Raw genomic sequence first — 115,343 nt, 5'->3', positions numbered from 1 at the left:
AGATTAGTAACTGGTAATGAAGAAACCCTTGATTTAGAAAAATTAAAGAAGGTAAGTACGTATTACCGAGAACGGATCACGGCTATTAAAAATGAGATTTTTGACACCAATCAGAAAATAAACGAGCTAAAATCTGATAATGCAGCTATCAGAAAACAACTTGCTGAACTCAATAACAAACCTCAACAGGAACAAGGCGAAATCAGCATAAAGTTTGATGCACCCATTGACACCAAATTAAATTTGACGGTAAAGTATAAAGTAGATGACGCTGGTTGGATTCCCAATTACGATATCAAATCAGAAAAACTAGATGCTCCTTTAAAGCTATCGTATAAAGCACATGTATATCAAAAAACGGGGGAAGATTGGAAAAATGCGAAGTTGATACTTTCAACAGGAAATCCCAATATTAACGTAACTAAGCCAAACTTAGATACCAAGTATTTAAACTTTGTAGGGCGTAATTATAAAGCTAGAACAACCACTAAAAAGCAAAAATACTATTACAATCCATCTGTAAAAACAATAACTGGTGCAGTAACCGATCAGACAGGTCAGCCATTACCTGGGTGTACCGTGCTTGTCAAAGGCACCTCTACGGGTGTACAAACCGATTTCGATGGAAATTATACCATCGATGTAAGTAATGGGCAAACATTAGCATTTTCCTATGTTGGATTCAAAAGTATAGAGCAACCTATATATTCGTCGATTATGAATATTAGCTTAGAAGAAGATGCTCAAATGCTGCAGGAGGTAGTGGTATCGGGATATGCAACAGGAGTTGCTAGTAGTGCTTCAAACGTGAGAATTAGAGGAGCCTCATCATATAGACCAAAAACACCTTTATATATTATTGATGGCGTTCCGGTTTCCAACTATACCGAAGGGGATCTCCCAGATAGTGAAATAAAATCAATAGAAGTTTTAAAGGGAACAGCGGCTACTAGTTTATACGGAAATCGAGCTTCTGCCGGGGTTATTGTGATCACTACAAAGCCAAGTTTGATTGAAGAAGGTAAAATCAATACCAAATTTATGATCAAAAAAACCTACTCCATTAAATCGGATGCTGATATAACAGTGATCAGAATTGATGACCATGAGCTTGAAGCCAATTATGAATATTTTACTGCACCTGTTCTGAATGAGAACGTGTTTTTGACTGCAAAGATCAAAGAGTGGGAAAAATTGCAATTACTACCAGGAGAAGCCAATATTTATTTTGAAGGCAGTTATGCAGGGAAAACCACCATCGATCCGTATTCAGTTTCAAAAAAGCTGCTCGTCTCATTAGGTATTGACCCTAATGTCATTGTTTCGCGAAAACTAAGACGCAATTTTAAGAGTAAATCCTTTATTGGGAACAACAGGATTTTAGATCGAGTGTATGATCTTGAAATCAAAAACAATAAGTCCATCCCAATTACTGTAAAGTTAATGGACCGTATTCCCAAATCCTCAAATAAGGAGATTAAGGTAGATGATATCGAAATTTTTAATGCTGATTACGATAAGAAAAAGGGCTTGCTTAGTTGGAGTTTAGCTCTAAACAGTGGTGATCAGAAAAAAGAGACTTTTTCGTATCAATTAAAGTATCCAAGATATAAACGTGTGAATCTTTGATAAACGCATAAGTTGTTTCACGGAGATACACAGAAATATTTGTCAGAACATGACTATTATGAGAACAAAAAAGTGCGACCAAAAATGGTCGCACTTTTTAATATCTAAATACTTAATACTAACTACTCAGTACCAAATACTATTTCACTTCTTCGAAATCTACATCTTGTACATCGTCTGCTGCATCAGCTGCATCTCCTGCTCCAGCATCTGGTCCTGGGGCTCCTGCTTGCTGCGCTTCCGCTTGGGCTTTATACATTTCTTCGCTCGCTACCTTCCAAGCTTCATTAATCTTTTCTAAAGCCGGAGCGATGACATCAAGATCTTTAGATTCGTACGCAGTTTTCAACTCTGCTAACGCATCTTCAATTGGCTTTTTCTTATCATCAGACAATTTATCACCGAACTCTTTCAATTGCTTCTCAGTCTGAAAGATCATTCCATCAGCCTCATTTAGCTTATCCGCTTTTTCTTTTGCAGCCTTGTCAGCTTCGGCATTTGCTTCTGCTTCTTGCTTCATTTTTTCGATTTCCTCATCAGTTAATCCTGAAGAAGCTTCGATACGAATATTTTGAGATTTACCCGTTGCCTTATCAGCGGCTGATACATTGATAATACCATTGGCATCAATATCAAAAGTCACTTCAATTTGTGGTACGCCTCTTGGTGCTGGTGGAATATCAGCTAAATGAAAACGACCAATTGTTTTATTGTCTCCCGCCATTGGACGCTCTCCTTGCAGTACATGAATTTCAACCGATGGTTGATTGTCTGCTGCTGTAGAAAACACCTGCGATTTTTTCGTAGGGATTGTAGTATTCGCTTCAATAAGCTTAGTCATTACATTCCCCATTGTTTCGATACCTAATGAAAGCGGTGTTACATCTAATAACAATACATCTTTCACATCTCCGGTTAATACACCACCTTGAATCGCTGCACCAACTGCAACAACCTCATCGGGGTTTACTCCTTTCGACGGTTTTTTTCCAAAGAATTTTTCTACCGCTTCCTGAACTGCAGGAATACGAGTAGACCCACCAACTAGGATTACCTCATCAATATCACCGGTACTTAACCCAGCTGATTTCATTGCAGCTTCACATGGTTGAATGGTTCTTTTTACTAGATCGTCGATCAATTGCTCAAACTTCGCACGGCTTAAAGTACGTACCAGGTGTTTTGGTCCGGTAGCAGTAGCCGTAACATAAGGCAAATTGATTTCTGTTTGCGCTGATGAAGAAAGCTCAATTTTCGCTTTCTCCGCTGCTTCTTTTAAACGTTGTAGCGCCATTGGGTCTTCACGAAGATCCATCGACTCTTCAGCCTTAAACTCTTCAGCCAACCAGTTGATGATTTTTTGATCAACATCATCACCCCCTAAGTGCGTATCTCCATCTGTAGCTAATACCTCAAATACACCATCTCCTAATTCAAGAATTGAAACATCATGTGTACCACCTCCAAAATCGAATACAACAATCTTCTGATCTTGACCTTTTTTATCTAGACCATATGCTAAGGCAGCAGCTGTAGGCTCATTAATGATACGACGAACTTTAAGACCCGCAATCTCACCAGCTTCCTTCGTAGCTTGTCGTTGCGCATCGTTAAAGTATGCTGGTACAGTAATTACCGCCTCCGTTACATCTTGTCCCAGGTAATCTTCAGCAGTTTTTTTCATTTTTTGAAGTGTCATTGCCGACAATTCTTGCGGAGTATATAAACGACCATCAATATCTACACGTGGAGTGTCATTATCACCTTTTACCACTTTATAGGCAGCACGTTCTGCTTCTTTTTTAGACTCAGAGTACTTATTACCCATAAAACGTTTAATAGAAGAAATGGTTTTAGTCGGATTCGTAACCGCCTGACGTTTTGCAGGGTCACCAACCTTGATCTCACCACCTTCTACAAAAGCAATCACCGATGGAGTTGTTCTTTTTCCCTCAGCATTAGGAATTACAACAGGCTCATTTCCTTCCATTACAGAAACGCATGAGTTGGTAGTTCCTAAATCGATTCCAATTATTTTGCTCATTGTATAATTTTTAATTTCTTGTGACATATTTTGCTTTACCAATGTCAATCTTTATGCCAATAAAAAAAACTGCCATGATGACAGTTTTTAGATCAAAAGGTTGATAGTCTCCCTTTAGGTATTGATTAAACTAGACTTATAATAGTTACTTGTTCTTAGCCATTTTAAAGGTATAACTACCAAATAGCAACCCGACTAAAGTAAACGAAACAAGATAATCAACAACATTAGTAATTGTAAAATCCATCGGAAACATCCACCAGTTTAACATTGCAAAATCACTTGCTAGGCCAATTATTAGTCCTACTACTATTAACACACCAAGAATTGACTTTGTGGATTTATCAGCCAGTTTAGAAACTATATAAAACAAGCTAATAACGACCAAAAGGTTAATTACCAAGCCTATTGCAAATTGCATAGGATCCATAAGTTTGGTAGCACCACTTTTATAAACCATTAAGGCAATTCGAGGTCCGGTATTTAATTTTTCTTCCATGGCAGCCATCGTTTCAGGAGAATCATCCACAGGCATACCGGGATAATGATAAACTCCGTCTTCCGGCATATCATTTTGCATTTTTTGAAGATCTACAGTTCCTTCTGGAATTTGAGTTATGGTATTTTCATGGAATGGCAAAGCCATCCATGATACCATGCTCCAAATAAAAAGAATAAGGGTCCCTAATACAATAGAAATAATCTTCTTTGAAGTACTCATAATATTGGTTTTTGGTTGTTCTTCAATTTATAAAAAAATAACAACACCAAATTTTTAGTCATTTTCAGGTATTGATACTAGCAAGCAACTATTGCAAAAATTGATGTTGAATAATGTATATAATGTGCTATTCAAAAATTATATTTGACATTGATATTAAAGACTCATAAATGGAATGCATCAGCATTTTTGATATGCTAAAAATCGGTGTTGGTCCATCTAGCTCGCATACGCTTGGACCCTGGCGCGCGGGAAGACGTTGGTTGATTGAACTGAATAAAAACAGACAGTTTGATCAAATAAAAACCATATCCGTCGATTTGTATGGCTCGCTGTCTCTGACCGGAAAAGGGCATGCCACTGATATTGCAGTTATGCTAGGCTTATGTGGTTACGATCCTCAGCAGATTGAGGTTGCTCTTATTCCCAAAATCATTGATACCATAACTACCGATAAAACCATTATTGTCAATAAGACAAAAAAAGTAATATTTGATCCCACTAACGATATTCGCTTTAATAGAGATTTTAAAGAATTCCACCCAAACGGATTGACTTTTCATGCTAGTTTAACCAATGGCCAAACAATCTCATCAACTTTCTATTCCATTGGAGGAGGTTTTGTCGTCAAGGAAGAACGCAAAAGGAAGAAGAAAAAATTAGAGGACTTTAAAGAATTCCCAAAACCAATTGAAAAAGCAACAGAGCTTCTCAATTATTGTTCCGAAGAAAATAAGAAAATATCAGACATTGTTCTGGAAAACGAACGTGCACTCAGAAATGATGATGAAATAGACAGACGTATTGCTCAAGTTTGGAATGTCATGCTTGAGTCTATGTACACTGGTTGTCATACTGAAGGTACTTTACCGGGTGGACTAAACGTAAGACGAAGAGCATTTGATACGCATAAAAAGCTTATTGGAGCATCTACTTATAGCAATCCGCAACAATGGATCGAAGCCATTAGAGATACAGAAGTGAAATTTAGACAGATATTGAAATGGGTTTCTTGTTTTGCTCTTGCGGTAAATGAGGTCAATGCTTCGTTAGGAAGAGTAGTCACCGCACCAACAAATGGCAGTGCTGGGGTAATTCCCGCCGTGATGATGTACTATATGGTTATCGAAAATCACGACGCAAATTTTGATGATGTTAAACAATTTATGTTGGTAGCAGGTGAAATAGGAAGTCTCTTTAAGAAAGGGGCTACCATATCAGCCGCAATGGGTGGCTGTCAGGCAGAAATTGGTGTGTCATCTGCCATGGCCGCAGGTGCTCTTACCGAACTTATGGGCGGGTCTCCCGAGCAAGTTATGATTGCTAGCGAAATTGCAATGGAGCACCATTTGGGACTCACTTGTGACCCCATAGGTGGGCTTGTTCAAATACCGTGTATTGAGCGAAACGCGATGGGTGCTATAAAGGCAATTAACGCCTGCGAAATGGCATTAGATACAGACGCGGCAAACGCCAAAGTCCCTTTAGACAGAGTAATAGAAACGATGTGGGAAACTGCGAAAGATATGCATACCAAATATAAAGAAACGAGTGAAGGAGGACTTGCAGTAAAAGTAAGTATGAGCGACTGCTAGTTTATAACTATTTAAACTTTTACATCTGATACACGATCGCATTAATATTCATACCCGCTCCTACCGATGCTAACACAATTTTATCACCTGTATTTATAGCATGTCCTTCAACCTTACCATTCAAAATTAAATCCAATAAAGTGGGTACTGTAGCTGTCGAAGAATTTCCAAATTTCTCAATAGTCATTGGCATGATTTCTTCAGATACAACAGGAATATCATATAATTTATATAGACGTTTCAAAATGGCTTCATCCATTTTGCCATTTGCTTGGTGAATCAATATTTTCTTAATCTCTGATAAATGCGTATTGCTTTTTTCTAAGCAAGCCTTGATCGCTGTTGGTACATTCTCTAAAGCATATTGATATAACTTTCTGCCGAACATCTTTAAATAAATGTTATCCGGCTTACCCGTATCCTTCTTATACGACGGTCCCATAAACAACATATGGGCATGCTCAACAGTATCTGATCGTGTTCCGTGCGCTAAAATACCCTTAGGTTTTTCACCATTATATGCTTCGAGAATTGTCGCCCCGGCACCATCAGCATATATCATACTATCTCTGTCATGCGGGTCACAAACTCTTGAAAGCACATCTGCACCAATAACTAGGCAACGTTTGGCATCACCAGAACGAATATAATAATCAGCTTGAATCATTCCCTGCACCCAGCCAGGACAACCAAAAGGCAAATCATAAGCTACCGTTGCTGGATTCTTTATACCTAATTTGTGCTTTACTCGAGAAGCTAGAGCAGGAAGCTGCTCCATGCGATTATTCCCATTTTTCACCTCAGCAAAATTATGCCCGACAATTATATAGTCAAGACTTTCTTTATCAATACCAGCATCTACTATTGCTTTTTCAGCGGCGTAAAATGCAATATCCGAGGTTGTTTGGTCATCATTAACATATCGACGTTCCTGTATCGTAGTAATTGCCTCGAATTTCTCGATAATTTCCTGATTTGGTTTCGTGAGCTTTTCACCTGAACTATCATAAAATTCATGGCTTAAAAAATCTTCATTCATTACACGTTTAGTAGGAATATAACTTCCTGTTCCTTTAATTACGCTGTAATATCGTTCTGCCATCATAAAAATATATTGTTAGGGGGCGGGGTATTATTTAATTATGTCTTGAATTATCTTAATGTGATGTTTGGTGTGAATTCTAATAAAACGTCTCGTTTTTTTCAAATTCAATTGTCCAAAATAAGGGTGGTCAAAATAGGATTTAGCATCTAGTTTTTTAAGGTTTTTAAATTCCTCTTTCGCTTTCTCTAAATATTGCTTTAACTGGACTACATCGATATTATCGTCGGGCATAGACCTTTTTGGCGCCTTACCTCGACCTCTAGGAATCGTTCCTGCCGATAAAACGATAGTACTCATCAAATTAAAACGCGGTTTATAATCATCTGGATTAGAATTTTTTAATGCCTTACTAATCGAATTGATAACCTTTATACTATGAGCCACATGCCAGATTACCGGACTCGCAGATACACTTTCGTTTAAAACATCGCCTTGCTCTATAAAACCTTCTAGTAATGAAAACTGCTTCTTCACCTATTCTGATTTTGTTTTACAACCATTTCTTCTTCTGGTATCTATGATGTAGGTAATTTTCCATTGATCATTGTCCTTGAAAAGTTGAAAGGAATTAACACCACAATGAGATAATTGCCCGTTTATATAAAACTCATATGGTGTCCATACGTGCGCCATATTGCCATCAACCTGCACTTTATAGGACAATAATCGTTCTTCATAAACATCCTTTCTGGGTTTTATAAGAGATGTAACAAATTGTTCAATAGGCGTATTCATCAATTTATCCTCCCCATCTTTTGTTTTTACAGCGGATTGTAGTTTAGTATCTTTCATTAACACATTAGTGAGTTTTATTGAATCACCTTTGTGAAAGCCATCAAAAAAATCGACTATGGTATTCTTTACAACTTCTTCTGTTGTTTGAGCATTAACAAAACCAATACTTAGTAATACAATTGAAATGAGAAAACGTTTCATGCTGTTAGGGTTTAAACGAAATTAGTATGTATGCATAATAAATTGCTTAAATATATTAACAAAATATGATGCCCAAAATGTATATTTCACATTTTACAACCGAAAATTATTATAATTCACAATAAAAATTATTTGCAACCCTCATTGCTTTTTTATCTAATTTTACCGCACTTTTAATCACATTCTTATGTCAGTAGCCAAAAAACAATATAAAAGAATAACCACCAATAGCCTTGTTGAAATGAAAGCTAATGGTGAAAAAATATCGATGCTAACCGCATACGATTATACAATGGCTAAAATTATTGATGGCGCTGGTATCGATGTGATATTAGTAGGTGATTCAGCAAGTAATGTGATGGCGGGACACGAAACTACCCTCCCTATTACTTTAGATCAAATGATCTATCATGCCTCTTCTGTGGTTAGAGCCATTGATAGAGCTTTGGTGGTAGTCGACATTCCGTTTGGAAGTTACCAATCAGACCCTAAGGAAGCCCTGCGATCTGCAATACGTATTATGAAAGAATCTGGAGGCCATGCTATAAAAGTAGAAGGAGGAAAAGAGATAAAAGATTCGGTTAAAAGAATTTTAGCAGCTGGAATTCCGGTAATGGGTCACCTGGGACTAACCCCACAAAGTATATATAAATTTGGCACCTATACCGTTCGTGCTAAAGAAGAGGAAGAAGCGGAACAACTTAAAGAAGACGCTAAAATGCTAGAGCGTTTGGGTTGTTTTGCAGTAGTATTAGAAAAAGTGCCAGCCAAATTGGCCAAAGCTGTGGCCAAAAGTGTACGCATACCGGTTATTGGGATTGGTGCGGGTAATGGTGCTGATGGACAAGTCTTAGTGACTCATGATATGCTAGGTATGACCCATGAGTTTAACCCCAGATTTTTAAGAAGGTACCTGGACATGTATACTGCTATGACCGACGCTTTTAAACAATACAAGGCAGACGTAAAGTCGGGAGACTTCCCTAACGAAGAAGAACAATATTGAAAACCTATTCCACAAAAGAAAATCTTCAGGTTCTCTATGAAGATAATCACTTAATTGCCGTAAATAAAAGACCTGGCGATATTGTTCAGGGTGATAAAACCAATGATATTCCGCTAAGTGAAGTTGTAAAATCGTATTTAAAGGATAAATACAATAAACCAGGAAATGTGTATTTAGGGGTAGTACATCGTTTAGACAGACCAACAAGTGGCGTCATTATTTTTGCAAGAACCAGTAAAGCCTTAGCTCGGTTAAACAAAATGTTCGCCGAGAAAAAAAATCAAAAAACATATTGGGCGGTGGTAAAGGAACGTCCGCGGCAAAATGAAGATGAGTTGGTACATTGGTTAAAGCGTAATGAAAAGCAAAATAAAAGTTACGCCCATGAAAAAGAGATCGATGGCAGCAAAAAGGCCATTTTGAGTTATAAATTAATAAAAACACTCAACTCCTATTTTCTTTTAGAAATTGATTTAAAAACTGGACGCCATCATCAAATACGGTCGCAATTATCAAAAATAGGATGTGCTATTAAAGGAGATCTTAAATATGGATTTGACCGAAGCAATAAAGACGGTAGTATTCACTTACATGCCAGGAAATTAGTCCTAGAACATCCTGTTAAGAAAGAACCATTAGAAATAATAGCCCCTGTGTCTTCTGATGATCCATTGTGGAAAGCGTGTTCTCTTGAATAAAAAATCACTTAAAATAAATAGGCGTCCCGTTTTTTCAATTTTTAGCTTTTAAAGCTCCTTAACCATCCACACCTGGCAGGCGGTATGACCCGTATCACCTTTTGGTTTATTGATATATTCAAATCCGTTTTGCTTGTACACATGCTGAGCGGCTTTCATATCCGGCATTGTTTCCAGATAACAGGTGGTAAATCCGGCTCTTTTAGCTCCTTCAATACATTTAGATAGTAGTTTTTTTCCTAATCCAAGACCACGGGTTTCATTTAATAAATACATCTTTTGTATCTCGCAAACAGTAGTTTCTGCGTTAGTGAGTTGAGAAAACCCTCCCCCTCCAACAACAGTTCCAGATTTTTCTATTACATAATACGTAGCTCTATCATTTGAATAAGATTCGTACATTGTTTTTAAGGATGCATCTTCGTAGGTAGAACCGGTTTTTGGAACCCCCATCTCATCTAATACCAACTTGATAATTCGTTCGATTATCTCATTATCTTCTTTTTTGATTTCTCGTATAATGATATTTTCCATCGCACTTGATAAGTATTACATTTGTAAAGATACAGCATCACGAAAAATGAGAACCAGCCTATTTTTAGCATTCTTTGCAACCGCTTTGTTTTGTGGTTGTACCATAAATAAAAAACCAGAGTTTATAGCCGTAGATAATATTGAAGTTCTCAGTATTTCAACTGATACTTTAACAATCAAGGCCGATGCTTACTTTAATAACCCAAATGACTTAGGTGGTACTTTAAAAACTGATGGTATTAATGTGTTAATTGCCAATATTCAAGTAGCTAATGTGAGTACAGATGAATTTAAAGTGCCTGGCAAACGGCAGTTCTCAATTCCACTAATTGCCAAGGTAGCAACCAAAGATGTTTTTGATAAAAATAAAAACAATATCATCGGTGGACTTCTTAACACCTTACTCACAAAAAAAATAAAGGTTCAATATAAGGGAGCGATCACCTATAAAGCCTTAGGGCTTTCCTATGATTACCCCATTGATATTACTGAGGAGGTAAACATTGAATAGGCATAAAGTATACATGCAGCGCTGCCTTCAGCTTGCAACACTGGGTATTGGCAACACCTATCCCAACCCTTCAGTTGGTTGCGTAATAGTGCACGAAAATAAAATTATAGGAGAAGGTTTTACCAGCGAATATGGAGGTTCGCATGCAGAAGTGAATGCTATTAATTCAGTAAAAAACAAGACTCTTTTAAAACAGGCTACCTTATACGTTACGTTGGAACCATGTTCGCATTTTGGTAAGACTCCCCCATGTTCTGACCTAATAATAAAACACCAGATTCCTAAAGTTTTTATTGGCACCATCGATCTACATCAAAAAGTAGCTGGCAGGGGGGTTGAAAGGCTTCGTGCTGCAGGCTGTGATGTACACGTTGGTTGTTTAGAAGATGAATGTAAGGCACAGCACAGGCGATTTTTAACCTTTCATAATAAAAAGCGACCCTATATTGTTTTAAAATGGGCTCAAAGTGCCGATGGTTTTATAGCTCCTTCGGATGAGCAACGAAATGAGGTAGCCCCAGTATGGATTACGAATATTAGAAGCAGACAACTAGTACATAGATGGCGAGCTGAAGAACACGCTATTTTAGTTGGCACGAATACAGTGTTAAAAGATAATCCTAGTTTAACTACTAGAGATTGGTCAGGATCTTCCCCAATTCGTATCGTAATAGACAAAAAAAACAAACTGCCAAAAAATGCGACAGTTTTTGACGGAAAAGTAAAAACCATTGTTATTACTGATAGTAAAAGTGAGCAATACTCTAATAAAAGTCTTATTTACGAACCAATTAATTTTGAAGCAGCTATACCAGAACAAATCTGTGAAATACTGGTAAAAAATGATATACTTTCAGTTATCATAGAAGGCGGCAGCAAAACCTTGCAATCATTTATAGCTATTGGATTATGGGATGAAGCACGAATTTTTAAGGGATCAACTAAATTAAACTATGGAATAAAAGCCCCCGAAATTGAGGGTAACATAATTTCAGAAAAAAAGGTTTTGTCAGATTCGCTAATAATTATAAATAGGTCGAATTAAGTGTAATGGCTATCAAGAATATTATATTCGATTTTGGCGATATCTTTATTAATCTAGATAAGCAGGCCACATTAAAAAAAATGAGTCATTTTGGTTTGGTGAAAGTGACTTCTGAAATGACTTTGATGAATAACCAATATGAAAAAGGAGAAATAAACAGTGATACTTTTATCTCGTTTTATCAATCTTATTTTCCGAAGACATCAAAAACCGAGCTAATTGATGCATGGAACGCTATCGTTTTAAATTTTCCTGATAACCGGCTAAAGTTTATAGAACAGCTTGCGAAAAAAGACAATTTTAGACTCTTTTTATTAAGCAATACGAACGAACTTCACATTGAAAAAGTTATTGAAAACATGGGGTTGTCAAGATATGAAAGGTTTAAAAACTGCTTCGAGCAATTTTATCTTTCTCATGAAATAAAAATGCGAAAACCGGATACTGAAATCTATCAGTTTGTTATAGAAACAAATGGACTTAATAATAAAGAGACTTTATTTGTTGATGACACCAAAGAAAATACAGAAGCCGCTGGCCATCTAAAAATTAAAACTTGGCACCTCAAAGTGGGTGAAGAAGATGTTATAGATATATTAAAAAGCCCAATTTTTAGCGAATGATTTACCTTCTAATCAGTGTTTTTATATCCAGCTTTTTATTTGTGATCTTTAAGCTATTTGAAGTTTATAAGATTAATACATTGCAAGCAATTGTTGTTAACTATGTAGCTGCAGCGACTACAGGCTTCATTGCGTATAGCGGAGATATTTCGTTTCGGGAAATACCAAAAACGTCTTGGTTCTGGGGAGCATTGTTTTTAGGTTTTTTATTTATAGCCGTATTTAATTTAATGGCGCTTACTTCGCAGCAAAACGGATTGTCAGTAGCATCAGTTTCTGGTAAAATGTCTGTCGTTATACCAGTAATTTTTGGCGTTTGGGCATACCAAGAATCGGTAAGTCTTGTAAAAGTTATTGCAATTCTTCTAGCACTATATTCTGTTTATCTTACTGCACAAAAAGAAAGAATGCATACCAAAAAATCGAATCGATTGCTATTTCCCTTTTTACTTTTCCTCGGCTCAGGCATTATTGATGCAGCCATTAAATATTTTGAGACAAAGCACCTACCTCCCGGTGGAATTCCCATTTTCTCAGCAACCATTTTTGCAATCGCTGCTATCATAGGCATCGTTATTCTAATGATTCAATTAACAAAAGGAAAATTACGATTCAAATTAAAAAATATCATCGGCGGTATTTGCTTAGGCATACCAAACTATTACTCCATATATTTTTTATTAAAAGCACTTAATACCGAAGGTTTAGAGAGCTCGACTTTGTTTACGATCAATAATGTTGGTGTTGTAATGTTATCTACTATCTTCGGGTTACTGATTTTTAAGGAAAGACTGAACACTAAAAATTGGTATGGTATTGCATTAGCCATTATCGCTATTATTACTATAACCCTCGCCTAGTTTTGACAGAAGATATTTACAAAACCATCAAATCACCCTCTGCTGAAGTCCTGTTTAAAGATAGGAATAGTAAGTTTTTTGGCTATGCATTTCCCATTAATAATGAAGAAATGGTCAAGGAACACATTAATCGACTCAAAAAGCAACATCATGCTGCCCGACATTGGTGCTATGCATATCAACTGGGCATAGAAACTATAACGTATCGTGTAAATGATGATGGAGAGCCAGCAAATTCTGCTGGCCAACCTATTTATGGACAAATTCAATCGTTCGGAGTTACAAACGTGTTAATTGTTGTAGTCCGCTATTTTGGCGGGGTTAAATTGGGAGTCGGTGGTTGGATTAATGCATATCGAACGGCAGCAAAACTTACTTTGGAAGAGAGTTCGATCGTAAATCGTACTATCAACGTCGAATATAAGATTATGTTTGATTATAAAAACATAAACAAAGTGATGCGTATTGTAAAGGAAAAAAACCTGAAAGTAACATCCCAAAAACTTGAATCAAATTGTGAGCTAATTATATCGGTAAGAAAAAGTGAATCGGAAATTACAAAAAGACTCTTTGAAGCGATATTTGAAGTAAAAATTGATAACCTCCTTACATAAAACTACTTAGCTTTTCAACTAAATATTCGGGGGCTCTAGTGGGCTTATTTGTTTTCATATCAATAAAAGCCAAAATGGTGTTCGCTAATGTCAATAACTCACCCTCTTGATTATAAATTTCATAGTCAAATTCTATCTTAACAGTGGGCATTTTTTTTAGGGTGGTTTTTAATGTTAACACATCTCCAAAACGGGCTGATTTTTTATAATTGAGTTGTAACGAAAAAACTGGTAGCATAATCCCATTATCTTCCATTTCTTTATAAGAAAAACCTAACTTGTTCAACCACTCAATACGCCCTAACTCTAGGTATTGCGGGTAGTTTCCGTGATAGACGACTCCCATTTTATCAGTTTCACCGTACCTCACGTTTATTTGTATTTCGTCGAATTTCACCTAATAAAATTATTTTGTAGCGTTAAATTAATGTAAATTTATCGAAACGGAACATGCATAAAAATTTCTAGAAATTCAACTCATTTTTCTTTTTTTTTTAGATAATTTGTTCACATATTTGTTCACCTTATCTGGGAGGTCATTTAGGGCTAAGATAATCTCCCTTTTTTTTGGTAACCTAACTATATAACTAGTATTAATAATGACAAAAACTGCGGAATCAGTTTGGAGCGATTGCTTGTCTTTTATTCAAGATAATATACAGCCTCAAGCTTACAAAACATGGTTTGAACCAATCAAGGCTGTTAAATTAACTGATAACGCGTTAAGCATTCAAGTACCTAGTAAATTTTTTTATGAATGGCTTGAAGAGCACTACGTCAAAGTACTTAAGGTTGCACTTACAAAGGAATTAGGTGAAAACGCCAGATTGGTCTACATCATTAAGATGGAGAATACCTATGGTAATAAACAACCATTTACCGAAAAGATACCAAGCTCAAACCGAAGTAATGTAAAAGCACAAGAGGTTGATGTGCCCTTGAAAAACAAGAGCCCAGAGCTTAAAAATCCTTTTGTAATTCCTGGTATTCGTAATGTAAAGATTGAATCGCAATTAAACCCAAGTTATAATTTTGAGAATTTTCTTGAAGGCGATGCAAACCGCTTAGCGCGTTCTGCTGGATTAGCTGTAGCCAACAAACCAGGAGGCACCTCGTTTAATCCGTTGTTAATATTTGGTGGTGTCGGACTTGGTAAAACACACCTTGCCCATGCTATTGGTGTAGAAATAAAAGACAAGTATCCTGAAAAGACGGTACTTTATATCTCAGCTGAAAAATTTACACAACAATATATAGAGTCGGTAAAAAAGAATAATCGAAATGATTTTATTCATTTTTATCAGATCGTCGATGTTTTAATTATTGATGACGTTCAATTTCTTTCAGGAAAAACTGGAACACAAGATGTCTTTTTCCACATCTTTAACCACTTGCATCAAAATGGGAAACAGGTAATTTTAACCTCAGATAAAGCACCTGTTGACATGCAAGATATTGAACAACGCTTGTTATCACGTTTTAAATGGGGCTTATCAGCTGAATTGCAAAAGCCTGATTTTGAAACACGAGTTTCTATTTTAAGAAATATGTTATATCGGGACGGTGTAGAAATGCCTGATGATATCGTTGAATATGTAGCTAAGAATATCAAAACTAATGTTCGTGAACTAGAAGGCGCCATCATTTCTCTAATAGCACAATCTTCATTCAATAAGAAAGAAGTTACGTTAGATCTTGCAAAGCAAATTGTAGAAAAGTTTGTAAAAAATACCAAACGAGAAGTTTCAATCGACTATATACAAAAAGTGGTATCAGATTATTTTCAAATGGATGTTGCCACGCTTCAATCTAAAACAAGGAAAAGACATATTGTACAAGCAAGACAACTTGCAATGTTTTTTGCCAAAAAATTCACGAAAGCTTCCTTAGCTAGTATCGGTTCACAAATTGGTAAGCGTGATCATGCTACCGTTCTTCATGCTTGTAAAACAGTAGATAATTTAACCGCAACCGATAAACAATTTAGAAAGTATGTGGAAGATTTGAGTAAAAAATTATCTCTATAATTGTTTACGGTCAATGTCTTTTTTTGATATTGAAAATCAACACTTTTGTATTATTTTTAGCAAATAAGAACCGTTGTTTTTATAAGTGCTGGTAATGACTAAAACCAAAGTTTTAATGGTATGCCTTGGCAATATTTGCCGATCTCCACTAGCTGAAGGTATTTTGCAATCAAAAGTAAATACTGATAAAGTGATGGTTGATAGTGCCGGCACAGCTGGTTATCATATAGGGCATCTACCAGACGAAAGATCAATCGCCGTTGCCAAAAAAAATGGACTTGACATTACTAACCAGCGTTGTCGCCAATTTAGAATGGAAGATTTTGATATTTTTGACCATATTTATGTAATGGATCAAAGCAACTTTCAAAATGTATTAAAACTAGCTAGAACAACTACTCACCAATCAAAGGTAAAACTTATCTTAAATGAAAGTTTTCCAGGAAAAAACATGGAAGTTCCAGATCCTTATTATGATGGGGATAAGGGCTTTGACCGCGTTTACAATATGCTAGATCATGCCTGTACTATTGTAGCTGATAAACTATAACAAATGCCATCAACTTCAAATAAAGGAGACCTGTATTTAATTCCTACTCGCTTAGGAGATAACCCTCCTTTAGAAGTACTCCCAATGTCGATAAAAAGAATTATCGAACAGCTCGACCACTATATTGTTGAAAATGAAAAAACAGCACGACGGTTTATTAAAAAAATAAGTCCATCTAAATCACAACCGTCTCTACATATCAATATTTTAAACAAATTCACAAATCCAAAAGACCTGCATGGTTTTTTAGCGCCTGCCTATGAAGGGACCGATATCGGACTTTTATCTGAAGCTGGAGCTCCTGCCATTGCAGATCCCGGAGCTGATATTGTAGCAATAGCTCATGAAAACGGTATCCGAGTGATTCCTTTAGTTGGCCCTTCTTCTATTTTGATGGCGTTAATGTCTTCAGGAATGAACGGACAGAGTTTTGCCTTTAACGGGTACTTACCTATTGAGAAAGCGGAAAGGCATCAAGCGATCAAAAAGCTTGAGAGACGCTCCAAAGATCTTCAACAATCTCAAGCATTTATTGAAACACCTTACAGAAACACAAAGCTATTTAGCGCTTTAATCAACACCTTGAATCCGAATACCAAATTGTGTGTTGCAACAGACATCACATTACCTACTGAGTATATAAAAACGTATCCTGTATCAAAATGGAATCATCAACAGGTTGACCTTCATAAACGTCCAACAATATTTATCATTCAAGCTTAGGCTTCACTAGCTCTATCTTTAACATTTTTTTAGCAGCCCTACTTATTCTCTTATCTTTTTAAAGTATTGTTTCTTAGTATCTTTATCCAAAGTATGGAAATCAATAAACTAATGAATAAATCAAAAAACATAATTCAGTTAATCTTTTTACTGGGCTTGGGACTTAATATATCATGTGCGCAAAAGGACAATTCCATCCAAGTACCCGCACCCGAAGACATTAATTACACTACCCAAGTGGTAGTTTCTGATATTGATATTCCATGGGGAATGGCTTTTTTACCAGATAAAAGTATGTTAGTTACGGATAAATCTGGACGGCTAATTCATTTCAAAAATGGAAAAAAGAATATCATTGCTGGTATTCCAGGGGACTTAAAAGTACAAGGTCAGGGCGGCCTTTTAGATGTAGAGTTGCATCCGGACTATGATAAAACAGGATGGATATACTTGACATATGCTTCCAAAGAAGGGGAAGGCTCCGGCGCCAACACCAAGCTCATTCGCGCCAAAATAAATAATGGCAGCCTCACGAATATAGAAACACTGTATAAAGCATCGCCAAATACTGGTCGCGGACAACATTTTGGTTCTCGAATTGAATTTGATAATCAAGGTTTTCTTTATTTCTCTATTGGTGATCGAGGTAATCGCAATGTAAACCCACAAGATATCGCCAAAGATGGAGGGAAAATTTATCGTCTTAATGATGATGGTTCTATACCTAAAGACAATCCATTTGTTGATAAAAATGGCGCAAAAAAAGCCATTTATTCCTACGGTCATAGGAATCCACAAGGCATGACAAAACATCCGCTTACGGGAGAAATCTGGATCCATGAACACGGACCAAGAGGTGGTGATGAAATTAACATTGTAAAAAAAGGCGCTAATTTCGGTTGGCCCAAAATCACCTACGGTATTAACTACAGCGGTACGACAATAACAAAAAACAAGGCATTGCCAGGCATGGAACAACCTCTCTACTATTGGATTCCGTCAATAGCTCCTAGCGGCATGACCTTTGTAACCAGCAGTACTTATCCTGATTGGCGAGGTGATTTATTGGTCGGCTCTCTTGTTTTTCAGTACTTAGAATTATTGGAAATTGATAAAGGCAAAGTAACCAGAAGAGAAAAATTATTAGAAAATATTGGTCGTGTTCGAAATGTAAAGCAAGGCCCCGATGGATTTATTTATGTAGCGGTAGAAGGAAAAGGAATTTTGAAGATTATTCCTAAATCAAGTTAATGATCCGAAAAGAAGCATCTTTTTTTATTCTGCTTATCGGTTTAACTTTATTTAATAGCTGCCGCACAAGTGATAGAGATAGAAGCATCAGTTACGGGAAAAGTATTTATAATAACAAATGTGCCTCTTGCCACTTGGAAAACGGCGAAGGTTCTTACGGTGCGGTTCCTCCTCTTGCTAATTCTGACTACTTTAAGAATGATCTTTTAAAAGGAATAAAAGCCATAAAATTCGGCCTAGAAGGAAAAATTGTAGTGAACGGAGTCACCTACAATAACAAAAAAAAGCCTTCTAATCTAACTGACCAAGAAGTTGCCGATGTACTTAACTATATATTGAATTCTTGGGGAAGCACGAATGAGAAAACACTTACCGAAGCAGACATTAGCAAGGTGGTTAAATAATCTCAATGTTTTGACGGCGGTAAGGGTCTAATTTTGACGAAAACGGATCTAACTCAGTTAACAATACATCAACCTCATTAAGACTACAGGTACGGTATCGTTGGCTAGAACCTAACTTTTTTGAAATTACAGGGGCCACTATTTTTTTTGATGATTTCATCATGGCCTTTTTGACTTGCACAATATCCCAGTCAGAATCCGACATTCCGTTGTCTACGTTTATCGAATGAGTAGTCATAAAACAGATATCTGCCTTTATCTCATTCATAAAACTGATGGTGCTAGGACCAACGGCAATTTGAGCATGTTTTAGCAAACGACCTCCGATAAAAAGAACCTCGATCTTTTCATGAGTCATTAACTGCATCGCAACTGAAAGGCTAGGTGTAAAAAATGTTGCACTCAAATTGGCGGGTAAATAACGGGCGATCTCGAGATTTGTTGTCCCCCCTCCTATTAATACAATAGCATTTTCTGGAATTAAAGAAACAGCTTTCTTGGCAATAAAAGCCTTTTCTTCATGCGAATAGATATCTGCTTCATTGTAATTATAAATATTGAATCCATTAGAAATCGCACCCCCATGAACTTTCTTTAATTTCTGCTGTTGATCAAGCTCTTTCACATCTCTTCTTACGGTATCGACTGACACTTTAAGTTGATCCGCTAGATCACCCAGCAAGACCTTGTTATGTATTCGAGCCTCATTTAAAATAAACTGTTGTCTTTCTTCTTTAAGCATATTACAAAAATGCAATTAATTGCAATTATACAATAAATAAACGCATTAAACAGCAATATTTAATTTTAAAACAGCAAATAATTGCAAAATATGATGAAAATGTAGTAACTTTGCATTTCATTAGATTAGATTTTTACACCTAATTACTACCTTAAAATCAATTTAAAAATGATTGGCACAACACCGCAATCTACGCTACACGTAAACACAGCATCAAGGAAATTTGAAAAAACCAATTCCGTCGTTTATGAAAATTCAAAAGATGCATCTCTTTTTATTGCGAGGGAAATCTCTGACCTGATTAAAAGTAAAGCTTCGAAAGGAAAAAATGCTGTTCTAGGACTGGCAACCGGATCAAGTCCTACTAAAGTATACGAATATTTGATTCAATTTCATAAAAATGAAGGGCTCAGCTTTCAAAACGTAGTCACTTTTAATCTAGATGAGTATTATCCGCAACATCCTGATGCCATACAGAGCTACGTACGATTTATGAATGAGCATTTATTCAACCATATCGACATTAAGAAAGAGAATATTCATATCCCTGACGGAACTGTTTCAGAAAATAACCTTGCAGAATATTGCTTAAATTATGAAAAAGCTATAAAAAAGGCAGGTGGTATCGACCTTCAACTACTTGGAATCGGGCGAACGGGTCATGTTGGCTTTAACGAACCGGGGTCTGCCATAAACAGTATTACCAGACTTATACGACTTGATAAAATAACACGATTAGACGCCGCTAGTGATTTTTTTGGAGAGGAAAACGTTCCTGATAGGGCAATTACAATGGGAGTAGGTAGCATTTTAAGCGCTGACAAGATCTTCTTGATGGCTTGGGGTGAAGGCAAAGCGCCAATTGTCCAACAAGCAATTGAAGGTCCGATTATCGAATCAATTCCCGCAACATTTCTTCAACACCATGAAAACTGCACTTATGTATTGGATACTGCCGCCGCATCAGAATTAACAAGAATTAAAACTCCGTGGTTAGTAGAAGATTGTAAATGGACGGACAATCTTATTAAAAAGGCCGTAATCTGGCTTTCATCTACCGTAAATAAAGCCATTTTAAAGTTAACGAATGAAGACTATAACGAACACGGAATGGGTAATTTAGTTGCCGAAATCGGTTCTGCAGAAGATATTAACCTAAAAGTATTCAATCAACTGCAGCGCACTATAACAGGTTGGCCTGGAGGAAAACCAAATTTCGATGATTCCGAACGGCCGGAAAGAGCAGACCCTTTTCCTAAAAAGTCATTGATCTTTAGCCCACATCCTGATGATGATGTAATCTCCATGGGGGGTACGTTACTTCGGTTGGTAGATCAAGGTCATGAGGTTCATGTTGCCTATCAAACCTCTGGTAATATTGCCGTTTTTGATGATGAAGTGATACGATTTTTAGACTTTGCCCAAGATACAGTACACGGAACTGAAGCCAGTAGCGAACTATCAGAATTGATGCAAGAAGTACGAGCTTTTCTCAAACAAAAACATCCAGGTGATGTTGACACCCCAGAAATACAAAAATTTAAAGGACTCATTAGAAAAGGGGAGGCTTTAGCGGCCTGCAGATATTGCGGTGTTGATGAAGCTAATGCCCACTTTTTAAATCTCCCTTTTTATGAGACTGGTACCGTTAAGAAGAAATTACCATCGGAAAGAGATATTCAAATAACCTGTGACCTTTTAAATAGTGTCAAACCGCAACAAATTTTTGCTGCTGGTGATCTTTCCGATCCTCATGGTACCCATCGGGTTTGTTTGCAATTGATTTTTGATTCACTAGAACGTTTAAAAGCCGAACATTGGGTAAAGGATTGTTATCTATGGTTATACAGAGGAGCATGGCAGGAATGGGATATCGCTGATATGGAAATGGCCGTACCTATAGGACCTAAGGACCTTGCTCGAAAACGAAATGCCATTTTTAAACACCAATCCCAAAAAGATAGCGCTATGTTTCCAGGTAATGATGAACGAGAGTTTTGGCAGCGAGCCGAACAACGCAATAAAGAAACGGCTGCTAAATACGATCAACTAGGGCTACCGGAATATGAGGCTATAGAAGGTTTTGTTCGCTATCATTTTAGAAAAGAATAGTACCTTCATCAGGTAGAAATAATAACACCATGGAATACAATGTCATTGGATTAATGTCTGGCACCTCTCTCGATGGTTTAGACCTTGTAAATTGTTTGATTAAAGAAACTCAAGCTAAGTGGGGATATGAAATTCTTCATACCAAGAGTATTCCTTACGACATTGCTTTTCAAAAGACCTTAAAAGATGCCATTCATCTTCCAGCAATAAATCTACTTCAATTTCATCATGAATATGGGAGATGGCTGGGAAAACAAATAAAGGAGTTTACTAAAGAGAATAACATTAAAGCAAATTTAGTAGCAAGTCATGGGCATACCATTCATCACCAACCACAAAATGGTTTTACATTTCAGCTAGGATATGGTCAAGATATTGCCAACATTTCTGGTCTTAAAACCGTTGCCGATTTTCGCTCTGCAGATATTGCAAGCGGCGGTCAGGGAGCTCCGTTAGTTCCCATTGGTGATGAGCTTTTTTTCGGAGCGTATGACTTTTGCCTGAATTTAGGTGGAATAAGCAACATATCTTATAAAAAAGATGGGGAACGCTATGCTTATGACATCGGTTTGGCCAACATGGTTCTGAATCATATCATTCAAAAAACCGGAAAAGCATATGATGAAAATGGTAGCTTAGCCGCATCAGGCACTGTCAATAACCAATTACTCGATAAACTAAATAAGTTGCAATACTATCAAGAAAAACCACCAAAGTCTACCGGATACGAATGGTTTTTAGAAGAAGTAATCCCTATTGTTAGTGGCACAACAGATTCAACTAAAAACATGCTCTGCACTGCTGTTCATCATATTTGCAATGCCGTCAGCAACGACATAAAAGAATTAAGTGAAAAGCCAAAGAATAGTGTTTTGATTACAGGGGGCGGGGCTTTCAACAACTTTCTAATTCAAACTTTAAAACAACAACTTGGCCCAGACTTTCAAGTAGATACTTCTAATACGCAATTAATTGAGTTCAAAGAGGCTTTGGTGTTCGGCTTGATGGGAGTTCTGCGCATTAACAATCTACCCAATTGCCTTTCTAGCGTTACCGGAGCGACCTCTGATGTCACAGGCGGAGTTATATTTAATCCAAATTAGTTAACTTTGTTAACTAATTGTTGGAAATCCTTGTTAATAACTACATAGACACCGTTGTTAGCAATCACTTTCATCGTTTATTTTTGTATAAACAATAAACAAATGCTGATAATAGGAATCGGAGGCGGCACTGGTTGCGGCAAAACTACTGTGGTCAAACAGATCATTAACCAACTTCCACCCGAAGAAGTGGGCGTAATATCACAAGATTCTTATTATAAAGATACATCTCACATGGCTTTTGATGAGCGTGTGAAGATCAATTTTGATCATCCAAGGGCCATCGACTTTGACTTATTGAGTGAACATCTTAAAACGTTAAAAGACGGAAAACCCATTAATCAACCTGTTTATTCGTTTGTTGAGCATAACCGAACCAAAGACACGCTTCTTACCCATCCTAGAAAGGTGATGATCGTTGAAGGAATTTTAATATTAACAAACCCAGAATTAAGGGATATGTTTGATATTAAAATTTTTGTTCATGCAGATAGTGATGAACGATTGATTAGACGGTTAAAACGAGATATCGCCGAACGTGGACGCGACATCGATGAAGTACTTGATCGCTATCAAACCACTTTGAAACCAATGCATCAACAGTTTATCGAACCTACAAAGGAATTTGCCGATATCATAATTCCTAATAATAAATACAACACTGTGGCGGTTGATATTGTTCGTACCATAATAAATGAAAGACTATCATGAAGACAAGGAAACTGAGGGATTTAAAAGAAAACAAATATTTCAAATTTTTTAGCAATCGATACATTTTAGTATTACTGATTTTCTCGATATGGATGTTATTTTTTGATGCCAATTCATTTTTGAATCATCGTAAGTTGAATAAAGAGATCAAAGGATTAAAACAAAATAAAGCGTACTATCAGACAGAGATTACCAAAGAAACACAAGAAAAAATAGATTTGAGCGATCCTCGAAAAATGGAAAAATTTGCCCGAGAAGAATATTGGATGAAAAAGAAAGATGAAGAAATAATATTGATTGAAATTGAAGAATAGTACCCTTTATGAGCGATTTTTTATTTGAAGATTTTGAAGCTGTTTCACTAAAACAATGGAAACAAAAAATACAAGTCGATCTCAAAGGACTTGATTACAACGACAGCTTGGTTTGGAAAACCAACGAAGGCATTGATGTTAAGCCAGCATATCATCAGGACGGATTATCAGATACTATTCCAAACCTCAAAACTTCAAAAGGTTGGAGCATAACTCAACATATTTATGTACTTAATACAGAACAATCTAACAAAAACGCCTTAGATATAATAAATAGAGGCGCCGAAGCCATTATTTTTGAACTTGACAACCAAAATATTAATCTCGCTACTTTGTTAGGAGGGATTAACCTTTCCAACATTACTGTATACCTTAAGCCTCAATTTTTAAATGCTGATGTTGTAACCCAAATAAATCAGCTAATTGATAGTACTAGCAATGTTTTTATGCTTGCTGACCCCATAGGGCAACTAGCAAAAAGTGGAAATTGGTTCCAAAACTCAATAGCAGACCTTGAAACCCTTGATCAGTGTATTTCAAATGCCCATAATTTAAAAAGTATTGTTGCTGTTAATACAGATTTATATCATAATGCAGGTGCAACTGTCACACAACAATTAGCTTATACCTTAGCTCATGTAAATGAATATATTAATCATATTAATGAGTATGATCAAGATCATCTTAAAGATTTGTGCGTGACCATAAACATGGCTGTTGGTAGCAACTATTTTTTTGAACTTGCTAAACTAAGGGCAGTCCGTTTTCTATTTAAGCAACTAGCGAATGAATACGATAGCACAATTAACTGTCACATTATAGTATCACCGGGTAAGCGTAACAAAACACTTTATGATTATAATGTGAATATGTTAAGATCCACGACTGAATGTATGAGTGCCATATTAGGTGGTGCTGATGCAGTGTATAATTTGCCCTATGACGCTATTTATCACAAAAACAACGAATTTGGTGATCGTATCGCGCGCAACCAACTGCTCATTCTAAAAAATGAAAGCTATTTTGATAAAGTAGAAAATCCATCAGATGGCTCTTATTACATAGAATCACTATCCATACAATTGGCTGAAAAAGCACTAGCATTATTTAAGGATATTGAAAAAGCCGGAGGGTTTTTAAAACAGCTAAAAGAAGGGGTGATCCAGCGCAAAATAAAAGAGGCAGCCGCCAAACAACAGCAACAGTTTGATGATGAGCAGAACATACTAATTGGCACCAACAAATACCCCAATAAACAAGATAAAATGAAGGAAAATTTAGAGTTATTTCCCTTCATGAAAACAAAACCCAGAAAAACTAGTATCGAGCCGATTATTGAAAAACGACTGGCAGAAGTATTAGAACAAAAACGACTAGATACTGAAGAATAAAATGCGGAAAGACCTTCAACATTTAAGCTTAAACTACAAAAAGCCCAACACCAAGCAGTCGGATACTTCATTTATGACTGCAGAAAATATTGAAGTGAATGCTACCTATACAAAAAGGGATGTTGAATTATTAAACCATCTCAATTTTGTTGCAGGTATAGCACCTAACTTACGTGGTCCATACTCTACGATGTACGTTCGTAGGCCTTGGACCATCAGGCAATATGCAGGATTTTCGACCGCCGAAGAAAGTAATGCATTTTACCGCAGAAATCTAGAAGCAGGGCAAAAAGGGCTTTCTGTAGCCTTCGATTTACCAACTCATAGAGGGTATGATAGTGATCATGAACGTGTAGTCGGCGACGTTGGTAAAGCGGGAGTTGCCATCGATAGTGTTGAGGATATGAAAATGTTATTTGATCAAATTCCACTTGATCAAATGTCAGTATCAATGACAATGAATGGGGCCGTTTTACCAATTATGGCATTCTACATAGTTGCTGCTGAAGAGCAAGGGGTAGCACCTGAATCATTATCAGGAACTATTCAGAATGATATTTTAAAGGAGTTCATGGTGCGTAACACATACATCTATCCCCCTACTCCCTCGATGAAGATCATTTCTGATATTTTCGAATACACCTCGAAAAACATGCCCAAGTTCAACTCGATCAGTATCTCGGGCTATCATATGCAAGAAGCTGGTGCTACTTGTGATATTGAACTTGCTTATACCTTAGCAGATGGTCTAGAATATATAAGAAAAGGACTGGATGCAGGAATGGAAATTGACACCTTCGCACCCCGCTTGTCATTCTTTTGGGCTATTGGGATGAATCATTTTATGGAAATTGCTAAAATGAGAGCTGCTCGCATGCTTTGGGCAAAATTGGTAAAACAATTCAATCCTAAAAATCAGAAGTCGCTTGCTTTACGAACCCATTGCCAAACTAGTGGTTGGAGTTTAACCGAGCAAGATCCTTTTAATAATGTGGCACGAACTTGTATTGAAGCTGCTGCTGCTGCATTTGGTGGTACCCAAAGCTTACATACTAATGCATTGGATGAAGCCATTGCCTTACCAACAGATTTTTCAGCAAGAATTGCTAGAAATACACAACTATATTTACAACAGGAAACTCATATTACCAAAACTGTCGATCCGTGGGCAGGTAGTTACTATGTAGAATCGCTTACTAACGATATTGCCAATAAAGCGTGGAAGTTGATTCAAGAAGTTGAAGAGTTAGGTGGAATGACAAAAGCTATCGAGGCGGGTATTCCTAAAATGAGAATTGAAGAAGCCGCAGCAAGAAAACAGGCAAGAATCGATAGCGGCCAGGACGTGATCGTTGGGGTAAATAAGTATCGTTTAGCCGAAGAAGATCCGTTACATATTCTAGAGGTTGATAATCAAACTGTACGACGTCAGCAAATTGAATCGATAAATAGGATTAAGAACAGTCGAAACAATAATAAAGTTGCCACTGCCCTAGAAAAACTAACTAACGCGGCTAAAAATAATGCCGATAATTTACTAGCTTTAGCTGTTAATGCTGCAAGGGAACGGGCAACCTTAGGCGAAATATCAGATGCTTTAGAAAAGGTTTATGGTCGATACAAGGCACAAATAAAATCGTTTAGCGGAGTGTATAGTAAAGAAATAAGAAATGACGAAAGCTTTGAAAAAGCAAAGAAACTTGCTGATCAAGTTGCTGAGCAAGAAGGCCGTCGTCCAAGAATTATGATCGCTAAAATGGGACAAGATGGGCATGATCGTGGTGCAAAAGTCGTTGCCACGGGCTATGCTGATGTTGGTTTTGACGTCGATATTGGCCCCTTATTTCAAACACCTGCCGAAGCAGCGAAACAAGCGGTAGAAAATGATGTTCATATTTTAGGGGTTTCGTCGCTTGCCGCCGGTCATAAAACATTAGTTCCACAAGTTATTGAGGAACTTAAAAAATACGATCGTGAAGATATTATGGTTATCGTTGGTGGCGTGATTCCGCACCAAGATTACCAGTTTTTGTTCGATGCAGGCGCTACAGCAATCTTCGGGCCTGGAACAAAAATAAGTGAAGCCGCGATCGAGATCTTAGAGATTTTGTTGGATGATTAGTAGGTTAATTTTAATAGGGTATAGCTTCTTTAATCAAGTTTAAGAAATAGCAATTTCCATTTATTCCAACTTTTCTTAGCCCGTTGTATATGGACGTTTTTAATCAACTAAAAATTTAGTTAAATTTTTAGAATTTATTTTCTACAATAGTAGAATAGCCTTACATTCGTTTTTAAACAAAATAATCATCCATGCAAAAATCAACACTAATTGCAATTACATTGCTCTTCTTATCATTTCACTTTGGGAATGCACAAGAAGGTATGAAAAAGTCATTGGAGCCTTCAAGCCCAATTCCAGTTGACCCTAATGTCAAAATAGGAAAACTAGACAATGGCCTTACCTATTACATTCGCAACAATGGAAAGCCAGAAGACAAATTAGAACTTCGCTTAGCTATAAATGCCGGTTCTATCTTAGAAGACGAAGATCAATTGGGTCTCGCTCATTTTATGGAACATATGAATTTTAACGGTACTAAAAACTTCAAAAAAAATGAATTAGTCGATTACCTTCAAGGTATAGGTGTTCAATTTGGGGCAGACCTAAATGCATACACCAGTTTTGATGAAACCGTATACATACTACCAATACCAAGTGATGATCCAGAAAAATTAGAAAAGGGATTTCAAATTCTTGAAGACTGGGCACATGGGGCAACATTAACAGATGAAGCCATTGATGATGAGCGTGGTGTGGTTTTAGAAGAATATAGGCTTGGTTTGGGCCCAGATAAGCGTATGATGCAAGAGTATTTACCTAAAATGATGTACGGCTCTAAATACGCAGATCGTCTTCCCATTGGAAAAAAAGAGATTATAGAAAATTTCAAATACAAGTCGATAAGAAATTATTTTAAAGATTGGTATCGCCCAGACCTAATGGCAGTTGTTGCCGTAGGTGATTTAGATATTGCCACTACTGAAAAAAAGATAAAAGAACATTTTGGAAAGATCAAGAAAGTTAAAAATCCTCGTAAGCGTGAGGTTTTTGATCTACCCAACCATGAAGAAACCTTTATTGCTATTGCAAGTGATAAAGAGGCTCCGTTTTCTCGAGTACAAGTAATGTACAAAGATCGTGAGAATTCAAAACCAACTAAGACCATATTAGATTACCGCACTCAAATTGTAAGAGGTCTTTTCTCTACTATGTTAAACAACAGATTGAGCGAACTTCGCAACAGTGCGAACCCACCATTTGTATTTGGCTTTTCTTATTATGGTGGCACCTTCGCACGAAATAAAAATGCGTATCAGTCATCCGCAACCACTAGCCCTGAAGGACAATTAAATGGACTACGCGCTATGCTAACCGAAAATGAGCGTGTACGCAGACATGGCTTTAACAAAGGTGAATTTGAGCGTGCTAAAAAAGAAATCTTAGCACGTTTAGAAAAGCAGTTTAAAGATCGTGACAAGCAAGAAAGTGGACGAATCGTCAATCAGTACGTCTACAATTATCTAGAGAAATCTCCAATTCCTGGAATAGAATGGTCTTATGACTTTAACAAAAAGGTGATGCCGACTATTCAATTAGCCGAAATCAACGATTTGATTAAAGGGTTTATTCACGATGATAATCGCGTAATCGTCATAACGGGCCCCGAAAAAGAAGGGCTTAAAAAAGTTACTGAGCAGGAGGTGCTTGATCTTATTAAAGAAGTTGAAGCTGCCAACATTACCCCTTATGAAGATGAAGAAGTTGCTGATGCATTAATTGATAAGTTACCTGCTGCAGGTACAATTACTAAGGAAGAAACCAATGATAAACTTGGTTTCACTAAACTTACCTTAAGTAATGGCGCAACAGTAACCTATAAAAAAACTGATTTTAAAAACGATGAGATCTTATTCCAGGCATATAGTCCTGGCGGGACCAGTTTATATACTGATGAAGAGTTCAAAGCAACTACTTTTGCCAACGGAGGCTTATCCCAAGCAGGAATAGCAGGCTTATCTTTAAACGACATGAATAAGTACATGAGTGGTAAGATTGTACGCGTCAATCCGTCAATTGGCGGTTTTAGTGAAAACTTTAGAGGAAGTGCCGCACCAAAGGATATAGAAACGCTGTTTGAAATGGTTCATTTATATTTTACTTCTCTAAACAAGAATGATGAAGCATTTCAATCATATATCACAAAACAAAAGAGTTTCCTAGGAAATTTGATGGCAAATCCACAATTCTTTTTCTCAAATGAGATAGGAAAGGTAAGAAACAAAGGCAACAATCGATATGTAGGTTTCCCGACAGCAGAAGCTATGGACAAAGCAGATTATGACCTGGCTTACAAAAAGTATCAGGAACGTTTTGCTGATGCTGGCGATTTTAACTTCTACTTTGTTGGCAATATTGACGAGGCCAAATTGAAACAGTTATGTGAAAAGTATATCGCCTCTTTACCGGGAAAAGGAAGTAATGAGAAATATGTTGCAACCAAATTTAGAAGAAAGGATACCTACCATAAGGAAGTTATTAAACGTGGTAAAGATCCTAAGAGTCGGGTACAAATTACATGGGAAGAAGCTGATATTAAATATGACGGCGATGAAGCAGCCTATCTGGGAGCTTTAGGCGAAGTGCTTACTATAAAGTTAATAGAAAAACTTCGTGAAGAAGAAGGTGGTGTCTATGGTGTTGGCGCAAGAGGTAGCATGAGTAAAATCTCTTTTAGCAATGTAAGCTTTAACATTTCCTTCCCTTGCGGTCCGGAAAATGTTGACAAATTAGTTGAAGCTGCACTTGCAGAAGTTGAGAAAATCAAGAAAGACGGTCCAACGGAAAAAGATTTAAATAAGGTAAAAGAAACCTATTTGTTAAATCGGAAAGAGAGCTTAAAACAAAACAGATTTTGGATGAGCAACCTTGTCCGTGCCGATCAGGAAGATAGAGATATCAATAAAATGAACGATTACGAAAAAAACGTCAAAGCAATGACGCAAAAAGACATTCAAAAAGTAGCAAATAAATATCTTGATAAAAACTACTTTTTGGCAATTTTAATGCCAGAGGATCAGTAAGGTATTCAAGCATAAAATATTGATTAGAAAAGGGCTGCAATTTGCAGTCCTTTTCTTTTGTAGGCTGTTAACAAAATTCATTTTTAATACTCGCAAATAATTGTATTTTTACCACTAACAATCTTACATTTTTCATGGGCAAAATCATTGCTATTGCTAACCAAAAAGGCGGAGTTGGTAAAACCACGACTTCGGTTAACCTCGCAGCCTCTCTTGGAGTATTAGAAAAAAAAGTACTTCTTATTGATGCCGATCCCCAGGCTAATGCGACTTCTGGATTAGGCATTGATGTTGAGAGTGTTGAAATTGGAACATACCAACTACTGGAACACACTAAAAAACCAGAAGATGCTATTGTAACTTCTGATTCGCCTAATGTAGATCTTATTCCCGCACATATTGATCTTGTAGCTATTGAAATTGAGCTGGTTGATAAAGAAGAAAGAGAGTATATGCTGAAAAAAGCTATTGATGGTTTAAAATCTCAATACGATTATATATTAATTGATTGTGCTCCTTCACTTGGTTTATTAACACTAAACGCATTAACTGCCGCCGATTCTGTAATTATTCCAATACAATGCGAATATTTTGCGCTTGAAGGTTTAGGGAAGTTATTAAACACGATAAAAAGTGTTCAAAAAATACACAATAGCAATCTTGATATTGAAGGTATGCTATTAACCATGTATGATAGCCGTCTTCGGTTGTCAAACCAGGTTGTAGAAGAAGTTCAAAAGCATTTTAGCGACATGGTTTTTAAAACCATAATTCAGCGAAATGTGAGATTAAGTGAAGCACCAAGTTATGGCGAAAGCATTATTAACTATGATGCTGGTAGCAAGGGTGCGGCAAATTACCTAAATTTGGCACATGAAGTGATCAATAAAAACGGATAAAGGTGTATGGCAAAAGCTACTAAAAAACAAGCATTAGGTAGAGGATTATCAGCTTTATTGAAAGATCCGGAGAACGATATTAAATCCGCATCTGATAAAAACGCTGATAAAGTTGTAGGCAATATTGTTGAATTAGAGCTTTCCGCTATTGAAGTAAACCCATTTCAACCGCGGACCAATTTTAATGAAGATTCGCTACGCGAGTTAGCCTCATCGATTCGAGAGCTGGGGGTAATTCAACCTATTACCGTTAGAAAACTTGGCTTTAATAAGTATCAACTTGTATCAGGTGAACGTCGTTACCGAGCTTCTAAACTTTTAGGTCTTGAAGTAATACCTGCGTATATACGCATTGCCAACGATCAAGAATCACTCGAAATGGCATTGGTCGAAAACATTCAGCGCCAAGATCTAGATCCTATTGAAATCGCATTATCCTATCAACGCTTAATCGATGAAGTAAAGCTAACGCAAGAAGAAATGAGTGAGCGTGTTGGTAAAAAACGATCTACCATTGCCAATTACTTACGACTTTTAAAACTAGATCCGATTGTACAAACTGGTATTCGAGATGGGTTTTTAAGTATGGGACATGGTCGTGCTTTGATCAATGTTGAAAACAAAGGAGATCAACTGGATATTTATGAGGCTGTAATTACAAAAAACCTGAGTGTTCGTGACACCGAACGTTTGGTGCGTAACTATCACGCTACCCAGGAAATCGGTGATGATACTACAACTAACGAAGTCCCAAAATATATTAAAAAAGGGTTAAAAGACTTTTCTGAGTACTTTATGACTGCCGTTGACGTTAAATTTGCCAAAAGTGGTAAAGGAAAAATTGTGATTCCTTTTGGTTCTGAGCAAGAATTTACACGTCTTAAAAAATTAATCAAGGGTGACGATTAGGTTAATATTCCTCTTCTTTTTTATTTTCTCTTTTTCGAACAACATTTGGTCTCAAAAAAAATCGAATAAGGATAGTCTATCAATCAAAGTTGATACCGTTAAAACAAAATTTAAAAAAGCAAGAAGGGTTAACTTAAACCCAAATGCGCCTGCAAAAGCTGCCTTCTATTCAGCTGTACTTCCCGGTTTAGGTCAAGCCTATAATCGTAAATATTGGAAAATTCCTATAGTGTATGGCGCTATTGGCACTGGAATGTACGTTTTTATTAATAACGATAACGAATACAAAAAATTTAGAGGTGAGTTTAAACGTAGACTTAATCTTGGTCTTGATGGTCCGGATCTAAACGATGATGATACAGAGTTTGACAGACTTACCAATCAGTCTTTAATTGAAGCCCAAGAATTATTTCAACGAAACCGAGATCTTGCGTTATTAATAACCGTGGGGCTATATGCTTTAAATATTATTGATGCTAATGTTGATGCCCACTTACAACAATACAATGTAAATGAAAGACTAAGTGTTGCACCAAAAATATATCAAGATCCACTCAACTTTAATACCAGTGTGACACTTTCAATCTCTTATAATTTTTGACAAATGAAAATTGCCCTTTTAGGATACGGAAAAATGGGTAAAACCATTGAGCAACTAGCTATAAAACGCGGACATGAAATTGTTTTAAAAGTTGATAAAGATCAACATGACTACGATATCACAAAAGCAGATGTCGCCATTGATTTCAGTATTCCTACCGCGGCAGTATCAAATATTTCTAAATGCTTAGAACATCATGTTCCAATAATTTCCGGCACCACCGGATGGTTAGATCAATATGAGAAGATAACTGACTTATGTAAGGCAAAAAACGGGGCGTTTATTTATGCATCTAACTTTAGTTTAGGAGTCAATATTTTTTTTGAATTGAATGAATACCTAGCGAAAATGATGGGTCAATTCGATCAGTACACGGTAGGAATAGAAGAAGTACACCATACTCAAAAACTAGACGCTCCTAGCGGCACAGCGATCTCACTGGCTGAAGGTATTATCAAAAATGGCATCCATGATGATTGGGTACTGGATAAGAAAGAGGCTGGAAAAATATCAATCAAAGCAGTCCGCACTCCTAATGTTCCCGGAACACATACCATTAGCTACACTTCTGCTGTTGATACCATAGACATTACTCATACTGCTCATAGCCGTGAAGGTTTTGCACTAGGTGCCGTTATAGCAGCAGAATGGATTATAGGTAAGAAAGGCGTATTTAGTATGAGAGACGTGTTAAATATTGCCTAATAGACTTTAAGTCAATAAATAAATTTTTGTTTCTTGCACAAAACTAAAATAACCGTATGTCAATAGACCTTTTTATATATGCCACCTTGTTTTTCGGACTATTAAACGGCATAATTTATTGGAAAGGCTTCGTGAAAGCAGGTAGAAAAGCCTGGGAAGCATTTGTACCCTTCTATAATATTATAGTACAACTTAAAATTATTGAGCGGCCTTGGTGGTGGATTTTCCTAATTGTTCTTCCTGTTATAGGCAATATTATTTTAATAGTGATTGTTTATGAATGGCTACATGTATTTGGGTATAGAAAAAAAAGATATACTTTCTTGTCGATCATCACCTGCTACATATATCTTATTTACATAAACTACAAAAGCGATACGAAATACATAGGTCGTGATGATGAAGTGATCATCAAAAATGTGTCTACTTGGACAAGTGCAGTGTTATTCGCGGTTGTGGCAGCAACAATGGTGCACACATATTTCATGCAACCCTATGTAATTCCTACTCCATCATTGGATAAAACCCTAAGGGTAGGTGAGTTTTTGCTGGTAAGTAAATTTCATTATGGCGTTCGGGTACCTATGACACCCATAGCTTTACCCATGATTCATGATGTAATTCCCGGAACTAGTATACGATCATATACAGATAAACTTCAATTACCCTATTTACGTTTGCCCGCATTTCAAAAAATAAAACGCAATGACATTGTGGTTTTTAGTTGGCCAACTGACAATTGGGTAGAATACGGAAATGAAAGCAAAGGTTTTATCGACAAACCTATTGATAAAAAATCTAACTATGTAAAACGTTGTGTAGGCGTACCCGGTGATTCGCTTGAAGTGCGTGAAGGTTGGGTCTATATTAACGGCAAGAAAAATGTGTTACCCGACAGAGCAGAGCCACAGTTTAAATATGTTGTTACTACAAAAGGCGGACAGTTCAATCCGTCATATATGCACCAGCGCTATGACCTTGACCCTGATTATTACGGACAAACAGCTGCCAATCAATACGTTTTCACATCATTAACGACAGAAGTTGCAGCACAATTAAAAAATCATCCTAACGTAGTTTCGATTGAACGCGCTGCTAATGGAAAAGGTATTAGTGAACCCTTGGTATTCCCCGCTGGCAATAACAACTCTTGGAATACTGACTATTTTGGACCTATTTACATTCCTGAAAAGGGAAAAACTGTTAATCTTAATGTAGAAGTATTACCGCTATACAAACGCATCATTACCGAATATGAGGGTCATAATCTAGAAGTAAATGGCAATCAGATAAAAATTGATGGTGAAATTGCCACTAGCTATACCTTTGGTCAGGATTATTATTGGATGATGGGTGACAACCGCAATAATAGTCTAGATTCAAGAAGTTGGGGCTATGTACCATTTGATCATGTACTAGGTAAGCCCGTATTTATATGGATGAGCTATGACACTGTTGAAGGGGTAAAACCAAGATGGGATCGTTTCTTTACTACTGTTGGCGGAAGCGGAGAACGCGTATCATACCTGAAATACTTTTTAATATTACTAGCACTTTGGTTTGGTTTTGACTTTTTTAGAAAACGTAAAAAAGGATAATATTTTACTAATTCAGAATTTAAAATTCTGATTTCCCATTGAGGACAATTGACACCACTACTCCATCCTTGTTATTTTGGTTCAATCGCTCAGTATGCGATTATGAGTCAGCACCCAAATGTCATTTTTGAAGCTCATGATAATTATCAAAAGCAAACCTATCGTAATCGCATGTATATCTATGGCGCCAACGGTAAACAACTGCTTAATATTCCTGTCCAGCATCAAAAAGGTAAAAAGATACAGTATACCGATGTATTAATTTCATACGTTGAAAACTGGCAAAAAGAACATTGGAAATCCCTAGAATCAGCATATCGCACTTCACCTTTTTTTGAATTTTATGAAGATGAACTCGCCATTATTTATAAGGATAAGGAAGAACGTTTAATGAATTTTAACTTAAAGTGTCACCAATTTTTATCTGATAATCTTCCCTTAGAGACGCAGATTAAAAAAAGTAAAGATTTTAAGGCTTATGGTGATGATAATGATTTTAGATACCTGGTAAACGCTAAACAACGGACGCAGGGCATATTCTTGCCACCATATACACAAGTTTTTTCTTCAAAACACGGTTTTATATCTAACTTATCTGTGCTAGACCTTCTTTTTAATGAGGGGCCAAATGCTATTTCTTATCTAGAGCGAAGCAAAATAGAAGGCAAATGACACAAAGTGTAATTCATTATGCTCTTCATTTAGTAGTTCCTATACTATTCGCATATCTTTTCGTTCCAAAGAAATTATGGAAAGTATATGTCATTTTTTTACTAGCCATGATCATTGATTTAGATCACCTTTTGGCTAATCCAGTTTTTGATCCAACACGTTGTAGCATAAATTTTCATCCGCTTCACTCCTACTGGGCTGTTGGAGTATATGGATGTTTAACAATATTCAAAAAAACAAGAATTATTGGCTTTGCATTATTTTGGCACATAGTAGTAGATTTTATTGATTGCCAGATGATGTGAATTCCAATAGTTCGAATACTAAACACGGTACCTCAGCCCTGCAATTGTGATAAAAAGGTAAGGCTTTTGACTAGAGACTACTCTTTAATAGAAAAACCAGCCATCACCGGATAATGATCAGAATATGGAATTTTAAAACGGTCAAACGCCATGGTTTCGAATGAATCATCGGCAAGAATAAAATCAATACGCACCGGAAAAAACTTAAAATTGAACGTACGGCCAAAACCACTTCCTCGTTTTATAAATGCATCATGTGCATCTTCTGATATTTGCTTGTACACATTAGAATATTGGGTATTATTCAAATCGGTACAGATAATAGTTTTATAAGGAGATGTTTTTCGGTGTTTATTAAATAACTCAATCTGCGTTTGCTGCATCGCAAAGGTATTCCCAATACGGCCGTATAACTTTTTGGAATCTTCTTTCCTGATTTTATCAAGATCAGGAATTACTTTAAGCGATTGTAAATGTACGTTGTAGACACGTATTGTATCATCTGCTTTGACCACATCAACGTAAATTGCATTATTATGGGTATCGGGAAAGTTAACAGAGCCTGCATCGATTATGGGAAATTTCGAATAGATAGCTAAACCTGATGACTTTTTATTGCTATTCAGCTTTTTGTATTTGTATCGATATCCTTCCACATCTTTTCGCCTATGAAACTCTTGCATGCACAGAATACTTGGGTCGCGGTCTGCGATAAAACCGACTAATTTATCCCCAATGCTATCAGCCTTTATCTGCTCAAAATTGTTAAACAAACGTACATTGTAGCTCATTATAGTAAAATCGCTTTCAGAAAAATCAGCATTACCTCCAAAGCGGTATAATGAGGTTACATGTGAAAAGCCTATAAGCAAAACAAATAGTGAGAGCAGCAATTGTTTTTTTAATCGGATCAGCCAATAAATAAAAAACAGCAAATTGATAATAATTAAAATAGGAACCGTAAGACTTAATACCGAAACCGTTGGGAACGTTTTGGGAAACACATATGGTAATACATACGAAAGCAGCAACAACAGTGCAAAGACTGAGTTAAAAATAAACAATAACTTATGTAATAGCCCTAGGTTTTTCAAATTGTTAACTACATACTATATATTGATGCTTCCTAACGATAAATAATAAGTCTAATTATCTTTGCCTGCCTGAAAAAGGAAATCTTTTTCCTGTTTCGTTAAGCTCTCATAACCCGACTTACTTATTTTATCTAGAATAGCATCAATTTTTTGTTGATCGACTGTTTTTGGTTGTTTTTTAGTTGCTTTTTTGGTCTTGGTTTTGTGCACAGTTTTAAGAGGAGTGCGTTTTTTTACCGAAAATAAACTTGTAAAGCTATCCACTAATTTAGAAAACCATTCTCCCGAATCTTTTCCTTTTAGCAAATTTCTTGCTAGGAGAAAACCTAATGCAGCTCCGCCTAGATGAGCAATTGCTCCACCAGAATTGGGCCCAGCAATACCAATAAAATCTTTGATCAATAGAAAAAGACCAATATACCAAAGCTTAATTCCGAAGCTAAAAATTCTAAATTCTTTATTTGGAAGGTAGGTACACACAAAAATCAATATCGCATTAACCCCAGCTGATGCTCCAATCATTTTATTATGCGTTTCAAAAACCGGAAAAAGATTATAACATGCTAAAAAAGCAAAGCCACCTGTTATTACTCCAAGAAAATAGATATTGATAAAACGACGAGCTTCGAAAAGATTAAAAAAGATTCTACTAAAATAGTAGAGTACAATCATGTTCCAGAAAATATGCCAGAAATCTCCATGAAAAAAACTATAGGTTATTAAGGTCCATGGTTTGATAATAAATTCTTTTAAATCAGAGTTGATTTCAAACCAAGAAATAAAATCGGGTAACTCCGCTTTGAAAAGAAAAAAGAAAGTTCTTAAAATTAGCGGGGCAATAAAAATTAACAGATTTACTACTATTAACTTTTCAGCAAGGTTTAGCCGAGCCATTTTATAACGTATGTCTTGCATCAAACTCATCGATCCCAACGATTACGATTAAACTGATTTTTTTTCCAGTACCACATCATTATAAATCCAGCTAAAGCACCTCCTACGTGCGCAAAATAAGCCGTATTACTTGGGCTAAAAATCGACGTCCCAGTTATTCCTGAAAAAAGATCCAATCCAATAATAGCCGGAATAAAATACTTAGCCTTTATAGGAATAGGGAAAAAAATCATCATTAATTCCGCATTGGGGAAGAGCATTCCATATGCTACCAATATTCCCATTATTGCTCCAGAAGCCCCTACCATAGTTGTGTTATATGCTTGAAAAGCGGTCTCCAGCGATTCAGGATTCAAATTCTGTAAAATTGTGGTATTATATTTTCCTTCATTTAATAACATTTGCAATGCATCTTGGCTCATACCAGCTGCTGTTATTGCCTCTACAGCCCCATTGTATGAAACATAGTAAGCTATTAATTGAACGAAAGCGGCTCCTAATCCTGAGGCGATATAGAAAAAAATGAACTTATTCCTTCCAAACATCTGCTCTACCTGTGTACCAAACATCCAAAGAGCGAACATATTAAATAGTATATGCTGTACATTACCATGCATAAACATATGCGTAAATACTTGCCATATTTGAAACTTTTCATTGGCAGGAAAATGCAAAGCAAGTAAATCATATGCTTGCGTTTGAAACATAGGAGTTTGCGAAGCGATAAACACGATCACATTAATGATCAATAAATGTTTTACTGTTTCGGTGATTCTAAACATTTACAAAAACTTTCTTTCTAATTCGTCCATACTAATAGTAATAAAGGCCGGTCTATTGTCAGGAGCCAATGTGGGTTCTTTACAAGCAAATAAATCATTTACCAACGATTCTTGTTCAGTTACACTCAAGCTTACACCAGTTTTGATGGCTGTACTTTTTGCAATTGACTTTGCCATTAAATCCACTTGACTAAAAATAACATCTGGCACTTCGTTTTGAAAATCAGACAATAACTGATCAATAATTAAACGCACTTGGCTTTCCGAAATATTAAATGGTATGCCCGTAATCTCGATGGTATCTTGCTTGATATTGGAAAACACAAACCCCGTATTTTCCAAATTTTCTTTTACCGATTGAATTAATGCCACATCACTAGTAGAAAAATCTAAACATAGCGGAAACAATAGTTGTTGACTAATTCCGCCTTTAACCGTCATTTGCTCTAATAACTTTTCATACAGCACGCGCTGGTGCGCTCTATTCTGGTCAATAATCATCATACCAGATTTGATCTTGCTCACTACGTACTTATTATGTAATTGATAAGTAGTACCCTGCTCATTTTCTTTCTTTTTTTCGAACAATGATCCGGTTACCTCTTCAGATTCCAATTCAATTTCACTAAAATCTATTGGTTGTCCAACGGATTTTGATTCCACGCCAACATATAAACTTTCCCATGAAGCAGTATCATTCTTCTTGTAAGGCATATTTGGAACTACTTTGGACCTTGTTTTTGTATCAGCAAACGGATTAAAGTTAGCGTCCACAGTAATTTTGGGTGTGGTCGGTGTCTTTTGCTGATATGAATATGGCGTATCCATCGTTGAATCGCGATCAAAGTCAAGTACAGGAGCAACATTAAACTGCCCTAAACTATGCTTTACTGCTGATCGCAATATGGCATATAACGCATGCTCATCATCAAACTTAATCTCCGTCTTCGTTGGGTGGATATTGATATCGATACTTTTTGGATCAACTGTCAAATATAAAAAGTAGCTTGGGTGCACCTTATCCTTCAAAAGTCCATCAAACGCATTGTTAATCGCATGATTTAAATACGGGCTTTTTATAAAGCGGTTATTTACAAAAAAGAACTGCTCACCCCTACTCTTTTTAGCATAGTCCGGTTTGCCCACAAAGCCAGTAATTTTGACAATGTCAGTGTCTTCGTCAACTGGAACCAACTTTTCATTAGTCTTTGCACCAAAAACCCCAACGATACGTTGGCGATAATTTGATATTGGTAAATTGAAAAGCTCAGCACCATTATGATACATATTGAATGTAATATCAGGATGTGCACATGCCACCCGTTGAAATTCATCAATGATATGCCGTAGTTCTACCTGATTTGATTTTAAGAAATTTCGTCTAGCTGGAATGTTATAAAAGAGATTTTTTACCGCTATAGAAGTCCCTTTTGGTGCCGCCACCACCTCTTGAGATATTACTTTACTACCCTCAATTTTTATTTGGGTTGCTAATTCTCTTTGCTCTGGTCGTGTTGTCATTTCTACATGTGCAATGGCAGCAATTGAAGCCAATGCTTCTCCACGAAACCCTTTGGTATTTAAACTAAAGAGATCTTCCGCTTGCCTTATCTTCGAAGTAGCATGACGTTCGAAACTCAAGCGCGCATCGGTTTCACTCATACCAATGCCATTATCAACAACCTGAATAAGGGTTTTTCCGGCTTCTTTGATAATGAGCTTTACCAACGATGCCTTTGCATCAATGGCGTTTTCCATCAGCTCTTTTACCACAGAAGCGGGACGTTGTACTACCTCACCTGCTGCAATTTGGTTGGCAACATGGTCGGGCAAAAGCTGAATGATATCTGCCATTAGTTAATTAGTCTGAAAAAATAGATAAATCGAAATCAATAATATATAGAAAGATGAAAAGTAAAATGGCAACAATAATCATGATGCGACGGTTTACCATCGGATCTTGATTATTTAAATCATTCATTGCCCGGTTTACCTTACCTTTTAATGAGTGATCACTGTTGTTATAAAGTTTACTATACTTGGTAAAACGACCATCCATTTTAAAAGGACGATCCTCTCCTTCGTTATCATAATAACGAGGCTCATAGTTGTACTTTTTGTTTTTTCTAAGGTTGCTGAATCTTCCCATAATCTTTGTATTTCAAAATTAACCAAAATCAAAAACAATGCCGAGTCTCAATTCTGAAAATTTGTTAATTCAATCAACAATCGATACCAAAACATTAAAAAAGTCATACGAGCCGATCATATTCTTTGACTGTAAAAAATTAATCTCCAATTCGTAATTTTAACAAGACACAGGTACTAATGAATACAGGCATTTTAAAAAGTAAGCCATTTACAGTTACGTTACATCGAGGATATCTCATAGAAATCCCTTATAATATTGCCATCAAATTTTACGAAAAGGGACATAAACGTGTGCAGTTAATTGCAATCTTTGAAAATAATGAGTTGAAGATTCATGCAGCCTTAAATAAAAGAAAAGATCACTTTTTTATCATGTTTGGTAAAAACAATCAGAAATCCATTGGTGTTAAAAAGGATGATACGTTTGAAGTACAATTAGTTGAAGACACAACAAAGTACGGGGTTGAAATGCCTGAAGAATTAGATGCCGTTTTATTAAGTGATTACGATGCATTTAAAATATTTGAATCTTTGACCATGGGAAAAAAGCGAAGTATAATTTATATGATAAGTCGATTTAAAACCAGCCAAATGAGAATAGATAAATCATTGTTGCTTACTGAAAATCTGAAAAGAGGGATTCGGGATCAACGCGAATTACTTAAACCATTTTAGCAAATGGGTTGTAATTGCCCTATAATCTGTGTAACTTCGTTTGAAACCAAACAAAATATATAACATGAAAAATAAAATTGTTGTATTGTTAGTACTTGCAACGGTTATTTTTAGCTGTAAAAATGCCAAAAAAGAAACAGAAAAAGCCGTTGAAGCTGTCGAGGAAACCGCTGAAGAAATAAATGACGAAGTCAAGGTAGAACAGATCAAGTTTGCATTAGAAGCTAAAAGCGAAAGCAATGCTACAGGAGAAGTTGAATTTGCTGAAGAGGATGGTACAGTAATGATGCGGGCAACTTTGAGTGGATTAACACCGGGCGAACATGCCATCCATATTCATGAAAAAGCAGATTGTTCATCTGCCGATGGTAAATCAACCGGGGGGCATTGGAATCCGACGCACACCCAACACGGTAAGTGGGGAATGGCTGAGGGCTACCATAAAGGTGACATAGGAAATTTTACTGCTAAAGAAGATGGCACTGCTGTCGTAACTTTCGAAACTGATGAATGGTGCATTGGATGCGATGACAATACCAAGAATATTGTTGGTAAAGCCATTATCGTGCACCAAGGAGTAGATGATTTCACTTCGCAACCCAGCGGAGCTGCCGGGGCAAGAGTTAGCTGTGGCGGAATTATTCAATAAAAAAATCTTGAAAGTAGAAGCCACCTCATTTAGGTGGCTTTTGTTATTTTTAGATACTACAAATGCAACCCGACCAACTCATAGCACAATTAAAGAATAAAGACGAAGCCGCATTTGAAAGCTTGTATCAAATGTATGGTGAGAGTTTGTTCGGAGTTATTTATACCATAGTTAAAGATCAAACTTTGGCAGAAGAGTTGTTGCAAGACTCCTTTTTAAAAATTTGGAAAAATGCTAATACATATACCTCAAAAAAGGGGCGCTTTTTTACATGGATATTAAATATTGCAAGGAATACAGCTATAGATGCCTATAGATCGAAATCATACAACGAAAAGAAACAAAACCTAAGTGCTGATAATTTCGTAGATATTATAATTTCCAACGAAGACCTAGGCAGTAAAACCGATGCAATAGGTATCGAGAAGTTCGTACATAAACTTAAAAAGAAATGTATTAAACTAATCGACCTTCTTTATTTTAAAGGCTATACACAAAAAGAAGCCGCTGAAGTAATTGAGATACCTGTTGGTACCGTAAAAACAAGACTTCGTAAATGCTTGAGCGATTTGCGTGAACTGGTAAAAGAATGAATGTAGAAGAATACATATCGTCAGGAATACTAGAGCTTTATGTAGCAGGTACACTCTCACCAGATGAAGTGAACCAACTACATGAGGCCATGGAAAAACATCCTGAACTTGTTCAGGAAATTGAACGTGTAGAAAATGGAATTATAGCATTGACTAAATACAGTGCTCCCACCCTGCCAAAGACTGTTTTATCAAAAATCAAAGCCAAAATTCAACCAGAACAACAAAAGGCAATCCCTTTAACCAAGAAATCTAAAAAGACCAATTGGCCCGCCATTAGCGGATGGGCCGCATCTGCTATTCTCGCAGCAGGATTGGCATATACATATTTAGAAAAACAACAGTTAGCAACTGAATTCGAAGTAGTAAATGAAGAAAAACAAATTCAGGAGAATCAATTGAATGATCGCATTGCTGAAATCGAATCAATGCAAACCCTGCTTGAATTAAGTAGAGATCCCGCCGTAACACAAATTACCTTGGCGGGGCAAACTATCTACTCTGATTCTTATGCCAAAGCATATTGGAAAAAAGATGAGCTTATCGTTTATATCGATGCTATGGGATTACCAGAGCCACCACCTGGTAAAGTATATCAGGTCTGGTCTTTGAAACTAGATCCCTTGACTCCAACAAGTATTGGTTTGTTAGACGATTTCGATCGCAATGAAGAACAAATTTTTGAATTAGCAAATGCTAATAATTCTGAAGCCTTTGGTATTACTTTAGAACCGGAAGGTGGTAGCGATAGTCCTAATCTAGAGCAATTATATGTACTAGGAGCCGTAAGCCCATAATAGTTTCAATATTTCGAGTAAAAACCCCAGCCATTACAACTAGGGTTTTCGCAATCAACCAACCAAAAAAACCAAAAACTAAACTTGAATTAAATGCTACAGCTTTAGTATTTCTTTTTCATAGCTGGGGCCTAATTCAAACGCAGCACCTATGAGTTCCTTTTTTAATTGACTGGCTTTTTCATCTAAATTATTGGCCTTGTATATTTGAGCAATAATTAACTGTGCAGCTGGCTCGTAGGTTTTATTCATTACAAATTCGTTCGCTAATTCCAATGCTTTTTCTTTATCTCCATTTTTTAACGTCGCATAGGCTAAAAGTGCATAAGATGCTGGTGTTGGTCTATTGGCAACCTCTTTTTTTGCTAGTTCTTTTCCTTTTATCGGATTATTGTAATTATCAATTAGCGCAAGTGCATTATGATGATCATACATAACTCCATACTCACTATTGCTGGTTAATTGTTGATAAGCCTCTAGATATGCTATAGATTTTTCATTATTCTGTACCGCTTTCGCTATTTCACTCATTAACAAAAAATGGTCTGGCGCTCTTCTGCCCTTTGTTGCATTTTCCAGCATTGTTAGGGCTTCAGCAGGTTTCTTTTCATGTGAATACAGTATCCAAGCAATTGCCTTTTTTGCGTACATATTATCAGGAGCTATTGCTAATGCCTTTGTATAACAATCGTAGGATTCTTCAATACGACCATCATGACCATAGTAATCTCCTAAATTGGTATACGCCCACAACAAAAGCGACCTGTTATTAGCAGACTTTGCTTTTTTAAGTGCTTTTTCCATATACCGGATTGTTGAAGATAAATCGCCTTTATAGTCACTGTATTTTGCAACTCGTATTAGGTAATTGAAATCTGATAGGTTTCTAAAATTATTCAGATTAACTTCTGCTTTTGAATAATTACCTAGCTCCATGTTTATATCAAATAACACATATTGAAGTGCACTGACCGAAGTCATAGCTTCATAAGGTAATAGCACCTTTTTGGCATCTTTAAATCGATGTTGGGTGATATAGTTTTGTGCCAAAGCAATTGCAAAGGACTCTTTTTTAACAGCTGCTACGTCATAAGCTTTTTCCAAACAGCGCTCAGCATTCTTTAAGTAACCTATGTTGTTTGTTTCTTTAAAAAGTTGATTGTAAACATTAGCAGCACTTGCAAGTGCACTTAGTTGAACACTATCATTTTTAATTTTCTTATTCCAAAAATCAAGCTCCCTATCTAAATTTGATTTTTCAAGTAGCGTTATCTTTTCTTGCGAAAATTTAGTGTAATCTGATGGCGAAACAACCGCCTGCTCTTTCTCCGAACAAGCGGTACAAATAACCATAACAATTATAATTATCAGTGATTTTTTCATTTCATTTTAGTTTGGTCTTTCTACATAAGGGAAGTTAGCTTGCGGGTTTTCTCCACTTGCATCTACGTTATCGCTCACTAGCTCGGGAGTACCATTTTCACCATCAAAACGATTGCCATTTTCACCACCAAATAACAATACTAGTGAAATATCAATGACATCATCAGTTAAGTTACGACCGGTAAGAACATTGGTACCGTCAAAGTAAGTTGTGGGTGAATCAGGTGCTACTTGTAATACGTCTGACGCTAAAACAGTCGTAAGTGTTGCAGCATCCAACCCAAGAATATTATTCTCATATTCTACTCCAAATGCCGCGTGTAATCCATTCAGTTTAGCTTCAAACAGGGATTGAAAATTAGCTCCCATTTCGGAGGGTATTGTTGTATTAAACGCATTTTCCTCTTCAGCAGTGGTCGGAAATACGGTAGCTATACCGGGCCTACCCATTTGATCTTGTTGAACAAAGGTTCCAGAAAAATCCAGTTGTTCTGGTTGCGGTGGTTCAGGATTGTTATCATCATCTTTGTTACAGCTTTGTAAAAGGAATAATCCCATCGCAAGCGCAATCATTTTCATACTTATTGATTTCATTTTCTAAATTTTAAAAGTTGATTTGTTTATTGTTTTCTCTTTGCTTCTGCCCAAACATTAAATACCGGCACACCAGTTCCAGCTGGGTGATCGAAGGTTCCCCCCAATAATGAATTAGGAACTTCAATTATGACTGACAGCACATTTTGATTGGCAAAGTCGTTGGTTCCTGGATTATTAAACCCATTAGGAGCAACTGTTGGACCTTGTATAACCTGATTAAACTGATTGAAATCAAAAAAGAAAGGGTCATCACGCAGTCCGGCAAAATACGATATGCCACTACTGTCAGTCATTGTAAATTCATCATTCATACCGCTAATTTCGACTGAAGTTCTGGCATCAGGATCTAAAACAGTACTGTTCAATCCTGTACTAGTTGGAGTGCCGGGGCCAAAAAAGTACATATTATCACCTCTTGGTACTGCCTGAATCACTCTATCTTCCACAAGGTCACCGTCATTATCAATATTAATTTCGATCATCACATCTTCATCAAAACTGACATTGTTACCTGCAGGTGCCAGAGAGCTCTGCACGCTTACCACAAATACGGTATTATCAGGATTCGCTCCTTCAAATGCATAAATGTCCGTAATGTCTGCTGTAGTACCAGATACTGCCGGTGCCTCAAGATGGTCTGCCGCAACTAACAAGATTAGCCCGGTGAGGACCGCTCCTGTTCCAATTAATTTACTTCGTAAGTTTTTCATGTTTTATTTGTTTTTATTGAATAACAAATACACTTACGGAGTTTTTAGAAATAGGGTTCGGTTTAGGAATGTTAAAAACTGTTAAATCAAAAAAAGCTAAGGAGCACGTGCGAATTTACCTTGTAGTTATAAATTGTATTTTAGCAGTAACCAATCAAATTACCAATGAATCCGTCAGCCGCCGGTTGGATAGATAAATTATTAAAAACCATTGATCTAGAGGTACTGGCCGGTACACCTGAGCTTGTTTATTATAACACTCTTCGTGATTGTGGTTTTATCTATGGAACCAATGCTGCTTGCATTTTTAATATTGAAAGTGAAATTGATCATACTGAAGAAGAGATCACTAAAATCAATCTACTACTTGCTCTTTTTTATCAGTACTTTCAATCTATTGACAAGGGAAATCCAGAAGATGGTATTCAATCTATTCTCAAATACTTTGACACGCTTGGTGCCAGAAAGTTCTCTTTTCTAGATAAGGTATTGGTTGGTAAACAGCCTAGTTCACAGCTGGAAAAAATTATTCATAACCGTATCCAGGCTAATAAAAATATTTTTACTAAAAACTTCAGCAATATCATTACCAACGCGTTGCTATTTGTTGATGTTTTAACGTATAAACAATATTTAGATGGACACTTAGATGTATCAATCTATGCTGAACGTCTAGAACAGGTAATTACGAGTGTGGTATTAGATGCCTTAAATTCAAAAGCTAAAAAAACTGATTATGATGAACTTCTTGTAAAGTTAGTTGAATCTTCCTTACGTTTTCATGAACGCTCCAATAATGATTCGAACATCAATTATTTAAGCCTGCTTAAAGGATATAGTATTTTTTGTGAGAAGAGCTATATCTTCGATTTGGCATGTATGGCAGTTTGGGATGATAAGGTTTTAGATGCTAAAGAAGAGCATCACATTTGGAAATTAAGAGAAGAATTGAACCTAGAAGAAAATGAAGCAGTTATTGCTATCACTTCCGCGATTCATTTTATTGAAAATAACAAGGATAAAATTTCATTTTTTAATCATAGTAATCCTGTAAAACACTTCTATGATCAATCATCCAAAACAGTCAGTGTTCTTATTTTAAGAAATAGGCGTCGTCTTGTAAAAGAAATAAAACAGAGCCAAGAATTGTTATCACTTCTAGGAAAATCGACCGTTAAAAACCTGACAGAAAAAGAAAAACAAAAAGTAAAAGAACAACTTCTTGATATTTGCAAAACGGTTCCTTCACTTGCAATTTTTGCACTTCCAGGTGGTGCAGTTTTACTTCCTATACTTATTAAGTTTATTCCCAAATTGTTACCCAGTGCATTTGATGAAAATCGCGTAGAGCGCTAATTAAGTCTATCACATTTTTAAAGCTTTTCCTGTTAATTTTCAGTTCATAATTCCTATTGTATTTCGTAATTTCGTGGCGGAAAAATTTATGACCAAAGAATCTGCATTATGAGCAAATACGATATTATTGTTTTAGGGAGTGGTCCTGGAGGATATGTAACCGCAATTAGAGCTTCACAGCTTGGGTTTAAAACAGCTGTAGTAGAAAAGGAAAGCCTTGGAGGCATTTGTTTAAATTGGGGATGTATACCGACCAAGGCCTTATTAAAAAGTGCCCAGGTATTTGAATATTTGAAACATGCGGAAGATTATGGTCTTAAAGTAAAAGATGCTGACAAGGATTTTGACGCTGTGGTCAACAGAAGCCGAAATGTCGCTGATGGAATGAGTAAAGGTGTTCAGTTCTTGATGAAGAAAAATAAGATTGATGTTATTTCTGGTTTTGGAAAAGTAAAGGTTGGTAAAAAAGTGGAAGTCACCGATGAAAAAGGTAATAAAACTGATTACAGCGCCGATCATATCATCATAGCAACAGGGGCACGGGCAAGAGAATTGCCTAGCTTACCAATTGATGGTAAAAAAGTAATTGAATACCGCAAGGCAATGTCTTTGGAAAAACAACCAAAGAAAATGATTATAGTAGGTTCTGGTGCCATTGGAGTTGAGTTTGGACATTTTTATAATGCCATGGGCACCGAAGTAACTATTGTCGAGTATTTGCCGCACTTAGTACCTGTTGAAGATGAAGATATATCGAAGCAATTTGAGCGCTCATTTAAAAAGGCGGGAATTAAAGTAATGACCAATTCTGAAGTATTATCAGTAGATACCTCGGGAAAAGGAGTAAGAGCAACGGTAAAAACCAAAAAAGGTGAAGAGGTATTAGAGGCTGATGTGCTGTTGTCTGCAGTTGGTATTAAAACCAATATTGAAAATATAGGTCTGGAAGATTTAGGCATCTCGGTTGATAGAGATCGTATTGTGGTAAACGATTTTTACCAAACCAATATTCCTGGTTATTATGCAATAGGCGACGTTACCCCAGGTCCGGCTTTAGCACATGTTGCATCGGCTGAAGGTATTACTTGTGTTGAAAAAATTGCCGGAATGCATGTAGAGCCAATCGACTACGGGAATATTCCGGGTTGTACGTACGCTACTCCCGAAATTGCCAGTGTTGGCCTAACTGAAAAGCAAGCTAAAGAAAAGGGTTACGATTTAAAGGTTGGTAAATTCCCATTTTCAGCTTCAGGAAAAGCCAAAGCTGCCGGTACACCAGACGGATTTGTCAAGGTGATTTTTGATGCCAAGTACGGGGAATGGTTAGGTTGTCATATGATTGGTGCTGGTGTTACCGATATGATAGCAGAAGCGGTTTTAGGTCGCAAGCTTGAGACCACAGGGCATGAAGTTTTAAAAGCAATTCATCCGCACCCGACAATGAGCGAAGCGGTAATGGAAGCAGTTGCTGATGCCTATGACGAAGTTATTCACCTTTAAACAACGTATTTGCTTAAAACATTTCGGATTACAGCGATTTTAGAAGGTATCTCCTATCTATTACTTTTTGGTGTTACCATGCCGTTAAAGTACTTGGCGAGCATGCCAAAACCTAACATTATTGTTGGTTATATTCACGGTTTTTTATTTATGGCTTTTGTAGTACTTGCTGCAATAGTTTGCTATGAAAGACGCTGGGGAATTAAACGATTCATAATTTTTTTCATCGCTTCGCTCCTACCGTTTGGCACTTTCTATATCGATAAAAAATATTTAAGAGCGGTTGCTTAGTAAGGACGTTAACGTTCTAACATGTTAGCGTTGATCTTACTGAGCTGTTGTTTTACCAGTTTCTTCTTTATGTAGCTGTTGTATCCTATTTTAAATAATATCCAAAAAGTGTAAAGCAAAACTACTGCACAAACCAATAAAGTAATTGAGTTGTTAATAACACTATTCTTTAGGACTTTCCATCTATCTGCATCAAGAAACTCTTCTTGCTTCGGAAGGTAATATCCCATTACTGTTTGCGGTTTTTCTAAGCTACTTTTTATATTGTAGCTTTCATCATCAACTTCGTCAATTATTTTTTCGTTTAGCTTTGCAATGAAGGAGGAAGGTTTTAATTCAGCTAGCACTTTTTCCATTCGCAGCGCCTTTAATTTTCTTTTTTCATAATCCTTTGAAAGCTGATCAAATGCAATCTGAATAGCTCGATTTCTGGTTATAGAATCAAGTTCCTCAGAATAAATAGTGTTTTTAATATACGAATTATCTAAGTTTTTGATAAAGGTCTCTTTGTCGGGTTTTATAATGTACTGACTTGGCACTAAAAAACGATAATACATATTAGAAGAAGGATGATTATAAATGCGATCGCGTTCTTTTTTGCTAATCAATAAATATTCGCCAGAGAAATCAGTTGGTCTTTTGAAGCGAAACACCCAACCATTATTCACCTTAACATGAGTTGGTTTTGTAAGTTGCGAAACCGATTCTGCGTTTGTCATAACTATTGGTGTTTCTTCTGAAACATGTAAAACATCACTAAGTGATATCGGCATGTCGAAATCAACATTAAAACTCAAAAATAGTAATGCGAAGAATGAACAAAACACAGCTACTATTTCTAAAAAAAAGTAAGATTTTGCTTTTTGTAATCCATGTTGCAATTCATATTCTAATGAAATCTCATTGTTAATACTTATGACCCTCACAAGTGCCTGGGTATTCATGGCTACCGCCCCTTTTTGGACAATATACTCGTAAGTAACTGGTGTTTTTTGGTTTTTAAGATAAGTCCGCCAATGCCAAGGTATTTTAACTTTCACACCATTAATGGTATCATAATAGGCTCCATTTTTACCATAAGATTCATAGATACGCTTATATATTCCTTCATCATTATACACAATTGGATTAATCTGATAATTCTTATATCCTTTATAGAACCAATGTAAACTTCCTACAAGTACTAATAAAATCCCAACCGCGCCATTTATAATAATATTGTTATGTTTTTCGAAATAGAGTGCCAATCCGAATGACAGCACGAAAATGAATAGTATAAGAAAGGTCCAAAAAAGAAAAACACGCCCTTTACGGATTCTACTTTTAATATAGTCAAGCTCATGATTAGTGAGTATCCGTGTTTCAATCATGTAGAATAATCAAAAATAATTTTCGATCAGAAAGTTAAAATATTTAATCTGTACGCTCCTGAATTCGGTATATTTTTCCGTTAAAAGAGCAAACATAAAGTTCCTGATTATCGTCAGTCCCAAACGAAGCAATTGGTAATCCTGATTCGATGAGTAATGTATTATTGTTTCCATCATTATCAAGCGACCAGATGCGACCACTAGCAAAGTCTCCATAAATGTATTTTCCAATTAAGGCCTCGTTAGCTGTACCGCGATAAACATAACCGCCAGTAATCGATCGATCTCCTTGAGAGCGACCATAAACGTGAACTGGTGCGATTAGATTGGTATCATCACAATTGCCCGAAAAGCATGAAGTACCTTCAAAAAGCTTCCAACCGTAGTTGCCACCCGAAATTACTTTATCAACTTCTTCTAATTCTCCCTGCCCAACATCGCCGGTCCATAAATCACCTGTTGCGGTATCAAAACTCATACGCCAAGGATTGCGAAATCCATATGCGAAAATTTCTTCTTTCACCAGTTCCTCGCCAATAAATGGATTCGTTGTTGGAATGGCATAGTTCAATCCATCTTGTACATTATCAACGTCAATTCTTAAAATGTTACCAAGCCAAGTAGATCGATCCTGGCCATTATTATCAGGGTCGCCTCCACTGCCACCATCACCTAATGCTATATATAAAAAGCCATCGGGACCAAAAGCTACTTGACCACCATTATGATTGTTAAATGGCTGGGGAATCGTCATTAAAACTGTTTCGCTAAAAGAATCTGCCATATCAGCATCTGCATCAGAAACTTTAAATCTCGCAATTACTGTTTGATCGTCAGTAGGATTGTAATTCACATAGAAAAATCCGTTCGTTGCAAAATCAGGGTGAAAAGCTAATCCCAATAATCCTTGCTCGCTTACGGTAGAAATTCTAGCTGAAAGATCTAGGAAAGTACTTTTTCTAAAGGATGCTAAGTTATTGTCAAAAACCTGAATTCGTCCAGTTTTTTCAACTACAAAAATTCGGTTAGTGCCATCGTTTGGCGATTGCAAATCGACAGGCTGATCGAAAGAAAGTTCCGGAAAAGCATTAAACAATTCCAAGGTCACACTGTCATTGCCATTACCATCTCCATCATTACTATCCCCATCTTCGCCCATATCATCAGCATTGGTTACTGATGGTGAATCATCGGAAGCACACCCAATAAAAAATAAGGCAGTACTTAGTAATAATAATCGTAACATTTTCATAGCTTTTGGTTTTAATATGTACGAGTTTTTCTCGATAAATAGATTACCTACTAGCTTCGTAAGCTCTCTAAAGCAAGATCATAGCCGAGCAAACCGAAACCAAAAATGCATCCTTTAGCGTTTGGAGAAATATAAGATTGGTGTCTAAAGTCTTCACGCTGCATGATGTTTGATATATGTACCTCGACTACTGGTGTTTCAATTGCTTTTACGGCATCACCTAAACCAATTGATGTATGTGTATAAGCGCCCGCATTCAATATAATGCCATCATATGAGAATCCTACTTCATGTAGTTTATTAATAAGCTCGCCTTCTACATTTGATTGATAGTACCATAATTCGCAATCTGAGAAACGATTTTGTAAGTCTTCAAAATATGCTTCAAAAGTTTGACTACCATACACTTCAGGTTCTCGCTTACCAAGAAGATTCAAGTTTGGTCCGTTAATGATGATAATCTTCATCTCAATAAAATTTAAAACGAAATTACTAAAAAAGGTGAAAGCAATGCTTTCACCTTGATATCTATTTTATGATGTTTCCTTTTTACTTTTAAAAGAAATTAAACCCTACTGATAATTGAAAAACAGCATTTTTTGGAGCTCCAGTTCCTTCAGCAACATCAGTTAACCCAAAATTATATCGTGCTTGAGCAAAGAACTTTAATATTTTGAGCTCTAGACCAGCAGCGCCACCAAGATCAAATGTTTTAGGATCGTTAATATTATCTTCGGCGATGTTAAAGCCAAATTGTGGTCCTACATGCAAGCTTAAAGATTTCACCAACTTTATATCCGCCATAACTGGAATATTAATATAGTCAAGCTTAAGATCGTCAGAACCTAGTTTCGCACCTTGAGAAGAATATATTGCTTCCGGTTGGATAGCAAAATTATCAGAAAGTCTAGCTTCAAGAACTACCCCTATATGATAACTCGTTCTGCTATCAACATCTATATCACCGCCATTGAGGTCCGCAAAATTAAGTCCCCCTTTTACGCCAAAATGTAAGCCTTGAGCGAAAGACACTGAACTTAAGCCTACTAGTAAAAATACTGTTACAAGTAATTTTTTCATAATTAATGTGTTTTTGATTTGATTTAAAAATTGTAGCCAATACCAATGTTAAGGCTATTGTTTTTTAGTGAGAATTGATCTTCCTTAGATCGATCTGTAATCTGAACGGCATATCTAGCTTGTACCATAAATTTACGTGTAATATTGAACGCTATACCCCCAACACCATCGACTGCAAATTGGGTGAAATTTTCATTTAAAGCATCTTCTAAACTATAATTAGCTTGTGGTCCTAATAACAAAGATAGTTTCGGTAGAATACCGATTCTTGCTTGTATCGGCACCATGATAAAACCTTCACTATTCGCATTACCATATAATACTTCTCCCTGAATGCCAAATTTGTTACTAATTGATAATTGGACCATAGGTCCTAAATAAAAGCCTGTAAAATTATCTTTATCGGTAAGGCCTGTCCCCCGAATTCCTTCGGAGGTAGTTGCAACATTAAGAACACCTGAACTAATACCGAACTGAATTTTTTTAAGTTTTTTTTGGGCAGAAACGCTACATATAGCGCATAATGTACCCAAAAGAAGTAACTTTTTCATTATGTAAGATTTGGTTAGAATTATTCGCTTGTTAAACGATGGTTTTAACCCTTTAGTACAAAAAATGGGTAAAACGATAAAAAAAGAGGCCAAAGCCTCTTTTTACCATCTTTCTATAAGAACATCAGAAATGAAGTGCGAAACCTACACGGAACTCAAATAATCCTTCATCAGTAACATCCTCATTTAAACTTAAATTATAGCGTAAACCTGGTTCGATACTTACCATATCTCCCAAGAAAATAGCATAGCCACCTTGCAGTCCTAACCATAACGGATTATTGTCCGCATCTTTAATGCTAGAACCCGTTAAATCCACCTGAACCGGAATCATACTGTTAATGTAGTACTTACCCCCCACTTTATAAGTAAGGCCGCTAGTATTACCATCAGAATCAAAATATCCCAAACCGAGTTTTACCGCAAGATCATCTGCTACAAAATAACCAGCCTCACCACCGATGGCCCAACTGGTATTACCATCAAACGAAGTCAACCCGAATGAAGTGTTAGCCGAATGAGCTAAAGGGCCACCGCCGCCGCCAAAACCCGTATTGGCCTCAACCAGCCATGAACCTTGAGCTGTTTGCCCTCCACTTGAATCATCTTGAGCAGTCATCGAAAATGTCACACCTGCAATGGCAAGCATAGATAAAATTAATTTTTTCATGATATAGTGTTTAAAAATTTAGTTATTCTAAATTCACTGTAATATTTGTTGTAAACAACTAATTATGAAAACATTAACGTATTTTAACAATGAAAGTTCTGAAAATATCCTTCGGCAATTTCTTAAGTAGTGGGGAAAATTCAAATTGTTGCAATCATGTTTAAATCATAGGTTATTTTATATTTTTATCGTATGAAGTGGCAACAAGCACTTAAAGACTATTGTTCTTACCTCAAGATCGAAAGAGGATTATCTGATAACTCTATTTCGAACTATAAACTTGACATTCTAAAACTAATTGGTTATTTGGAAAACCATTCTTTAAAAGTCTCTCCTTTAGAAATTAAAGAAAACATCATTCAGCAATTTATTTATGAAGTTGCAAAAGTGGTTCAACCAAAGAGCCAGGCTCGACTGATTTCCGGACTAAAAAGTTTTTTTAATTATCTCATTTTTGAAGATTACCGTAAGGACAATCCTTTAGAACTTGTCGAAAGCCCAAAAACCGGGAGAAAACTTCCAGATACTTTATCTAAAGCAGAAATTGATCTTTTGGTAAGTTTAGTAGACCTAAGTAAACCCGAAGGAACTAGAAACTATGCCATTATTGAAACCTTATATGGTTGCGGATTACGAGTTTCAGAGCTGATTAATCTAAAACTATCGGACCTTTTTTTTGCTGAAGGTTTCATAAAAGTTACAGGAAAAGGTAACAAACAGCGCTTTGTACCTATTGCGGTCTATACACAAAAGTACATTAGCATTTATCAAAATGAAATAAGAAATCATCTGAACATTAAACCAGGGCATGAAGATTTTCTGTTTCTTAGTCGCCGTGGAACGAGACTTACTAGGGCAATGATTTTCACCATAATTAAGCGATTAACAGAACAGAGTGGAATACAAAAAAATGTGAGCCCACATACCTTACGACATTCTTTTGCCACCCATTTATTAGAGGGCGGGGCTGACTTAAGAGCAATACAACTGATGCTCGGTCATGAAAGTATTACTACCACAGAGATTTATATGCATGTTGACAAAAGTCATTTAACTAAGGTTGTTGAAAAGTTTCATCCTAGAAACATTAACAACGAAAACGTTTAAGTAATTCAAACAAATAGTTTTCGCCTTAACTATATATAATGTACTCATCCTTATATTATTTTTAAGGTAATACTATAAGCATTACAAGCATGGTTCAATCAGGAAATTGGTGGAAAGAAGGTATTGTTTACCAAATATATCCCAGAAGTTTTAACGATACCACAGGAAATGGTGTTGGAGATATACGTGGTATTATTGAAAAACTAGACTATATAAAAAGTATAGGGGTTAATATTATTTGGCTGAATCCCGTTTACGAATCACCAAATGATGACAATGGGTATGATATAAGTGATTATCAAAATATCATGAGTGAGTTTGGTACGATGGATGATTTTGATGAATTACTAGCAGGTTTGCATGCTCGTGGATTAAAATTAGTAATGGACCTTGTTGTCAATCACAGCAGCGACGAGCATGAATGGTTTCAACAATCAAAAAGTTCAAGAGAGAACAAATACCGTGATTATTACCATTGGTGGCCGGCTGAAAAAGGTATTCCCCCTAAAAGATGGAGCTATTTTGACGTTGAAAGCAACGCATGGAAATATGACGAGCAAACCGATGCTTACTATCTTCATTACTTTTCGGTAAAGCAGCCAGATCTGAAATGGGAAAATCCTGATATGAGAAATGATGTCTATACCATGATGAAATTTTGGTTCGACAAAGGTGTAGATGGTTTTAGAATGGATGTGATCCCTTTCATATCAAAAGATACTACCTACCCTGAGCTTGCTGCAGATGCTAAACCGGAAGACTTTGTGGCCTTTTATGCAAACGGACCTAAACTGCATACTTATTTAAAAGAAATGAATGACGAAGTTCTTTCTAAATATGATGTAATGACTGTTGGCGAAGCCCCGGGAATTGCTGTTGAAAATGCTCTTGACTTCGTCGATGAAGAAAGAAAGGAACTCAATATGTTCTTTCATTTTGATCTCATGTCGCTAGATCGTGATCCTGATGAAGTGTTTACGATGAACAAAAACGGATGGAAATTAAGTGAGTTTAAAAAAATTCATACCATATGGGATCAAGCCTTTGCCAATAAAGGATGGGGAAGTATGTATTTAAGTAATCACGATTTTCCTAGAAGTGTTAGCAGATGGGGAAATGATCATCCGGATTTTTGGAGAAATTCTGCCACATTATTACATACTTTTCTACTAACTATGCGTGGTACTCCTTATTTTTATTTTGGTGATGAAATTGGCATGACTAACATACGTTTCGAAAGTATTGAAGAATACCGTGATATCAATACTATTAATAAGTACAAACAGCTCAAAAGTCAAGGAAAAGACTTAGAAGCATTTATCGAAAATGAAAAAGAAGCAGCCAGGGATAACGCGCGTACCCCCATGCAATGGGATGAAACTGAGTACGCAGGCTTTTCAACCAGTAAACCTTGGATTCAGATAAATAAGAACTATTTAAACGGAGTCTCGGTTAGTACCCAAGAAAAAGATCCATATTCTGTACTCAATTATTTTAAACAAATGACGGCGGTTCGAAAGGCGAATAAGGCATTAATTTATGGTGAATACCAAATAATTGATGAAACCCATGAACAGATCTATGCTTATACTCGAACCTTAAATGATGAGCGCTTTTTAGTTTTACTTAATTTCTCTACAGAAAGCTCTGTTTTTACATTGCCGTCAAGTGTAAACTATAATGCGACAAAACTGATTATTTCAAACGACCGTGTTAAAGACGACAAAACCTATAAAGAGTTTTTATTATTGCCATATCAAGCATTAGTTTATAAATTGTTATAATGAAAAGTGTGAACACTAAAAGAATTCAATCAATTGATGCGCTAAGGGGATTTGCCTTAGCAGGAATTGTTTTGGTGCACATGGTTGAAAATTACATTGGAGGCCCCATACCGCCAGAAGCAGCTCAAGGAATGAGTCAAGGCATTTTAGATGACATAGTATCCGGATTCCTAGGCTTTTTTTTTATAGGCAAGTTTTTTGCTTTATTCTCCTTTTTATTTGGGCTCAGTTTTTTTATTCAAATGGATAATGCGGCTAAAAAAAATCAGAAATTTGGTGGACGCTTTTTATGGAGACTTGTAATTCTATTCGTTATTGGCTACACGCACCATCTCTTTTATAGAGGTGATATTCTAACGGTTTATGCAACGTTTGGAATGGTACTGATACCCTTCTATAATATGTCGAGCAGATGGATTTTAATAAGTGCTTTCGTTATCTTTTTAGGAGTTTTTAGATTTGGAATTTATGCGATCAATGGTGCCGATAGCATTTTTTCTGGCATCAATCTAAGTCCTGAAATCCCTGAAGTAGCTCTGTATTTTGAGACCATTAAGAATGGAAGCATTTTTGAAGTTTTTAAATTAAATGCAGTACAAGGGCAGTTAATGAAACTAGATTTTCAACTAGGAGTTTTTGGTAGAGGGTACAATACTTTTGGTTTTTTCTTACTGGGGTTATTTGCAGGTAAAATCGGACTGTTTAATAATCTACATGCATTTAAATCAAAAATGAAAAAATGGCTTATCCGATCGAGTATTATACTAGGTGGTTTAGTTGTAACTGTCTTGATAATTACAGTAATCTTTTTCAGGTCTCAAAATGGTGATTCTTCGCAACAAGCAGGCTTAGACTCTTGGGGCGCAATGGTGGGCATCACCCTGTACGATATTGTTAACATCTTACTTACGCTAATTATCATATTCAGCTTTTGCTTGCTCTTTTTGAAACCTAAGAGTCAACGCTTTTTTCTAAAATTTTCTTCTTATGGCAGAATGGCACTTTCTAATTATGTGCTTCAAAGCATCATTGGCACCTTTCTTTTATACGGGTGGGGGCTTGGATATCTTGGTGATCTTCGAAACATCTATACATTTTTAATTGCTATAGTAATTATCATTCTTCAAATACTAGCAAGCAATTTTTGGTTAAAGCATTTTCACTTCGGGCCGCTGGAATGGCTATGGAGAAGCTTAACCTATTTCAAACGGATTCCGCTTAAAAAATAGGGCACCTAATTATTGATAACTACAAGCACCAACTAACTATTAATCAACAAAATAGTAGATATCGGTATTTTTTTACAATTAAATGGTAGAACACACCAAAACTATTGTGCACACATCATACAATTGTATATTTGTCGTGTATTTAAGTAGTTAATCGATATTCTAGTATCAAAAGGGGCATTTTTGATCTTGAGTACAATCATTGAATTGTCAAATAATTTTAAAAAAACGTCCTATGATTACAGAAGAAATTTCATTAGAAAAAATCGTTGATTCAGTCCCAGGAGTTGTATTTCAATTTGAAATGTGCAAAAGCGGAATAACAAGATTCCCATTTGTTAGTAAAGGCTTTGACAACATATTCGAAGTAGCTGCTGATCAGTTTAAAGAAGATGCCAGCTTGGCACTTTCAAGAATTCATACTGAAGATTATCAGTCTTTAATGTACAATATGTTTAATTGTTACGAAAATGGGACGACGTTCTCTCAAACATTTCGAATAGTCTCTTCGGTTACTAATAAAACAATTTGGTTAAAGGTGAGTGCCATTCCAGAGCTACACGATCCAAAATGTGCAGTGTGGTATGGCTATATGAGTGATATTACCCAAGAAATCGAAGTACAAACTTTTAACTAGATCGATAACACATATATGATATTAATCGTTTGTTACTACCCTATTAGTAACAGCTCCCCCTAAAACGAAGAAAGTCCACATTGTATAATGTGGACTTTCACTTTATCAACATCTATTCTATTTTGCTATGTTAACAGCTCTTGTTTCGCGTATAACTGTTACTTTCACCTGACCCGGATACGTCATATCTGTCTGTATTTTTTGCGAGATATTAAATGACAATTCAGAAGCCTGATCATCATTTACCTTTTCACTTTCTACAATAACACGTAACTCTCTACCTGCCTGAATCGCATATGCTTTCTTTACACCAGTAAATCCGAAAGCGACGTCTTCTAGATCTTTTAAGCGTTGAATGTAGCTATCCAACACCTGGCGTCTTGCTCCTGGTCTGGCGCCAGAAATAGCATCGCAAACCTGTACAATTGGCGAAATAAGATTAGTCATTTCAATCTCATCATGGTGTGCTCCTATGGCATTACAAACATCCGGTTTCTCACCATGTTTCTCTGCCCACTGCATTCCTAAAATAGCATGTGGAAGTTCCGTTTCTGTTTCCGGTACTTTACCAATATCATGAAGTAGGCCTGCCCTTTTAGCCAATTTCGGATTCAACCCTAGTTCAGCCGCCATTACACCGGATAACTTTGCGACCTCGCGAGAGTGTTGTAATAAGTTCTGTCCATATGAAGAGCGATATTTCATTCGACCTACAGCCTTTATCAACTCAGGGTGTAAACCATGAATACCGAGATCAATAACGGTGCGTTTACCAACTTCTATAATCTCTTCCTCGATTTGCTTTTTTGTCTTTCGAACCACCTCTTCAATACGTGCCGGATGAATACGACCATCGGTCACTAATTTATGTAACGATAAACGTGCAATCTCTCTTCGCACAGAATCGAAACAGGAAAGAATAATTGCTTCAGGGGTATCATCAACAATAATTTCAACCCCAGTGGCACTTTCAATAGCCCGAATATTTCGACCTTCACGCCCAATAATTCGCCCTTTAACGTCATCAGACTCTAAATTAAAAACAGACACACAATTTTCAATAGCTTCTTCTGTACCAATACGTTGAATACTGTTAATGATTACCTTTTTAGCTTCTTGTTGCGCAGTAAGTTTGGCTTCTTCCATACGTTCTTGTATGAAAGCCATTGCATCACTCTTTGCCTCCGCTTTAACAGCTTCTATCAGTTGTTCCTTCGCTTCTTCAGCAGATAAGCTAGAAATTACCTCAAGTTGGTTTACTTGGCTTTTATGTAATTTATCAACTTCTGCCTGCTTTTTCTCTAGATAATCAATACGGTAATCGTAATCTTTTTTCTTTTCTTCTAAAGTGGCATTTAGCTTTTTATTCTTAGAGAGTTCATTTGATATTTGTGACTCTTTATCTCGAGTTCGTTTTTCAGCCTCAGCCATTTTCTTATCTCGAGAAACGATTACTTTTTCATGCTCAGCTTTAAGCTCTATAAACTTCTCTTTCGCTTGAAGAATTTTATCTTTTTTAATACCGTCAGCATCTACTTTTGCCGCTTTTAATATTGTTTCTGCTTCTTTTTTTGCATTGCCAATTACTTTTGATGCTTTACCCTTTTCAAGGCTTTTCGCAATCACAAATCCAATAATTAATCCTACTATTACGCCTACTACAATGAGCAATGTCGTATTATCCATATCATCTATATATTTAATTGATGGTTATGTGAACCATCTTTTAATAACAGCCGTCAACGACGACTTTCTCACCTTAATTATGGCTTTTACAAGCCACTTACTAAATAATATAACCTTTTAAAAAAGGCATAAAAAAAGCCTACACTAACATGAGTTTTGTATAAACTCCTAAAAACAAGTTTAGGGCTAACAAGCTGCTCAAGAATCCGTAATCCCAAGGGAACGGCGCGCTTTTACAACTTCAACTCACCCTTTTTAAAGTGTTAACGTTGAGTTTACCAAAAAATAGTATTAGTGTAGGCGGTAACTTAATATTATGTAAAGAACGTTGTATCTAGCTAAGATGCTTTTGCAACAAGGTGTTTAGCGCTTTTAAGCGGTCATTCACTTCCGTATTTTGATTCTCAGAAGTAATTGACTTTTGCTCTACTTGAGCTGCAAATTGCAAGGCCGCCATGGCCAACACATCCTGCTTATCACGTACAGCATAGTTTTCTTCATAACGCTTGATCATTGCCTCTATACTTTTAGCTGCTTTACGCAAGCCTTCTTCCTGTTCCGGGTTGATCGTTAAGGGATACACCCTATCTGCAATCGACAATTTGATCTTAAGCTTGTTGCTCATTCATTTAATTATTCAGAAAGTTGAACAATACACTGGTCAATTTCCCGAATTAGCGTATTTATTTTCAGCTTAGCTTCTCTTTTCTCGGTTTCACCGCCAAGCATAGAATTAGCCATTTTCAAAGATTGGTACTTTTCTTCCCAATCGTCTATCGCCAATTGCAATTCAGAACTTTTATTTTCTGAAACTATTAGATCTTTAGTTAGTTTAGCATTAGCTTTCTTTAAAACTTCAAGCTTGTGAAGTAATTTACTAATTCTATTTTCTAGAGAATCAACAATTTGCGATATGTCATTCATTGGCTATAGTGCTCTATGCTACTATAACAAAGTTAACATACCTGTTGTATTCGACCAACTGTTTTTGCCAAAAAGTTTCGGTTTAACTTTTTGGCATTGTTAATTTCTTAGTTAAAAAGTGGCTTAGTTTTTGATTTCAAAAACTTTACCAAGCGCCTTCAAAATGATAATTTAGCCTAACTTATTTTTTATGAAGTTTTTTTTACGTTTTCTATTTGTTTTTTTTACCGTTGCTGCTATCGGGCAAAAAAAATACCCCCAAGATGTTTTTAGAGCGCCATTAGATATACCTATCATATTGGCAGGTACATTTGGGGAGTTACGATCAGATCACTTTCATTCTGGAGTCGATATCAAAACGCAACAGCGAGAGGGCTTGGTTGTAAAAACGATTGGAGACGGCTACGTATCCCGTATCAAAATTTCTCACTGGGGTTTTGGAAAAGCTTTGTATGTTACACATCCAAATGGGTATACTTCGGTATATGCACATCTTCAAAAATTCTCGCCAGAAATAGAAGCCTACATTAAAAAGAAACAATATGCTAAAAAGACGTATACCATTCAGACATATCCCGAAAAGGGGGCACTTAGACTAAAAAAAGGAGATGTTATAGCCTATAGCGGTAATACCGGCGGAAGCTCTGGACCGCATCTTCATTTTGAAATACGTAAAACTGGAAATTCAAACCCCATTAACCCACTTTTCTTCGGTATTAATGTTGAAGATAATAAACGGCCTGTTGTAAAAAGTATGTTTGTTTATCCTCTTGACAATGTTGCTCAAGTAAACCAATCTAATAAACCACTACAACTAAATTTAAGAGAAAGCAGCGAGGGTACTTTTGTCGCCGAACGTATTTACGCTCACGGAAAAATTGGCTTAGGAGTCAATACTATAGACAGACAAGATCTTTCATATAATAATAACGGCGTTTACAAAGTGGAGACTTTGGTCAACGGTATTCCGTATTTCAATTACGATTTTGAAACCTTTTCTTTTCGAGAAACTCGTTTGATTAATACCTTAATCGATTACGCGCGCTATAAAATACATAAAGAGCGTATTCAACGATTATTTAAAACACCTGCCAATGCACTGAGCATTTATAATAAGGCGATAGACAACGGAATTATCAATGTAAAGGACTCTGCATCTTATAACATTAAGGTGAAAGTGAAAGATTTCGAGGATAACACTACTACCATTTACATTCCCGTCACTGGAAAAAAACAGGCAATTTTAGTGTCTGATACGCTTCAAAAAACTCCTTATCGCATTAAAGCAAACGAGCGCAATATTTTCAAAGACAGTACGGTCACTGTGAATTTTGCTAAGGATACATTCTATGATGACTTTTATTTGAATTTTAAAGCTGAAAATGATTCAGTGGTTATTCATGAACCTGTAAAAGCGGTTCACAAAAATTTTAGTGTGCTCTTTGACGTCACTACTGTGCCAAAAGAAGAACGTAAGCAATTATTTATTGCAAGTTTAAGTAAAAGTGGTGTTCCCATTTATCATGGTACTGTTAAAGAGGGAAATACTTTCAGAACCCGAAGTAAAACCTTAGGAACGTATTTTTTGACAAAAGACACGGTTGCCCCTACCGTAATACCACAAAACTTTAAAGATGGACAATGGCTTACCAATTTCAAATTTTTAAAAGTAAAAATTGGTGATGATGTTAGTGGAATCAAAAGTTATAGCGGTACAATTGATGATCAATGGGTATTATTTGAATACGAACCTAAAAAATCAATGCTCAGTTTTAATTTTGATGATATTACTTTAAAAACCACCAAAAAAGCAAAACACAATTTAAAGATTACAGTTACTGACAATGTTGGAAATAACACTACATTTGAAAGTACGTTTTTTCGTAAAAAATAGATTCCACATTGCAGTTATTCCGGTTTTTCATCTTTCTTTTTTGCAGCTTTACTTTTGCGCAAACAGCAACGGTACGGGGTATTGTTTTGGATGAGAAAAATAAACCCTTAGCAAATGTCAACATTCAACTTAGCGGTGAGGGTGCTACCACAAATGAAAACGGTTTTTACTTATTTAAAATTCCCTCTAATCAAGATGTCATCATAACATTTAGCCATATTGGCCATGAAAATGTACAGACAAGGATTAACCTAAAAACCGGTGAAGAAATTGAACTCAATATTGTGATGCGAGTTCAAATAGAGCAAATAAGTGAAGTAGTAATTACTGCTAAAACCAGAGACAACGTATCTGGGGTGACCACCATAAGTCCAAAAGAAATAAGAAAAATACCAGGGGCAAATGCTGGAGTTGAAAACATCTTAAAATCCCTGCCTGGCGTTAACTCGAATAACGAATTATCAACACAATTTTCAGTGAGAGGTGGTAACTATGATGAGAATTTGGTTTATGTAAACGAAATTGAGGTATATCGCCCTTTCCTGATCAGGTCTGGACAACAAGAAGGTCTAAGTTTTGTCAATAGTGATTTAGTACAAAATGTTCGTTTTTCTGCTGGAGGTTTTCAATCTAAATACGGAGACAGGTTATCATCTGTGCTGGATATTACCTATCAAGTTCCGGTTGATTTTTCTTCAAGAATTAATGCCAGTTTACTCGGTGGTAGTGCTTCGGTACAAACAGTTTCAAAAAACAATCGTTTTGCTGCCATTGCAGGTGTTAGATATCGAGATAACAGCCTCTTGGTAAACAGTACACAAACCGAAAGTAATTTCAAACCTGCTTTTGGTGATTTTCAGGCTTATCTTACCTACAAATTCTCTAGCAAATTTCATCTTAACTTTCTAGGCAATGTTTCTATTAACAACTATGACTACGAACCATTAAGACAACGTGTTAATTTTGGAACAATTGCCAACCCCATTGCCGTAGTTGTTAATTATCGTGGTAATGAACAAGATCGATACCAAACGGAATTTGGCGCACTTAAAGCCAATTATTTTTTAAGCGATCAAACCACCTTAAAACTCATTAGCGCTGTATATCATACTACCGAACAAGAATATTTTGACATTTTTGCCCAGTACAGCGTCGGTCAGCCCAATACCGATATCGGGTCTGAAGATTTCGGAGAGATCACAGGTGCGCAGGCTATTGGTTCTCAATTAAACCATGCAAGAAATGACCTCGACGCATTGATCATCAATACCGAACACAAAGGGAGTTGGGATAATGGAAAAAATCGACTTGATTGGGGTGTAAAGCATACGCTTGAAGATATACGTGATAACGTTGTAGAATGGGAAGTCATCGACTCGGTTGGATTTTCTATACGACCTCCATTACCCGGTTTTGGTAATGACGAGCCCTACACTCCTTTTACCGGACCTTTAGAACCTTTTGAAAATATTCGAGCGCGTAATAATGTGCGTACCAATCGTTTTTCTGCATATACACAGTTTAGCCAGCAAACAAACCTGGGCAAGCATCGACTATGGTGGAATTTGGGTCTTAGAGCTCATATTTGGAATGTAACCGGTGACGGCATTGAGAGCACTACGGAGCAAGTTGTTAGCCCTAGGGGGCAACTCGCTTTAAAACCGGATTGGGAACAAGATATGCTTTTTCGTATTGCCGCTGGTGTTTATCATCAACCACCGTTTTACAGAGAATTAAGAGATTCGCTGGGTGTTGTTAGACCTAATGTAAAGGCGCAACAATCTATTCATATCGTTGTTGGAAATGATTACAGCTTTAAACTATGGGGTAGACCTTTTAAGCTTACCTCTGAAGCATACTATAAGCATTTAACAAATGTAAATCCGTATACACTAGAAAATGTAAGAATCCGGTATCGTGCTAGAAATAATGCTGAAGCCTTTGCATACGGGCTTGACCTTCGGTTAAATGGCGAGTTCGTTCCGGGTACCGAAAGCTGGGTGAGTTTTGGTTACCTAAAAACGGAAGAAAATATTGATGATCGCGGATACATTGCACGGCCTACCGACCAACGCTTAAAATTTGCTGTGCTATTTCAAGATTATGTACCTCGCCTACCCGATCTAAAAATGTATTTAAATATGGTCTATAATACAGGTTTACCTGGGGGAAGTCCTAGCTATGCAGACCCATATTTATTTCAAAATCGACTAAGAGATTATAAAAGGGCCGACCTGGGTATAAGCTATGTGCTAGCCGATGCGAATAAACAATTTGATAAAGGGCATTGGTTACATGCTTTTAAAGAATTGAATGTTGGCTTCGAAATATTCAATATTTTTGACGTTAGGAATTCGATTACGAATACTTGGGTACGAAATTCGTTTACAAGACAACAGTTTGCTATCCCCAATTTTATGACTCAGCGTGTTTTTAATGTTAAAGTAGGAATGCAATTTTGATAATGAAAAAGACTTTTGGTTTACTAATTGGTTTTGTTCTTGGCTCAGCATTGATGTTGGCTCAAGGAAAAAATTCATATGAAAGTCCTGATTTTGATGAGTTAACTGAAGAACATCAAACAATAGCAATCATTCCGTTTTTAACTTCTTTGAATTTAGAAGATGACATAAAAGCTGATCAGTTAGAAAAACTAGAAGAACAAGAAGGGTACGAAGCACAAAATGCCTTGGAATCTTATTTTTTGAGGCGCAATAACAAAAGAAAAGCTTTTGTGGTCGACTTCCAAAATGTAGGTGATACCAACAGAATCCTGCTAGACAATAATATTACTTATAATGACCTTGATATATATAGTCCGCAAGAACTATGTAAAATACTTAAAGTAGATGGTATTGTTAGTGGTAAACTTATTTTAAGTGCTTTAATCTCCGAAGGTATTGATGAGTCATTTGATTTGATTGCCTTTTTATCTGGTAAATCTGATTTCGGTAAGATTATTATTAAAACCAGTGATGGCAATACAGGAAGACTTTTGTGGCGTTATGAGCAGACTATTACCCGCAAAACGGGAAAAAACACCTTTGCTATTATTGAAAAAATGATGCGGAAAGCCAGTCGAAAATTCCCATATGACAAAGAGCGTATTAGAAAAAGAAAAAAATAGGTCGCTTACATTCTGCTAGCCCTTCCGTATGTCAAAAATCAGTATCGCTCTATTTCTATTCACTTGTCAATGTATCGTTGCCCAACAACATATTGTACCAAAAAATAAATTTTCGGTCGAACTATTTTCTGGAATTACGTCTGAGGCTAATGAGGGTTTTCCAAAAAGAAATCTTCAAATTGGCGGTTCTATTTCTTACGGTAGAGACCAAGGATTAACTGGTTCAGAATGGTCCTATTGGCTTGGTGGTGCCGCTACCGGAATTTCATTATCATATCAAAATCTTGGCAATAACGAATTAATAGGTAGTGCTTTCGCGCTAATGCCTTATTTTGAAATTCCTATTTTTAATAACGGTCAGGAAAACAAAAAACTTTGGCTCAAAACCGGGTTCGGGTTTTCATATATTAATAAGAAGTTCGACTCCGACTCTAATTTTTTCAACAAGGCGATCTCAACCAATATTAACTGGGCGTACCGGACTTCGATATCCTACCAACTTTATACAACAGAAAAAATTCAACTTAAAACTGCCATAAGTTATTTTCATCATTCTAATGGACATACCAGACTCCCTAATCAAGGCTTAAATTCTTTTTTGCTAAGTATAACATCTGATTTCTATGGGAAGTCGCCAAATGCCACTCAAGAAAAAACAAGTACCCGCGAACCCTCTAAATATCATTTTTATTCAATTCGAACAGGTCTTGGTATTAATACTTTGAGCACCTTGGTTGCCAATGAACAAAAACCGGTGTACGCCTTTGCAGCCAGTTATGGTTTTGTAAAAAATAACACCTTTAAGTTCGAGTTTGGAGCATATTATCGTTTCTATAAACAATACTATGATTTTATTAAAAGTGATGATGAGTTGGTGTTAGAACGTTTTGCATTCTTTAAAGAAAAACCCGGTTTAAATGCATCTAATTATGGGCTTTTTGCCGGCGCGGGCCTACTTTTAGGTCATGTTGGAGCCGACCTGCAAATAGGACTTAACGTTCATAAACCGTTTTATAAAGTAGATTGGTTAATTAATGAAGGAGAAGGTATTTATCAAAGCTCTTTTCATCGTTTAGGTGAATTAGATTGGTATTATGAAATCAAAAGAACCGTGATGAGCCGAATGGGACTTACAGCCTACCTCATCAATACCAAAAAAAATCCGAAACACAATATATACCTATCGGCACACTTAAATGCCAATTTAGGACAAGCCGATTTTAGCGAGTTGAGTTTGGGGTATATGCGGCGACTGGATTAATTCATGATCATAGACAAAGTAATGCTCAATCCCTAAATTCCAAACTAGCAAAGGAAAACAGACAACTATTAACTAAAACCGATTATCTCCATCTAGTAGATCACCTAATCCACCAAGAATACTTCCTTCACCTTTACTGTTTCCTCCTTTTGGCAATGATGACAAAATACGTCCAGCAAGCCTGCTAAAAGGAAGTGATTGAATATAGGCTGTACCTGGACCTTCAAGTCTTGCATAAAAAATACCTTCGCCACCAAAAATCTTATTTTTAATGCCTTTTATGTATTCTATATCGTAATCGACATCTTTGGTAAAACCGATTAGACAGCCCGTATCAATTTTTAATACTTCGCCTGCAAGTAGTTCCTTTTTTGCGGTAGTACCGCCAGCATGTACGAAAGCCATACCGTCACCTTCCAGCTTTTGCATGATAAACCCTTCACCACCAAATAACCCACGCCCAAGTTTCTTAGAGAATTCAATCCCAACGTTAACGCCTTTAGCAGCACATAAAAAAGCATCTTTTTGACAAATGAACTTCCCTCCAAATTCGGTTAAATCGATAGGAATAATTTTACCAGGATAAGGTGATGCAAAACTAACCTTGCGTTTACGACCATCTTGGTTTAAATAGGCAGTCATAAAAAGGCTTTCACCAGTTAAAACTCTTTTACCAGCAGAAAAAATCTTACCTAAAATACCTTTTTCCTGATTGGAGCCGTCCCCAAAAATGGTATCCATTTCGATACCACTCTCCATCATCATAAAACTGCCGGCTTCCGCAACAACCGCCTCTTGCGGATCGAGTTCAATTTCTACATATTGCATTTCTTCACCATAGATATGGTAGTCAATTTCGTGTGATGTCATAGTTGATTTTTTTTTGATTGAATATTGTTTTGACTAATAGGTGTTAACTTAGTCCTTTTTGTTACAGCCGCTTAAAAATAGTTGCAAGTTTGGGTAATGGGCATTAGGGATTAGGTCATAATTAAAAAATCCTGACGCTAAACTAACAACCGACAACCATCAACGAGCTATTTAACCCGCACCGTCCACTCAAAATTAAAAGTCGATACCACTACTCCATCTTCATTGACACCGACAGATTTCATCCAGATGGTTTGCCCTTCGCCTGTTTTAATAGTTGTAGAAATCGCTTCATCAATTAAATGCCCGTCATTGCATGTAAAAGTGATTCTGCCTGTAGCCTTTTTTGAAAAGTTCGCATTGTTATTTTGTACCAGCATCGAGATTTTTCGTCCGCTCTCTCTAATCGCAGCAGTTACCATCGCCCCAGTAGTCATTTCAGCAGCCATTCCCTGTACAGCCCAAAACATACTGTTAAATGGATTTTGATTAATCCACCGATGCTTTATTCTCACAACACAGGTTTTTTTATCAATACTTTTTACACGAACGCCACATAACCATGCGCTTGGTAATCGCATTGCGCTGAACAAATTGATATTTCTTGGAGTCATCTTCATAAGGCAGCTATTAACTCACCTAAAATAGCTAATAAAAAGATAGCAACTAATGTTAAATAATTCTTAAATTTAAGTACTATGTATTGCATAATACCTTTTTTTGGATATATATTTGCATTGATAAGTACTATATAGTACATTTCATCAATCAAAAAATGAACCGTTAATCATGGAATCATCCGTTAATCAACATCAACAAAATTTAGGTGCTATTATTCACCTCAGCACCTTTTCAAAGTATTTTATTCCCTTTGGTAATTTCATTTTACCATTGGTATTATGGTCCTCTAATAAAAAAGAATCTGCTTTCATAGATGAAAACGGAAAGAATGCGATTAACTTTCAGATTAGCTTATTACTTTATAGTATAGCCTTAGGAATTATCAGCGTACCCCTATTCTTTCATTTCTCTTTTGACATTTTTAATGTTTTTGATCTTGCTGAGCACAACACGCATGAATTTAAGGTTGCCAATTGGAGGGATGTTCGAGGTAATTTTTTACTGATCCTCGTAGTGTTACTTTTCAGTCTGGGATTATTCTTACTAGATATATTTTCTACTGTAATGGCTACTATTAAGGCAAACAAAGGAGAAGTGTATAACTATCGTTTTGCAATAAATTTTATAAAGTAGGTATAGCCATGAAAAAACAATACTACATAATCGTGCTGCTATTAGGTATTATTGGATTTAGCCATGCACAAGTCCATGAAAAGTCAGATCTATATAAAACTTTACAAGTGAAGGATAGCTTAGTGTTTAATGCAGCTTTTAGTACATGTGACACTACTTATCTCGAAAATATTTTTGTAGAAGACTTTGAATTTTACCATGATAAGGGTGGCATAACAATAGGTAGAGATACATTTTTGAAACCGTTGAGAGAAAGTTGTGAACGACGGGATATAAGCAAACCTCAACCGACAAAAAGAATACTAATACCAGGAAGTTTGAAGGTATTTCCTTTAAAGAAAAACGGAGTATTATATGGTGCGATCCAACATGGTGTACATAGTTTTTCATCCTTAAATAATGAGGGAGTCTATATCCCTGGAGACATTGCAAAATTCACTCATGTATGGATATTAGAAGGTTCAAAATGGAAAATAAAAAGAGAATTAAGTTACGATCATCAATTACAGCAATAAAGTATCTGGCCTCATCAACCATTATTTAAGGTACAGCTTTAATCAATCAAAAAACCTCTTGCTTCCTTCTCTTTAATTAGAGAAGGAACAAGGCAAGAGCCAAACAGTTTAATCTATTCAGCCTAAAAACTGAATAAATAAGCATCAAGCTATCATCATCAAATAGCATGTCGCTTATAAAAATCGAAAAGAACAGATGAAAATAGAAAACACAAAAGCACAAATGCGAAAAGGAGTGTTAGAGTATTGCATCTTATCAATCATTCAAGACGAAGATAAGTATGCATCAGAAATACTCGGCACACTTAAGGACGCAAAGATGCTGGTGGTAGAGGGAACAATTTACCCACTGTTAACCCGGCTTAAAAATGCGGGTTTATTAAATTACAGATGGGAAGAATCGACCTCGGGACCACCACGCAAATACTATCAACTGACAGAGATCGGACAAAAGTTTTTGACCGAGTTAAACCATACATGGCAAGAACTACATAACGCAGTAACTATCGTAACAAGCCAAAAAACAACAAGCAATGAATAAAACAGTCAACATAAATCTTGCAGGCACATTCTTTCACATTGATGAGGATGCCTATTTAAGGTTATCAAAATACTTAGAGTCGATAAAACGGTCATTCACTGATTCTCAGGGAAGAGATGAGATCGTACGCGACATCGAAGCCAGAATAGCTGAGCTATTCACTGAAAAAATGCAACATGACAAAATGGTGATAAGTACCAAACATGTTGATGAAGTAATTGAAATTATGGGAGAACCCGAAGATTATTTAGTAGACGATGATATTTTCGAGGACAGACCAAAACAGCGATCTACTTACCGTAGTGAATCCGGACCATCTAAAAAGTTGTACCGTGATACCGAAACGCAGTATATCAGTGGAGTTTCGTCAGGACTTGGCCATTATTTAGGCATTGATGCTATTTGGGTTCGTATTCTATGGGTCATTTTAGCCGCCAGTACAGGGGGTGGTATTATCCTGATTTATATCCTATTCTGGGCCATTGTACCAGAAGCAAAAAGCACCAGCGAAAAGCTGAGTATGCGGGGAAAGCCAGTTAACATCTCAAATATAGAACAAAAGATAAAAGAGGGTTTTGATGGTGTTACTGAAAAAGTGAAAAGTGTTGACTACGAATCTTACGGAAATAAGGTTAAAAGCAGTAGCCGTACATTTTTTGATGCCCTTGCTTCAATTTTTAAATTTGGCTTTAAAGTACTAGGAAAATTTATTGGCATTATCTTGCTAATTACAGGAGCTGCAACACTTATCGCATTAATCGTAGCCTTATTCGGTATCGGCACTTTCGATTTTATGGATGCAACTTGGATGGAGTATGTGGAAGCAGTGAATATTGGCGCTCCTTTATGGGTAGTTAGCGTATTATCAATTTTTGCCGTTGGAATTCCGTTCTTTTTTATATTCCTATTAGGGCTAAAACTATTGATAAGTAATTTGAAATCAATTGGTACACCTGCAAAACTCATACTACTTGGCTTATGGTTTGTTGCTGTGATCATTCTGGCCGTTTTAGGAATACGACAGGGGACAGAACGAGCGTACGAAGGAGATATTTCTAAAACAGAAACGCTCAATTTTACCGCTAATGATACGGTGTATGTACAAATGAATCCGAAGTTTAATGATTTCTATAATGAATACATTAATTATGATTTTAGCATTGAATATGACGAAGATGATAATCAGATAATTTATTCAAATGATGTCCAAATAACAGTACGTTCAACGGAAGATTCGAATGCAAGTTTACAGCTTACTAAAAGTGCTTATGGTAATAATCGACGCAATGCCAGAACGCATGCAGAGGCGATTAGATATTCATACAGCATAGAAAGTGACAAGTTAATATTCAATACATATTTAACAGCTGCTTTCGAAGAAAAATTCAGGGAGCAAGAAGTTGATATTATGTTGTATTTACCGGAAGGCACACATGTAATATTTGACAGAAAATTTGGGAGTTTCAGTAAAGACTATAGAGGTATCGATTACAAAAGAGCGTATGCCAACAAATTGCTAAAAGTTGAAAAAGACACCTTCAACTGTCAGGATTGCCCTGTTGAAGAAGGCGATGATAATGATTGGGAATACCGAGATCAAAGTAATTGGGACGAGGATCAGCAAGGTGTAAAAATCGACGAGAATGGCGTTAAGGTAAAGAAAGATAATTTCGATTTGGAGATCGATGAAGATGGTGTAAGGATGGAGACCAAAGAAACGAAGTTGAAGATCGATGAAAATGGTGCCGAATTGAAAACAGATTCAAAATGACAATCGGTCATTAAAAATTAACAGTTCAGATATTATAAATTCAAAAAATGCAAACCCGGATATACTTTTAACTCATCAATCAAAATAAATCAAACCTATATCAAATTAAGGGAGTCGAGAGAATATAAGTTCTCGGCTTCTCTTAAGGAGATTAAAAATCACTAATTATCAATCAAAATCAATAATCATGACACAATTAACAAAATTTCTATTAGGAGCTATCCTATCATTATTAGTAAGCTCATGTGCTTTCGACATTAACTTTGGAGAAGGGAAGCGCGGTAGTGGTAATGTGATTACCGAAGACAGAAATGCATCAGAAAACTTTACCCGTATTAGTGCCCAAGAAGGATTAGACGTGTATGTTACCCAAGGAGAAAACACATCAATATCTGTTGAAGCGGACGACAATATCATGGAACTTATCAGAACTGATATTGATAATGGAAAGCTTCGTATTCATGCTGAAGAGAACATTGGTCGTGCGACCAAAAAAGTTTTTGTTACACTACCTATAATTGAAGCTTTGGAGGCTTCTAGTGGGGCCGATTTAGTGACAAAAAATGAGATTAATGCAAATGAATTAAGGCTAAAAAGTAGCAGTGGTGCTGATTTGATAGTTAAAGTAAGTGCCAAGACCGTAGATGCTGATTCTAGTAGTGGAGCCGATATAAAACTATCTGGGGAAGCAAAAAAACTTATTGCCGAAGCGAGCAGCGGTTCAGATATTAGAGCTTCTAACTTCAATGTAGAAGATTGCGATGCCAGTGCGAGCAGTGGTTCTGATATTATGGTAAATGTTACCGGAAACCTAATCGCAGATGCCAGTAGTGGCGGAGATATTCGCTATAGCGGTTCGCCTAAAAATGTCTCTAAAAACAAATCTGCTTCCGGTAGCGTCAGTAAGCAGTAGCTTAACCAATAGCTAAATTATGAAAACCAAAACATTAGATAAACTACAATATGTATTTCCAATTATTGTACTTGTACTGTTCTGTAGTCAACTAGCATGGGATTATTATCATGATGGTGTACCAACACATTATTTACTTCATGATCCCAATTTACCAGGATTTTCAAACTGGTGGGGTTTAATTACTATTCCGCTTGGTGCTTTTTTTCTTATCTACCGAATAAGAAAAAGAATACACGCCAAAGGTTGGCAACTAGTCCCTTATAATAGTAGATTGCTTTTCATCCTAGGTTTACTTGTTGCAATTACCATTGCGGTAGGATTTAATTTAGAGTGGGCGTATTTACACTATGTAGCGTTTGCCTTAATTGGGAGTTCATTCTTTATTCCATTATACAAGTCCGAGTTTTTACTGGGCTTTACATTGGGCTTGGTATTTTCTTTTGGCTCTATATTACCCGTTATTATTGGCGCAGTATACGCCATTATTTTTGCAATTTGCTACTTAGTTATCCGAAAAGGTATTATCTGGCTTTTGTACCGACCAGAAAAAGTATAAGATATATATTAATTACAACCAACCATAGTTAGTTAGTGTTCCCCTTACAGTCTTTTTGTAAAGAAGGTAAGGGGTTTTTTAATGAATACAATTATGAAAATCAACATTAGTTTAGTGATTATTGCATTATTATTATTTGGATGCAAAAGCCAAAAAGGCGAATACGTTTGTAAACCATGTGATCAAGAATGTGATCTTTTAGCCTTCACAAAACCAGGGATTTGTCCTCATTGTAAAATGGATTTGATACCCAAAAGCGAAGCACCCACTTTTGAAGATATGATAACGAAGAATATCCAGATCAAAATGGGATCTGGCAACTTTGTAATAGAAGACTCCAAAAATCAAAAAAAACGCGCGATCAAGGTATTCTATCACAAACCAGAAAACTTTAAGCCTGATTCTAAAATATTAATGGTTATACCAGGTGCTGGTAGAAACGGCGACAGTTATAGGGATGCTTGGATCGAAGAATCTGAAAAATACGGTGTTCTGGTAGTAGCACTTCAATACCCTGAGATTTATTATGCATTTGAAGAATATCATCTTGGTGGATTAATAACCAACCCTAACTTACAAGAAAGTATCACTTATTCAGAAAACTCTAATCAGGTACATCTAGATGAGGACAATTTTAATTTTGAAATTAATACGAATTCAGAAACATGGATCTTTAATGATTTTGATCGCATTTTTGATTTAGTTGTTCATGCTACCAATTCTAACCAAACTCAATATGACATTTTTGGTCATTCAGCTGGTGGTCAGATATTGCATCGATTGGCTCTTTTCTATCCTAATAATAAAGCGAATTACATCTTAGCGGCTAATGCTGGTTTTTATACACTGCCCGATATGCAGTCCCCCCTCCCATTCGGTGTTAAGGGATCTAACTTAGTTGAAGAGAATCTTAAAACATCATTTAAAAACAAACTCGTTATATGTCTAGGCGCCTTGGATAATGAACATGAAACAAGGGGTACTTTACTTCGTTCTGAAACGGTTGACAAACAAGGACAAGGTAGGTTTTCTAGAGGACACTATTTTTTCCAGTATTCTAAAAAGCTTGCTAATAAAATGAATGCTCAGTTCAATTGGTCTACCTATATCGTGCCCAATTCTGGACATGATCACCAAAAAATGGGAAACGCCGTTGGGTATTTTCTTTATGCCAATACCGCTAAATAATTTTCATTAAAAAATGATGTACTTTTATTATACAATATCATTTTTTCATGCGTCTTCAACTAAAAAAGTACCGGCTTCAGCTTAAACATACCTTTAGAATTTCAAGAGAGTCACATGATTTTCAAGATTCGTTAATTGTTTGTTTAAATATAAACGGTAAGATGGGTTATGGTGAATCTACATCCAATCCTTATTACAAAATCACCCAAAGTTCTCTTGAAAATGAGATCAATGCGGTTAAAAATGAAATAGAATCACATGATTTTACGAATCCAGACACCTTTTACGAGTTTATAAATTCGCTGGCATTAACCAATTTTGCCAAATGCGCTTTAGATCTTGCGGCTAATGATCTTTACGGAAAGTTGTTGGATAAACCACTATACCAACTATGGGGTACGACCAATACTAAATACCCACTTACTAACTACACAATTGGGATAGCAGATATGACAACGATGGTGACCAAAATGAAGGAGCAAAAATGGCCCATTTATAAGATTAAATTAGGTACTGCAGATGATGTTGCCATTGTAACTGAATTGCGAAAACACACTGATGCAATTTTTCGTGTTGATGCCAATTGCGCTTGGTCGGCAGAAGAAACCATCCAGAACAGCTATCAATTAAAAGAACTAGGAGTTGAATTTATTGAACAACCCTTAAAAGCATCGAATTGGGAAGGAATGCGATCGGTTATGAATGCATCGCAGCTCCCCGTAATTGCTGATGAAAGCTGCATTGTTCCATCAGATGTCGCAAAGTGCCATGGCCACTTTCATGGTATTAATATCAAATTAACCAAATGTGGTGGACTTACCCCTGCGAGAAAAATGATCGCAGAAGCAAGAGCTCTAGGCCTAAAAGTTATGGTGGGTTGCATGACCGAATCTAGTGTGGGCATATCGGCAATAGCCCAATTAAGTCCTCAATTAGATTATGTAGATATGGATGGAGCCATGTTGTTAAAGGAAGATATAGCAATGGGAATACTGATCAACCAAGATGGAAGTCTTGTATTTCCTAATGTTGGCGGGAGCGGAATCAGGCTTTTATGAGAGGTTATAAACTTGATAGTGCCCCCGGGAGGGAAATAATCATCGATAAAGAAGCATACCTCTATTTCGGAGGAACCTCTTATTTAGGACTGCAAACATGTGTCAACTTTCAAGACATTTTAATTGATGCCATTAAAACCTATGGCACCAATCATGGTGCATCCCGAAAAGCGAATATTCAATTCGGTGTTTATGATGCTGCTGAAAAACTGCTTTCAGTGAACTGCAAGGCTGAACAGGCAGTAACCCTTAGCTCGGGATTTTTAGTCGGCCAACTAGTTGCAAGGTATTTTAATACTGATAATTATGAATGTTATTACGCGCCTAAGACTCATACTGCACTGCATCTTAGCGATTCTTTCAATCATCCTAATTATGATCAACTAGTTGAGGCAATTAAATACTCCGCTAAAACACCTGTTATATTTTGTGATTCGATTGATTTTTACGGAGCGAATTACCCTGATTTCAAGTGGCTTGATCGCATAGATCTTACAAACACCATATTGGTTGTCGATGATTCTCATGGAATTGGGCTTTTGGGAGATAATGGTGAAGGTATATATCACTATTTATCGCATTTAAGAGTAAAAGAGTTAGTGGTCTGCGCATCCCTAGGCAAGGGGTTCGGCTTACAAGGTGGAGTCATTTTAGGAAAAGAAAAAACCATCAATGAAATTAAAAAATCAGATTGGTATGCTGGGTCTAGCCCTATAAGTCCTGCATTTATGGCAACATACATTAATGCGCAAGTTATTTATAAGGAGAGACTTCAAAAACTAAAAAACCACATACAACTTTTTAAAGATGAACTAATAAGGACATCTATGTTTCGTTATATGCCGAACTACCCCACTTATAGTTTTCAGGATGAGGGCTTAATCAATCATCTTTATGAAAGTCGGGTAATCATTACGAACTTTCAATATCCAAATGAACACGCTCCGACCGTACATCGTATTGTACTCAGCGCACATCATACAACAAATGACATCAAAAAAATAACCGCAATAATCAATGATTATTACGGTTAAAAATTATCTTATTTTATATAAAGCTAACCATTACTAAGCTTCAACTGCGCTTTCAACTTCAGAAAGATAACGTTCTGCATCAAGAGCAGCCATACAACCTGTTCCTGCTGCGGTAACCGCTTGACGATAGTCTTTATCTTGCACATCACCTGAAGCGAAAACTCCAGGTTTATTTGTTTTTGTGGTCTTTCCTTCCGTTAATACATAACCCGTATCATCCATATCTAACTGACCTTTAAAAATATCAGTATTTGGTTTGTGTCCGATAGCGATAAACAGTCCTGTAATTTCAATTTCTTCTTTCGCTCCTGTTTGATTATTTACCATTCGTAAACCTTCAACTACCTGCTCTCCTAATACTTCGTCAATCTCAGTATTATATCTTAAATCAATATTCGATGCTGCGGTTACTCGGTGCTGCATTGCTTTACTAGCTCGCATATGATCTTTACGAACCAGCATGGTCACCTTATTACATATTTTGGAAAGATAGGTTGCTTCTTCAGCAGCCGTATCACCACCACCAACAATAGCTACATCTTGACCTTTATAGAAAAAACCATCGCATACAGCGCAGGCAGATACGCCACCACCGCGAAGACGTTGTTCACTTTCTAAGCCTAAATATTTTGCTGAAGCTCCAGTTGAAATAATAACCGTTTCAGCTTCAATATGCTTGTTACCATCAACGACGATTTTATGAATACCTCCTTCTTCATCACTAAAATCGACCTCGGTTACCATTCCTATTCTTACTTCCGTACCAAAGCGTTCAGCTTGCTGCTGTAATTGCACCATCATCGTTGGTCCATCAATTCCTTCTGGGTATCCAGGAAAATTATCAACCTCTGTAGTTGTTGTCAACTGTCCTCCAGGCTCCATACCAGTATAAACTACCGGTTTCATATCAGCTCTTGCTGCATATATTGCTGCCGTGTAACCTGCTGGTCCACTTCCTATTATTAGACATTTTATTCTTTCGACTGTATCAGACATAATTATTCTTCTTTATAAAACAAAAGTAGGTTTTTTGATCAAAAACTTACAGTCTATTTATCAACATTCAAAATGACATAATTTGAATTTTTTATCGGTTAAAAAGGAAGCCAAAAAACGTGATTTTTTAAAGTCACTGAATCAAAAAATCAGGTTATGACTATTTATTTTGTATCTTGTATAAGGCTATTAATTAGATTTTTAACCTTAAAATACCTTAAGAAATGAAAGCACTTTCTCTTTTTGCGATGGCCTTTTTTCTATTTATTTCTTGTAACCAGAAAAAAGAAGTTGAAACCCCCTTACCTGAAGTAGATGTTAATAATGAAAATGCACTAACTATGGAAGGTACTTGGGAACTCGTTAATTACTACGACTATGATGGTACTGACATCACTGATACTGTTCCTATGGCTGAAGGTTATAGACAAGTCAAAATATATAGCGGTGACAAAGTAATGTGGTCTCGCAAGGTTCCTATGGATTCAATAGAATACTATGGCTATGGAACCTATTCTGCGTCTGAAGATGAATTGATTGAAACTTTGGACTACGGATCTGCATCAATGTTAAGAATAATAGATACCATGCGTGTTTTTTCTTTCGAGTTACAACTAAAGCCTGATACCTTTACTCAAATAACAATTGATGATGAAGGAAATAGAATAACATCTGAAAATTATATCCGGATCAACTAGTTGTTAATTGTCTTGTTCACATAATTTAATCGTTGCTATTGAAATATTTGTTCAGATAATTAATTTAGCAACGATTTTTATTATCTACTTATGAAAAAGACTATTACACTTTGTCTCTTATTAACGTGTTCGACTTTGCTATTTGCCCAAAGTAAAAAGGAATTGATCAAAGAAAAGGAGACGTTAAAAATGCAGTTAGACAGCGTTACGAATGAGTTGTATACTGTAAAACGAAAAGTAAGCACTGCCGAGGTTAAAGCTGATTCCTTTAAGGCCCAGGTAGAAGATTTGAAAAACACCAATGCAACTTTGCTAAGCAATATTGAAAGCTTTACCGCACTCTCGAACCAAAAATCGGCTAATTTGGAACAATCATTAGAGAGTATGAAGGCAAAAGACATGCAGCTAGAAGCAATTAACAAGTCAATTTATACTAGAGACTCAATCGTTCTTGTAATGGTCACCAAACTAAACAAGGCATTACAAAATGTACAAGGATCTAGTGCTGCAGTAACATCAGGAAACGGCAATGTTGTCGTTACATTCAATAATGATTTTCTATTTGATGATAAAGGCATTAAACCAACGGCTGACTCAACTGTTGAACAGATTGCAGTAGTACTACAAAACGAAAAGAACACCGATATTTTAATTGAGAGTCAAGTTGAAGTTTCTGATTCGCTTACCAAAGGAAAAAATTGGATGGCTAGCATTAGGAAGGCTTCCTATTTAGGGAACCGTTTAGTCAATAAAAATGAACTTAGTCTTATGGGACTTCGTGGGTTTACTAGTGAAAGTATGAATATTGATGCACCAATGGTTACCAGATTGGTACTATTACCGCAACTGGTTCGCTTTTATGATGATACAAAATCCATTTTAAAAAATTAGTTTTAGTCAAGGGCAAATAAATTATTAATACTATATTTGCAGCCGAAAAAATAATATCAGAATTACTTCTCAAATTGAAGTAATCTATTTATTTTATAAACGTAGTGATTCTAAGGTCCGCGCATTAGCTGGCCCCTCTTTAAAATATTGAGTTAGAATTTGCCTGCCCGCCGGCTGGCTCTTTCGCTAAAAATGTCTACCAGACATTTTCTTAACGCTCAGCCCGGTCGCGTAGCTCAGCTGGATAGAGCATCTGCCTTCTAAGCAGACGGTCACAGGTTCGAATCCTGTCGCGATCACGAATAAATGAAAAGCAAGCAAAATAATAAAGCTTGCTTTTTTATTTTGTGAGGTTTTTATTTTCAAAGCGGAACGCTTTGGATATTCAATCCTGTCGCGATCACAAATAAATGCAAAGCCTGCAATTTATGCAGGCTTTTTATTTTTCGGAAAATTCAAAACAGCTGCTTTGATGATTTGAAGGAAAATAGAAAGTACATAGCAAAAGCTATGCAGCTTTTCATTTTCAAAATGGAATGCAAAGGAAAACCGAAGGTAATCCTGTCCTCAAGTAAATTCTTCGCTACCATTTTAAAATGTAATTTCCCATTGGAAGAGAGTAATATCTTCTTAATCGAATATTACTGGTTAAACAAGCTAACGAATCCGCTTTTATATCTCAAAACAACAACTACACAGGACATGTTGCGATCACTGATTTATACAGATTAGTTGTTGTATATTTATAAAAAGGGCACAGTGAAAATTCTTTTCTGCTTCTAAACACTAGAAAGATGTATTCGCTTTATGATCGAAATGGTTCATCTAGGTCGTATTAAAATGCCAGTACCAATAACAGGAACACAAATGCAGAGTAAAGATCCTAAAACGTTTATTCTGGGATCTATAAAATTAAAAGCAAATGAGAAAATTCATTTTAATATTTACGCTCATTTTATATTCTTGTATTGAACAAATTGATGTAGGACCTGAGTTAAACTCTGTTTTACAATTAAAAGGAGCTTTAGTCGTAGAGGCAAACATTACCAACTTAGAAAAGCGGCATCAGGTTTTTTTAAGTCGCGTAAGGCGTATTGAAAGTGATAGTACCGTTAACGTTACTGAAGATTTAATTTTTAACCCAAATACTCCTATTTCCAACTTAACTATAAATGGATTGGGAGTTGATTTTGAAAGTAACGCAAATGTGAAATTAGTTTCTGACAATGGTTTAGAATTCGACTTTGAAGAAGTCCAGGATGGCACATATCAATCTAGTGAAATATTTGCGGTTCAACCCAATATAGAGTACCAACTCTTGATACGTACAGAAGATGGCGAGGAATATCTATCTGAAAAAAAAGAGATTGTTGGTTACACAAATATCGATAACATGTATGCCGAAAGAATAATCAATGACAACGGCAAGGAAGGAATAGGGATTTTCATTGATGCTAGCCACTCAAACAGCGACAGCCCCTACTTTAGATACATTTTTGATGAAACATATAAAATAATTGCTCCCAACTGGACTCCTTTTGAGTTTGAAATAATTCAGGAAGAATTTGAAGTTTTACCAGATGGTGAAGTACGATACCCGGATGTCAGACTGGTGCCCCGGGCTCGTGAAGAAATGATCTGCTATCGTACCGATCCTTCTCGTCAGATTATTTTGTCTAATACGCTTGGCCTAGAAGAACCCAAACTTGAGAGGTTTTTGGTACGATTTATCCCAAGAGATAATCCTATTTTATCGCATCGGTACAGTATTTTAATACAACAATTTGGCATATCAAGAGAATCTTATACATTCTATGAAAATCTAAAGAAGTTTTCTTCGAGTAGTTTAGTGTTTAGCCAAATACAACCTGGTCTACTTGAAGGAAACATTAGACATATAAATGGAGACAGCAAGGCTGTTGGATATTTTGATATTGCAACTGAGATAACACAACGTATATATTTTAACTACACAGACTTTTTTGCAGGGGAAGATTTACCGCCCTATTTCGGAACAGTAATTTGTGATAGGCTTTTAAGCCCTCCCCTAGAGAACCCTAACAGAGATGGCCCGCCAGCACTGAACTGCCCACAACCGCTGGTTCCGAGAATAAATTTAGGTCTGGTAGAATATTTAGAAGTTAATGGTTCGCCAGGTCAATGCGAAGGCCCTTATTTTGTAACACCGACGATTTGCGGAGATTGTAATGTGATTGGAAGCAACGTTGCTCCTGCATTTTGGACAGAAGATTAAATCAGGAGAAAATGCCATGAATTCTTGTAAAGCTTCTTGCTGAACACTAGTAACCAATTTTTTTATTACCATTAATATGAGAAATCTATTACTTCGCAGCTAAATAGTTATGAGGTTGCCATAATATTTGGGGACTGGTCAAAAATTGACTAGCTAAGATGAATAAATATTTTTAAGATAACCTCATAATTATTTGATTTTAAAAAAGCCGCGCCCTTTTGGCGCGGCTTTTTTAAAATCAATTTCTACTCAGTAGGCTTTAGTCCCTTATTAGGTACTTTTTAGAAAAATAGTATTCCAACCTTAAGGACTATAAGAAATTACCCTCTGCATCACTTTTTACTCTTAGTTTTTTGTCTCCATTAACCAACTTGATCTTATACGTTTTTTTTGCTCCTTTCTTGTTTTCGTAGGTCACCTTGTAAACATCTTTTTCAATGGTCCATCCTGGAAAACGTTTTACCAGCGCTTTTCGAACGTCCTGTGGTAAATTGATATCTCTAAACCTTTCTATTGTCCTAATTATCTTTCCATCTTTATCATATGCGGCTACAATTTTACCATCCGGAATATAAAAAGATACCGTATAATAATCATACTCGTCATTATAGATATCTGAGTTTTTTAAATCAAAATTAGCTACTTTTCGCTCTAATAATTTAACAGGCAAGGCAGCATCTTTTGTTCCTACTTGATTTACATACTTATAGTTTACTGCGGTTACTAACACTTCGGCCAGTTTTTCTTCTTTAACAACCTGGCAATAAGCATTTCCAACAAATACAATAGCTGCTAAAGCAATTATTATTTTTTTCATGATATACTTTTTTAGTTCATACAAATTTTATCTGAAAATCAAGCTAAAGTTATCTGGTTGCAATAGCGTGCAAAATGACACTAATCAACTAGTCGTCATTTACACTTAGGTGTCATTGATCTAGATCATTTTCAGTTTGAACCATACTATCTAGTTTTGAGCAATCAAAGGGATTATTAATTAAAAATTAAACGAAGATGACACTACTAAAAACTAGAAGAAGAAGACGGCCTTGGAGAAGTTTGATGAACTCCGAATTCATTGATATGGATGACTTTTTTGAAGACAGTTTTTGGCTTCAAACAAAAGGTTCTCCTGCATTAAATATTAAAGAAACGGATGACCATTTTGAAATAGAATTGGCTGCTCCGGGGTTTTCGAAAAAGGATTTTGAGGTAACTATTGATGATCAAAATTTGAACATAACCGCAAAAAGATCTACTGAAAAGGAAGAAAAAGATGACGCATATACTAGAAAAGAGTTTAGTTATGATAGTTTTGAACGATCACTTGTACTTCCCGAAAGTGTAAAGCAAGAAAAAGTTACCGCTACTTACAAAAACGGTATTCTACATTTTGACCTTGCCAAAAAAGAAAGTGCTCAAAAGCATCAACATAAAGTAATTGAAATACAATAGTTTTATTCTTTTAAAAAGAGGAGTCTAACATTGGGGTTGGGCTCCTCTTTTATTATATCATCTAACCGGTTTCTCATTTTAGTATACGGTGTTTACAATTGATTAAGAACGACCAATTATGACCAAAGTCATAGGAATGGTTTGTTACTGAATATATATTTGGTTGGTTTTACTAACCAATCGAGCTATCCAAACAAAAATGATATTATAAGTACCAGTATTTAAGTTAACAGATACATCATGATTTAGATGAGATTGTAATCCCAACCAAATGAACGAAGTCGCCGTAAATAGTGACGTTTATAAGACCATTTTTCAAACTGCAACACAAGGAATATTTGTGGTTGATGAGATGGGTATTATTTTACAATCAAATCCAGCTTCAGAAAAAATGTTTGGATATGGTAAGAATGAACTTCTAGGCTTATCTATTGAACAGCTGATCCCACAAGAACTACGCTTAAGACATAAAAATCAACGGAAATTATATATGTCCAATCCTAAATCTCGTGCCATGGGTATTGGACTAGAATTGCAAGGAGTAAGAAAAAACGGCGAGCTATTTTCTATTGATGTAAGCCTTAGTCCTACAACCATAGACAATAAACCAACTGCAATAGCCTTTACAATAGATACTACTGAGCTCAAAAGAAAAGAACTCCTACAAAATTCTATTCAGTGTAGCCTAGAAATGATCACACTGCATAAACCCTTAAGAAGCATTTGTAATCAAATTTGTACCATATTTGATAGCTATGTCAAGCATTGTACATGCGCCGTTTTAGTGCTTGATCCTAAGCAAAACCTATTATACAATATATCAGGGGCAACGTTTCCAAATAAGATTAACAAAACGATTGATGGAATAACAATAAATAGTGGAAATAGTTGTAACTGCGCCTGTACAAGGGCTGCTTTGTTTAAAGAAGAAACAATCAATACCAATATCAAAGGAGACTATTCATGTAGGGCGTTTACGCAACCATTACATGAAGACAACATTATGGCTACTTGGTCGTATCCTATTGTTACAACCACTAATGATTTATTGGGTGTATTTACGGCTTATTGTACAGAAAAAAGGGAACCTAATGGCAAAGAGAAAGCCTTAATAGCGGATTTAATAAAGCTTATAAGTATAGCTATTGAGCAGTTTAACACAAATAACGAACTACAATTAAATAGAGAACGACTGCAAAGTTATTCAAATAAATTAGAAGAAACTGTAAAAATAAGAACCCAGGAGGTCGCTGCCACAGTGCAAAAATTGGTAGAATCGAATTTAGAATTAGAAGATCAAATAGCGCTGGCCAAAATGGCAAAAAATGAGACCATTGCGAATCAGACAATACTTAATGCTATCGGGAGTAATTTTCCCAAGGGTATCATGATCGTTGTTGATAAAAATAATTTCATTGTATTTGCAGAAGGCGAAGATTTAGAAGAAATAGGGTTTGAAAAAAATGAACTTTTAGGATTGAAAATTGATGAGCTTATTCAATTTAGAGCTTCGGAGCTATTAAGGATTCAAGAAAACGTCAAAAATACACTAGAGGGGCAGCATTTATCATTTCAAACCACCTACAAAAACAAAACCTATTCAGTAAACTCTACACCCCTATTCAATAAAGAAAATATTATCGCAGCATTATTTGTTTACAATGATATCTCTTCCCAAAAAGAAATTGAATTGGAAATTCTTGAAGCACTGAGAAAAGAACAGGAATTAAGTGAATTAAAATCAAGATTCATCTCTATGGCATCTCATGAATTTAGAACTCCACTAAGTGCTATTTTGTCTTCAGCTGATTTGCTGGAAAAATTGAGCCAGTTAGGAGTTGATGAGGGCCGATCAAAATACTTAAGACGAATTAAATCTAATGTTAAAACCTTAATGAGCATACTGAACGATTTTCTATCTCTTAGTAAACTTGAAGAAGGGAAGATCATCGTTAAACCGGAGAAAATTGAAATAATTTCATTTATAAAACAATTGACTGAAGAGATCTCAGCAACCAAAAAAAACGATCAAGTGATTACTATAGATAAAAAAGTAGATCATCTTGATGCCTACATTGATAAAAAACTTTTAAGAAATATCTACATCAACTTGATCTCAAACGCTATTAAATACTCTAAAGCGCATTCTGAAATTAATATTAGCATAGCGAAAAAAAGAGAGATGTTAGTTTTAAAAGTTATCGATCAGGGTATGGGCATTCCGAAAAAAGAGCAAGCAAACTTGTTTAAACGTTTTTTTAGAGCCGAAAATGCCGCAAATACCCAAGGTACGGGTTTAGGTCTGTTTCTTGTGAAAAATTACGTTACTATACTGGAAGGAACCATCAGTTTCATTAGTAAACTAAATGTTGGCACCACTTTTATAGTTGAATTACCAATAAACCAAAAGCCATGAAAAAAATATTAATAATTGAAGACAATGTTGATGTTCGTGAGAATACCGCGGACATTTTAAAACTGGAAGGATTTGATGCCATCACAGCAACCAATGGTAAAGAGGGCGTACAAATGGCAATTCAACTTCAACCAGACTTAATAATCTGTGATATAATGATGCCATTAATGGATGGATACGAAGTATTAGAATATCTAAGTAATCGCCCTGACAGTGGAAGTATTCCCTTCATTTTCCTGTCTGCTAAGTCGGAAAAAAGCGATTTAAGAAAGGGTATGAATCTTGGTGCGGACGATTATCTCACAAAACCTTTTGAAGCTAGTGATCTTTTAAATGCAATTAACTGCAGGTTGGAGAAAAATGCATTTCTAAAAAGAGAATTTGAAAAAAATCTGGATGGAATACATGCTTTTCTAAAAGAGGCATCTGATTTACTTGGAGAAAAAATACTTCCCAAGAAGTACGATACTGAAGTTTATCAAAGAAATGAAGAGGTTTACCAGGAAGGACATCCTTCAAATAATCTATACTTTATAAAAAGTGGTAGCCTAAAAACTTATAAAACTACTGAAACCGGAAAAGAATTCATTACAGGAATGTATGGCCCTGGAAAGTTTGTTGGTCAGTTATCCATATTAAGTAAAAATGAATCTTATTTAGAAACGGCATCAGCCTTAGAAGCATTAGAGATATTTAAAATTCCAAAATCAGATTTCCTCAAGCTAATAAGCGAAGATCCTATTGTCTCAAAGAAGTTCATTAACATTATTTCAAATGATTTAGTTGAAGTTCAAGAACAACTAATTAACATGGCATTTACCCCTGTTAGACAAAGGGCTGCCAGAACATTGTTAGAACTTGAAGAAAAGGGTATTTTGAAATATGAAGACGACAAAGGTCCGGGAATACCACGAGAAGATTTCGCTGGTCTTATTGGTACCGCTACTGAAACTGCTGTAAGAGCCTTATCGCAGTTTAGAAGTGAAGGATTGATAAAAATGGGTGCCTTAAGGAAGATTATTATTCTTGACAAAGAAAAACTGCGACGTATAGCTGATTATAATATGGCATATTGATCAAATGAGTGCAAAGCACTAATTAATTTACCCAGTTAGAAAATGAGGTTAGTTGACTGAAATCAATTACAAAAAACATGCTCGATATTAAATTTACATTTTGTAAATGATGTAATTAAATCAGCATTTGGCATCATGGCTGCAATTCCAATAAATAAGAAGGAAAAAAGCATAATCATAAAAATATATGATACAATAGCCCAAATTGAGCATGCCCTTTCAACTCTTACTCAAAATGAAGATAGCGCACTTAACACTTCAATTTTAGGTAGGATTGCTATATCTGAGACTGAGAACCTTAAATTTAAAGCATCAATAGAAAAAGAAAAACAACGTTGGCATAGTATTCTACAATCCGATGGGCCTTTTCAATATTACAATACTCCAGAAATAGGAATTCTATTTTCGGTTGGACCTATATTCAAAATTTTGTCGAATAGAGTAAATAGTAAAGCCATCGCAGAACTTTCAAATGGTATTTATGGTGTTTTGAGAGGTCTAGGAGCATCTGAATTCCAAGCAACAACGTACATTCGGGCATTACAAAATGATCGTTACATTCTAATTCAAAGAGAAAGTCTTAACGGTATCGACAACAACTATTTTTCTACTCTTTATGAAGGATGAATGTCAGCACCACAATCGGTTATGTCCACTTCAAAAAGCGGTATTAAGGTTAGCTAGCTGATCGTTTTTAAGATGATCTTTGTCATTTGGATTTTGATGCTATTGCGTTACTTTTCCTATGCATAAATATATAATCATGACATCTAGAAAAGACGACAGAAGCATGTGGGCAATTGGCGGTTCTACCATAATAGGGGTTGGTATTGGGTTAATTTTTGTCCACTCATCTCCCATTTTGATGACTGCCTCAATTTTAATTGGAGTCGGGTTTGGGTTAATTATAACTTCCTGTATTTCAATTAAAAACAAAAGTTAATATAACCAACAATGGGCGATACAATTAAAAAGTTAAACGACACCAAAGAAATATTTAAAAAGTGTGGTAGTTGTTCGAGAACTTTTGCACACTTGTTGAACAGAGAATTTGGTGAAACCAAAAAAGAAGAAGAAATCGCTTTAAATCCGTTAGCAGGTGGTATTATGAATCAAGGCTATCAATGTGGAATGCTTTGGGGTACTGCTCTAGCCATTGGCGCTGAGTCATATCGTAGATTCAAAAATCCGGAAAGAGCGATGTATGTGACCATTATGGCAACACAATCAACAATACAGTCATTCATTAAAAAATCGGGTGCAACAAATTGTAAAGATCTTATTGGTTATGACCTTACCAAATTCATAGGAATGACAACATTCATGATTAAAACAACTTTGAAAGGTATGAATAACTCATACTGCTTTAACCTTGCTGAAACATGGGCCCCAGAAGCTATAGAAACTGCCCAAAAAGCATTGTCGCAAGAGTATATCGAAATCTCGAAGCCGGTAAAAAGTTGTGCAACACAAGTAGTACAACAAATGGGCGGTGATGATGAGCAATCCATTATGGTAGCTGGTTTTGCAGGAGGTTTAGGACTAACCGGTAATGCATGTGGTGCTTTAAGTGCCGCCATTTGGAAAAGAATGCTTGATTGGTGCCGGGATAATCCTGGAAAGAATCCCCCATTTTTTAATAACTCCCAAGCAAAAAAAATCCTGAAAAAATTCAAAGAAATTACAAATGGCAAAATGCTGTGTAGTGAAATATGTGTTAGAAAAATAGCGTCTATTGAAAACCATGTCAATTACCTTAATGGTGGTGGGTGCAGCGAACTTATAAATGAACTAGCGGCAATTTAATTGGTTTATATGAGATCGGTATTTACTAGCAATCCATTCTGAAAGTTAAAATACAATCGCGAATATTATGCAAAAAGTCGTTATTTATACTATAATTCTGCTTACATGCCAACAGGCGAGTACACAGGAAAAATGGGGTGTACATTTTAAACCAAGTATGAATTTTGTGACGGAAGATTTAGATATTTTGGACTCACAGGTGGGCTTTGGATTTGAATTTGACATATCCTACAAATTCATAGATTATTTTGAAGCTTACGCTGGTTGGAATTGGAATTCTTTTAAGATAACAACCGATGAAACCAATAGAAATGATCTCAATACTTTTGGTTACACGTTTGGGCTACATTTTATTCATCCTGCTAAATCAACCAACCTTTCATACTTTGCTCAAATTGGCGGTGTTTATAACATCATGAGATTAGAAAATGAAAATGGCAGAACGGTTGCAGAATCAGATAATGGACTTGGCTGGGAAATTGCAGCAGGAGTAGAAATTGCTTTGGGAAGCAGTACTTGGCATCTAAGGCCACAAATTGGCTTTAGATCATTTTCAAGAGATTTAGTCATCAATAATTTAAATTCTCAAATACAATTAAACCATATTTTTCTTAGTAACGGTTTGATAAAACGATTCTGAACAATCACAACATAATAACAATGAAAAACAAATGGAAAAACCTCTTAATAGCGTTACTGGCTTTTCTTGGGTTAGGTGCGGTTTATGGCGGGTCACTATTAATTATATCACCCTCCGGTAAACTATTGGGCATGCCCATTTACCTTTTAGAATCAACACCTTTTAATAATTTCTTAATTCCTGGGATTTTTTTATTTGTAATTAACGGGATTGCCCCCTTATTGTTAATTATTGCATTTATAAAGAAACCCGATTCAACACTGGCAGAACGTTTAAATATATTTAGTGATATGCATTGGTCTTGGTCATTTATTATCTATCAGGCAATCGTATTAATTTTATGGATACAGATACAATTAAACCTTATTCAAGGAATTAGTGTTGTGCACACATTTTATATAGTCTTGGCCATAATAATCTTACTAATAGCCTTACAACCCTCGATAAAAAAAGAATATCGGATGTAAAGATTGATCATTATCATTTACTGTGGCTAAACTGATAACTAGTTTTGTACAAACATCTGGTTATGAAAACAATTATCCATGCTACTGATTTTTCGGACAACTCTATTAGCGCATTGAAATATGCACATTCACTCTCCAAAAAATTGGATGCAAAATTACGGGTTATTCATGTTTTTTCACTCCATGCTATACCTGGAATTCGTTTTAATCCTACTGACATACAATTAAATACTAATATCATGAAGGATTTCGAAGCAAAAATTCTAGATCTATGCAAGCGTACTCTTGGTGATGATATTAAAAATGTGGAAGTTGAGGCTATCGAAAATAGCTCGATAGTCAAAGGAATTCTTGGAAAAATTACGGAGATAAAACCCTTGCTCTTAGTATTAGGAATGAAAGGCCAAAGCGTGTTTAAAGATTTAATTATGGGGAATACAACACGGCATTTAATTGAAAAATCGAATTGCCCCTTACTTGCGGTGCCAGACGATTATAATACAATGGGAGATATTAGTACTATTATTTACGCAACAGATTTTCAATCTAAAGATGGAAATGCAATCGCTCAACTAAGCGAACTAGCGAGGGTATTTATGGCCGAAATCAAGGTAGTGCATTTTTCAAAAAAAAATCATCCTGAAAACGAACATAAAATGAGAAGGCTTAAAGCTGAATTATCAGAAAAAACAAAATATAACAAAATTAAGTTCGAGGTAGTTGTAGCGGATAATTCATTCTATGCAATTAATGCTTATCTGAGAAAAACAGGAGCCAATTTATTGGCTATGCTAGAAAAAGAAAAAGTTGGTTTCATTAAAAAAATAATTCATGAGAACCTAGTCCAAAAAATGAACGTTTTGGGTAGTACACCCTTGCTCAGCTATAACGAAAGTAGCTATTAATTAGTCTCTAACTCAATAAACGTGATCTCTGGACGCATACCCAATCTGCCGGGAAAACCCAACCATCCTAAACCTCGATTAACGTACAAATATTGCTGTTCAATATTGTAAAGACCCGCCCAATACTCATATTTATATTTAATAGGGCTCCACTTTTTAGTTTTTAGATTTATCCCCGCCTGCATACCATGCGTATGTCCGGATAGGGTTAAATCTATATTAGTCTTAAGTACAACTTCTTCTTTCCAGTGGGAAGGATCATGAGATAGCAAAATCTTAAAGCCAACTTCATTAACGTTTTTTAGAGCAATCGTCAGATCTCCATATTGTTTAAATGGCGGACTTCCCCAGTTCTCAACGCCAACAATAGCAATATGTTCATTATTATTATCAAGAATTACTGCTTCATTTAACAAAATTCTAAAGCCAATCTCATTAATAAAAATCTTGATCGCATTAAAATTATCTTGCTTATCCTCTTCGGAAGACCATTCACTGTAATCACCATAATCATGATTTCCAAGGACTGCATATTTTCCTTTTTTGGCTTTTAACTGATCAAAAGTAGATTTCCAACCTCTTAGCTCCCATGCAAAATTATTTACCAAATCGCCTGTAAAGAAAATAAGGTCTGGCTCTAAATGGTTAATCATCCTGACTGCCCGGTCAAAAATATGATAGCGTGAATTGAAACTTCCCAGATGAATATCTGATACCTGAACAATTCGTAAGCCATGAAAATGCTTTGGCAGATTGTCAAAACCTAATCGAACACGATGGACTTTAAATCGATACAGTGAGCGGAAAATACTATAAACAATTACGAAAAAAGGCAAAAAACCCGATAATAACCCCAATAGCGGTACTACTATCAATGATTCAGTATCTGAAAAAACATAGTTTGTGGCATAAAGTGTTGTAACTACAATAACAAAAATAAATTTTGGAATAAATGACGAAACTGTCAGTCCGTATATCGATGAGATCAAACGTTGCCTTCGTTTGGGAGATATACTTTCTATTCTAATCTTAAGCACTAAAATAGCAGTAACAAGACCAATGGTAAAAATCCAAAATAGTATGTTGATTAGCATATTAAACAAAGAGGAAACTACAAGCTGAGTAATAGATTGTAACCAATAAAAAGTGATAACATCTAGTGTTAATATCGCAAGACAGAGTACTATAATCACAACAATCGAATAAGATCGCATTGTCAAATATTTATGAAATAAAAAAGGACATACTATTGTTTAAATAGCATATCCGCTTTTCGGTTTTATAACAAATAAAGTGGTTTCTAAAAAAGCAAATTTAACAACAGTAAAAGAAGGCCATAGGCCAAAGCAAAACATATAAAAACCACATAAAGCACTCCTAGAGATCTGTTTTCCATTTTTGTTTAGTTTAAGTTGTTTCGAAAATTCAACTCTAAAAATATGGGTTCATTACGGGTTTTAAAATGACAATTATCAATCCAAGCTGAGATACAATAATCTACAAGTTATTGGTTTTGACTAAGATCATTCTAGTTTTTACCTGCTCTTACTACCTTAATTCAGCTAAATACAAAAGTGTCAATTATGAAAACTTATCTCAATTTATTATTCTTATTAATACCGCTGCTGCTAACCAGTCAAATTGAAACCAATGATGAGATCATCATCAACAAAACTAAACAAGATGATATATACCTTGCTGGTGAAAAAGTAAAAATTAAGGCCTTAGTTAATGGGGACGCCGTTGCTGCTGCTGGAGAAATTATAGTCAAAGATTCAATCAATGGTGATTTGATAATTGCTGGTGGCGAATTAAGAATAGAAGGTCATATTTCTGATGATATACGAGCTGCTGGTGGAACACTCATAATAGATGCTATTGTGGACGATGATATTATCATTGCTGGCGGAGATATTACCATTACCGAAGACGCAATAATTAAGGGTAATTTAATTGCTTTCTCTGGAAGAGTGAAGTTTTATGGCACTGTAAAAGGTACCGCTAAAATAACTGGTGGTGAAGTAGATCTTCAAGGTGACATAGAACAAGATCTGGTATTAAAAGGGGGTGATGTACTCATTAATGGTCAAATTAAAGGTAAATCAACACTTATAGTAGAGGAGCTTGAAATTGGCGAAAAAGCTAAGTTTTACGGCAATATACAGTATTGGTCAGATAATGAAACCGTTGATTTTGGAGAATCTTTAGTAAATGTCAAAGCAAGCTATGATGAAGCATTAGCTTTTGAAAACAGCGAATTTTCATTGCAGTTATTTGGAGTACCCAAACTAGGTTCTTGGGTGTTCTATTTGGTATCTGCATTCTTAATAATTACGCTGCTTAATATACTTTTCAAAACAAAATTTAGCGAGGCAGCAACCCATTTGAATACTAATATTACTAAAAGTATTGGTTATGGCTTGCTATACGTATTCGGCTTACCTTTAGTTATTGTGCTATTGTTTGTAATCATATTTGGTATTCCTTTTGGAATATTTTTACTCATATTTTATCTATTTAGCCTTTTCTTCGGACCGATTGTAGCTGCGCTATTAGCAGCTCATTACCTAAACCAACGCTCCAATAAATCATGGAATTTCTGGAAAATGTTATTAATTGCTCTTAGCATTTCGATTGTGTTCAGACTATTCATGATCATTCCATTTATTGGAGTTATAATTACCGGATTGGTTATTGTAGTTACGTATGGTTTGCTGAGTCTTTTAGTTGTCAACAGAAATAAACAAGCCGCAACGGCTCATTAAAATGAATAAATCGATCACTCATACCGAGCTTACTATCAAACTTAAAGATATCTCTTTAAGAGGAATACTCTCAATTCCTAAGAACGCTGAAGGAATAGTAATTTTTTCTCATGGAAGTGGTAGCAGTAGATTAAGTACGCGTAACAACTTTGTTGCGCGTACTCTAAATAATGAAGGATTAGCAACGCTGTTGTTCGATTTATTAACTTTTGAAGAAGATATGATATACGCGAACCGATTTGATATTGACCTATTAACATCAAGGTTGGTACAAACTACACAATGGGTACAACAGCAAGAGAAAACCCCTACTTTAAGTATTGGCTATTTTGGATCGAGCACAGGGGCTGCCTCTGCTTTACTAGCTGCTGGCATATTGGGAAATCAAATACATGCAGTTGTATCAAGAGGTGGACGAACCGATTTGGCAATTCCTGATATCAGAAATGTCATCGTACCTACACTATTTATTGTAGGGGAACTTGACAAAGCAGTTATTAGTTTAAACAAAGAAGCCTATGAGTACCTAACCAAAACAAGAGAGTTTGTAATTATTCCCGGTGCATCACATTTATTTGAAGAAGCGGGAACACTAGAGCAGGTCTCCGAAGTGGCAACAAAATGGTTTAAAAAATGGTTATCACCAACACTAGTAAAAAATGTATAAGGACAGAATAAACGCAGGAAAAAAACTAGCGCAACAGCTTCTTCACTACAAAAATGACAATCCGTTGGTTTTAGCAGTCCCAAGGGGTGGATTACCTTTAGGTAAGGTGGTTGCTGAAACATTGAAAACACCACTTGATATTGTTCTCAGCAAGAAAATTGGGCACCCTTATAATAAGGAATATGCCATTGGTGCCGTTAGCCTAACAAACCATATTTTAAATCGAACCGTGGGCATTTCTGAAGATTATCTGTTTCAAGAAATCACCAGAATTAAAAAAAATCTAATAGAAAAACATGAAAAATATTACCAAAATGTCGAGCCACAGCCTCTAATAAATAAAACGGTAATTATTGTTGATGATGGCGTAGCGACTGGAAGTACCTTGCTCGCTACAGTAAATCTGGTATCCAAACAACAACCCAATAAAATTGTAGTAGCTATTCCTGTAGCTTCTAAATCAGCCATCGACAGGCTTAACGCTTCAGATGATATTCATGAAATAATATGTTTACAAACCCCAGATCACTTTAAAGCAGTAGGACAGTTTTATGACGATTTTACCTCAGTTTCCGATGAGGAAGCAATTCGTATTCTAGAAAACGCTAATAGTAACAACGCTCTTGTAAAGAAAACAACCGACTGATTCACAGCTCAATCTGGCAAAAAATCAAAATGATTAAGTACACGCAATGCCCGAAGCGTATTTAACCTACTGGGCTTGCCGGCTTTTTCTAGTTCAAAATGAATTTTTCCCGGATGTTTTGCCTGAAGGTTCCAAGTACCGTTCTTATTTCTTTTTTGTAGTAAGACATCTATTGCCGGTTGCATGCGGTTATCCCATTTTGTTTTTGAATATTGAAAATAGTCAAGCGCTCTTAAAATATCATATCGCCATCTGCTTGGATAACTCAAACGCAAAAAATCGTTGTTAATAATATCACCGGTTCTGTCAGACTTAAATAGTTTGTGTAATAATATAAATTCCTTGGCATCAGTTATTACTTTCTTCACCTCATTAATGCGATAGTCATGGTCATTCTTTTCATATTCCGTTAATCCTTCAAGCACCGATATTGTCGAGTGCAGCGAACTATGCTTGGCACCCGACCTATTCGATCTGCAATTAAAGCCACCATCTTTCATTACTTCGCTTAAAAGCATATCGATTATTGTATGAAACTGAAGTGCCGGCATCCTAAAATAACAGGCATAGCTTAGAAACATACCATTTACACAAACATCACTTTTACCTGAAATAGGATAAATACCACCGTCATTAGCTTTATGTTCTTCCAATATTCTTTGAATTGACCGACAAATAATTTCAGTATCCGGAGCAATACAAAGGTTTCTAATGTCTAATAGCGTATAATGAGAAGATATCCATTTGGGTTGATAAAATCCTTGTCCCCAATAACCGTTGGCATTTTGTTTCTGAATAAAATGAGCACCCCAACCTTCGATAGCAATTCGTTTTTGTAAATCTGTTTTATTTACAGAAAGTAAATCTCTATGCGTTTGGTATTGTATTGAAACATCACCTAGAAGAAGCCAATTAATTAACTCGTTATAGCTCATTTTAGGAAGATCTTTTAAACTTGACAAGAACTGCTAAACCCACAACAATAAATACTAAGAAAATAGCTATTGAAACAATAGTGCTAAAAGGATGATATGAATACGTGCTTGCTGAATGTATGCTCCCCGACACAGTCATTAGCATACCTGTAACTCCGACCAGTAACATATATATTAATACCATTTTACTAGCATTTATAGTTAAAAACTCTAAAACAAACATATTAGGGACCCCTGTCTTTCCAAATGATTTAGGTCAGCTGAAAAAAAAATCAAAAAAAGTTTACCAAATTGATCTAGGTCAATTTCTTGTCCCTATTGTATGAGTATCTTTACACTAATATTAAAAGCGTTCTTTTACAATATGATAAAAGCTCTTAAATTGGAAACAGTTTGGGAGTTTTAGAAAATGTGAAAATATTAACTCCTTTTAGTTTTGTGTTGTTTTAGCAATATGACGATGCTAAATTAATTTACGGCTTTAGTGTAACTAACATTTTCTGAGAAGCAGATATTAATAAATATCTGCTTCTTTTTATCAAATTGTACTAACATATAGTAGTATCGGTTTAGGACGATATTATTCATGCTAAGCAATTGTTATTGTTTATCAGACCTAAAGCTTTTAAATAAAATTAGTCGTTTGGCAGGAAGCGAGTATAGTAACATATACTCGCTTTTTTTTATCCATTATTATCATGATCAATATCAGTTCAAACGTTGTATAAACAGCATACTTTTAAAGGACGTTAAATACCATTATAAAGAAAAAATAATGCTTATGACCTCCTTTAAACGCATATTTGAAAGTTTACTTTTTGCCAACCTATTTGTTGGTATGTCGTTTGGACAAAGTATTAGTGAGTTGTATAAAAAGTTGAATGAATCAGTTGTTCAAATAAAGACTATACAGTCCGAGATTGTGAACCAAGGTACCTGGCAAAATGTTATGCCAGTGGAAAATATTGGGACTGGATTTGTAGTTTCCAAAAAAGGTGAAATCGTAACTGCCGCACATCTGGTACAGGTTGCTGAAGATATATTAGTAGCCTTTAAAGATGGTACTGAAATTCCTGCAAAGGTAAAATACTCCCACCCAATAGCAGATGTCGCCTTAATTTCACTGCTAACCACTCAAAATAAAAAGCTTTATCCTTTAAAGTTTGGTGACTCTGACAACACCAATATCGGTGATAAAATCTTCGTTATTGGTGCTCCCTTTGGTCTGGAACATTCACTATCTGTTGGATATATCGGTGGTAAGTACAAGCAAAAAGATTTACAAAGCGGTTTTATAACAACCGATTTCATACAGACCGATGCGGCCATAAACGAAGGAAGTTCAGGTGCTCCCTTATTCAATATGTCAGGTGAAGTAGTCGGTATTGCAAGCTTTATTTTAACACGTTCTAAGGGATTTCAGGGAATTAGCTTTGCAGCCAGTTCCAATATTGCCCTAAACCTACTAAGTGATGAATTTGGCATTTGGACCGGTATTCAGTCTTATTTAGTTGATGGACATTTAGCAGAGTTATTAAACATCCCACAAAAAGGAGGTGTATTGGTACAAAAAGTTGCCACTTCTTCAATGGGTGATTTCATGGGACTTCGCGGTGGTTGCTGTAATATGAATATCGCCGGAGAAGAATTGATTGTAGGAGGAGATATCATTTTAGCTATTGAAAATATTTCGTTAACTAATGAAGAAAGTCTTCTTAAAGCTTGGAAAAAAATCCAAACAATTCAAACAGGAGAATTCATTAGTTTAAAAGTTTTAAGAAAAGGAAAAACGATTTCAATACGCAAAAAACTTCCTGATAAATAAGGGAATATTTAGGTTAGTAAATTTAATTCTCTTGATCTAGATCATTGTCAACCCTATAGATTTCAGCTTCATTTGCAATAAAATAAGACCATGTTATTGGCTATTATGATAATGCTGCTTTTGTTGTTGGTAATTGGCTTACTTTTTATCCCAGTAATCATATACATCGACACTGAAAGAAATGAATATTACATGAAGCTAAAGGGTTTAGCAAGAGCTAGTATTCAACAACATAAAAAGGAGTTGATTTGTGTGAAACTAGAAGTACCTTTTTATCATTTTTGTTTCTATCCGCTTAAAAAAAAACAAATACAGCAGGAGCGTAAGGCAAAGAAAAAGAAAGGTAGTTGGACAGCTAAGATGAAAAAAATTATACGTTTCATCAAGTCTTTTAAGGTTACAAAACTTAGCATCGATTTAGATACAGGAGACTGTATTATCAATGCCAAACTGTATCCAATTTTTGCCTTATTCAATTATAACAAAGGTAGTGCTCACATCAACTTCCAAGGTAAAAACAAGTTCTTACTAGAGCTAAAGAATAGGCCAATATATATGGTAAGATCATTAATTAACATTTAAAAATTTACATCATGGATTTACATTTTGAACAAGCATTAAAACAGATTACGGACTTTATGAAATCAGAAGCAAAAACTGAAACTGTAATTGGGGACCAATTTCAATTAGGTGAGTTTACTTGCGTTCCGGTTATTAAAGTTGGAATGGGCTTTGGATCAGGTGGTGGTGAAGACACAGCCACCAAAGCCAGTAAAAGCAAAAAAGAAGGAATGGGTGCAGGAGCAGGCATGGGAATTGAACCCATGGGGTTCTTAGTAACTCGAGAAGACAATATTTCATTTATTGAAACGGGCAAAGCTCACGGATTGGCGGCGGCAATCGAAAAAGCTCCTGAGCTTATTGAAAAATATGCTGAGCATAGAAAAGAACGTGAAATGGCTTAGATATATTGTTAATATTTAAGGGATAACCATAGTTTACACTTGTCAAAAGTTCACTGTAGTCATATTATAGTGAACTTTTAGATTTTAAACTACATACTTCACCTTAATCCCCCCTGAAAAAATAGATTTTGATTACTTCATCTTCTATCCTACCTTGCTAGAGCTAACCAAAAGCAACAACCTCAAAATGGACATCTTATCTGCCTATAATCTGATCATAGAACTTTCTGTGATCATTATTATCTCATTTTTATTCGACAGAATTTCAAAAAGAACAAACGTTCCCTCGGTACTGATGTTAATTGCATTAGGCATCATTATTCAGTATGTTCTAAAAATCTTCAATTTCGGTGCCTTCGACTTTTTTCCAATTCTGGAACTACTTGGCATAGTCGGATTAATTATGATTGTTTTGGAGGCAGCTCTCGACCTCAAATTAGAAAAAAGCAAAATAGGTCCTATTACTAAATCACTAGTAATTGCACTTATCAGCTTGGTAGGATCGGCCTATGCAGCAGCATTGATTATAGTTTCATTAATAGATGGTATGACCATGGCGCAGGCGTGGTTATATGCAACACCACTTTCCATTTTATCAAGTGCTGTAATTATACCTAGTGTTGAAAACTTAACCCCTAAGAAGAAAGAATTTCATATTTACGAAGGTACCTTCTCGGACATTCTAGGTATTATGATGTTTTATTTAATCATTCAGTTAATGAGTCCAGGAGAAGAAAGTGCAGTCGCTAGTTTCTCAATCAGTTTTCTAGCTACGGTCGTATTTTCTGTGGTTATCTCATACATTATCATTTTAATCTTTCAACGTATCGAGCGTCGGGCAAAGTTGTTTTTATTGATTGCTGTATTACTACTATTGTATGCGCTGGGCAAAAAACTTCATTTATCATCGTTGATCATCATCTTAATATTTGGGCTTATTCTATCCAACACTAATGTATTTTTCAAAGGAAAGTTAGCTAAGGTACTGAAAGATGAAATTGTAAAGGATATGTATCATGAATTACACATGATAACCGCTGAAACGGCCTTTGTCGTAAGGACACTTTTCTTCGTAGTATTCGGATTATCGATCGTTGTCACATCATTACTAAGTCTGAAAGTAGCGCTGATTAGCCTTTTAGTATTGGCTTCAATTTTTGCCATACGATGGATTGTTTTACGCGTTTTCATAGGTAAAGACATCCGCCCACAATTATTTATCGCGCCTAGAGGTCTTATCACCGTATTACTGTTTTATGCAATTCCGGAAAATTTAAAAGTTGAAAGCTTTGAACCCGGTATACTGCTATTCGTTGTTATTGGCACCAGTTTAATCATGACATATGCCTTAATTGATAATAAGAAAAAAGAAGCTCGATTGGCACAAATTGAAAGGCAAACTGCAGTTATTGATATAGAAAAATCAGGAGAAGTTTCAGATGACCTACCTCTTGAAGATGAAATAATACAAGAAAAGGATTTTTTAGATGATGATATCCAAGAATTAGATATCAACGAGCAACCGGAATGATCTTGTTTTTTTAAATGTAACCAAGGTCACAAATCAACAATTATAAATGCCGTAATTTTATAATACTAGTTAAAGAACGTTAGTGAAAAGAAGAAACTTCATTAAAAAAGCAGCTTTGGGCAGCACAGCATCAGTTGTTGGTCCATCTATTGTTTTTGCTGATTTTATTCCGAAAGGGTATGTCCCCCTATTCGAACAGGATACTGATCCTTTCAAGTTGTTTCAGAAAGACGCTGAGATGACTGTTTTAAATGAAAGGCCATGGAACATTGAAGCGAAAGCCCATTTATTAGACGATGACATAACACCTAATAAATACATGTTTATTCGCAACAATGGCATTATTCCCAAAAACATTGATGTCAACAGCTGGACATTAACAATCGACGGAGAATCGGTAAATCAGAAAAAGACATATTCCTTAAATGATCTTAAAACAAAATTTAGGCAATATACTTATCAACTTACCTTAGAGTGTGGAGGCAATGGACGTAGTGAATTCGATCCTCCTGCAAAGGGTAACCAATGGACCGTTGGTGCGGTATCCTGTGCAAAATGGACAGGAATACGATTACGTGATCTTTTAGTAGATGTTGGCATAAAAGACAATGCTGTTTACGTTGGTTATCATGCTGCTGATGCTCATTTAAGCGGAGATGATTCAAAAGAACCAATTTCGCGAGGCGTTCCCATTGCAAAAGCGATGCAAGATGAAACCCTCTTGGCATTCAAAATGAATGACCAAGACATTCCGCTGGCCCATGGTTTTCCTTTGAGGCTGGTGGCCGGTGGTTGGCCAGCATCTGCTTCAGGAAAATGGGTAACTAGTTTAAGTGTTCGTAATAAAGTGCACGACGGCGCAAAAATGACAGGTACTGCCTACCGAATTCCTTGTAATCCGGTTGCTCCTGGCACTAAAGTGAAGGACGAAGATATGTGCATTATAGAGTCAATGCCGGTAAAATCATTAATTACCTATCCAAAATCAGGAGCTATAATTAAAAATGGTTACGTACTAGCGATTCGTGGTCACGCCTGGGCTGGGGAATTGACCGTTGAGAAAATGGAATACTCTATTGACTTTGGATCGACTTGGAAAAACTGTACACTCGAAAAACCGAATAATCGATTGGCTTGGCAACATTTTAATGCAAACATCAAGTTTCCAAAAAAAGGGTATTACGAAATATGGGCTCGTGCAACTGACAACAATGGCAAAAAACAACCAATGCTATTACCAGGATGGAACCCTAAAGGATATTTAAATAATGCATGCCATCGAATAGCAATAAAAGTGAGTTAAGGACAATGCAAGATTCATCTAACAACCGTATCAATCGTCCCTTAAAAATTGCTTTAAGAGTTTTCGCGATAACTTTGACCATTGCGGGTGTTGTCCTTTTTTTAGTAAAGTCAAGTACACTTAGTAATGATAAGGTTGAACAAGAATATGTTGCGCAAGGCGCAAACCGTATTGAAAACGGAATTCATGTTCGTACCGGCCTTATCGAAGGTGAAGGCTTGATGGAGGTTGTGTATAATTGCACCAATTGTCATACTGCACAGATTATTATCCAAAACAGAATGAATGCTGAAGCCTGGGCAACAACAATAGATTGGATGCAGGAAACTCAGAATCTGTGGGATCTAGGCGAAAATGAAGATATCATCATCAACTACTTAGTGACCAATTATCCTGTAAAGCCAAAGGGAAGACGCGTAAACTTAGTAGATGTCGAGTGGTATGAGTTAGATGAATAAAGATCAATGTCTGGTCGAGCGCAGTCGAGATCTACTTGACAAAGGTAAGAGCAATCTTGATTAAGAAAAACTTCTTGATTGCGCTCAAGGAGACAAAGAAAGATTAAGTTATGTTATAAGGTCTCATGCATATATGCGACCTAAAGAGTATAAAGGCATACAAAGAAGTTATGAATGAGTATGTAAATGCATTTATCAATGCTTTTAACGGCAGTGTAAACTGGACTTTGAAATCTATCTTTTTCGAGGTACCCTGGTATAATAATTACTTTTGGGGGTTAACTGTTATTTCTTTATTCATTTGGGGATTAGAAGTTGCATTTCCGTGGAGAAAAAATCAAGGTGTCTTTAGAAAGGATTTTTGGTTGGATGGTTTCTATATGTACTTTAACTTCTTTATGTTCTCTATCGCCATCAGCGGATTTTACAAAGTGCTGGGTATCGCTTTTGGAAGTATTGGTGTTGAAGCTACAAGTCTTACCGTCATTAATATAAAGTCCATTCCTGCCTGGGCACAATTACTTGTGTTTTTCATTCTACTAGATTTTGTGCAATGGTTTACCCATGTTTTGTTGCATCGCTATCCTTTTTTATGGCGATTTCATCAGGTACACCATTCTGTGAAGGAAATGGGATTTGCAGCCCACCTTCGGTATCATTGGATGGAAAACATTTTATACAAACCTTTAAAAACTATCGGCGTGATGATCTTAGGTGGTTTTGAACCTGAACAGGCATTTATAGTTCATTTCGCAGCGATTGCAATTGGTCATTTCAACCACTCGAATTTAAAGATTACCTGGGGACCGCTAAAATATGTATTCAATAATCCAGTGATGCATTTATATCATCATGCATATGCCTTACCTGAGGGCACCAATGGCGTTAACTATGGTATTAGCTTAAGTCTTTGGGATTATGTTTTCAAAACAAATTACATTCCTGAAGATAGTGGCACTATTCAATTGGGATATAAAGGAGATGAACAAATGCCAAAGAGTTTTTTAAGGCAGCTGTTTTATGGGTTTAAGAAAGAATGACTAGATTCCTTATTTCACTTAATCAATCGTAATGCCTCTTTTCTGCTTAAATTATTTAAGTCCGGATTAGCTTCTACAAAATCAATTACCCAATTCGGATTGGTACGGCTGTATTCTCTTAAAATCCAACCAATCGATTTATTGATAAAGAACTCTTTTGAGCCTAAAAGCTGATGAATTACACTCTCCAGCAAATCAGTATCTAAGGTTTCTTTATACTTTAATTGAAACAGTATGGCACAGCGTTGTAACCAAATATTTTTGGTGGCTAACCATTGTTTCACCTTAGGCGCTATTTCTCCTGGAAATTTCTTAAAGTAAGGGCCTAGTAATTTCGTGGCAATCATATCTACAGTATCCCACCATGATTGGTTAGTCACCATATACTCAATAAGTGCAATATCTTGTTTAGCCAGTTTTTTTGCATATTTAAAAAACAGCTCCTGAGCAAAATAATGATATTCTCGTTCGGGTTTTTTCCAAAGTGTTTTAATCAAAAAATCCAATTCGTTCTTTTCCGGTAAATATGCCTTCACCAAAAATGGCTTCTGAATCTCTCTTCTTTTGGTGGTGGTTAAGCCATAAAATTCAAACTGATCACGCAAATATGCTTTTTGTTTTGATGCGATTTTAGGATCTGCATGTTTTTCAAACTCCGTTTGTAAGGTTTCTAGATAATCGTTCATCCTACTGAGTCCTTAATTTTATATAAGCGATGATAATACCAAGCGGCTATACCACCTATAAATGAAAAGGTAGCCAGCATCCAAAATACATGTTGATGGCCGAGTTGTCCTTTGGAATTTTCCAATAAATATCCCATTGCAGGGCCGGCAAAAATATCTGGCGTATACCCAATTAATGAGATAAGTCCCACCGCAGTGCCCGTTAGCACCAACGGAATTTGACCTCGTTCCATCACAGCAAAGTACAATGCTCGTGCGGCGTACACCCCGGTAGCTACAATTAGTGTAGAAAGAAAAAATAAGAGCGTCGATGAATCCGTAATGAACCCGAAAGCAAACAATAAAGCACCCAGCACCGCTACAATGAAGCTTACCATTAACCAGAAGGTAGTTTGAGTACGATCGGCTATAAATCCTATCAAAATGCCAATTACGGGCCTAATAACCAGTAAAAAAGTTCCCACTTTCGCTGAGTTTACTTGGTCATAATTCATTACTTCATTTGCATATAATGAAAACACATCAGTTAGCTTATACCCCACATATGCACACAAAATGATAATCATTAATAACCAAACTGAAGGTAATTTCAATACTTCCTTCACCTGTGAGATGGTTATTTTATCAAGTATTATTTTCTTTTCAATATCAGAGTCAAGCTTCATAAAAAACCAAACCAATCCGCCAACAATCGCTACAATCGCAGAGGAGGTCAGTATCACTTGCCTGAACGCTGCCTGACTATCAGCTGCAGTCAATTCAGCCGCCTCTTTGGTAATAAATACCGAAAAAATGAGTACTCCAATTAATCCAAATGAAGCTCCTACCATTCCCCTGCCCCCATCAAGAAAGCCAAAAGCCTTTCCTTGTGAGTCAGTACCGCCCCAAACACGCGTTGCTTTTATCATTGGTGCCCAAAACAAGAAAATAGTAGTAAAGCCCCAATAGCCATACAATACTTTTAACACCAGATAGCTAGGAAAAGTCGCATAAAGCAAGCCGCCCAAAGCCGTCATCCATAAAGCTATGGCGATCAGTTTTCTAGGTGGATATTTATCCGCCAAAGGTCCACCAAATAAATAGGAAAACACAGCCACAATTCCATAAACAGAGAAACAATAGCCAAGCTCAATATTATTTAACGAAAAGGCCGCTAGAACAGTGGGTCTAAATACCCGAGAAAGCACAAAGGGTAATATAAATACAGATTCTCCGGCAAGAATAAGCAGCAACAGAAATTGCCAAGGCGGTCTTTTTTGATTCATTGCAGTTGGTTATAACCACTAATATAATCTATACCAAATAAACCCTATTTCTAGGTTTCAATGCTAACAAGGTTCATTTGATTTTATTCGCAATGATTGTTATAAAAATCAGCCAGTTCGAACGCGTATTTAAAGGTTCGATCATTTAATTGTGTGACCAATTTAGGACAGTCACTAAAATAGGATGCCAATTTTTTCTTTTTTAAACCAAATATGCCTTGGGTTGCCCGTTGAAAATAATAGTCTCCTTCTTTTAAAAATAATTCAAAACCATCGATATACGAACAATCGTCGTCGGTAAATTCTTTAGTATATACTGACATCTCCCCTTTTCTATCTAAACGAAGAAATACCTTTTCACCTGTTCCTTTTTTGTGCGAATAATACAATCGGAACAGGTTGGCATCTTCATCAAACCACTTCGATTCAAACACCTGTCCATTTATGGTATAACTAATCAAATCTTCAGGGCCATACTTCATTCTACCTCCATTGTCTGCACGAAACTTAATCTTTTCAAACAAACGGGCTTTGTTGATATTTCTATCCTGTATTTTACCATAAATCGTATCCTGATTATTCAAAACCACGTAGCCTGATTGAAAGTTTTTTTGACTATATAAAGTTGGTATGCAAAACAATACCAACAGGCTTACCAATATGTTCTTACTCATTTTATAAACGTTAGTTGTTGAGTAAGAGCTATCAAAATTTATACCGAAGCCATCAAACCCCGAATTATTAAAGATATCGTTGCAGGTTTCTCTTGAAGTAGTTGGCACTATAGCGAGCACTTTCCATAGAATTTAGCGTATAATTACCACCTTGCTCGATATAATAGAATTCTAAACCGGAAATCTCCGGATCTGGCATGATCTCTTTATAATTAATAGAGCCGTTCCCTAACTCAGTATAATCTCTTGATTCCTTATGCATGTCTTTAATATGCCACATAACGTAGCGTCCTGGATGTTTCGCTATCATTTCAGCAGGGGTGTTGCTGGCCGAATGCATGACCCAATACATATCTATTTGAAGTTTTACCAAATCAGCATCCGTTTCTTTTAAAACAATATCGTAACCAGAAGTGCCACTCAAATTAGCAAAGTCGAACCCATGATTGTGGTATGCAAATCCCAAACCAGCATTGGTTACTTGTTCACCAATAACATTCAGCCTTTCCGCTGTCCGCTTAAAACCATCGATATTTCTAAATTCAGGAGCAAGCCAGGGCCAGACTATATATTGGCTTTGCATGGTCAAAGCTCCCTCTATACAACGATCGACATATTTTTTAATCGTATTGTCATCACTATTCAAAAAGTTAGAAAACGGATAATGACCGCTGCTAATACTTAGACCAAGATCATCAAGAATTGATTTGAATTCTTTGGTTTTAAAACCATAGTAGGTTTGCACATCGCCGTCAAACCCAAAGTGTTCAAAATCTTCATAGCCCATTTTCTTAAGGGCTTTTAAAGTAGCAACTGGATCTTTTTCCATCTCATCCCGAATGGAATACAACTGATACCCTAACTTGTACTTCGGTCTTTGATCACAAGCCAGTAAAAAACTTGGTATGCTTGCCAATGCGGCGACACCTGCAGACGATTTTATAAAGTTTCTTCGGTTCATTATTTTAGGTAAGACTATTTTTATTTAGGTAGCATCTATTCAGGATACTCTACCCTTAGGTGATAAATATTATTCAACTTACGCTTCAATACTTTTTTGATAATCTGTATCTCTTTAAAGGTGATATTGGCATTTAAGAATTGCCCCTCCTCCATTTGTTTGTCTATAATACGTTCAACAAAATTGTCAATCTTCGTGGCTGTAGGTTCTTTTAAACTCTTAGAAGCTGCCTCTACAGAATCTGACATCATCAGTATCGCAGTTTCTTTAGAAAATGGCATAGGGCCGGGATAGCGGAAGTCGTCAATGTTGGTTTCGGGATCAATCTCCTGCTGTTTCATAAAAAAGTAATATACAGGCAAGGTACCGTGATGGGTGCGTATAAAGTCAATAATGCGATCTGGTAGATTATTCTTTTTAGCAATCTTAATTCCTTCTAAAACATGATCAAAAATGATACGAGCACTTTCATTAGGAGCCAACTCATCATGTGGATTGATTGACGTAGCTTGATTTTCTGAAAAATAAACCGGATCATGCATTTTACCAATATCATGGTATAAAGCTCCTACCCGAACAAGCATTGCATTAGCGCCTATTTCATTGGCAGCAGCTTCAGCAAGATTCGCTACTTGTAACGAATGATGAAATGTTCCAGGGGCTTCATTGGCTAACTCTTTTAATAATTTAGAATTGGTATCAGATAATTCTAATAAAGATACATCAGACACCAAACCAAAAGCCTTTTCATAAATCAGAATCAGAAATAGTACTAGGAAGCAAAGCAGGCCGTTGAGGGCAAAAAAGCCAATGTTCGTCCAATTAAGTTCTTTAATGGTGCCTTCCTGTATAATCACAAAAGCAAAATATGCCAATGCATAAACGAACACGATTTGTCCTAAAGAAATGAAAAGATTTGCTCTTCGGGATAATTCTGATACGGTAAGAATCGTAACAATACCAGCAATGATCTGCAAAAACAAGTACTCAAAACTGTTGGGTACAATAAAGCCCAAAATCAGTACAGTGATCACATGGGTAAAAAGTCCCAAACGCGCATCAAAAAAGGCTTTAATTGTTATAGGTAAAATACACAGTGGTACGATATACACATAATCTGCCTTTACCTTTACAACAAAGGTGGTTAATAATACCATGAGTATCACGTTAAAAAATAAGAAGGTTACCTTAGTATTATCTTCATAAATATCGAAACGGTACTTCTTTAAGAAGAGAAATAACATCAGTAATGCTAGCGCAACGAGCAAAATATAACCAACAACAATCCAATAGTAGTTAGATTCACTCCACACCTGAGATTCGTATTCACTTTTTAACGAATCTAAAATTCTAAAAGTTTGCCCTTCAACTACTTCACCTTTTGAGATAATGCGTATACCCTTTTCAACATTCCCTTTTGTATACGATATATTTTTAAGTGCATTTTCGATTACCTGATCTGTTCGTTCTTTATCAAAAATGACATTAGGCGATACCACTTCAAAAAGCAGATTGTAAACAGCATCCGTTGCGTTTTCAAACCTTGTGCCCCTAGTTTTAACAGACACCTGTCTTTTTAATTGATTGATCTTTAGGAGTCGATCGCGATTGATCTCTTCTAATTGATTACCATTTTTAATAAGATAACCCGTTTTTTTATCGAAACTATCTTCAGTATTCCCAACAACACCAACTTGGTAAAAATCATTTAGAATATTGGTTGCAAATCGTTTGATTTCTATCCTCGAAATACCATTGATAACTGAGTCAGAAAGGATGTTTCGATAAGAATTATCTAATTTTTCAGCAACAGTCACCTCTACATTTTCGTCAACACGATAGTAGGGTGTAATATTCTGACGAATCCGATCTCGGTCTCTTTCTAATTCTGCTTCTGTTTTTTGAATAGCAAAATCGTAGGGAGCATACAAGTTTTCATATTGCCATGGTTTTCCTTTTTGAAACTCGTATTTAAACTTTCCTCCTTTCGGAAAAAAATAAACGATAAGAACTGTTGTCAATACATATAAAAAGATCTTATAGATCAATGATTGATTTTGATAGATCTTACCGCCTAATTTATTCATATAAAGTATGCTACTTACTACTATAGATTACTACATTTTTCAGAAAACTCTAGCTCCATCAAAAGATTTCTCCGTTCTGCTATAAATAATGCAATTCACCTTCATTCAAAAATAGTAAAAATAATGGGGTACAAGTGATTATTCTATTTATTCACATCAGTATAAATCTTACCTTTTTTACTTAAATTCGCAGCACTTAAACACACATAGATCATGAGTAAAAAAGTTGTAATCGTAAGTGCTGTCAGAACCCCAATTGGAAGTTTTCTAGGCAGCCTATCCACCATACCTGCACCAAAATTAGGTGCAACAGCTATAAAAGCCGCACTTTCACGTATTAATCTTGAACCGACTCAAGTAGACGAAGTGCTTATGGGTAATGTGGTGCAAGCAGGAACGGGTCAAGCTCCTGCCAAACAAGCAGCCATTTATGCAGGTATTCCTGATACGGTACCCTGTACTACCGTTAACAAAGTATGCGCTTCAGGTATGAAAGCAGTGATGCAAGGTGCTCAAGCAATTGCTCTAGGTGATGCAGAAATTGTTGTTGCCGGAGGTATGGAAAATATGAGTTTGATTCCGCATTACGTGCATTCGAGAACCGGAAATAAATTTGGTCCTATAACCATGATCGATGGGATGCAAAAAGATGGTTTAGTAGATGCTTACGATCAAAATGCAATGGGCGTTTGTGCTGATTTATGTGCGCAGGAACACGATTTTTCAAGAGAAGATCAAGATGCTTTTGCCATACAATCGTATGAGCGATCTGCTGCGGCATGGGATTCAGGAAAGTTTGATAATGAAGTGATTCCTGTTGAAGTTCCGCAAAGACGAGGCGAACCAAAGATTATAAGTCGAGATGAAGAATTCACGAATGTGAAAATGGAAAAAATTCCGGCTTTACGACCTGCTTTTTCAAAAGATGGAACCGTTACCGCAGCCAATGCTTCAACCATTAATGATGGTGCGGGTGCAGTGGTCTTAATGAGTGAAGAAAAAGCAAAAGAACTAGGACTAACACCACTTGCCATCATAAAAAGCTATGCTGATGCTTCACAGGAGCCTAAATGGTTTACAACAGCACCAGCAAAAGCGTTACCAAAAGCTTTAGATAAAGCCAACCTAAGTATTAACGATATTGATTATTTTGAATTTAATGAGGCTTTCTCCGTTGTAGGATTAGCAAATATGAAACTTTTAGGTTTAAATGATAGCAACGTAAACGTTAATGGTGGCGCAGTTTCCTTGGGACACCCACTGGGGTGTTCAGGCGTACGAATTTTGATAACCTTGATAAACGTGCTAAAACAACATGATGCAAAACTAGGAGCTGCTGCTATTTGCAACGGTGGCGGTGGCGCATCAGCAATTGTAATTGAACGCTAATACTAACTAGGCGTACCCTTCATGCAATACGGTATTTGTAATCTTGGTGTAGTTCCTTTACGATTAGACCCTCGTGATGCTAGCGAACAAGTTTCGCAAGTGCTGTATGGTGAATTGTTTAAAGTGTTAGAACAGCGCAAAAAGTGGAGCCGTATTCGTCTGGCATTTGATAAATACGAGGGGTGGATTGACAACAAGCAGTATGTAGAAATCGACGAAGAACAATACAACACTTTAGTTAATGATCAGCAGGCCTTATCTTCTGATTTGATTGATTTTGTTTCAGACCACAATAAGCAATTATTGCCAATACCCTTAGGTAGCTGTATTCATAACAATGAAATTTTTGAACATAATTTTGACGGAAATAAAATTTCAGGTCAAAACAAAAAGGAAGATCTTATCAGTACCGCTTTCTTATATTTGAACACCCCTTACTTATGGGGTGGCAAAACCCCGTTTGGTATTGATTGTAGTGGTTTTACCCAAATGGTATATAAATTAAACGGTTACCAGCTTTTAAGAGATGCTTCGCAGCAAGCTACCCAAGGTGAAGCTTTAAGTTTTATTGAAGAAAGCGAGCCCGGTGACCTGGCTTTTTTTGATAATGAAGAAGGAGTAATTACTCATGTTGGAATTATTATGAAAGATCACTACATTATTCACGCGCACGGTAAGGTACGTATTGATAGAATTGATCATACTGGTATTTTTAATTTAGATACCAAAAAACATTCGCATAAACTGCGAGTAATAAAAAAAATCATTTAAGATTTTTAATTGTTTTTAGATAAATCCCCTAACTAGAAACAAAAAAATCCGGATGCTTCGCATCCGGATTTTAATTTTGTAATGTTATTATCTAACTATTATTCGCCTCCTTCTAAAGTGGCTAGTTTAGATTTCATCTCACGAAACTTTTCAATGTTATCTAGCGTACCATAAATATTCATTAATGTTTTAGTCGCATCAATATCCTTTGGCTTCAGTTCTAATACTTTTTCCAAGTAAGGCACCGCATCACGATATAAGGTTTCACGTTTCTTTCTTAATGTCTCGTATTTAGCATTATCTGCTCTTGATGTACCAAGACTGTTCATCTCATCCACAATCTTGCCTTCACCACCTAATAACAATGCTGCCATATTTAAGTACGCTGCAGAGTAGTTAGGGTCTAACTCAACAGTTTTTTCATAAAGCTCTTTCGCTTTTGCTGAGTCACCTTGATCTGCGGTAATAACACCTAAATTAAAGTACAAAGTTGGATTGTTCGGATCTTTCTGAATCGCTTCTTCCATCAACGCTTTAAATTTATCCTTTTGATCTACTTTGATATAGAAGTTAGCTTCTGTTAATAATAAATCCATGTCATCAGGATTAGCAGCTCTTGCCTCTTTTACCGCTTCGATCGCTTTATCGATGTTACCTTGGTCAGAATAAATAAGCGCGATATTCTTCACAATTTCAGGAAGTCTAGAATCACTTTGCGCAGTACGGAAATCTTTATAATCCTTCGATTTTTTGTAGAATTTCCAGGTAGTCTCATCTAATTCCTGCTCTGTGCCACTAGCAACTTCAGTAGCAAAATACTGCGTTTTTACCCCTGTATAGCCAAGTTCCTTTAGCTCTAAATAATATTTAAGTGCAGTATCATAATCCTTTCCGTTTACAGCACTATTAGCAGCAAAATAAAGGTAATCTTCTTGAGACTTATCAAGTTGATAAGCCATATAAAGCTTTTTCGCAGCATCATCAAAATTCTTGGCCCCATTTGCAGCTACAGCTGCATTCACCAAGTCAGCACTAATATTAGTAAGTATTGGCTTTGCTTCTGAAGAGTACTTTGCTTTACCAGTTTCTTTTTCAAAAGCAATCAAATCTTGAAAAGACTTTACTGCAGTTTCGTATGCAGCGTCATCTTTTGAGGCTTGCGCTTTTTGCTGATAAATCTTTCCCTTTAAAAAGTAGAGTTTTGCTTTCGTTTTATTGTCAGCATTACCTACTAAACCATAAGCTGCATCGATAGCAGTAACAGCATCGGCAATTTTATTTGCTTTAAGTGCTTTTTCCGCTGCTTTCACTTCGTTTTTTTGTGCTAAGGCTACAGATCCGACTAACACGGCTGCAGCTACTAAAAACGTTTTTTTCATTTTAAAAAAATTTAATTCTTATTTATTGTTGTTGTTCGTTAGTGTCATTATCAAGAGTTGTGCCATCTTCATTTTGCCCTTCAGTGCTTGAAGAGTCAGCGGCACCATTCCCGTCAAGTTCAGTTTCATCGACATCATCTTCGTCATGCATTACTTTTGCAACTGCCGCAATAGTATCGTTACCTTTTAGGTTAATCAAGCGAACCCCTTGGGTTGCACGCCCCATTACTCTTAGGCTTTCGACTGCAAGACGAATTGCGATACCCGATCTATTGATGATCATTAAGTCATCAGAATCGGTTACATTTTTAATGGCTACTAAGTTACCTGTTTTTTCTGTAATAGAAATGGTTTTTACGCCTTTTCCACCTCGGTTGGTAATTCGGTAATCTTCTAAACTAGAGCGCTTACCATACCCATTTTCCGATACTACAAGAATATTGCTATCCATATTATCCACAGCAATCATACCGATAACTTCATCCTTATCTGAAGCAAGTGTAATACCTCTTACTCCGGCAGCACCTCTACCCATTGGTCTTGTCTTGGCTTCCTCAAAACGGATTGCTTTACCAGATTTAAGTGCTAACATCACTTGGCTTTCACCGGTAGTGAGTTTCGCTTCCAGTAATTCATCACCATCTTTAATGGTAATGGCGTTAATGCCGTTTGATCTTGGTCTAGAATACTGTTCTAAGGATGTTTTCTTTACTTGACCTTTCTTGGTCGCCATGATCACATAGTGATTGTTAATGTATTCTTCATCTTTCAGATCTTGCGTACAGATAAATGCTTTTACCTTATCATCTTGTTCAATGTTGATCAAGTTTTGAATTGCCCGTCCTTTCGATGCTTTACTGCCTTCAGGTATTTCATAAACACGCATCCAGAAACATTTCCCTTTTTGGGTAAAGAACAACATATATTGATGATTTGTACCCACAAATAAATGCTCTAAGAAATCCTCATTTCTCGTGGTCGATGCCTTTTGACCAACACCCCCTCGATTTTGCTTTTTATACTCAGTAAGCGAAGTACGTTTAATGTATCCTGCATGTGAAATAGTAATCACTACTTTTTCATCAGGAATCATATCTTCAATACTCAAATCACCCCCAGCATATTCTATAGTTGATCTTCGCTCATCTCCATACTTATTCTTAATCTCAATAAGTTCTTCCTTAATAATATCCATTCTTCGCTCTTTTCTGGCAAGAATGTCTTTGAGATCTTCGATAGTTTTCATTAATTCTTCATACTCGGCGCGCAGCTTATCCTGTTCAAGACCGGTAAGCTGTCTTAATCGCATTTCTACGATTGCTTTTGCTTGAATTTCACTAAGATCAAAAGTCTTAATCAAGACTGCTCTAGCTTCGTCCGCATTTGCTGATGCACGAATTAGTTTTATAACCTCATCAATGTTATCCGAGGCTATAATCAAACCTTCAACAATATGCGCACGCTCTTCAGCTTTACGCAATTCGTACTGCGTACGTCTTGTCACTACTTCATGTCTATGCTCAACAAAGTAGTGAATCATGTCCTTTACATTCAACATTTGCGGTCGTCCCTTTACAAGCGCAATATTGTTAACACTAAAGGATGATTGTAAAGCGGTATATTTATATAAGGTGTTTAGTACAATATTAGGAATAGCATCTCGCTTAAGTTGATAAACGATGCGCATACCATTACGGTCAGACTCATCGCGGATTGAAGATATACCATCGATCTTTTTGTCATTAATAAGGTCTGCTGTTTTTTTAATCATGTCAGCCTTATTTACTTGATATGGTATTTCATCAACGATGATACACTCACGCCCTTTTACTTCTTCAATGGTGGCTTTTGCTCTAATAACAACACGACCTCTACCCGTTTTTAAAGCCTCACGAACTCCGTCATATCCATAAATAATTCCACCCGTTGGAAAATCAGGTGCTTTGATATGTTGAATGAGTTCATCAATCTCAATATCGTTGTTATCGATATACGCTATGGTACCATCTACAACTTCTGACAAATTATGCGGTGGCATATTGGTTGCCATACCTACAGCAATACCAGAAGCTCCATTTACCAATAATCCAGGGATTCTAGTGGGTAATACTGTTGGCTCTTTAAGAGTATCATCAAAGTTCAATGTATGATCTACTGTCTCTTTGTCAATATCTGCCAACATGTCCTCTGAAATCTTGCGCATACGTGCTTCCGTATATCGCATTGCAGCAGGACTGTCACCATCGACAGAGCCAAAGTTTCCCTGGCCATCAACTAGCATATATCGCAAGCTCCATTCTTGAGCCATACGCACCATAGTATCGTAAACAGATGTATCACCATGAGGGTGATACTTACCTAATACTTCACCAACGATTCTTGCAGATTTTTTATAGGCGCTATTGGCACGTACCCCTAACTCATACATACCGTATAAAACACGTCTGTGAACAGGTTTTAATCCGTCGCGGACATCAGGTAGGGCGCGGGATACTATAACCGACATCGAGTAGTCGATATAGGCCGATTTCATTTCATCTTCTATGTTGATAGGAATTAACT

The 115,343-nt window shown here is 36.2% G+C and carries 114 protein-coding genes, 1 tRNA gene and 1 other RNA gene (2 of these 116 running past the window's edge); 77 read left to right on the top strand and 39 right to left on the bottom strand.

All coding sequences use genetic code 11. The annotated features are described in order from the left end of the window. Window positions 1-1,629 carry the 3' portion of a mucoidy inhibitor MuiA family protein gene (locus ABN763_RS01350; protein WP_410483606.1) on the top strand. It extends 390 nt beyond the left edge of the window, so only the last 1,629 of its 2,019 coding nucleotides appear in the window; its start codon lies beyond the left edge, outside the window; its stop codon occupies window positions 1,627-1,629. Between the two features lie 139 nt (window positions 1,630-1,768). Here the strand turns inward: ABN763_RS01350 and dnaK are convergent, their stop codons facing one another. Both dnaK and ABN763_RS01340 read right to left on the bottom strand, forming a co-directional pair. Further along, the gene (gene dnaK / locus ABN763_RS01345; RefSeq protein WP_410483605.1) at window positions 1,769-3,673 is read right to left on the bottom strand and encodes a molecular chaperone DnaK; all 1,905 of its coding nucleotides are present in this window, start codon (window positions 3,671-3,673) and stop codon (window positions 1,769-1,771) included. A gap of 145 nt (window positions 3,674-3,818) precedes the next feature. Then, the gene (locus ABN763_RS01340) at window positions 3,819-4,394 is read right to left on the bottom strand and encodes a hypothetical protein (protein WP_410483604.1); all 576 of its coding nucleotides are present in this window, start codon (window positions 4,392-4,394) and stop codon (window positions 3,819-3,821) included. 170 nt (window positions 4,395-4,564) lie between these two features. Here ABN763_RS01340 and ABN763_RS01335 point away from each other — a divergent pair, with 170 nt between their 5' ends. Beyond that, the gene (locus ABN763_RS01335; protein WP_410483603.1) at window positions 4,565-5,989 is read left to right on the top strand and encodes an L-serine ammonia-lyase; all 1,425 of its coding nucleotides are present in this window, start codon (window positions 4,565-4,567) and stop codon (window positions 5,987-5,989) included. A gap of 19 nt (window positions 5,990-6,008) precedes the next feature. Here ABN763_RS01335 and ABN763_RS01330 read toward each other — a convergent pair whose 3' ends face one another. Genes ABN763_RS01330 through ABN763_RS01320 form a run of 3 tightly spaced genes read right to left on the bottom strand, consistent with a single transcriptional unit; the run spans window position 6,009 to window position 8,030 of the window. Next, window positions 6,009-7,094 (bottom strand): 3-oxoacyl-ACP synthase III family protein, encoded by a 1,086-nt coding sequence (locus ABN763_RS01330; RefSeq protein ID WP_410483602.1) that lies wholly within the window; start codon window positions 7,092-7,094, stop codon window positions 6,009-6,011. Window positions 7,095-7,121: 27 nt separating this feature from the next. Further along, window positions 7,122-7,568: a DUF1569 domain-containing protein gene (locus ABN763_RS01325; protein WP_410483601.1), complete on the bottom strand. Its 447-nt coding sequence runs from the start codon at window positions 7,566-7,568 to the stop codon at window positions 7,122-7,124. Then, complete coding sequence (locus ABN763_RS01320) at window positions 7,569-8,030, bottom strand: nuclear transport factor 2 family protein (protein WP_410483600.1); 462 nt, start codon at window positions 8,028-8,030, stop codon at window positions 7,569-7,571. It abuts the gene before it with no gap. Between the two features lie 187 nt (window positions 8,031-8,217). On the opposite strand from ABN763_RS01320, the gene panB reads away from it, so the two are divergent. Beyond that, window positions 8,218-9,036, top strand: a complete 819-nt coding sequence (gene panB / locus ABN763_RS01315) for a 3-methyl-2-oxobutanoate hydroxymethyltransferase (RefSeq protein WP_410483599.1) — start codon at window positions 8,218-8,220, stop codon at window positions 9,034-9,036. After that, a complete protein-coding gene (locus ABN763_RS01310) occupies window positions 9,030-9,734 on the top strand; it encodes an RluA family pseudouridine synthase (protein WP_410484166.1) in 705 nt (234 codons plus the stop codon). The genes panB and ABN763_RS01310 overlap by 7 nt, the downstream gene beginning before the upstream one ends. A gap of 48 nt (window positions 9,735-9,782) precedes the next feature. On the opposite strand, the gene ABN763_RS01305 is transcribed toward ABN763_RS01310, so the two are convergent. Beyond that, the gene (locus ABN763_RS01305; protein WP_410483598.1) at window positions 9,783-10,268 is read right to left on the bottom strand and encodes a GNAT family N-acetyltransferase; all 486 of its coding nucleotides are present in this window, start codon (window positions 10,266-10,268) and stop codon (window positions 9,783-9,785) included. Window positions 10,269-10,314: 46 nt separating this feature from the next. Between ABN763_RS01305 and ABN763_RS01300 the strand changes: the two genes are divergently transcribed. Genes ABN763_RS01300 through ABN763_RS01280 form a run of 5 tightly spaced genes read left to right on the top strand, consistent with a single transcriptional unit; the run spans window position 10,315 to window position 13,921 of the window. Further along, window positions 10,315-10,779 carry a hypothetical protein gene (locus ABN763_RS01300; protein WP_410483597.1) on the top strand — a complete coding sequence of 155 codons (465 nt, stop codon included), beginning with the start codon at window positions 10,315-10,317 and terminating at the stop codon, window positions 10,777-10,779. Continuing rightward, window positions 10,772-11,824 carry a bifunctional diaminohydroxyphosphoribosylaminopyrimidine deaminase/5-amino-6-(5-phosphoribosylamino)uracil reductase RibD gene (gene ribD / locus ABN763_RS01295; RefSeq protein ID WP_410483596.1) on the top strand — a complete coding sequence of 351 codons (1,053 nt, stop codon included), beginning with the start codon at window positions 10,772-10,774 and terminating at the stop codon, window positions 11,822-11,824. Before ABN763_RS01300 ends, ribD begins: the two co-directional genes overlap by 8 nt. A 5-nt stretch (window positions 11,825-11,829) precedes the next feature. Further along, window positions 11,830-12,447 (top strand): HAD-IA family hydrolase, encoded by a 618-nt coding sequence (locus ABN763_RS01290; RefSeq protein WP_410483595.1) that lies wholly within the window; start codon window positions 11,830-11,832, stop codon window positions 12,445-12,447. Continuing rightward, complete coding sequence (locus tag ABN763_RS01285) at window positions 12,444-13,307, top strand: EamA family transporter (protein ID WP_410483594.1); 864 nt, start codon at window positions 12,444-12,446, stop codon at window positions 13,305-13,307. The genes ABN763_RS01290 and ABN763_RS01285 overlap by 4 nt, the downstream gene beginning before the upstream one ends. Before the next feature lie 2 nt (window positions 13,308-13,309). Continuing rightward, a complete protein-coding gene (locus ABN763_RS01280; RefSeq protein WP_410483593.1) occupies window positions 13,310-13,921 on the top strand; it encodes an IMPACT family protein in 612 nt (203 codons plus the stop codon). Here ABN763_RS01280 and ABN763_RS01275 read toward each other — a convergent pair. Then, window positions 13,914-14,318 carry an acyl-CoA thioesterase gene (locus ABN763_RS01275; RefSeq protein WP_410483592.1) on the bottom strand — a complete coding sequence of 135 codons (405 nt, stop codon included), beginning with the start codon at window positions 14,316-14,318 and terminating at the stop codon, window positions 13,914-13,916. The two genes, ABN763_RS01280 and ABN763_RS01275, sit on opposite strands and share 8 nt — an antisense overlap. A 202-nt stretch (window positions 14,319-14,520) precedes the next feature. Between ABN763_RS01275 and dnaA the strand changes: the two genes are divergently transcribed. The 5 genes from dnaA to ABN763_RS01250 all read left to right on the top strand — a co-directional run bounded on the left by dnaA (window position 14,521) and on the right by ABN763_RS01250 (window position 18,876). Then, entirely contained in the window at window positions 14,521-15,948 is a 1,428-nt protein-coding gene (gene dnaA / locus ABN763_RS01270; RefSeq protein WP_410483591.1) for a chromosomal replication initiator protein DnaA, read from the top strand. 94 nt (window positions 15,949-16,042) lie between these two features. Further along, entirely contained in the window at window positions 16,043-16,498 is a 456-nt protein-coding gene (locus ABN763_RS01265; protein WP_410483590.1) for a low molecular weight protein-tyrosine-phosphatase, read from the top strand. Window positions 16,499-16,501: 3 nt separating this feature from the next. After that, window positions 16,502-17,221 (top strand): SAM-dependent methyltransferase, encoded by a 720-nt coding sequence (locus ABN763_RS01260; protein WP_410483589.1) that lies wholly within the window; start codon window positions 16,502-16,504, stop codon window positions 17,219-17,221. A 111-nt stretch (window positions 17,222-17,332) separates the two neighbouring features. Continuing rightward, a complete protein-coding gene (locus ABN763_RS01255; RefSeq protein ID WP_410483588.1) occupies window positions 17,333-18,472 on the top strand; it encodes a PQQ-dependent sugar dehydrogenase in 1,140 nt (379 codons plus the stop codon). Then, window positions 18,472-18,876: a c-type cytochrome gene (locus tag ABN763_RS01250; RefSeq protein WP_410483587.1), complete on the top strand. Its 405-nt coding sequence runs from the start codon at window positions 18,472-18,474 to the stop codon at window positions 18,874-18,876. Before ABN763_RS01255 ends, ABN763_RS01250 begins: the two co-directional genes overlap by 1 nt. Here the strand turns inward: ABN763_RS01250 and ABN763_RS01245 are convergent. After that, window positions 18,869-19,618 (bottom strand): DeoR/GlpR family DNA-binding transcription regulator, encoded by a 750-nt coding sequence (locus ABN763_RS01245; RefSeq protein WP_410483586.1) that lies wholly within the window; start codon window positions 19,616-19,618, stop codon window positions 18,869-18,871. The two genes, ABN763_RS01250 and ABN763_RS01245, sit on opposite strands and share 8 nt — an antisense overlap. Before the next feature lie 168 nt (window positions 19,619-19,786). On the opposite strand from ABN763_RS01245, the gene nagB reads away from it, so the two are divergent. The 14 genes from nagB to ABN763_RS01175 all read left to right on the top strand — a co-directional run bounded on the left by nagB (window position 19,787) and on the right by ABN763_RS01175 (window position 36,083). Beyond that, window positions 19,787-21,730, top strand: coding sequence for a glucosamine-6-phosphate deaminase (nagB, locus tag ABN763_RS01240; protein ID WP_410483585.1), 1,944 nt, complete (start codon window positions 19,787-19,789; stop codon window positions 21,728-21,730). Between the two features lie 29 nt (window positions 21,731-21,759). Then, complete coding sequence (locus ABN763_RS01235) at window positions 21,760-22,833, top strand: anhydro-N-acetylmuramic acid kinase (protein ID WP_410483584.1); 1,074 nt, start codon at window positions 21,760-21,762, stop codon at window positions 22,831-22,833. Between the two features lie 102 nt (window positions 22,834-22,935). Further along, window positions 22,936-23,544 (top strand): uridine kinase, encoded by a 609-nt coding sequence (gene udk, locus ABN763_RS01230; protein WP_410483583.1) that lies wholly within the window; start codon window positions 22,936-22,938, stop codon window positions 23,542-23,544. Beyond that, the gene (locus ABN763_RS01225) at window positions 23,541-23,858 is read left to right on the top strand and encodes an FtsB family cell division protein (protein ID WP_410483582.1); all 318 of its coding nucleotides are present in this window, start codon (window positions 23,541-23,543) and stop codon (window positions 23,856-23,858) included. The genes udk and ABN763_RS01225 overlap by 4 nt, the downstream gene beginning before the upstream one ends. An 8-nt stretch (window positions 23,859-23,866) precedes the next feature. Then, window positions 23,867-25,249, top strand: coding sequence for a methylmalonyl-CoA mutase subunit beta (locus ABN763_RS01220; protein ID WP_410483581.1), 1,383 nt, complete (start codon window positions 23,867-23,869; stop codon window positions 25,247-25,249). A 1-nt stretch (window position 25,250) separates the two neighbouring features. Continuing rightward, on the top strand, window positions 25,251-27,371 hold the full coding sequence (gene scpA, locus ABN763_RS01215; RefSeq protein WP_410483580.1) for a methylmalonyl-CoA mutase: 2,121 nt from the start codon (window positions 25,251-25,253) through the stop codon (window positions 27,369-27,371). Window positions 27,372-27,562: 191 nt separating this feature from the next. Continuing rightward, window positions 27,563-30,394, top strand: coding sequence for a M16 family metallopeptidase (locus tag ABN763_RS01210; protein ID WP_410483579.1), 2,832 nt, complete (start codon window positions 27,563-27,565; stop codon window positions 30,392-30,394). Window positions 30,395-30,528: 134 nt separating this feature from the next. Continuing rightward, window positions 30,529-31,293 (top strand): ParA family protein, encoded by a 765-nt coding sequence (locus ABN763_RS01205; RefSeq protein WP_410483578.1) that lies wholly within the window; start codon window positions 30,529-30,531, stop codon window positions 31,291-31,293. Window positions 31,294-31,299: 6 nt separating this feature from the next. Then, window positions 31,300-32,202 (top strand): ParB/RepB/Spo0J family partition protein, encoded by a 903-nt coding sequence (locus ABN763_RS01200; protein WP_410483577.1) that lies wholly within the window; start codon window positions 31,300-31,302, stop codon window positions 32,200-32,202. Continuing rightward, window positions 32,192-32,803: a DUF5683 domain-containing protein gene (locus ABN763_RS01195; RefSeq protein WP_410483576.1), complete on the top strand. Its 612-nt coding sequence runs from the start codon at window positions 32,192-32,194 to the stop codon at window positions 32,801-32,803. The genes ABN763_RS01200 and ABN763_RS01195 overlap by 11 nt, the downstream gene beginning before the upstream one ends. Window positions 32,804-32,806: 3 nt before the next feature. Beyond that, the gene (gene dapB, locus ABN763_RS01190; protein WP_410483575.1) at window positions 32,807-33,508 is read left to right on the top strand and encodes a 4-hydroxy-tetrahydrodipicolinate reductase; all 702 of its coding nucleotides are present in this window, start codon (window positions 32,807-32,809) and stop codon (window positions 33,506-33,508) included. A gap of 56 nt (window positions 33,509-33,564) precedes the next feature. Further along, a complete protein-coding gene (lepB, locus tag ABN763_RS01185) occupies window positions 33,565-35,106 on the top strand; it encodes a signal peptidase I (RefSeq protein ID WP_410483574.1) in 1,542 nt (513 codons plus the stop codon). Window positions 35,107-35,154: 48 nt separating this feature from the next. Beyond that, on the top strand, window positions 35,155-35,778 hold the full coding sequence (locus tag ABN763_RS01180; protein ID WP_410483573.1) for a WbqC family protein: 624 nt from the start codon (window positions 35,155-35,157) through the stop codon (window positions 35,776-35,778). Next, window positions 35,775-36,083, top strand: coding sequence for a DUF6122 family protein (locus tag ABN763_RS01175; protein ID WP_410483572.1), 309 nt, complete (start codon window positions 35,775-35,777; stop codon window positions 36,081-36,083). The genes ABN763_RS01180 and ABN763_RS01175 overlap by 4 nt, the downstream gene beginning before the upstream one ends. Before the next feature lie 77 nt (window positions 36,084-36,160). Here the strand turns inward: ABN763_RS01175 and ABN763_RS01170 are convergent, their stop codons facing one another. The 5 genes from ABN763_RS01170 to ABN763_RS01150 are packed head-to-tail and all read right to left on the bottom strand — an operon-like array spanning window position 36,161 to window position 41,002. Then, complete coding sequence (locus ABN763_RS01170) at window positions 36,161-37,177, bottom strand: endonuclease/exonuclease/phosphatase family protein (RefSeq protein WP_410483571.1); 1,017 nt, start codon at window positions 37,175-37,177, stop codon at window positions 36,161-36,163. A 51-nt stretch (window positions 37,178-37,228) separates the two neighbouring features. Continuing rightward, window positions 37,229-38,071: a rhomboid family intramembrane serine protease gene (locus ABN763_RS01165; protein ID WP_410483570.1), complete on the bottom strand. Its 843-nt coding sequence runs from the start codon at window positions 38,069-38,071 to the stop codon at window positions 37,229-37,231. Window positions 38,072-38,097: 26 nt separating this feature from the next. After that, the gene (locus ABN763_RS01160; protein ID WP_410483569.1) at window positions 38,098-38,853 is read right to left on the bottom strand and encodes a rhomboid family intramembrane serine protease; all 756 of its coding nucleotides are present in this window, start codon (window positions 38,851-38,853) and stop codon (window positions 38,098-38,100) included. Then, window positions 38,854-40,707 carry a DNA mismatch repair endonuclease MutL gene (mutL, locus tag ABN763_RS01155; protein ID WP_410483568.1) on the bottom strand — a complete coding sequence of 618 codons (1,854 nt, stop codon included), beginning with the start codon at window positions 40,705-40,707 and terminating at the stop codon, window positions 38,854-38,856. Window positions 40,708-40,714: 7 nt separating this feature from the next. After that, window positions 40,715-41,002 (bottom strand): riboflavin synthase subunit beta, encoded by a 288-nt coding sequence (locus ABN763_RS01150; protein WP_410483567.1) that lies wholly within the window; start codon window positions 41,000-41,002, stop codon window positions 40,715-40,717. A gap of 179 nt (window positions 41,003-41,181) precedes the next feature. Between ABN763_RS01150 and ABN763_RS01145 the strand changes: the two genes are divergently transcribed. The 4 genes from ABN763_RS01145 (at window position 41,182) to ABN763_RS01130 (ending at window position 43,718) form a co-directional block, all read left to right on the top strand. After that, window positions 41,182-41,679 carry a YdeI/OmpD-associated family protein gene (locus tag ABN763_RS01145; protein WP_410483566.1) on the top strand — a complete coding sequence of 166 codons (498 nt, stop codon included), beginning with the start codon at window positions 41,182-41,184 and terminating at the stop codon, window positions 41,677-41,679. A 64-nt stretch (window positions 41,680-41,743) separates the two neighbouring features. Continuing rightward, window positions 41,744-42,328 carry a superoxide dismutase family protein gene (locus ABN763_RS01140; protein WP_410483565.1) on the top strand — a complete coding sequence of 195 codons (585 nt, stop codon included), beginning with the start codon at window positions 41,744-41,746 and terminating at the stop codon, window positions 42,326-42,328. Window positions 42,329-42,390: 62 nt separating this feature from the next. Further along, the gene (locus ABN763_RS01135) at window positions 42,391-42,921 is read left to right on the top strand and encodes an RNA polymerase sigma factor (RefSeq protein ID WP_410483564.1); all 531 of its coding nucleotides are present in this window, start codon (window positions 42,391-42,393) and stop codon (window positions 42,919-42,921) included. After that, window positions 42,918-43,718: an anti-sigma factor domain-containing protein gene (locus ABN763_RS01130; RefSeq protein WP_410483563.1), complete on the top strand. Its 801-nt coding sequence runs from the start codon at window positions 42,918-42,920 to the stop codon at window positions 43,716-43,718. The genes ABN763_RS01135 and ABN763_RS01130 overlap by 4 nt, the downstream gene beginning before the upstream one ends. A gap of 96 nt (window positions 43,719-43,814) precedes the next feature. Here ABN763_RS01130 and ABN763_RS01125 read toward each other — a convergent pair whose 3' ends face one another. From ABN763_RS01125 to ABN763_RS01115, 3 genes are read right to left on the bottom strand one after another with little or no spacing between them, the layout of a single operon-like run. Then, window positions 43,815-45,101 (bottom strand): tetratricopeptide repeat protein, encoded by a 1,287-nt coding sequence (locus tag ABN763_RS01125; protein WP_410483562.1) that lies wholly within the window; start codon window positions 45,099-45,101, stop codon window positions 43,815-43,817. 6 nt (window positions 45,102-45,107) lie between these two features. Beyond that, a complete protein-coding gene (locus ABN763_RS01120; RefSeq protein WP_410483561.1) occupies window positions 45,108-45,695 on the bottom strand; it encodes a DUF4331 family protein in 588 nt (195 codons plus the stop codon). A gap of 26 nt (window positions 45,696-45,721) precedes the next feature. After that, window positions 45,722-46,408: a DUF4331 family protein gene (locus tag ABN763_RS01115; protein WP_410483560.1), complete on the bottom strand. Its 687-nt coding sequence runs from the start codon at window positions 46,406-46,408 to the stop codon at window positions 45,722-45,724. Window positions 46,409-46,573: 165 nt separating this feature from the next. Between ABN763_RS01115 and ABN763_RS01110 the strand changes: the two genes are divergently transcribed. The 3 genes from ABN763_RS01110 to ABN763_RS01100 all read left to right on the top strand — a co-directional run bounded on the left by ABN763_RS01110 (window position 46,574) and on the right by ABN763_RS01100 (window position 49,555). Then, window positions 46,574-47,764 (top strand): LETM1-related biofilm-associated protein, encoded by a 1,191-nt coding sequence (locus ABN763_RS01110; RefSeq protein ID WP_410483559.1) that lies wholly within the window; start codon window positions 46,574-46,576, stop codon window positions 47,762-47,764. A gap of 108 nt (window positions 47,765-47,872) precedes the next feature. Beyond that, window positions 47,873-49,264 (top strand): dihydrolipoyl dehydrogenase, encoded by a 1,392-nt coding sequence (lpdA, locus tag ABN763_RS01105; protein ID WP_410483558.1) that lies wholly within the window; start codon window positions 47,873-47,875, stop codon window positions 49,262-49,264. A gap of 9 nt (window positions 49,265-49,273) precedes the next feature. Further along, window positions 49,274-49,555, top strand: a complete 282-nt coding sequence (locus ABN763_RS01100) for a DUF3817 domain-containing protein (RefSeq protein WP_410483557.1) — start codon at window positions 49,274-49,276, stop codon at window positions 49,553-49,555. Between the two features lie 8 nt (window positions 49,556-49,563). On the opposite strand, the gene ABN763_RS01095 is transcribed toward ABN763_RS01100, so the two are convergent. The 6 genes from ABN763_RS01095 to ABN763_RS01070 all read right to left on the bottom strand — a co-directional run bounded on the left by ABN763_RS01095 (window position 49,564) and on the right by ABN763_RS01070 (window position 54,478). Further along, window positions 49,564-50,925, bottom strand: a complete 1,362-nt coding sequence (locus tag ABN763_RS01095; RefSeq protein WP_410483556.1) for a hypothetical protein — start codon at window positions 50,923-50,925, stop codon at window positions 49,564-49,566. Window positions 50,926-50,968: 43 nt separating this feature from the next. Beyond that, window positions 50,969-52,177, bottom strand: a complete 1,209-nt coding sequence (locus ABN763_RS01090) for a PQQ-dependent sugar dehydrogenase (RefSeq protein ID WP_410483555.1) — start codon at window positions 52,175-52,177, stop codon at window positions 50,969-50,971. A gap of 50 nt (window positions 52,178-52,227) precedes the next feature. After that, complete coding sequence (gene aroQ / locus ABN763_RS01085) at window positions 52,228-52,644, bottom strand: type II 3-dehydroquinate dehydratase (RefSeq protein WP_410483554.1); 417 nt, start codon at window positions 52,642-52,644, stop codon at window positions 52,228-52,230. A gap of 88 nt (window positions 52,645-52,732) precedes the next feature. Continuing rightward, window positions 52,733-53,257, bottom strand: coding sequence for a porin family protein (locus tag ABN763_RS01080; protein WP_410483553.1), 525 nt, complete (start codon window positions 53,255-53,257; stop codon window positions 52,733-52,735). Window positions 53,258-53,280: 23 nt separating this feature from the next. Beyond that, complete coding sequence (locus tag ABN763_RS01075; protein ID WP_410483552.1) at window positions 53,281-53,808, bottom strand: outer membrane beta-barrel protein; 528 nt, start codon at window positions 53,806-53,808, stop codon at window positions 53,281-53,283. A gap of 124 nt (window positions 53,809-53,932) precedes the next feature. Next, window positions 53,933-54,478, bottom strand: coding sequence for a hypothetical protein (locus tag ABN763_RS01070; protein WP_410483551.1), 546 nt, complete (start codon window positions 54,476-54,478; stop codon window positions 53,933-53,935). 192 nt (window positions 54,479-54,670) lie between these two features. Here ABN763_RS01070 and xerD point away from each other — a divergent pair, with 192 nt between their 5' ends. The 4 genes from xerD (at window position 54,671) to ABN763_RS01050 (ending at window position 59,235) form a co-directional block, all read left to right on the top strand. Next, on the top strand, window positions 54,671-55,585 hold the full coding sequence (xerD, locus tag ABN763_RS01065; protein ID WP_410483550.1) for a site-specific tyrosine recombinase XerD: 915 nt from the start codon (window positions 54,671-54,673) through the stop codon (window positions 55,583-55,585). Window positions 55,586-55,674: 89 nt separating this feature from the next. Then, window positions 55,675-57,369 carry a glycoside hydrolase family 13 protein gene (locus ABN763_RS01060; protein WP_410483549.1) on the top strand — a complete coding sequence of 565 codons (1,695 nt, stop codon included), beginning with the start codon at window positions 55,675-55,677 and terminating at the stop codon, window positions 57,367-57,369. Then, window positions 57,369-58,598, top strand: coding sequence for a DUF418 domain-containing protein (locus tag ABN763_RS01055; protein WP_410483548.1), 1,230 nt, complete (start codon window positions 57,369-57,371; stop codon window positions 58,596-58,598). Before ABN763_RS01060 ends, ABN763_RS01055 begins: the two co-directional genes overlap by 1 nt. Window positions 58,599-58,833: 235 nt before the next feature. Next, window positions 58,834-59,235: a hypothetical protein gene (locus tag ABN763_RS01050; RefSeq protein WP_410483547.1), complete on the top strand. Its 402-nt coding sequence runs from the start codon at window positions 58,834-58,836 to the stop codon at window positions 59,233-59,235. Window positions 59,236-59,352: 117 nt separating this feature from the next. Here ABN763_RS01050 and rny read toward each other — a convergent pair whose 3' ends face one another. From rny to ABN763_RS01030, 4 genes are all read right to left on the bottom strand, one after another. Next, window positions 59,353-60,921: a ribonuclease Y gene (rny, locus tag ABN763_RS01045; RefSeq protein WP_410483546.1), complete on the bottom strand. Its 1,569-nt coding sequence runs from the start codon at window positions 60,919-60,921 to the stop codon at window positions 59,353-59,355. Between the two features lie 162 nt (window positions 60,922-61,083). Further along, a non-coding RNA gene (gene ssrS, locus ABN763_RS01040) (6S RNA) lies at window positions 61,084-61,196 on the bottom strand. A 59-nt stretch (window positions 61,197-61,255) separates the two neighbouring features. Further along, window positions 61,256-61,546: a cell division protein ZapA gene (locus tag ABN763_RS01035; protein ID WP_410483545.1), complete on the bottom strand. Its 291-nt coding sequence runs from the start codon at window positions 61,544-61,546 to the stop codon at window positions 61,256-61,258. 8 nt (window positions 61,547-61,554) lie between these two features. Further along, a complete protein-coding gene (locus tag ABN763_RS01030; protein WP_410483544.1) occupies window positions 61,555-61,845 on the bottom strand; it encodes a hypothetical protein in 291 nt (96 codons plus the stop codon). A gap of 190 nt (window positions 61,846-62,035) precedes the next feature. On the opposite strand from ABN763_RS01030, the gene ABN763_RS01025 reads away from it, so the two are divergent. From ABN763_RS01025 to ABN763_RS01010, 4 genes are read left to right on the top strand one after another with little or no spacing between them, the layout of a single operon-like run. Beyond that, window positions 62,036-63,739: a M23 family metallopeptidase gene (locus ABN763_RS01025; protein ID WP_410483543.1), complete on the top strand. Its 1,704-nt coding sequence runs from the start codon at window positions 62,036-62,038 to the stop codon at window positions 63,737-63,739. Between the two features lie 8 nt (window positions 63,740-63,747). Further along, window positions 63,748-66,201: a TonB-dependent receptor gene (locus ABN763_RS01020; RefSeq protein ID WP_410483542.1), complete on the top strand. Its 2,454-nt coding sequence runs from the start codon at window positions 63,748-63,750 to the stop codon at window positions 66,199-66,201. 2 nt (window positions 66,202-66,203) lie between these two features. Then, complete coding sequence (locus ABN763_RS01015) at window positions 66,204-66,866, top strand: hypothetical protein (RefSeq protein ID WP_410483541.1); 663 nt, start codon at window positions 66,204-66,206, stop codon at window positions 66,864-66,866. 28 nt (window positions 66,867-66,894) lie between these two features. After that, complete coding sequence (locus ABN763_RS01010; RefSeq protein ID WP_410483540.1) at window positions 66,895-68,127, top strand: acyloxyacyl hydrolase; 1,233 nt, start codon at window positions 66,895-66,897, stop codon at window positions 68,125-68,127. A 72-nt stretch (window positions 68,128-68,199) separates the two neighbouring features. On the opposite strand, the gene ABN763_RS01005 is transcribed toward ABN763_RS01010, so the two are convergent. Beyond that, on the bottom strand, window positions 68,200-68,997 hold the full coding sequence (locus ABN763_RS01005) for a TIGR00266 family protein (protein ID WP_410483539.1): 798 nt from the start codon (window positions 68,995-68,997) through the stop codon (window positions 68,200-68,202). A 167-nt stretch (window positions 68,998-69,164) separates the two neighbouring features. Next, a complete protein-coding gene (locus tag ABN763_RS01000) occupies window positions 69,165-69,617 on the bottom strand; it encodes a DUF4442 domain-containing protein (RefSeq protein ID WP_410483538.1) in 453 nt (150 codons plus the stop codon). Between the two features lie 169 nt (window positions 69,618-69,786). On the opposite strand from ABN763_RS01000, the gene ABN763_RS00995 reads away from it, so the two are divergent. The 9 genes from ABN763_RS00995 to ABN763_RS00955 all read left to right on the top strand — a co-directional run bounded on the left by ABN763_RS00995 (window position 69,787) and on the right by ABN763_RS00955 (window position 77,830). Then, window positions 69,787-70,251, top strand: coding sequence for a DUF4870 domain-containing protein (locus ABN763_RS00995; protein ID WP_410483537.1), 465 nt, complete (start codon window positions 69,787-69,789; stop codon window positions 70,249-70,251). A 107-nt stretch (window positions 70,252-70,358) separates the two neighbouring features. Then, window positions 70,359-70,766, top strand: coding sequence for a nuclear transport factor 2 family protein (locus ABN763_RS00990; RefSeq protein WP_410483536.1), 408 nt, complete (start codon window positions 70,359-70,361; stop codon window positions 70,764-70,766). 196 nt (window positions 70,767-70,962) lie between these two features. Then, the gene (locus ABN763_RS00985; RefSeq protein ID WP_410483535.1) at window positions 70,963-71,307 is read left to right on the top strand and encodes a PadR family transcriptional regulator; all 345 of its coding nucleotides are present in this window, start codon (window positions 70,963-70,965) and stop codon (window positions 71,305-71,307) included. Beyond that, window positions 71,300-73,078 (top strand): PspC domain-containing protein, encoded by a 1,779-nt coding sequence (locus ABN763_RS00980; protein WP_410483534.1) that lies wholly within the window; start codon window positions 71,300-71,302, stop codon window positions 73,076-73,078. Before ABN763_RS00985 ends, ABN763_RS00980 begins: the two co-directional genes overlap by 8 nt. 187 nt (window positions 73,079-73,265) lie before the next feature. After that, window positions 73,266-73,991, top strand: coding sequence for a head GIN domain-containing protein (locus ABN763_RS00975; RefSeq protein ID WP_410483533.1), 726 nt, complete (start codon window positions 73,266-73,268; stop codon window positions 73,989-73,991). Between the two features lie 19 nt (window positions 73,992-74,010). Next, a complete protein-coding gene (locus ABN763_RS00970; RefSeq protein WP_410483532.1) occupies window positions 74,011-74,550 on the top strand; it encodes a hypothetical protein in 540 nt (179 codons plus the stop codon). 93 nt (window positions 74,551-74,643) lie between these two features. Beyond that, on the top strand, window positions 74,644-75,738 hold the full coding sequence (locus ABN763_RS00965) for a heavy metal-binding domain-containing protein (protein WP_410483531.1): 1,095 nt from the start codon (window positions 74,644-74,646) through the stop codon (window positions 75,736-75,738). Between the two features lie 47 nt (window positions 75,739-75,785). Next, window positions 75,786-76,796, top strand: coding sequence for a dipeptide epimerase (locus ABN763_RS00960; RefSeq protein WP_410483530.1), 1,011 nt, complete (start codon window positions 75,786-75,788; stop codon window positions 76,794-76,796). Next, a complete protein-coding gene (locus ABN763_RS00955; protein ID WP_410483529.1) occupies window positions 76,793-77,830 on the top strand; it encodes an aminotransferase class I/II-fold pyridoxal phosphate-dependent enzyme in 1,038 nt (345 codons plus the stop codon). Before ABN763_RS00960 ends, ABN763_RS00955 begins: the two co-directional genes overlap by 4 nt. A gap of 33 nt (window positions 77,831-77,863) precedes the next feature. On the opposite strand, the gene trxB is transcribed toward ABN763_RS00955, so the two are convergent. Next, window positions 77,864-78,826, bottom strand: coding sequence for a thioredoxin-disulfide reductase (trxB, locus tag ABN763_RS00950; RefSeq protein ID WP_410483528.1), 963 nt, complete (start codon window positions 78,824-78,826; stop codon window positions 77,864-77,866). 224 nt (window positions 78,827-79,050) lie between these two features. On the opposite strand from trxB, the gene ABN763_RS00945 reads away from it, so the two are divergent. From ABN763_RS00945 to ABN763_RS00930, 4 genes are all read left to right on the top strand, one after another. Further along, on the top strand, window positions 79,051-79,524 hold the full coding sequence (locus tag ABN763_RS00945; RefSeq protein ID WP_410483527.1) for a hypothetical protein: 474 nt from the start codon (window positions 79,051-79,053) through the stop codon (window positions 79,522-79,524). A gap of 90 nt (window positions 79,525-79,614) precedes the next feature. After that, complete coding sequence (locus ABN763_RS00940; RefSeq protein WP_410483526.1) at window positions 79,615-80,415, top strand: PspA/IM30 family protein; 801 nt, start codon at window positions 79,615-79,617, stop codon at window positions 80,413-80,415. A gap of 225 nt (window positions 80,416-80,640) precedes the next feature. Further along, window positions 80,641-80,714 (top strand) — tRNA-Arg (locus ABN763_RS00935). 623 nt (window positions 80,715-81,337) lie between these two features. After that, window positions 81,338-82,669 (top strand): DUF4249 domain-containing protein, encoded by a 1,332-nt coding sequence (locus tag ABN763_RS00930; RefSeq protein ID WP_410483525.1) that lies wholly within the window; start codon window positions 81,338-81,340, stop codon window positions 82,667-82,669. A gap of 310 nt (window positions 82,670-82,979) precedes the next feature. Here the strand turns inward: ABN763_RS00930 and ABN763_RS00925 are convergent, their stop codons facing one another. Next, window positions 82,980-83,486 carry a nicotinate-nucleotide adenylyltransferase gene (locus ABN763_RS00925; protein WP_410483524.1) on the bottom strand — a complete coding sequence of 169 codons (507 nt, stop codon included), beginning with the start codon at window positions 83,484-83,486 and terminating at the stop codon, window positions 82,980-82,982. 197 nt (window positions 83,487-83,683) lie between these two features. Between ABN763_RS00925 and ABN763_RS00920 the strand changes: the two genes are divergently transcribed. The 9 genes from ABN763_RS00920 to ABN763_RS00880 all read left to right on the top strand — a co-directional run bounded on the left by ABN763_RS00920 (window position 83,684) and on the right by ABN763_RS00880 (window position 91,434). Beyond that, on the top strand, window positions 83,684-84,124 hold the full coding sequence (locus tag ABN763_RS00920) for an Hsp20/alpha crystallin family protein (RefSeq protein WP_410483523.1): 441 nt from the start codon (window positions 83,684-83,686) through the stop codon (window positions 84,122-84,124). Between the two features lie 271 nt (window positions 84,125-84,395). After that, a complete protein-coding gene (locus ABN763_RS00915) occupies window positions 84,396-86,540 on the top strand; it encodes a PAS domain S-box protein (RefSeq protein WP_410483522.1) in 2,145 nt (714 codons plus the stop codon). Beyond that, window positions 86,537-87,616, top strand: a complete 1,080-nt coding sequence (locus tag ABN763_RS00910; RefSeq protein ID WP_410483521.1) for a response regulator — start codon at window positions 86,537-86,539, stop codon at window positions 87,614-87,616. The genes ABN763_RS00915 and ABN763_RS00910 overlap by 4 nt, the downstream gene beginning before the upstream one ends. A gap of 135 nt (window positions 87,617-87,751) precedes the next feature. Further along, entirely contained in the window at window positions 87,752-88,243 is a 492-nt protein-coding gene (locus tag ABN763_RS00905; protein WP_410483520.1) for a hypothetical protein, read from the top strand. Between the two features lie 136 nt (window positions 88,244-88,379). Further along, window positions 88,380-88,559: a hypothetical protein gene (locus ABN763_RS00900; protein ID WP_410483519.1), complete on the top strand. Its 180-nt coding sequence runs from the start codon at window positions 88,380-88,382 to the stop codon at window positions 88,557-88,559. Between the two features lie 11 nt (window positions 88,560-88,570). After that, window positions 88,571-89,422, top strand: a complete 852-nt coding sequence (locus ABN763_RS00895; RefSeq protein ID WP_410483518.1) for a C-GCAxxG-C-C family (seleno)protein — start codon at window positions 88,571-88,573, stop codon at window positions 89,420-89,422. 67 nt (window positions 89,423-89,489) lie between these two features. After that, a complete protein-coding gene (locus tag ABN763_RS00890) occupies window positions 89,490-90,062 on the top strand; it encodes an outer membrane beta-barrel protein (RefSeq protein ID WP_410483517.1) in 573 nt (190 codons plus the stop codon). A gap of 20 nt (window positions 90,063-90,082) precedes the next feature. After that, window positions 90,083-90,529: a hypothetical protein gene (locus ABN763_RS00885; protein WP_410483516.1), complete on the top strand. Its 447-nt coding sequence runs from the start codon at window positions 90,083-90,085 to the stop codon at window positions 90,527-90,529. Between the two features lie 62 nt (window positions 90,530-90,591). Then, complete coding sequence (locus ABN763_RS00880; RefSeq protein WP_410483515.1) at window positions 90,592-91,434, top strand: universal stress protein; 843 nt, start codon at window positions 90,592-90,594, stop codon at window positions 91,432-91,434. Here the strand turns inward: ABN763_RS00880 and ABN763_RS00875 are convergent. Continuing rightward, window positions 91,431-92,648: a metallophosphoesterase gene (locus ABN763_RS00875; protein WP_410483514.1), complete on the bottom strand. Its 1,218-nt coding sequence runs from the start codon at window positions 92,646-92,648 to the stop codon at window positions 91,431-91,433. The genes ABN763_RS00880 and ABN763_RS00875 overlap by 4 nt on opposite strands. A gap of 369 nt (window positions 92,649-93,017) precedes the next feature. Here ABN763_RS00875 and ABN763_RS00870 point away from each other — a divergent pair, with 369 nt between their 5' ends. Genes ABN763_RS00870 through ABN763_RS00860 form a run of 3 tightly spaced genes read left to right on the top strand, consistent with a single transcriptional unit; the run spans window position 93,018 to window position 95,512 of the window. Then, on the top strand, window positions 93,018-94,199 hold the full coding sequence (locus ABN763_RS00870; protein WP_410483513.1) for a hypothetical protein: 1,182 nt from the start codon (window positions 93,018-93,020) through the stop codon (window positions 94,197-94,199). Between the two features lies 1 nt (window position 94,200). After that, on the top strand, window positions 94,201-94,866 hold the full coding sequence (locus ABN763_RS00865; RefSeq protein ID WP_410483512.1) for a dienelactone hydrolase family protein: 666 nt from the start codon (window positions 94,201-94,203) through the stop codon (window positions 94,864-94,866). Further along, window positions 94,859-95,512: a phosphoribosyltransferase gene (locus tag ABN763_RS00860; protein ID WP_410483511.1), complete on the top strand. Its 654-nt coding sequence runs from the start codon at window positions 94,859-94,861 to the stop codon at window positions 95,510-95,512. The genes ABN763_RS00865 and ABN763_RS00860 overlap by 8 nt, the downstream gene beginning before the upstream one ends. Window positions 95,513-95,520: 8 nt before the next feature. Here ABN763_RS00860 and ABN763_RS00855 read toward each other — a convergent pair whose 3' ends face one another. Then, the gene (locus ABN763_RS00855; RefSeq protein ID WP_410483510.1) at window positions 95,521-96,447 is read right to left on the bottom strand and encodes a hypothetical protein; all 927 of its coding nucleotides are present in this window, start codon (window positions 96,445-96,447) and stop codon (window positions 95,521-95,523) included. 781 nt (window positions 96,448-97,228) lie between these two features. Between ABN763_RS00855 and ABN763_RS00850 the strand changes: the two genes are divergently transcribed. From ABN763_RS00850 to ABN763_RS00820, 7 genes are all read left to right on the top strand, one after another. After that, window positions 97,229-98,272: a S1C family serine protease gene (locus ABN763_RS00850; RefSeq protein WP_410483509.1), complete on the top strand. Its 1,044-nt coding sequence runs from the start codon at window positions 97,229-97,231 to the stop codon at window positions 98,270-98,272. Between the two features lie 90 nt (window positions 98,273-98,362). Further along, on the top strand, window positions 98,363-98,854 hold the full coding sequence (locus ABN763_RS00845) for a hypothetical protein (RefSeq protein ID WP_410483508.1): 492 nt from the start codon (window positions 98,363-98,365) through the stop codon (window positions 98,852-98,854). A gap of 11 nt (window positions 98,855-98,865) precedes the next feature. Continuing rightward, window positions 98,866-99,237: a GerW family sporulation protein gene (locus ABN763_RS00840; protein WP_410483507.1), complete on the top strand. Its 372-nt coding sequence runs from the start codon at window positions 98,866-98,868 to the stop codon at window positions 99,235-99,237. A 187-nt stretch (window positions 99,238-99,424) separates the two neighbouring features. Continuing rightward, window positions 99,425-100,768 (top strand): cation:proton antiporter, encoded by a 1,344-nt coding sequence (locus ABN763_RS00835; RefSeq protein ID WP_410483506.1) that lies wholly within the window; start codon window positions 99,425-99,427, stop codon window positions 100,766-100,768. Between the two features lie 82 nt (window positions 100,769-100,850). Further along, a complete protein-coding gene (locus tag ABN763_RS00830) occupies window positions 100,851-102,071 on the top strand; it encodes a sulfite oxidase (RefSeq protein WP_410483505.1) in 1,221 nt (406 codons plus the stop codon). Between the two features lie 5 nt (window positions 102,072-102,076). Then, a complete protein-coding gene (locus tag ABN763_RS00825; protein WP_410483504.1) occupies window positions 102,077-102,529 on the top strand; it encodes a monoheme cytochrome C in 453 nt (150 codons plus the stop codon). 170 nt (window positions 102,530-102,699) lie between these two features. Continuing rightward, window positions 102,700-103,569, top strand: coding sequence for a sterol desaturase family protein (locus ABN763_RS00820; protein WP_410483503.1), 870 nt, complete (start codon window positions 102,700-102,702; stop codon window positions 103,567-103,569). A gap of 14 nt (window positions 103,570-103,583) precedes the next feature. Here ABN763_RS00820 and ABN763_RS00815 read toward each other — a convergent pair whose 3' ends face one another. The 5 genes from ABN763_RS00815 to ABN763_RS00795 all read right to left on the bottom strand — a co-directional run bounded on the left by ABN763_RS00815 (window position 103,584) and on the right by ABN763_RS00795 (window position 109,242). After that, window positions 103,584-104,255, bottom strand: a complete 672-nt coding sequence (locus ABN763_RS00815; RefSeq protein WP_410483502.1) for a DNA alkylation repair protein — start codon at window positions 104,253-104,255, stop codon at window positions 103,584-103,586. Next, window positions 104,252-105,520 (bottom strand): MFS transporter, encoded by a 1,269-nt coding sequence (locus ABN763_RS00810; RefSeq protein ID WP_410483501.1) that lies wholly within the window; start codon window positions 105,518-105,520, stop codon window positions 104,252-104,254. Before ABN763_RS00810 ends, ABN763_RS00815 begins: the two co-directional genes overlap by 4 nt. Before the next feature lie 83 nt (window positions 105,521-105,603). Further along, the gene (locus ABN763_RS00805; RefSeq protein ID WP_410483500.1) at window positions 105,604-106,194 is read right to left on the bottom strand and encodes a hypothetical protein; all 591 of its coding nucleotides are present in this window, start codon (window positions 106,192-106,194) and stop codon (window positions 105,604-105,606) included. A gap of 67 nt (window positions 106,195-106,261) precedes the next feature. Further along, window positions 106,262-107,155, bottom strand: a complete 894-nt coding sequence (locus ABN763_RS00800) for a TIM barrel protein (protein ID WP_410483499.1) — start codon at window positions 107,153-107,155, stop codon at window positions 106,262-106,264. A 35-nt stretch (window positions 107,156-107,190) separates the two neighbouring features. Beyond that, window positions 107,191-109,242, bottom strand: coding sequence for an HD family phosphohydrolase (locus tag ABN763_RS00795; RefSeq protein ID WP_410483498.1), 2,052 nt, complete (start codon window positions 109,240-109,242; stop codon window positions 107,191-107,193). Window positions 109,243-109,455: 213 nt separating this feature from the next. On the opposite strand from ABN763_RS00795, the gene ABN763_RS00790 reads away from it, so the two are divergent. Together ABN763_RS00790 and ABN763_RS00785 are read left to right on the top strand one after the other, a co-directional pair. Continuing rightward, entirely contained in the window at window positions 109,456-110,631 is a 1,176-nt protein-coding gene (locus ABN763_RS00790; RefSeq protein WP_410483497.1) for an acetyl-CoA C-acyltransferase, read from the top strand. Window positions 110,632-110,652: 21 nt separating this feature from the next. Continuing rightward, window positions 110,653-111,402: an NlpC/P60 family protein gene (locus ABN763_RS00785; protein WP_410483496.1), complete on the top strand. Its 750-nt coding sequence runs from the start codon at window positions 110,653-110,655 to the stop codon at window positions 111,400-111,402. A 98-nt stretch (window positions 111,403-111,500) separates the two neighbouring features. Here the strand turns inward: ABN763_RS00785 and ABN763_RS00780 are convergent, their stop codons facing one another. Beyond that, the gene (locus ABN763_RS00780) at window positions 111,501-112,781 is read right to left on the bottom strand and encodes a tetratricopeptide repeat protein (RefSeq protein ID WP_410483495.1); all 1,281 of its coding nucleotides are present in this window, start codon (window positions 112,779-112,781) and stop codon (window positions 111,501-111,503) included. Window positions 112,782-112,803: 22 nt separating this feature from the next. Beyond that, window positions 112,804-115,343, bottom strand: partial view of a DNA gyrase subunit A gene (gyrA, locus tag ABN763_RS00775; protein ID WP_410483494.1) — the 3' portion only. It continues 16 nt past the right edge of the window; only the last 2,540 of its 2,556 coding nucleotides appear in the window; the start codon falls outside the window, past its right edge; it ends in the stop codon at window positions 112,804-112,806.

The sequence above is a fragment of the Spongiivirga sp. MCCC 1A20706 genome, assembly GCF_046524175.1.
Classification (GTDB): Bacteria; Bacteroidota; Bacteroidia; order Flavobacteriales; family Flavobacteriaceae; genus Spongiivirga.
This window is presented reverse-complemented; position numbering and strand designations above follow the sequence as displayed.

Coding starts and splice junctions, on each gene's coding strand:
- dnaK (WP_410483605.1), bottom strand. CDS start 3,673: ATGAGCAAAATAATTGGAATCGATTTAGGAACTACCAACTCATGCGTT.
- ABN763_RS01340 (WP_410483604.1), bottom strand. CDS start 4,394: ATGAGTACTTCAAAGAAGATTATTTCTATTGTATTAGGGACCCTTATT.
- ABN763_RS01335 (WP_410483603.1), top strand. CDS start 4,565: ATGGAATGCATCAGCATTTTTGATATGCTAAAAATCGGTGTTGGTCCA.
- ABN763_RS01330 (WP_410483602.1), bottom strand. CDS start 7,094: ATGATGGCAGAACGATATTACAGCGTAATTAAAGGAACAGGAAGTTAT.
- ABN763_RS01320 (WP_410483600.1), bottom strand. CDS start 8,030: ATGAAACGTTTTCTCATTTCAATTGTATTACTAAGTATTGGTTTTGTT.
- panB (WP_410483599.1), top strand. CDS start 8,218: ATGTCAGTAGCCAAAAAACAATATAAAAGAATAACCACCAATAGCCTT.
- ABN763_RS01305 (WP_410483598.1), bottom strand. CDS start 10,268: ATGGAAAATATCATTATACGAGAAATCAAAAAAGAAGATAATGAGATA.
- ABN763_RS01300 (WP_410483597.1), top strand. CDS start 10,315: ATGAGAACCAGCCTATTTTTAGCATTCTTTGCAACCGCTTTGTTTTGT.
- ABN763_RS01290 (WP_410483595.1), top strand. CDS start 11,830: ATGGCTATCAAGAATATTATATTCGATTTTGGCGATATCTTTATTAAT.
- ABN763_RS01285 (WP_410483594.1), top strand. CDS start 12,444: ATGATTTACCTTCTAATCAGTGTTTTTATATCCAGCTTTTTATTTGTG.
- dnaA (WP_410483591.1), top strand. CDS start 14,521: ATGACAAAAACTGCGGAATCAGTTTGGAGCGATTGCTTGTCTTTTATT.
- ABN763_RS01265 (WP_410483590.1), top strand. CDS start 16,043: ATGACTAAAACCAAAGTTTTAATGGTATGCCTTGGCAATATTTGCCGA.
- ABN763_RS01260 (WP_410483589.1), top strand. CDS start 16,502: ATGCCATCAACTTCAAATAAAGGAGACCTGTATTTAATTCCTACTCGC.
- ABN763_RS01255 (WP_410483588.1), top strand. CDS start 17,333: ATGAATAAATCAAAAAACATAATTCAGTTAATCTTTTTACTGGGCTTG.
- ABN763_RS01250 (WP_410483587.1), top strand. CDS start 18,472: ATGATCCGAAAAGAAGCATCTTTTTTTATTCTGCTTATCGGTTTAACT.
- ABN763_RS01245 (WP_410483586.1), bottom strand. CDS start 19,618: ATGCTTAAAGAAGAAAGACAACAGTTTATTTTAAATGAGGCTCGAATA.
- nagB (WP_410483585.1), top strand. CDS start 19,787: ATGATTGGCACAACACCGCAATCTACGCTACACGTAAACACAGCATCA.
- ABN763_RS01235 (WP_410483584.1), top strand. CDS start 21,760: ATGGAATACAATGTCATTGGATTAATGTCTGGCACCTCTCTCGATGGT.
- udk (WP_410483583.1), top strand. CDS start 22,936: ATGCTGATAATAGGAATCGGAGGCGGCACTGGTTGCGGCAAAACTACT.
- ABN763_RS01225 (WP_410483582.1), top strand. CDS start 23,541: ATGAAGACAAGGAAACTGAGGGATTTAAAAGAAAACAAATATTTCAAA.
- ABN763_RS01220 (WP_410483581.1), top strand. CDS start 23,867: ATGAGCGATTTTTTATTTGAAGATTTTGAAGCTGTTTCACTAAAACAA.
- scpA (WP_410483580.1), top strand. CDS start 25,251: ATGCGGAAAGACCTTCAACATTTAAGCTTAAACTACAAAAAGCCCAAC.
- ABN763_RS01210 (WP_410483579.1), top strand. CDS start 27,563: ATGCAAAAATCAACACTAATTGCAATTACATTGCTCTTCTTATCATTT.
- ABN763_RS01205 (WP_410483578.1), top strand. CDS start 30,529: ATGGGCAAAATCATTGCTATTGCTAACCAAAAAGGCGGAGTTGGTAAA.
- ABN763_RS01200 (WP_410483577.1), top strand. CDS start 31,300: ATGGCAAAAGCTACTAAAAAACAAGCATTAGGTAGAGGATTATCAGCT.
- dapB (WP_410483575.1), top strand. CDS start 32,807: ATGAAAATTGCCCTTTTAGGATACGGAAAAATGGGTAAAACCATTGAG.
- lepB (WP_410483574.1), top strand. CDS start 33,565: ATGTCAATAGACCTTTTTATATATGCCACCTTGTTTTTCGGACTATTA.
- ABN763_RS01175 (WP_410483572.1), top strand. CDS start 35,775: ATGACACAAAGTGTAATTCATTATGCTCTTCATTTAGTAGTTCCTATA.
- ABN763_RS01165 (WP_410483570.1), bottom strand. CDS start 38,071: ATGGCTCGGCTAAACCTTGCTGAAAAGTTAATAGTAGTAAATCTGTTA.
- ABN763_RS01160 (WP_410483569.1), bottom strand. CDS start 38,853: ATGTTTAGAATCACCGAAACAGTAAAACATTTATTGATCATTAATGTG.
- mutL (WP_410483568.1), bottom strand. CDS start 40,707: ATGGCAGATATCATTCAGCTTTTGCCCGACCATGTTGCCAACCAAATT.
- ABN763_RS01150 (WP_410483567.1), bottom strand. CDS start 41,002: ATGGGAAGATTCAGCAACCTTAGAAAAAACAAAAAGTACAACTATGAG.
- ABN763_RS01145 (WP_410483566.1), top strand. CDS start 41,182: ATGAATACAGGCATTTTAAAAAGTAAGCCATTTACAGTTACGTTACAT.
- ABN763_RS01140 (WP_410483565.1), top strand. CDS start 41,744: ATGAAAAATAAAATTGTTGTATTGTTAGTACTTGCAACGGTTATTTTT.
- ABN763_RS01135 (WP_410483564.1), top strand. CDS start 42,391: ATGCAACCCGACCAACTCATAGCACAATTAAAGAATAAAGACGAAGCC.
- ABN763_RS01130 (WP_410483563.1), top strand. CDS start 42,918: ATGAATGTAGAAGAATACATATCGTCAGGAATACTAGAGCTTTATGTA.
- ABN763_RS01125 (WP_410483562.1), bottom strand. CDS start 45,101: ATGAAAAAATCACTGATAATTATAATTGTTATGGTTATTTGTACCGCT.
- ABN763_RS01120 (WP_410483561.1), bottom strand. CDS start 45,695: ATGAAATCAATAAGTATGAAAATGATTGCGCTTGCGATGGGATTATTC.
- ABN763_RS01115 (WP_410483560.1), bottom strand. CDS start 46,408: ATGAAAAACTTACGAAGTAAATTAATTGGAACAGGAGCGGTCCTCACC.
- ABN763_RS01110 (WP_410483559.1), top strand. CDS start 46,574: ATGAATCCGTCAGCCGCCGGTTGGATAGATAAATTATTAAAAACCATT.
- lpdA (WP_410483558.1), top strand. CDS start 47,873: ATGAGCAAATACGATATTATTGTTTTAGGGAGTGGTCCTGGAGGATAT.
- ABN763_RS01095 (WP_410483556.1), bottom strand. CDS start 50,925: ATGATTGAAACACGGATACTCACTAATCATGAGCTTGACTATATTAAA.
- ABN763_RS01090 (WP_410483555.1), bottom strand. CDS start 52,177: ATGAAAATGTTACGATTATTATTACTAAGTACTGCCTTATTTTTTATT.
- aroQ (WP_410483554.1), bottom strand. CDS start 52,644: ATGAAGATTATCATCATTAACGGACCAAACTTGAATCTTCTTGGTAAG.
- ABN763_RS01080 (WP_410483553.1), bottom strand. CDS start 53,257: ATGAAAAAATTACTTGTAACAGTATTTTTACTAGTAGGCTTAAGTTCA.
- ABN763_RS01075 (WP_410483552.1), bottom strand. CDS start 53,808: ATGAAAAAGTTACTTCTTTTGGGTACATTATGCGCTATATGTAGCGTT.
- ABN763_RS01070 (WP_410483551.1), bottom strand. CDS start 54,478: ATGAAAAAATTAATTTTATCTATGCTTGCCATTGCAGGTGTGACATTT.
- xerD (WP_410483550.1), top strand. CDS start 54,671: ATGAAGTGGCAACAAGCACTTAAAGACTATTGTTCTTACCTCAAGATC.
- ABN763_RS01060 (WP_410483549.1), top strand. CDS start 55,675: ATGGTTCAATCAGGAAATTGGTGGAAAGAAGGTATTGTTTACCAAATA.
- ABN763_RS01055 (WP_410483548.1), top strand. CDS start 57,369: ATGAAAAGTGTGAACACTAAAAGAATTCAATCAATTGATGCGCTAAGG.
- ABN763_RS01050 (WP_410483547.1), top strand. CDS start 58,834: ATGATTACAGAAGAAATTTCATTAGAAAAAATCGTTGATTCAGTCCCA.
- rny (WP_410483546.1), bottom strand. CDS start 60,921: ATGGATAATACGACATTGCTCATTGTAGTAGGCGTAATAGTAGGATTA.
- ABN763_RS01035 (WP_410483545.1), bottom strand. CDS start 61,546: ATGAGCAACAAGCTTAAGATCAAATTGTCGATTGCAGATAGGGTGTAT.
- ABN763_RS01030 (WP_410483544.1), bottom strand. CDS start 61,845: ATGAATGACATATCGCAAATTGTTGATTCTCTAGAAAATAGAATTAGT.
- ABN763_RS01025 (WP_410483543.1), top strand. CDS start 62,036: ATGAAGTTTTTTTTACGTTTTCTATTTGTTTTTTTTACCGTTGCTGCT.
- ABN763_RS01015 (WP_410483541.1), top strand. CDS start 66,204: ATGAAAAAGACTTTTGGTTTACTAATTGGTTTTGTTCTTGGCTCAGCA.
- ABN763_RS01010 (WP_410483540.1), top strand. CDS start 66,895: ATGTCAAAAATCAGTATCGCTCTATTTCTATTCACTTGTCAATGTATC.
- ABN763_RS01005 (WP_410483539.1), bottom strand. CDS start 68,997: ATGACATCACACGAAATTGACTACCATATCTATGGTGAAGAAATGCAA.
- ABN763_RS01000 (WP_410483538.1), bottom strand. CDS start 69,617: ATGAAGATGACTCCAAGAAATATCAATTTGTTCAGCGCAATGCGATTA.
- ABN763_RS00995 (WP_410483537.1), top strand. CDS start 69,787: ATGGAATCATCCGTTAATCAACATCAACAAAATTTAGGTGCTATTATT.
- ABN763_RS00985 (WP_410483535.1), top strand. CDS start 70,963: ATGAAAATAGAAAACACAAAAGCACAAATGCGAAAAGGAGTGTTAGAG.
- ABN763_RS00980 (WP_410483534.1), top strand. CDS start 71,300: ATGAATAAAACAGTCAACATAAATCTTGCAGGCACATTCTTTCACATT.
- ABN763_RS00975 (WP_410483533.1), top strand. CDS start 73,266: ATGACACAATTAACAAAATTTCTATTAGGAGCTATCCTATCATTATTA.
- ABN763_RS00970 (WP_410483532.1), top strand. CDS start 74,011: ATGAAAACCAAAACATTAGATAAACTACAATATGTATTTCCAATTATT.
- ABN763_RS00965 (WP_410483531.1), top strand. CDS start 74,644: ATGAAAATCAACATTAGTTTAGTGATTATTGCATTATTATTATTTGGA.
- ABN763_RS00960 (WP_410483530.1), top strand. CDS start 75,786: ATGCGTCTTCAACTAAAAAAGTACCGGCTTCAGCTTAAACATACCTTT.
- ABN763_RS00955 (WP_410483529.1), top strand. CDS start 76,793: ATGAGAGGTTATAAACTTGATAGTGCCCCCGGGAGGGAAATAATCATC.
- trxB (WP_410483528.1), bottom strand. CDS start 78,826: ATGTCTGATACAGTCGAAAGAATAAAATGTCTAATAATAGGAAGTGGA.
- ABN763_RS00945 (WP_410483527.1), top strand. CDS start 79,051: ATGAAAGCACTTTCTCTTTTTGCGATGGCCTTTTTTCTATTTATTTCT.
- ABN763_RS00940 (WP_410483526.1), top strand. CDS start 79,615: ATGAAAAAGACTATTACACTTTGTCTCTTATTAACGTGTTCGACTTTG.
- ABN763_RS00930 (WP_410483525.1), top strand. CDS start 81,338: ATGAGAAAATTCATTTTAATATTTACGCTCATTTTATATTCTTGTATT.
- ABN763_RS00925 (WP_410483524.1), bottom strand. CDS start 83,486: ATGAAAAAAATAATAATTGCTTTAGCAGCTATTGTATTTGTTGGAAAT.
- ABN763_RS00920 (WP_410483523.1), top strand. CDS start 83,684: ATGACACTACTAAAAACTAGAAGAAGAAGACGGCCTTGGAGAAGTTTG.
- ABN763_RS00915 (WP_410483522.1), top strand. CDS start 84,396: ATGAACGAAGTCGCCGTAAATAGTGACGTTTATAAGACCATTTTTCAA.
- ABN763_RS00910 (WP_410483521.1), top strand. CDS start 86,537: ATGAAAAAAATATTAATAATTGAAGACAATGTTGATGTTCGTGAGAAT.
- ABN763_RS00905 (WP_410483520.1), top strand. CDS start 87,752: ATGGCTGCAATTCCAATAAATAAGAAGGAAAAAAGCATAATCATAAAA.
- ABN763_RS00900 (WP_410483519.1), top strand. CDS start 88,380: ATGACATCTAGAAAAGACGACAGAAGCATGTGGGCAATTGGCGGTTCT.
- ABN763_RS00895 (WP_410483518.1), top strand. CDS start 88,571: ATGGGCGATACAATTAAAAAGTTAAACGACACCAAAGAAATATTTAAA.
- ABN763_RS00890 (WP_410483517.1), top strand. CDS start 89,490: ATGCAAAAAGTCGTTATTTATACTATAATTCTGCTTACATGCCAACAG.
- ABN763_RS00885 (WP_410483516.1), top strand. CDS start 90,083: ATGAAAAACAAATGGAAAAACCTCTTAATAGCGTTACTGGCTTTTCTT.
- ABN763_RS00880 (WP_410483515.1), top strand. CDS start 90,592: ATGAAAACAATTATCCATGCTACTGATTTTTCGGACAACTCTATTAGC.
- ABN763_RS00875 (WP_410483514.1), bottom strand. CDS start 92,648: ATGCGATCTTATTCGATTGTTGTGATTATAGTACTCTGTCTTGCGATA.
- ABN763_RS00870 (WP_410483513.1), top strand. CDS start 93,018: ATGAAAACTTATCTCAATTTATTATTCTTATTAATACCGCTGCTGCTA.
- ABN763_RS00865 (WP_410483512.1), top strand. CDS start 94,201: ATGAATAAATCGATCACTCATACCGAGCTTACTATCAAACTTAAAGAT.
- ABN763_RS00860 (WP_410483511.1), top strand. CDS start 94,859: ATGTATAAGGACAGAATAAACGCAGGAAAAAAACTAGCGCAACAGCTT.
- ABN763_RS00855 (WP_410483510.1), bottom strand. CDS start 96,447: ATGAGCTATAACGAGTTAATTAATTGGCTTCTTCTAGGTGATGTTTCA.
- ABN763_RS00850 (WP_410483509.1), top strand. CDS start 97,229: ATGACCTCCTTTAAACGCATATTTGAAAGTTTACTTTTTGCCAACCTA.
- ABN763_RS00845 (WP_410483508.1), top strand. CDS start 98,363: ATGTTATTGGCTATTATGATAATGCTGCTTTTGTTGTTGGTAATTGGC.
- ABN763_RS00840 (WP_410483507.1), top strand. CDS start 98,866: ATGGATTTACATTTTGAACAAGCATTAAAACAGATTACGGACTTTATG.
- ABN763_RS00835 (WP_410483506.1), top strand. CDS start 99,425: ATGGACATCTTATCTGCCTATAATCTGATCATAGAACTTTCTGTGATC.
- ABN763_RS00825 (WP_410483504.1), top strand. CDS start 102,077: ATGCAAGATTCATCTAACAACCGTATCAATCGTCCCTTAAAAATTGCT.
- ABN763_RS00820 (WP_410483503.1), top strand. CDS start 102,700: ATGAATGAGTATGTAAATGCATTTATCAATGCTTTTAACGGCAGTGTA.
- ABN763_RS00815 (WP_410483502.1), bottom strand. CDS start 104,255: ATGAACGATTATCTAGAAACCTTACAAACGGAGTTTGAAAAACATGCA.
- ABN763_RS00810 (WP_410483501.1), bottom strand. CDS start 105,520: ATGAATCAAAAAAGACCGCCTTGGCAATTTCTGTTGCTGCTTATTCTT.
- ABN763_RS00805 (WP_410483500.1), bottom strand. CDS start 106,194: ATGAGTAAGAACATATTGGTAAGCCTGTTGGTATTGTTTTGCATACCA.
- ABN763_RS00800 (WP_410483499.1), bottom strand. CDS start 107,155: ATGAACCGAAGAAACTTTATAAAATCGTCTGCAGGTGTCGCCGCATTG.
- ABN763_RS00795 (WP_410483498.1), bottom strand. CDS start 109,242: ATGAATAAATTAGGCGGTAAGATCTATCAAAATCAATCATTGATCTAT.
- ABN763_RS00790 (WP_410483497.1), top strand. CDS start 109,456: ATGAGTAAAAAAGTTGTAATCGTAAGTGCTGTCAGAACCCCAATTGGA.
- ABN763_RS00785 (WP_410483496.1), top strand. CDS start 110,653: ATGCAATACGGTATTTGTAATCTTGGTGTAGTTCCTTTACGATTAGAC.
- ABN763_RS00780 (WP_410483495.1), bottom strand. CDS start 112,781: ATGAAAAAAACGTTTTTAGTAGCTGCAGCCGTGTTAGTCGGATCTGTA.